Here is a 111,749-nt window from a genome sequence, read left to right as displayed (position 1 = left end):
ACTTCGCGCTGGCGATCACCGTGGTGATTGCGCCGGGCCTGCCGCCGATGCCGCCGGTCAATGCGCTGGACTTGAGCGGGCTGCTGCTGATTGCCGAACAGATCCTGATTGGCGCGGTGCTGGGCTTTTCCTTGCAGCTGTTCTTTCAGGCCTTCGTGGTCGCCGGGCAGATCGTCTCCATTCAGATGGGTATGGGCTTCGCTTCGATGGTCGACCCCACCAACGGCGTTTCCGTGGCGGTGATCGGGCAGTTCTTCACCATGCTGGTGACGTTGTTATTCCTGTCCATGAACGGGCATCTGGTGGTCTTCGAAGTCCTCACTGAAAGCTTCACCACCATGCCGGTCGGTAGCGGGTTGATGGTCAATCATTTCTGGGAGCTGGCCGGCAAACTCGGCTGGGTCCTGGGTGCCGCTTTGTTGCTGGTGCTGCCTGCAATTACGGCGCTATTGGTGGTCAACATTGCGTTTGGCGTGATGACCAGGGCCGCGCCGCAGCTGAACATTTTCTCTATCGGTTTCCCGCTGACCCTGGTGCTCGGGCTGTTCATCGTCTGGGTCGGGCTGGCGGACATCATCAATCAGTATCAACCGCTGGCCAGCGAGGCCCTGCAGTTTTTACGCGAACTGGCACGGGCGCGCTGAGTCATGGCTGAGAGCGAAAGCGGTCAGGACAAAACAGAAGACCCCACGGAGAAACGCAAAAAGGACTCCCGGGACAAGGGTGAGATAGCGCGCTCCAAGGAGCTCAACACCTTGGCGATCATGCTCGCCGGTGCCGGCGCACTGCTGATTTTCGGCGGTGCACTGGCACAGGAGATGATGGAGCTGATGCGGATGAACTTCACCCTGTCGCGGGAAGTGATACTGGATCAGCGCAACATGGGCACTTTCCTGCTGCATTCGGGGCAGATTGCGCTGGTGGCGATTCAGCCGGTGATGATCACCTTGCTGCTGGCCTCGTTGATCGGTCCGATTTCCCTCGGTGGCTGGTTGTTCGCGGCGGGCTCGATGGCGCCCAAATTCAGTCGAATGAACCCTGGCGCGGGGCTCAAGCGAATGTTCTCGGCCAAGGCCATCGTCGAGCTACTCAAGGCGCTGGCGAAGTTTCTTATCGTGCTGTTCGTGGCGCTCGCCGTGCTTTCTTCCGACATCGACGACTTGATGCGCATCGCGCACGAGCCATTGGAGATGGCGGTCGTTCACAGCCTGCAAGTGGTCGGCTGGAGCACCTTGTGGATGGCCTGCGGGCTGATCATCATCGCCGCCGTCGACGTGCCGGTGCAGCTGTGGGAGAGCCACAAGAAACTGCTGATGACCAAGCAGGAAGTGCGCGACGAGCACAAGGATCAGGAAGGGCGGCCCGAGGTCAAACAGCGCATTCGCCAGCTGCAGCGCGAGATGTCTCAGCGCCGGATGATGGCGGCGATTCCCGAGGCTGACGTGGTCATCACCAACCCGACGCACTATGCCGTCGCCCTCAAATACGATCCGGATAAAGGCAGTGCGCCGGTGCTGCTGGCCAAGGGTAGCGACTTCCTGGCCTTGAAGATCCGTGAAATAGCCGTGGCCAACGACGTGCTGCTGCTCGAATCGCCAGCGCTGGCGCGTTCGATCTATTACTCCACGGAGCTTGAGCGGGAGATTCCGGGTGGGCTGTATCTGGCAGTCGCTCAGGTGCTGGCCTACGTCTACCAGATCCGCCAGCACCGCGCGGGCAAAGGCAAGCCGCCGGAGCCGCTCAAGGATGACCTGCCGATCCCGCCGGATCTGCGCCGCGATTCCTGACCCCTGCACTGTTGCATGCCGATTTCGCGGTTCCCGGTTGTTCGATGCTCGAACCCCTCTCGTCGGAAAACTCTGCCTACCTGTTAGTTCTGACAGTAGACAGTCTCCCTCTCAAGCGATGTCATGCGTTCGGGGTCCTCCCGTTCAATGCCCGTGTCATGGCCGCTCTCAGGATAGAGGCATGTCGCACTGGCCATCATGCAAGGCAGAGAGGGAATCGTTATGGAAGAGGTCGAATATAGAAAGCTCCAGGGCATGGAGTTGGAGTTCGTCTCGGGCATTCTTCAGGAAAATCCACGTGAGCGTGCGATCGGTTACTCGGTAGCGTTTAAGGCATCGCTGGATTTTCTAAACTTCAAGCAAACGGCGAATAAATACATCGAGAATTATCTTGATAGCCCGATCAACGCGATTCGGCCTGTTCTGGATGGTTTTGCCTACCATGATGGCTACAACTATTTTTCCGATGCTGCTGGCAAGATTGACAATAGTGCTGCCTTGGTCAAGGTCTTTAGTTCTCCTGATAATTACATGGATCTGTGGTCGGGAGGCGGGTTGGAGCGGCGCTTCGGCAAGCCAGTATTGACCATTGTGGACGGGCATCTGCAGATTACCGCGCGGGTGGACTTTCGTTGGGGTGACAACACACGCCAGATCGTTATCGGTGATCTGCCAATCATCCGCTTTCAGTGGGCGCTCGATCTTCTTCTGGGGCATTCGGCTTCCCGTGAAAAAGCACCCGGCACAGTGGCATCTCTCGGGTATGCACATGAGGACTATGTGGAAGTGGAAGGTCTTCGGATGTTGCGAGGAACGCGTTACATGATCGGTAAGGCACTTGAATTCGGCAGCATTTCTGAAAAGCGCATTATGACAGCGGGTTGATTGCTTCAACTGATCTGGACTGGGTGCCTGTTGTAGTCGTTGGCTGAGAATCGGTCAGTCCATCAGGCACCATATTCCCGCAAAAAAATCTCAATCCCCATTCCTGCAAAAGTTGGAAGGCTTCTTGCAGTAGCCGCTTTGCGCCTGCTTAAGGCGTCAAAAGTTTGCTTTAAAGGAACGGGGAAAACCGGTGGATCGCTCTCAGTTATTCAACAATGCCCGCACAAACGTTGCCGACTTGAGTCGGGGCAATCTGGGTGTGCCGTTGTTGCTGCTGGTCATGCTGGCCATGATGATGCTGCCGATACCGCCGTTCCTGCTCGACGTGTTCTTCACGTTCAACATTGCGCTGTCCATCGTCGTGCTGCTGGTCTGCGTCTACGCCTTGCGGCCACTGGATTTTGCGGTATTTCCGACCATTCTGCTGGTGGCGACGCTGTTACGATTGGCGCTGAACGTGGCTTCCACACGGGTGGTGATGCTCCACGGTCAGGACGGTCATGCCGCCGCCGGTAAGGTGATTCAGGCCTTCGGTGAGGTGGTGATTGGCGGTAACTACGTGGTCGGTATCGTGGTCTTCGCGATTTTGATGATCATCAACTTCGTCGTGGTGACCAAGGGTGCCGGGCGGATTTCCGAGGTGAGCGCGCGTTTCACCCTCGATGCGATGCCCGGCAAGCAAATGGCAATCGACGCCGATTTGAACGCCGGCCTGATCGATCAGAACCAGGCCAAACTGCGCCGGATGGAAGTGGCCCAGGAAGCCGAGTTCTACGGTTCCATGGACGGTGCCAGCAAATTTGTGCGCGGCGACGCCATCGCCGGCCTACTGATTCTGTTCATCAACCTGATTGGCGGCATCGCCGTCGGTATCTTCCAGCACAACATGAGCTTCGTCGACGCCGGCAAGGTTTACGCGCTGCTGACTATTGGTGACGGTTTGGTGGCGCAATTGCCATCACTGCTGTTGTCCACTGCGGCGGCGATCATGGTGACCCGTGCTTCCGGTTCGGAAGACATGGGCAAGCAAATCAACCGCCAGATGTTCGCTTCGCCCAAAGCGCTGGCCGTCGCAGCGGGTTTGATGGCGGTGATGGGGCTTGTGCCAGGCATGCCGCACTTCTCCTTCTTGAGCATGGCGGCTGTCGCTGCCGGTGGTGCGTACCTGTTCTGGAAGAAGCAGAACGTGGTCAAGGTCCAGGCCCAGCAAGAGGTCAAGCGTCAGCAGGAACTGCTGCCTTCGCCAGCCCGCGCCATGGAAACCAAAGAGCTTGGCTGGGACGACGTCACGCCGATCGACATGATTGGTCTGGAAGTCGGCTATCGCCTGATTCCACTGGTGGACCGCAATCAGGGAGGTCAGCTGCTGGCGCGGATCAAGGGCGTGCGCAAGAAACTGTCCCAGGACCTGGGCTTCTTGATGCCGACTGTGCATATACGTGACAACCTCGACCTGGCGCCGAGTGCCTATCGCTTGACCCTGATGGGGGTGATTCTGGCTGAGGCGGAGATTTACCCTGATCGCGAACTGGCGATCAACCCGGGGCAGGTCTACGGCACGCTTAATGGCATAACCGCCAAAGATCCGGCTTTCGGGTTAGAGGCGGTCTGGATCGAAATCAGCCAGCGCGCGCAGGCGCAATCCCTTGGTTATACCGTGGTCGATGCCAGTACGGTCGTGGCAACCCACCTGAACCAGATTCTGTACAAGCACTCCAGCGAACTGATTGGTCACGAAGAAGTCCAGCAACTCATGCAATTGCTGGCCAAAAGCTCGCCTAAATTGGCTGAGGAGTTGGTGCCGGGCGTGGTTTCGCTGTCGCAGTTGCTCAAGGTGTTGCAAGCGCTGCTGGCCGAGCAGGTGCCCGTGCGAGACATTCGCAGCATCGCCGAGGCGATCGCCAACAATGCTGCCAAGAGTCAAGATACTGCCGCGTTGGTGGCTGCGGTGCGCGTCGGCGTATCCCGCGCAATCGTCCAAAGCATTGTAGGCACTGACTCTGAGCTACCAGTGATCACGCTGGAGCCAAGGTTGGAACAGATATTGCTCAATAGTCTTCAGAAGGCAGGACAAGGCTCGGAAGAGGGTGTTCTGCTAGAGCCAAGCATGGCAGAGAAGCTGCAGCGCTCGTTGATCGATGCAGCGCAGCGTCAGGAAATGCAAGGTCAACCGGTGATTCTGCTGGTGGCCGGTCCGGTTCGCGCAATGTTGTCGCGATTTGGCCGACTGGCAGTCCCGGGTTTGCATGTGTTGGCTTATCAGGAAATCCCTGACAACAAGCAAGTGACCATCGTTGCGACAGTAGGGCCCAACGGCTGAGGTAGTGGTTTATGCAAGTTAAGCGTTTTTTCGCCGCCGATATGCGTCAGGCCATGAAACTGGTTCGTGATGAGCTGGGCGCTGATGCCGCCATTATCGGCAATCGCCGGATCGCCGGTGGTGTCGAGCTGACGGCTGCCCTGGATTACAAATTGTCGGCGCTGGCCCCGCGTGTTCCGAACATGGAACTCGAGGATGAGCTGCGCAAGACCCAGTCGCGGATCGTCACTGCCCAGGCCGAATTGAGTCTGCGTGGCGATGGCGAGACCGACGGTGACAAGACCACCAATCGCCAGTTGTTCGCCGGCCTGCCACTCACTGCAGCCGAGCCGCTGATCGAACCGACCTACGCCGAACCGCGTCACGCGCAACCCGCCCCGGCACCTGCCGCCGGTGGCGTTGACCCACGTGCGTTCGACTCGATGCGTTTCGAGCTCAATAGCCTGCGCGAACTGATGGAAGTACAACTCGGCTCGCTGGCCTGGAATCAGCTGCAAGGCAGCCGTCCGGCTCAGGCCAACCTTTGGCGTCGCCTGCAACGCATCGGCCTGTCCGGCCCGTTGTCCCGCGATTTGTTGGCTATGATTCCCGACATTGATGAGCCTCGTCAGGCTTGGCGCATGTTGCTGGCATACTTGGCGCGGATGATCGCCACACCGGAAATCGAACCACTGGAAGAGGGCGGCGTGATTGCCATGGTCGGTCCTGCCGGCATGGGCAAGACCACCACCCTGGCCAAGCTCGCCGCCCGCTACGTGCTCAAGTACGGCGCGCAGAATATCGCGCTGGTGAGCATGGACAGCTTTCGCATTGGCGCCCAGGAGCAGCTCAAGACGCTCGGGCGGATTCTCAATGTGTCGGTGACCCACGTCGATCCGGGGCAGTCCCTGGTTCAGGCAATGGAACCACTGCTGCGTAAACGCGTGGTGCTGATTGATACTGCGGGTCTTCAGGCCAGCGATCCGGCACTGCGCATGCAACTCGAAAGCCTGGCCGGACGTGGCATCAAATCAAAAAATTATCTGGTGCTGGCAACCACCAGCCAGAAACAGGTTCTAACGGCCGCTTATCATAGTTACAAGCGTTGCGGGCTCGCTGGCTGCATCCTGACTAAACTGGATGAGACGGCAAGTCTGGGCGAGGTGTTAAGCCTGGCGATCAGTCATGAGTTACCGGTGGCCTATCTGACCGATGGCCCGCGGATTCCGGATGATTTGCATCTGCCGCGTCGTCATCAGTTGGTCAGCCGCGCCGTCAGTGTGCAAATGCAGGAAGAACCCAGCGAAGAAGCCATGGCTGATATGTTCGCTGACATTTACCACAGCCCGACCAAGCAGGTCGGCTAAGGTAGTAATGAACAGTTTTTGTACCTACATCGATGGCCTGCCATGCATTGTTCCTTTAGCGAACGCGCAGCCAGTAATGTGGCCTCCGTCTATGCAAGACAAGGTAAAGAAATAACATGGGCAGCATGCATCCCGTACAGGTGATCGCGGTGACCGGCGGCAAAGGTGGCGTCGGCAAGACTAACGTGTCAGTGAATTTGTCACTGGCCCTGGCCGAACTCGGCCGTCGCGTCATGTTGTTGGACGCTGACCTGGGCCTGGCGAATGTCGACGTCCTGCTGGGACTGACACCCAAAAGGACCCTGGCTGACGTGATTGAAGGCCGCTGTGAGCTGCGCGACGTTCTGTTGCAGGGCCCAGGCGGTATTCGAATCGTTCCGGCGGCCTCCGGCACACAGAGCATGGTTCACCTGAGTCCGGCTCAACACGCCGGCCTGATCCAGGCCTTCAGCGACATCGGCGACAACCTCGACGTCCTGGTGATCGACACCGCCGCGGGTATAGGTGACTCGGTAGTCAGTTTCGTTCGTGCAGCGCAAGAAGTCTTGCTGGTGGTCTGCGACGAACCGACTTCGATTACCGACGCCTACGCCCTGATCAAACTGCTTAACCGCGATTACGGCATGAACCGCTTCCGCGTCCTGGCCAACATGGCCCAGAGCCCGCAAGAAGGTCGCAACCTGTTCGCCAAGTTGACCAAGGTCACTGATCGCTTCCTCGACGTCGCCCTGCAGTACGTCGGCGCGGTGCCTTACGACGAAAGCGTGCGCAAGGCCGTCCAGAAGCAGCGCGCCGTTTATGAAGCCTTCCCGCGTTCCAAGTGCGCCCTGGCGTTCAAGGCCATCGCGCAAAAAGTCGATACCTGGCCATTGCCTGCCAACCCGCGTGGGCACCTGGAATTCTTTGTCGAGCGGCTCGTGCAGCAGACCGCGGGACCCGTCCTATGACAGCCAGTGGCTACAACCTCTACAAGATGTCGGCACGTGACGCGCAGTACGAGCTGATCGAGCGTTACGCGCCACTGGTTAAACGCATTGCTTACCACTTGCTGGCCCGTCTGCCAGCCAGTGTCCAGGTTGAAGACCTGATCCAGGCCGGGATGATCGGCCTGCTTGAAGTGTCGACCAAATACGACGCCAGCAAAGGCGCGAGTTTCGAGACGTACGCGGGCATACGAATCCGCGGCGCCATGCTCGATGAAGTGCGCAAGGGGGACTGGGCACCGCGTTCGGTCCACCGAAATACCCGCATGGTCAGTGACGCAATTCGCTCTATTGAAGCTAAAACCGGCCGTGACGCTAAAGATCACGAGGTTGCGGCCGAACTCCAATTGAGTCTCGACGATTATTACGGGATTTTGAACGACACCCTGGGCAGCCGCTTATTCAGTTTCGACGATCTGTTGCAGGACGGCGAACACGAAGGGCTGCACGAGGATGGCGCGAGTGCTCATCTCGAGCCGTCACGCGATCTGGAAGATGAACGTTTTCAGGCTGCGCTGGCGGACGCGATTGCCAATTTGCCGGAGCGTGAGCGACTGGTGTTGGCGCTGTACTACGACGAAGAGTTGAATCTCAAGGAAATCGGTGAGGTCCTGGGGGTCAGCGAATCGCGGGTCAGCCAGTTACACAGCCAGTGCGCGGCCCGTTTGCGGGGGCGTTTGGGGGAGTGGCGAGCGCGCTGAAGGCAGTGTGGGGACACTGCGAACGAGGCTGGTGCGGTTTTCAACGGCACCGGTCGCGATCTGTTGTGCTCCAGACAGTCATCGAATGCATTGCCGGATTGATTGAAATGGCGCGTCCAGGTGCTGGGCGCGTTTAAGACTGCTTGGAGGTCGAATTGGACAAGAACATGAAAATCCTCATCGTTGATGACTTCTCAACGATGCGGCGGATCATAAAAAACCTGTTGCGTGACCTTGGGTTCACCAACACGGTCGAGGCCGACGATGGCACCACTGCCATTCCGGTTCTCAATAGCGGAAGCATCGACTTTCTGGTGACCGACTGGAACATGCCTGGCATGACCGGTATCGACTTGCTGCGCCACGTGCGCGCCGATGAAAAGCTCAAGCACCTGCCGGTGCTGATGGTGACTGCTGAAGCCAAGCGCGAGCAGATCATCGAAGCGGCCCAGGCCGGTGTAAACGGCTATGTGGTCAAACCCTTCACGGCCCAGGCGTTGAAAGACAAAATCGAGAAGATTTTCGAACGCATCGGTTGATCCACTGCGCCACGGGGGAGCTATGGAGCATAAAGAATCTTCACAGGGCGATTTCGAAACGACCCTGAAAAAACATGCAGTCGAACTGGTCGAGAGTCTTGAAAAAGGCAGGTTCGGCGACGCTGTGCAATTGATCCATGAGCTCAATCAGACCCGTGACCGCGGCCTGTACCAGGAAGTGGGCAAGCTCACTCGCGAGCTGCACAGCGCGATCGTCAATTTCCAGATTGACCCGAACATGCCGCAAGCCGAGGAAGTGTCGCAGATCACCGATGCCACCGAGCGTCTGGGATATGTGGTCAAGCTGACCGAGGCCGCGGCCAACCGCACCATGGATCTGGTGGAAAACGCCACGCCGCTGGTCAATAGCCTGGCTGACGAAGCCCAGGCGTTGAGCACGGATTGGGGACGGTTCATGCGCCGCGAAGTCGGCGCTGAAGAGTTCCGCGAACTGGCCCGCCGTATCGACGGTTTCCTGGCACGCAGCACCGAAGACAACCGCAGGGTGTCGAGCAACCTCAACGACATCCTGCTGGCTCAGGATTACCAGGACCTCACCGGTCAGGTCATCAAGCGCGTGACCCAATTGGTCACCGAAGTTGAAAGCAACCTGCTCAAGCTCGTACTCATGGCCAGCCAGGTAGACCGCTTTGCGGGTATCGAACATGACCGTGAATCGATGCTGGCTGAAAAAGATCCGCAAAAACATCTCTCTCAGGGTGAAGGTCCGCAGATTCATGCCGATAAAAGAGTAGACGTTGTGTCCGGTCAGGACGATGTGGACGATTTGCTATCCAGTCTTGGATTTTAGGTTTTCAGGTTTTTAGACCTTTAGGAGCACCCCCCTTAATGAGCTTCGGCGCCGATGAAGAGATCCTTCAGGATTTCCTGGTTGAGGCCGGCGAGATTCTAGAGCAACTGTCCGAACAGCTGGTCGAGCTGGAAAGCCGACCGGATGATGCGGACTTGCTCAATGCAATTTTTCGCGGTTTTCACACTGTAAAAGGGGGCGCCGGCTTCCTCCAGCTCAACGAGCTGGTGGAGTGCTGCCACATCGCCGAGAACGTATTCGACATCCTGCGCAAGGGTGAGCGTCGCGTTGATTCGGAACTGATGGACGTGGTCCTTGAAGCGCTGGACGCGGTGAACAGCATGTTCGGCGAAGTCCGCGAGCGTAGCCCGGTCACGGCTGCGACACCTGAATTGCTGGCGGCTCTGGCCCGTCTGGCCGAGCCGCAAACAGCTGATGAACAAGCATCGGTTGCTGAAGTGGCGCAAGCACCTGCTGCTGAAAGTGAGTCGGACGACATCACCGATAACGAATTCGAACAACTGCTGGACTCGCTCAACGCCGTCAAGGCTGAGGCCGAAGCTCCGGTTGCTGCACCAACGCCGGTCAACGATGCCGCTGCCAGCGACGAAATCACCGATGCCGAGTTCGAGTCGTTGCTCGATCAGCTGCACGGTAAAGGCCAGTTCGCTGTCGATGCCGTGGTCGCTACGCCAGCCGCACCTGCAGCCCCGAAAGCAGCAGGCGACAGCTGCGACATTACCGACGACGAATTTGAAGCACTGCTCGACCAGCTGCACGGCAAAGGCAACTTTGCGGTGGATGCGCTGGAGTCGGCCATTGCTACGGTTTCGGTGCCGGCTGCGCCAACCGCAGCCGCGGCGGGCGGCGATCTGATCTCCGATCACGAGTTCGAAGCGCTGCTCGACGAATTACACGGCAAAGGCAAGTTCAGCGAAGTTGGCACAGGTTCTGCCGGTTCTTCCGTTGCAGCGCCAGTCGTCAAGGCTGTCGCACCGGCACCGGTTGCCAAGGCGCCTGAGCCGAAAGCCGAAACGCCGAAACCGGTCGCCGCCGCTGCATCAGCCCCGGCCCGTACTCCCGCCGCGCCGCCATCGGAAAAACCGGCCAGCGAAGCCGAGACCACGGTGCGAGTCGATACCGCGCGCCTCGACGAAATCATGAACATGGTGGGTGAATTGGTACTGGTGCGTAACCGCCTGGTTCGCTTGGGTGCCAACAGTGCTGATGAGGCCATGTCCAAGGCTGTATCGAACCTTGACGTGGTGACGGCTGACCTGCAAACCGCGGTCATGAAGACCCGGATGCAACCGATCAAGAAGGTGTTCGGGCGCTTCCCGCGTCTGGTTCGAGACCTGGCTCGCCAGCTCAAGAAAGAAATCAACCTGGAACTGGTCGGCGAAGAAACCGACCTCGACAAGAACCTCGTCGAGGCTCTGGCCGACCCGCTGGTCCACTTGGTGCGCAACGCGGTCGACCACGGCATCGAGTCGCCGGAAGAACGCGAAGCGTCGGGTAAGTCCCGTGGTGGCAGGGTGATCCTTGCGGCGGAACAGGAGGGCGACCACATCCTGCTGTCGATTTCCGATGATGGTAAAGGCATGGACCCGAACGTCCTGCGTTCCATCGCGGTAAAACGCGGTGTGATGGACAAGGACGCAGCGGATCGCTTGAGCGACACCGAGTGCTACAACCTGATTTTCGCGCCAGGGTTCTCGACCAAAACCGAGATCTCCGACGTGTCGGGTCGTGGCGTGGGCATGGACGTGGTGAAAACCAAAATTTCCCAGCTCAACGGTTCGATCAACATCTATTCGACCAAGGGCCAAGGCTCGAAGATCGTCATCAAGGTTCCGTTGACCCTGGCGATCATGCCGACGCTGATGGTCATGCTCGGCAACCAGGCGTTTGCGTTCCCGCTGGTGAACGTCAACGAGATCTTCCACCTCGACCTGTCGACCACCAACGTGGTGGACGGCCAGGAAGTGGTCATCGTGCGCGACAAGGCGCTGCCACTGTTTTACCTCAAGCGCTGGCTGGTCAGCTCCGCCGCTCACGAAGAGCAGCGCGAAGGCCATGTGGTGATCCTTTCGGTGGGCACGCAGCGGATCGGCTTTGTTGTCGATCAGTTGGTGGGCCAGGAAGAAGTGGTCATCAAGCCATTGGGCAAAATGCTCCAGGGAACCCCGGGCATGTCGGGCGCCACCATCACCGGTGACGGCCGTATTGCGCTGATTCTCGATGTACCGAGCATGCTCAAGCGTTACGCCACGCGGCGTATTTGATTCTGGTGGAGCGGGGCGACTGAGCCTCGCTCCGTCTAATGGAGTGTTTATGGCAGTCAAAGTCCTGGTGGTGGACGATTCGGGGTTTTTCCGCCGCCGCGTCTCGGAAATTCTTTCAGCGGATTCGAATATCCAGGTCGTCGGTACGGCGACCAACGGAAAAGAGGCGATCGATCAGGCCCTGGCCCTCAAGCCAGACGTGATCACCATGGACTACGAGATGCCCATGATGGATGGCATCACGGCTGTTCGACACATCATGCAGCGCTGCCCGACGCCCGTGTTGATGTTCTCGTCGCTGACCCACGAAGGCGCCCGGGTCACCCTCGATGCGCTGGACGCCGGCGCCGTCGATTTCCTGCCGAAGAATTTCGAAGACATTTCCCGTAACCCGGAGAAGGTCAAGCAACTGCTGTGCGAGAAGATTCTCAGCATTTCGCGCAGTAACCGTCGCGCCAATACCTACAGCGCACCGACCCCTGTCGCCGTGCCAGTCCCGACGCCAGCGCCTGTGCCAGCAAGCGTCAGCAGTTACGGCAGCAGCGTACCGTCGCGCCCAGCGCCGGCACCGATACCGGCCCGCACACACACCACAGCTCCGTCTGCCCCCTCGTCGCCCGCACCGAAACGCAAAGCCTACAAACTGGTTGCCATCGGCACGTCCACCGGCGGTCCGGTTGCGCTGCAACGGGTCCTGACCCAGTTGCCGGCCAACTTCCCGGCGCCGCTCGTGTTGATCCAGCACATGCCGGCGGCGTTCACCAAAGCCTTCGCCGAACGCCTGGACAAGCTCTGCCGCATCCGCGTCAAGGAAGCCGAGGATGGCGACATCCTGCGCCCTGGCCTGGCGTTGCTGGCACCGGGTGGCAAGCAAATGATGATCGACGGCCGTGGCGCGGTGAAAATTCTGCCGGGTGACGAGCGTCTGAATTACAAACCGAGCGTGGACATCACTTTCGGTTCGGCCGCCAAGTCCTACGGCGACAAAGTTCTGGCGGTCGTTCTGACCGGCATGGGCGCCGACGGTCGCGAAGGCGCTCGCCTGCTCAAGCAGAGCGGCAGTGCGATCTGGGCTCAGGATGAAGCCAGTTGCGTGATCTACGGCATGCCGATGGCCATCGTCAAAGCCGACCTCGCGGACGCGATCTACGGGTTGGAAGATATTGGCAAGCACCTTGTCGAGGCCTGTATCTGATGGATGTTTTAAGCCTTATCGGCATCATCATGGCGTTCGTCGCCATCATTGGCGGCAACTACCTTGAAGGCGGCCACCTCGGCGCACTGGCCAACGGACCGGCAGCGCTGATCGTCCTCGGTGGGACCATCGGCGCAGCGTTGCTGCAATCGCCGATGAGCGCCTTCAAGCGCGCCATGCAAATCCTTGGCTGGATTCTGTTTCCGCCTCGCGTTGACCTGGCCGGCGGCATTGATCGCGTGGTGAACTGGAGCCTGACCGCCCGCAAGGAAGGTTTGCTCGGCCTGGAAGGGGTGGCTGATGCCGAACCCGACAGCTACTCGCGCAAAGGTCTGCAGTTGCTGGTTGACGGTGCCGAACCGGAAGCGATTCGCAGCATTCTCGAAGTGGATTTCTACACCCAGGAAAGCCGCGACTTCGAAGCCGCCAAAGTTTTCGAAAGCATGGGCGGCTATGCGCCGACCATCGGCATCATCGGTGCGGTGATGGGCCTGATCCATGTCATGGGCAACCTGGCCGATCCGAGCCAACTGGGCAGCGGCATTGCGGTGGCCTTCGTCGCTACCATCTATGGCGTGGCCAGTGCCAACCTGGTGTTGCTGCCGATTGCCGCCAAGCTCAAGTCCGTCGCCTTGCGCCAGTCGCGTTATCGGGAAATGTTGCTGGAAGGGATCCTGTCGATTGCCGAAGGTGAAAACCCTCGCTCTATTGAGTTGAAGCTTCAAGGCTTCATGGATTGAGGGAGTGATGGACTATGGCTCGTCGCAGGCAACCTGAAGAACATGTAAACCATGAACGTTGGCTCGTTTCCTACGCTGACTTCATTACTTTGCTCTTCGCATTCTTCGTGGTGATGTACTCGATTTCTTCGATCAACGAAGGCAAGTACAAAGTCATCTCGCAAGCGTTGATCGGGGTCTTCACCGACGCTGATCGCTCCCTCAAGCCGATCCCGATTGGCGAAGAGCGACCAATGACGGTGACGCCGGCCAAGCCCTTGGTGAAAGACAGTGAGCAGGTCGATGCCGGCGTCGCCGGTTCCAGCGACCCGCTGAAAAGCATCGCCGATGACATCAGCGCGGCGTTCGGTGACCTGATCAGTTCCAATCAGATGACCGTGCGTGGCAATGAGTTGTGGGTTGAAATCGAGCTCAATTCCAGCCTGTTATTTGGCAGCGGCGATGCCATGCCCAGTGACATCGCGTTCAACATCATCGACAAGGTGGCCCGGATCCTGAAGCCGTTCGACAACCCGATTCATGTCGAAGGCTTTACCGACGATCAGCCGATCCGCACCGCGCAGTACCCGACCAACTGGGAACTGTCTTCGGCTCGTTCCGCGAGCATCGTGCGCATGCTGGCGATGCAGGGCGTAAACCCTGGGCGCCTGGCGTCCGTGGGATACGGTGAATTCCAGCCGGTGGCCAACAACGCCACCGCTGAAGGCCGCGCTCGCAACCGTCGAGTGGTGCTGGTGGTTTCGCGCAATCTCGATGTGCGCCGCAGTCTGACCGGCACCGGTACCGCTCATGCACAACCGGATGCCGCGTTGAAGCGTGCTGGCACACAAACTGCACCAACCCCGCTCAAGTCGCCGGGACGAGAGAGCGCCGTCAATTCTCCGTCACCCGCATTAACACGTTGAGCTATTTCTCGGTTTACCCTGTCGACCGAGCGGAACCCTTCGAATGAGAGTCTGGGCAGTTGCCAATCAAAAGGGTGGTGTTGGTAAAACCACTTCCTCTATCGCTTTAGCCGGTTTGCTGGCCGAGGCGGGCAAACGCGTGGTTGTGGTCGATCTCGACCCGCACGGCTCCATGACCAGCTACTTCGGCTACGACCCCGACACTCTGGAACACAGCAGCTACGACTTGTTCCTGCACAAGGGCAGTGTGCCGCAGGGCTTGCCCGGTCAGTTGTTGTTGCCCACCAGCCACGAAAGCATTTCGCTGTTGCCCTCCAGCACCGCGCTGGCCACGCTTGAGCGTCAGTCGCCGGGGCAAAGTGGTTTGGGCCTCGTCATCGCCAAGAGCCTGGCGCAGTTGTGGCAAGACTTCGATTACGCCGTGATCGACAGCCCGCCGTTGCTCGGCGTACTGATGGTCAATGCCTTGGCGGCAAGCCAGCAATTGGTGATCCCGGTACAGACCGAGCACCTCGCCGTCAAAGGTCTGGAACGCATGGTCAATACCCTGGCGATGATCAACCGCTCGCGCAAGCAGGCGCTGCCGTTCACCGTCATCCCGACCATGTTCGACCGCCGCACCCAGGCTTCCCTCGGAACCCTGCGGGTGCTGCGCGACAAGTACCCGGAAGAAATCTGGCAAGGTTACATCCCGGTCGACACCCGCTTGCGGGATGCGAGCAGGGCCGGGCTCACGCCTTCGCAGTTCGACGGCAAAAGCCGTGGCGTTCTCGCTTATCGCGCGCTGCTCAAGCATTTGCTGGTGCAGCAATCTGTTGCGCAGGTGGCTTGAGATGAACCTTCCTTGCGGGGTGCTTGAATGATTCGGCCGGTGAAAATCACCTCTCGCCCGCAACTGGCGCTCCAGAGCTATCTTGACAGCTTGCTGCAGGACGCGACCGAGGAGCTGGCCCCCGTCATCGAAGCGCCCGCCGAAGTGATCGAACCTGAAAGCACCCTCGACGAGTTTCAGTTGGCGGTGCTCGAAGAACAGGCGCGCGATGCACGCCCGGCGGCGGTGGTTGCAGCGCCTGTGATTGCCCCCGTGATTGTGTCGGTGGCGCAAGCTCCAGCGCCGGTCATGGAAGCGCCGGCACCGGTCCTCGCGCCGGTATCGACCATCGCACCGCTGCTGCAAACGTTGGTGCCGCCGGTCGTCGAAGTCCATCTTCCACCAAGCAACACGCCGCCACCGGTCGAAACTGACGGGCGTCCATCCTGGGCCGCCGAGCCCTTCGAATGCCTGCTGTTCGACGTCGCTGGCCTGACACTGGCGGTGCCATTGGTGTGCCTGGGGTCGATTTATTCCTTGGCCGGTCACGAGCTGACGCCGCTGTTCGGTCAGCCAGAATGGTTCCTCGGGATTCTGCCGAGCCAGGCTGGCAACCTGAAAGTATTGGACACCGCGCGTTGGGTCATGCCTGACCGCTACCGCGATGACTTCCGTCAAGGCCTGCAATACGTCATTTCGGTTCAGGGTTATGAGTGGGGGCTGGCGGTGCATCAAGTCAGCCGCTCGTTGCGCCTGGACCCCAACGAAATCAAATGGCGCAGTCACCGTGGTCAACGGCCATGGCTGGCGGGCACCGTAATTGAACACATGTGTGCATTGCTCGACGTTTCCGCGCTGGCCGAGCTGATCGCCAGTGGCGGCGCAAAGCACTTGAGCAGTATTAAAAAGCCGGCTCACAAACCAACATAAAAACACGCATTGGCAGTGATTGCCGACGCACAGAACACACACCGCCAGGGCGGTTTTTTGAGGGGTCAGGGTATGAATGATAAGGCGACGGCTGCAAAGGGTTCCGAAGATCCGATCCTGCAATGGGTAACCTTCAAGCTGGACAACGAAACCTACGGCATCAACGTGATGCGCGTTCAGGAAGTCCTGCGCTACACCGAAATCGCCCCGGTTCCGGGTGCTCCGAGCTACGTCCTGGGCATCATCAACCTGCGCGGTAATGTGGTCACCGTGATCGACACCCGTCAGCGCTTCGGCCTGATGAACGCCGAGATCAGCGACAACACCCGTATCGTCATCATCGAAGCCGACAAACAGGTTGTCGGGATCATGGTCGACAGCGTGGCGGAAGTGGTTTACCTGCGTCAGTCGGAAATCGAAACCGCGCCAAACGTCGGTAACGAAGAGTCCGCCAAGTTCATTCAAGGCGTGTGCAACAAGAACAACGAATTGCTGATCCTGGTCGAACTGGACAAGATGATGAGCGAAGAAGAATGGTCGGATCTGGAGAACATCTGATTGATTCTTGAGGTTGCGGTCATTGTCCTGTTCCTCTTCTGGGCAGGCACGCTGGCGATGTTTCTGGCGTATATACGCGGTCAACGACTGATCGCCGCACAACAGGCTCAGGGCGATGCGTTACGGGATCAGCGCATCAAAGACCTGGCCAAACGCGTGGACGACTACCAGAACGGCAACGTGCGCATGGGTGAAGACCTGCACGAATTGCGCGCGGTGGTCCGCCCGTTGCCGGACAAACTGGCTCAACTGGAGCAGCGCGACCCGACGAGCCTGTCGTTTGCCCAGGCGGCGCGACTGGTGGGGATGGGCGCTACAGTTGATGAACTGACTCAGTCCTGCGGGTTGACCCAGGCTGAGGCGGAGTTGATGCGCAAGCTTCACAAGAACTGAACTGATCAAAAGATCGCAGCCTCGTTTCACTCGACAGCTCCTACAGGCGTACGCCACTCCAATGTAGGAACTGTCGAGTGAAACGAGGCTGCGATCTTTTTGCATTCAACAAAGATTCAGTAATCATCCCCGCGTTCCGTGACATCCTTCTTTATCTTGGATTTTTCGCGGTTTGGCCCGGCTTGTGATTGCCGACCACCCTCGGTAACGTGAACGCCGCTGATAAACGACGCCTGTTTCAGACATTGCAGTGCCAGGGAGGCCTATGCTCGACATACTGCGTGGTACACCGCTATGGGTTTATGCAGTCTTTTTTATCCTGACTTACTACGGCGTAAGTGCGTGTTTCAAGAGTCATGAGTCGAAGAGGTCGTTGCAGATCACGCCGGCTATATTTATTGCTATTTCCCTGGCCTCGCTGAAGTTCTCCCAAGGAACTGCGATCCCGCTCTCGATGTATGCGCTGGGATTACTGGCAGGCTGGATTCTGGCGTTGCGCTTTTACTCTTACCAAAGTGTAGAGCGCGATGGGGACCGCCTGCTTCTGGGCGGCACAATCAAAGTATTGATGGTGTATTGGTGTTTCTTTGCCTGGCGTTATTACAACGGATACCAGGCGGCCATGCATCCGGAACTGGCTGAGGCAGTGTCGGCGGTGGCATGGTCGGCATTGGGGGCTGGCCTTATCAATGGCTTGATTGTCGGTCGCAGCCTCAGGCTTTTACGTTTTTTCAAAACTGGGAGCGAGACGACGGTGGCGCTGGCGAAAAAATTGCCTAAGAACTGATTTTTGCGATTCGGCTGAGATTGCTATCGCGAGCAGGCTCGCTCCCACAGGTATTGGGGTCGAACACAAGATGTGCGAACGCCGCCGAACCCTGTGGGAGCGAGCCTGCTCGCGAAGGCGTCCTTGAAGCCTCAGTAATCATCCCCGCGATCGGTGATGTCCTTCTCGATCATCGGCGCCTGCGAATCATGCCCCGCCGGAAACTTGCCCTTCAAATTCCACGCAAACGCAATAATCTCGGCAATCGTGCGGTACAACTCCTCGGGAATACTGTCCCCCAATTCCATCTTCGCCAGCAGCCTCACCAGCTCGGGGTTTTCGTAGATCGGCACGTCGTAGTCGCGGGCGATGCGCAAAATTTCTTCAGCCAGCTCGTCGTCACCCTTGGCCGTGAGGGTAGGGGCGTGGCTGCCGTCGTATTTGAGGGCGATGGCCTGGCGTGGGGTGTGGGGGCTTTTCATGCGGTTTCGTCGACCCAGCGGTGTTCGAGGCGGGTTTGCGGGCCTTGTGGCGGCTTGCCCAAGTGGCAATCCAGATCGCCGACGTTCAGGCCCGATGCCAGCAAGCGTTCGCGCAGTCCGGCCAGGTTACTTTCGATCAGGGTCGCGGTGTATGGGCGTTCGGCCCAGAGCTGACTGGACAGGCTGCCCTTGATCAGCTGCGCCTGAATCTGCAGCGGGCCCAGCGGTTCCATGTCGAACGCGAGGTCGACGCGCCACAGTGGCAGTTTCGGTTCGCGTTCGTCGCGACGTTCGTGCGGTTGTTCTTTCTCGGGGGCCTCTTCGCGCTGGAATTTGACCTGCAACGGCACGATGTCCTGTGCGTTGCGCATCGGAATTTCCAGCTGCCAGGTGCTGAGCAGGCGGCCATCGTCCGTCACGCCGGTTTGCTCCAGGCTCGACAGTTGATGGCTTTGCAGACGCGAAACCGCTGCAGCTGCCAGACGCAGCAAATGCTCCAGATCACCTTCGCCGTCCTGGCTTTGCAGCAGGCGCTCGGGTAGCGGGAAACGGGTCGGCAGTGGTTTCGCGCTGACCTGGCCGAGCATGCCGAGGGCGCTGCGCACGAAACTCGGCATTGCCTGCACCAATGTGTTGGCGGCGATGATTGCGTTGAGGTTGGTATTGGCTGGCAGGCCCGGCGTCAGTTGGGCGATCAGCTTGAGCAGATCGCTTTTCATGTCTGGCGCCAGCGTCGGGTTTTGTCCGGTCAGCAATTTGGCTTCGAGGAACAGGCCGCTATTGGCCAGCGCCTGGGCCAGGCCTTTGGACGAACTCAGTTGCTGAATGTCTGGCAGGCCGGCGAGCAATTTGTCCATGGCGGCGCGCAGGTCGCTGGAGGACTGATCCAACGGCGGCAAGTTTTGCAGGACTTTGATCAAGCCATCCAGAGAACCCTGGCGACTTTGCTGGCTGACCAGTTGCTGCGTCACGGCCAATTGTTCCTGGCGGCCGCTCAGCGGGACGAATTTCAGCGTCTGGGAGTCTTGCACCATTGCACTTAACAAGGTGCCGATGTGCAGGGGCGTCGGGCTGTCGATGCTCAGTGTGCTGCCGTTCAGCATTGTGTTCAGCAAGCTCACCATCGAGCGAAACACCGTCGGTTGCCCCGGCACCTGTGGCATCACCTGGGAGGTCAGCACTTTGCCTTGCAACAATGTCCCGACCGGCAGTTTCGCGGTGTCGATGCGGGTGAGGGTGGCGATACTTGTGGCAATGGCCTGTTGCACGGTGATGGCCAGGTTGGTCGCCGACGGTTGGGTGATCGCCAGGCTGGTGCCTTGGGGCAGCGGTTGAGTGCTGGTGGCCTGGACCGTGGTCTGGCGACCGCTGTCGAGTGTGACTTTGAGCAACAGTTGAAAGGCCTGATCGGTCTGCTTGAGCGACAGCACTTCAGCCTTGGCGGTCTGCCCGACGGCGATCAGGCCCTCCATCGGCGTCAGCAACTTCAGCTGGTTGTCACTGACCATCAACGGCCGCGAAGTCGCGGGCGTGGTCTGCGGCAGTGGGAGGATGTTCATTTCGCCTGTCATACGCGGTCACAACCTGAGGAAAATGCACTCTTTAGAGTAGGGCATGGCATGTATAATGCCGCCCGTCTTTCGGGGAGTGGCGAAAACATTGCAATTGTTTGACGCAGCTCTCTAGAACAGACCGCCAATGCATCTATGCTGCATCTCTTTAGCGGCCGCTTCGCCGCCGACTTGAACCGCAAAAGGCCCGTGATCCCTTGACCAGCCCTGTCCTGCAAACCGTTGCCCTCGCTTGTGAGCGAGACCTTCGGCTGCTCTTCGAAAATCTCGATTTGAGACTGGCCAGTGGCGAAATGTTGCAAATTAGCGGCCCCAACGGCAGTGGCAAGACCAGTCTGTTGCGCCTGCTGTGTGGCCTTATGCAGCCGACCGCCGGTCAAGTGCTGCTTAACGGCCAACCGCTCCATGAGCAACGTTTCGAGCTGGCGCGCAACCTGCTGTGGATCGGTCATGCTGCCGGCATCAAGGAGCTGCTGACCCCCGAGGAAAACCTCAGCTGGCTCTGCGCCCTGCACCATCCGGCGTCCCATGAGGCCATCTGGCAAGCGCTGGCTGCTGTCGGACTGCGCGGTTTCGAGGATGTTCCTTGCCACACGCTGTCTGCTGGCCAGCATCGCCGTGTGGCGCTGGCGCGGTTGTACCTGGACAGCCCGCCGCTGTGGATTCTCGATGAGCCGTTCACCGCGCTCGACAAACAAGGCGTGGCACAGCTTGAAGAACACCTGGCTGCACACTGCGAGCAGGGCGGCATGGTCGTGTTGACCACGCACCATACGCTGACCCGGATGCCGGCCAGCTATCGCGACATTGATCTGGGGAATTGGGCCGTATGAGTGTTTTCGGCCTGTTGGTCGCCCGTGAGGCCCGATTGTTGTTCCGCCGTCCTGCGGAACTGGCCAATCCGCTGGTATTCTTCGCCATCGTGGTGGCGCTGTTCCCGTTGGCGGTCGGCCCCGAGGCTCAATTGTTGCAAACCTTGTCTCCGGGACTGGTCTGGGTGGCCGCTCTTTTATCGGTTCTGCTCTCGCTGGACGGGCTTTTCCGCAGTGATTTCGAAGATGGATCGCTTGAACAGTGGGTCCTTTCGTCGCACCCCCTGCCTCTTCTGGTTTTGGCCAAGGTACTGGCACACTGGGCCTTCTCTGGCCTGGCACTGGTTTTGCTCGCTCCACTGCTGGCGTTAATGCTCGGTCTACCTGCCGCTTGTCTGCCGGTGTTGCTGATTTCTTTATTGCTGGGTACACCGGTGCTGAGCCTGCTCGGTGCGGTGGGCGCAGCCCTGACGGTGGGATTGAAGCGAGGTGGCCTGTTACTGGCACTGCTGATTCTGCCGCTGTACATCCCGGTGTTGATCCTTGGCAGTGGCGCCTTGCAGGCAGCCTTGCAAGGCATGCCGGCGACCGGTTATCTCCTGTGGCTTGGCAGCCTGACCGCCCTGGCGATAACCCTGACACCGTTTGCAATAGCTGCTGGCCTGAAGATCAGTGTCGGCGAATAATGAGGTCTGGTTAAAATTTAACCAGTAAAGACCCAGCCCTTCACAGCGAAGGGCAACCGTGATGGAAACAGTATGAACTGGACGTGGTTTCACAAGCTCGGCTCGCCCAAATGGTTTTACGGCATCAGCGGCAAACTCCTGCCCTGGCTGAGCGTCGCGGCGTTGCTGCTGATCGGCGTGGGAGTCGTTTGGGGCTTGGCCTTCGCGCCGCCCGACTACCAGCAAGGCAACAGCTTTCGCATCATCTATATCCACGTTCCTGCCGCGATGCTGGCGCAGTCCTGCTACGTGATGCTGGCCGTGTGCGGCATTGTCGGGCTGGTCTGGAAGATGAAACTGGCCGACGTCGCCCTGCAATGCGCGGCGCCCATCGGTGCCTGGATGACCGCCGTGGCGCTGGTCACAGGCGCGATCTGGGGCAAACCGACCTGGGGTTCGTGGTGGGTCTGGGATGCACGACTGACGTCCATGCTTATTTTGCTGTTTCTGTACTTCGGTCTTATTGCGCTGGGCAACGCCATCAGCAATCGTGATAGCGCCGCCAAGGCGTGTGCGGTGTTGGCGATTGTCGGCGTGATCAACATCCCGATCATCAAATACTCGGTGGAGTGGTGGAACACCCTGCACCAGGGCGCGACCTTCACCCTCACCGAAAAACCGGCGATGCCGGCTGAAATGTGGCTGCCTCTGCTGCTGACGGTGCTGGGCTTCTACTGTTTCTTCGGCGCGGTCCTGTTGCTGCGCATGCGCCTTGAAGTGCTCAAGCGCGAATCGCGGGCCAGTTGGGTCAAGGCCGAAGTACAGAACAGTCTGGAGGCCGCTCGATGAGTTTTGCTTCATTCGGCGACTTCCTCGCCATGGGCCATCACGCCCTGTATGTCTGGTCAGCCTATGGCATTTGCCTGACGGTGCTGGCCCTCAACGTGGCGGCGCCGATCCTGGCCCGCAAGCGGTATCTGCAACAAGAGGCGCGTCGTCTGCGCCGGGAGAACGGCAAGTGAATCCGCTGCGCAAAAAGCGTCTTATCATCATTCTCGCGATCCTGGTCGGTGTCGGCGCTGCCGTCGGCCTGGCCCTGAGCGCCCTGCAGCAGAACATCAATCTGTTTTACACCCCGACCCAGATCGCCAACGGCGAAGCGCCGCAAGACACGCGCATTCGTGCGGGTGGCATGGTCGAGCAAGGCTCACTGCAACGCTCCGGTGACTCGCTGGACGTGAAATTCATCGTCACCGACTTCAATAAATCCGTGACTATCACCTATCGCGGCATTCTTCCGGACCTGTTCCGTGAAGGGCAGGGCATTGTCGCCCTGGGCAAACTTAACGCCGACGGCGTGGTGGTGGCTGACGAAGTGCTGGCCAAGCACGATGAAAAGTACATGCCGCCGGAAGTGACCAAGGCCCTGAAAGACAGCGGCCAGTCGGCGCCCACACAAGCCAAAGAGGGTTAATTGATGACGTCTGGAATCTTTATCCCCGGGCTTTTCATACCAGAGCTTGGCCACCTGGCCATGATCCTGGCGCTGTGTTTCGCGCTGGCTCAGGCCGTGGTGCCGTTGCTCGGTGCCTGGCGCGGTGACCGCTTGTGGATGAGCCTCGCGCAGCCGGCTGCCTGGGGCCAGTTCACTTTTCTGGTGTTCGCCTTCGGTTGCCTGACGTACGCGTTCATGACCGACGACTTCTCGGTCGCTTACGTCGCCAGCAACTCCAACAGTGCCTTGCCGTGGTACTACAAATTCAGTGCAGTATGGGGCGCACACGAAGGCTCGTTGCTGCTGTGGGCATTGATTCTGGGTGGCTGGACCTTCGCGGTGTCGGTGTTCTCCCGACAGTTGCCGCAAGTCATGCTGGCGCGGGTACTGGCCGTGATGGGCATGATCAGCACCGGTTTCCTGCTGTTCCTGATCCTCACCTCCAACCCGTTCAAGCGCATCCTGCCGCAAATGCCCAGCGATGGCGCCGACCTGAATCCGTTGCTGCAAGACATCGGCCTGATCGTTCACCCGCCGATGCTGTACATGGGGTACGTCGGTTTCTCGGTAGCCTTCGCCTTCGCCATTGCGGCGCTGATGGGCGGTCGCCTTGATGCCGCGTGGGCTCGCTGGTCGCGTCCGTGGACCATCGTCGCCTGGGCCTTCCTTGGTATCGGCATCACCCTCGGTTCGTGGTGGGCGTACTACGAACTCGGCTGGGGTGGCTGGTGGTTCTGGGACCCGGTTGAAAACGCTTCCTTCATGCCTTGGCTGGTCGGCACCGCGCTGATTCACTCATTGGCGGTCACGGAAAAACGTGGCGTGTTCAAGAGCTGGACCGTGTTGCTGGCCATCGCCGCGTTCTCGTTGAGCTTGCTCGGCACGTTCCTCGTGCGTTCCGGCGTGCTGACCTCGGTTCACGCGTTTGCGTCCGACCCTGAACGCGGGGTGTTCATCCTGATCTTCCTGCTGTTTGTGGTCGGTGGTTCGCTGACGCTGTTCGCCCTGCGCGCACCCGTGGTCAAGAGCCAGGTGGGATTCAACCTCTGGTCCCGGGAAACCCTGTTGCTGGGGAACAACCTGGTGCTGGTGGTGGCGGCTTCGATGATCCTGCTGGGCACCTTGTACCCGCTGATTCTGGATGCGATGACCGGCGCCAAGCTGTCGGTCGGCCCACCGTACTTCAACGCGCTGTTCATTCCGTTGATGGCGTTGCTGATGATGGTGATGGCGGTCGGTGTGATTGTGCGCTGGAGGGACACCCCGGTGAAATGGCTGGCCAGCATGCTCACCCCGGTGTTGCTGGGCAGTGCTGCACTGGCTGTGGTCGCTGGCGTCGCTTACGGCGATTTCAACTGGGCTGTCATCGCGACCTTCATGCTCGCGGCCTGGGTGTTGTTGGCCGGAGCGCGTGACATTGTCGACAAGACTCGCCACAAAGGCCTGATCAAAGGCCTGCCGACCCTGACCCGCAGCTATTGGGGCATGCAGGTCGCTCACCTCGGCATCGCCGTGTGCGCCCTTGGCGTCGTGCTGTCGAGCCAGAACAGTGCCGAGCGTGACCTGCGCCTGGCGCCGGGCGAATCCATGGATCTCGGTGGTTACCACTTCGTGTTCGAAGGCGCGAAGCATTTCGAAGGCCCGAACTTCACCTCCGACAAGGGCACCGTTCGGGTGATTCGCGACGGTAAGGAAGTCAGCGTGCTGCACCCGGAAAAACGCCTCTACACCGTGCAAAACTCGGTGATGACCGAAGCCGGGATCGACGCCGGTTTCACCCGTGACCTCTACGTCGCCCTCGGCGAACCGCTGGGCGATGGCGCCTGGGCCGTGCGCGTTCACGTCAAACCGTTCGTGCGCTGGATCTGGTTCGGCGGCCTGCTCACCGGCTTCGGCGGATTGCTGGCGGCGCTGGATCGGCGTTATCGGGTCAAAGTGAAAAGCCGCGTGCGTGAAGCACTGGGTATGACGGGAGCCGCTGCATGAGACGTTGGTTGATGCTGTTGCCTCTGGCGATTTTTCTGGTGGTGGCTGTTTTTCTGTATCGCGGGCTCTATCTGGACCCGGCCGAGTTGCCTTCTGCGATGATCAACAAGCCGTTCCCGGAGTTTTCCCTGCCGAGCGTGCAGGGCGACAAGACACTGACCAAGGCCGACATTCTGGGTAAACCCGCGCTGGTCAACGTTTGGGGCACCTGGTGCATTTCCTGCCGGGTCGAGCACCCGGTGCTAAACAAGCTGGCCCAGAAGGGCGTGGTGATTTACGGCATTAACTACAAGGACGTCAATGCTGATGCCTTGAAGTGGCTGGAGGAATTTCACAACCCGTACCAGCTGGACATCCGCGACGATGCGGGCTCCCTTGGCCTGAACCTCGGCGTGTACGGCGCGCCGGAAACCTTTTTCATCGACGCCAAAGGCATCATCCGTGACAAGTTTGTCGGCGTAATCGACGAGCAGGTCTGGCGCGAAAAACTGGCCGCCAAGTATCAGGCACTGGTCGATGAGGCCAAGCCATGAAGCGCTGGATAGCCGCTGTGGTATTGGGCTTGAGCATGGCCGGCGTGGCGCACGCCGCCATCGACACCTACGAGTTCGCAAACGAAGGTGATCGCGAGCGTTTTCGCGAGCTGACCAAAGAACTGCGTTGCCCCAAGTGTCAGAATCAGGACATCGCCGACTCCAACGCGCCGATCGCCGCCGACCTGCGCAAAGAGATCTTCCGCATGCTCGGCGAGGGCAAGGACAATCAGCAGATCATCGACTTCATGGTCGACCGCTACGGTGATTTCGTCCGTTACAAACCCGCACTCAACGCCAAGACGGCACTGCTCTGGTTCGGCCCGGCCGGCCTGTTGCTGGGCGGTATTGTGATCATCGTCGTGATCGTCCGCCGTCGTCGCGTACAACGCGCTGAAACCCCGGACGCGCTTTCTGCCGAGGAGCGTGAGCGCCTCGACCACCTGTTGGATAAAACCAAGAATGATTGATTTCTGGCTTGCTGCAGGTCTGCTACTTCTGGTTGCCCTGAGTTTTCTGTTGATCCCGGTTCTGCGTGGTCGTCGCGCGCAACTTGAAGAGGATCGTACTGCCCTGAACGTCGCGCTGTATCAAGAGCGCGTAGCTGAGTTGCAGACTCAGCAGGAAGAGGGCGTGCTCGATGCCGCGCAAATGGATACCGGCCGCGCCGAAGCGGCCCGTGAGCTGCTCGCCGACACCGAAGGCGTTGCAGCGCCGCGAGTAACTCGCTTGGGCAAGCCGTTGCCGTTGCTGGCGGCGGTGCTGGTTCCGGTGCTTGGCCTTGGCTTGTACCTGCATTTCGGCGCCAGCGATAAAGTCGAACTGACCCGCGAATTCGCCCAGGCGCCACAGTCGATGGAAGAGATGACCCGTCGCCTGGAGCGCGCCGTCGCCGCTCAGCCGGACTCGGCTGAAGGCCTGTATTTCCTCGGTCGCACGTACATGGCTCAGGACCGTCCTGGCGACGCGGCGAAGATCTTCGAACGCACGGTGAACCTGGCCGGTCGTCAACCGGAACTGCTTGGCCAATGGGCTCAGGCCCAATACTTCGCCGATGGCAAAAAGTGGTCGGACAAGATTCAGGCGCTGACTGATGAAGCGTTGAAGGCCGATCCGAAAGAAGTCACCAGTCTGGGCCTGCTCGGCATCGTGGCGTTTGAAAGCCAGCGTTATCAGGACGCCATCGACTATTGGAATCGCCTGCTAGAGCAACTGCCGCCCGAGGACAACTCCCGTGCAGCATTGCAAGGCGGTATCGCCAAGGCCACCGAGAAACTTGAAGCCAGCGGTGGCAAGGTTGCTCAGGCACCCGTGGCCAAACCTGCAGCATTGCTGAAAGTCACCGTAGACCTGGCGCCAGCGCTCAAAGCCAAGGTCCAACCGGGCGACAGCGTATTCATCTTCGCCCGCGCCACCTCAGGCCCACCTGCGCCGCTGGCGGCCAAACGCCTGACCGTGGCCGACTTGCCGGTGACCGTCGAACTGGGAGATGCCGACGCAATGATGCCGCAGTTGAAACTGTCCAACTTCCCTGAAGTCCAACTGGTTGCGCGCGTCTCCCGTGCCGGCCAACCGACTGCCGGTGAATGGGTCGGTCGCAGCCAACCTCTGGCCAGCAGCACCACCGCGCCGCAGACACTGACTATCGACAGCCCGGATAAATAACAGGAAAACGCCACATGACCGCTATTGCTCGTATCACCCTGCTCAGTCTGGTTTTGGGGTTAAGCGCATGTGCGGTCCAGCCGCCGGAGACCACGTCGCCGTCGCCGATTCCGCCGTCGCAGCCAAGACCTACACCATCGCCAACACCTTCGCCGAGCAAACCGGGCATCCCGGCCAAACCCGCCAAACCGATGCCTCGCACCTCCGCCAGCTTCGCTCCGCCACCGGGTGGCAACAGCCATTGGGATGCCAAGCTCGGCGTCTATGTGCTGGATGATCAGACCAACACCTTCTACCGCCAGCGCACCTACTACCGCTGGAACAACGGCTGGAGCCGCTCGATCAGTCCGAACGGGCCGTGGGAAGACACGGATATCCATGGCGTGCCGGGTGGATTGGGGCGGCAATTCGGGCAGTAAGCAAAGGCGACCTACGGGTCGCTTTTTTTGTGCCCGCAGAAATTCAACTGTGACACCTGGCCCTGTGGGAGCGAGCCTGCTCGCGATAGCGGAGTGTCAGACAAAATTGATGTCGACTGACACGGCCTCATCGCGAGCAGGCTCGCTCCCACAGGGGTTCGGTGTTTTTCAGGACTCAACCTTTCACAAAACCTTCATCAAATCGGTATTCCAGCGACTTGTGCAAGTCATAGGGCTGACACAGCCCGCGCCTAAAGTCGGTTGAACTTCAAAACGGCCATGGACGGCTGTTCAACCAGACAGAGACGCCCATGAACGCAGCTATCCATGTCGATCATCTGAACAAGACCTTTGCGCGCAAGACCGCACTGGTCGACCTCGAACTCACCATTGCCACCGGTGAGATGGTCGCGCTGATTGGCGCTTCCGGCTCCGGCAAGTCCACTTTGTTGCGGCACCTCGCGGGCCTGGCCTGTTGCGATCGCAGCAATGGCGGCAGCGTTAAAGTGCTGGGGCGGGAAGTGCAGGCGTCCGGGCGGCTGAATGGCAAGGTGCGTCGCTTGCGTGCCGACATCGGCTACATCTTCCAGCAGTTCAACCTGGTCAACCGCCTCAGCGTGCTCGATAACGTGCTGCTCGGTTGCCTGGGCCGGATGCCACGCTGGCGCGGTAATTTGAGCCTGTTCAATGCCCAGGAAAAGCAGTTTGCCCTTGAGTCCCTGGACCGCGTCGGCCTGGCCGATCTGGCGGCTCAGCGCGCCTCTACCCTGTCCGGCGGCCAACAGCAGCGCGTGGCGATTGCCCGGGCCCTGACCCAGCGTGCCGAAGTGATTCTGGCCGATGAACCGATCGCCTCCCTCGATCCGGAGTCGGCGCGCAAGGTCATGGAAATCCTCGCGGACATCAACCGTCGCGACGGCAAAACCGTGGTGGTGACCCTGCATCAGGTGGATTACGCCACCCGATATTGCCCGCGCGCCGTGGCCCTCAAGGGTGGACGGATCCATTTCGACGGCCTCGCCGCCGACCTGAACAGCCAGTTCCTCAACGATTTGTACGGTGCCGACATCGACACCAGCCTGATGTTTTCCGATCAGGCCCGCCGTCCCGAACCTGCGCCCCGGCTGGTGCTGGCGCGCGGTTGAACACACTCCTTTTTCCAACGACGCACTCCAAGGAATCCATTCCATGTTGAACCGTATCGGTCGCGTTTTTGCTGGCGCCGCGCTACTCGCCAGCTGTGTGCTGGGCACCACCCAGGCTGAAGAAAAAGCCATCAACTTCGGCATCATGTCCACCGAGTCTTCGCAGAACCTCAAGAGCATCTGGCAGCCGTTTCTGGATGACATGCAAAAGAAGACCGGCCTGAAAATCAATGCCACGTTTGCCTCTGACTATGCCGGTCTGATCCAGGGTATGCGCTTCAACAAGGTCGACGTGGCCTGGCTCGGCAACAAGGCCGCCATCGAAGCGGTGGACCGTTCCAACGGCGAGATCTTCGCCCAGACCGCAGCCGCCAGCGGCGCCGCCGGCTACTGGAGCGTGTTGATCGTGCGCAAAGACAGCCCGATCAACTCCGTCGACGACATGCTCAAAAACGCCAAGAACCTGACGTTCGGCAACGGTGACCCAAACTCCACTTCGGGCTATCTGGTGCCGGGCTACTACGTGTTCGCCAAGAACAACGTCGATGCCGCCACCGCGTTCAAACGCACCCTCAACTCCAGCCATGAGGTCAACGCGTTGAGCGTGGCCAAAGGGCAACTGGATGTCGCGACCTTCAACACTGAAAGCTGGGATCGCCTGGCAGTCACCCAGCCGGACAAGGCTGCACTGCTCAAAGTGATCTGGAAGTCGCCGCTGATCCCCGCCGACCCGCTGGTGTGGAGCAAAGCCCTGAGCGACAGCGAGAAGACCAAGATCCGCGATTTCATCTTCAGCTACGGCGACACCGAGTCCGAGAAAGCCGTGCTCGCGGGCATGCAGTTGGGCAAGTTCCTGAAGTCCAGCGACGACCAGTTGCTGCCGATCCGTCAGCTCGAACTGTTCAAGCAGCGTACCACCGTCAATGCCGACACCAAGCTGGAAGCGGCGGACAAGGCCAAGCGCCTGGCGGAGATCGATGCAGAGCTGGCCAAGTTGCAAGAGCGCCTGACCTTGCTCGAACAGACCAGCGACAAAAAAGCGGCTGCCAACGCCGGTTAATTCGCGGCGCGATCCATGTAGGAGTGAGCCTGCTCGCGATAGCGGTGGCACATGCAACATCGATGTCGACTGACACACCGCCATCGCGAGCAGGCTCACTCCTACATGTATCGCGCCTCTTTTTTGAGCTGCTTTTCAGAGAAATCTTATGACCACTCTTCACGCTGAAGCTGTCGGCAAGCGCACCTGGCCACAGTACCTCGGTTGGGGCCTGTTCCTGGTCTTGCTGGCCTGGGCCTGGCACGGCGCCGAGATGAACCCGATGGCGCTGTACCGCGACTCGGGAAACATGGCGACCTTCGCCGCGGATTTCTTCCCGCCGGACTTTCATGAATGGCGCGCGTACCTCAAGGAAATGATCGTCACCGTACAAATCGCCCTCTGGGGCACGGTGCTGGCGATTGTCTGCTCGGTGCCGCTGGGCATTCTCTGTTCCGAAAACATCACGCCATGGTGGATTCACCAGCCGCTGCGCCGGGTGATGGACGCCTTCCGTTCGATCAACGAAATGGTCTTCGCCATGTTGTTCGTCGTGGCCGTCGGGCTGGGGCCGTTTGCCGGTGTCCTGGCGCTGTGGATCAGCACCACCGGCGTACTCGCCAAGCTGTTCGCCGAAGCGGTAGAGGCGATTGATCCAGGCCCGGTCGAAGGGGTTCGCGCCACCGGAGCCAGTGCCTTGCAAGAGGTGATCTACGGGGTGATTCCGCAAGTGATGCCGTTGTGGGTGTCCTACGCGCTGTACCGCTTCGAAGCCAACGTGCGCTCCGCGACAGTAGTGGGGATGGTCGGTGCCGGCGGCATCGGGGTGATTCTCTGGGAGAACATCCGCGCCTTCCAGTTTGTTCAGACGTGTGCAGTCTTGCTGGTGATCATCGTCGTGGTGAGCCTGATCGACATCCTGTCGCAACGCCTGCGCAAGCAGTTCATCTGAATTTCAGAGGGGTGCCCATGGGCGCTTTTTTTAAACATGCAGTTGTCTAGACAAGATGAGCCGGTGTACCGCGAATTGGCCGACATCCTGCGCCGTGAGCTGGCGGATTATCAGGCCGGGGACTTTCTGCCAGCCGAGGTTCAGCTGGCGGAACGTTTCGGCGTCAACCGCCATACCTTGCGCCGAGCCATCGATGAGCTGGTATTCGAAGGCAGCCTGTTGCGCCTTCAGGGTAAGGGCACGCAAGTGCTGGAACGGCCGCTGATTTACCCCATGGCGGCCGACAGCGCTTACAGCCAGTCGTTATCCGCACAAGGGCTCGGCGTTGAGGCGGTGTTGCTCAAGCGCCGTTACTGCTTCGCCAGCCGTGAAGAAGCGCAGCACCTGGGCATCGCCGAGATGGCGCCGATGATCGAATTGCAGACCCTGCGCAAGCTCGATCACCAACCGGTCAGCCTGATCCGTCATCGCTACTGCGCCAGTCATGCGCCGTTGCTGGCGGACTACACCGGCGGTTCATTGCGCCAATACCTCAGCGAACGCGACATGCCGCTGACCCGCACCTTGAGCCTGATCGGCGCCCGTTTGCCCAGCCGCGACGAAGCCGCATTGCTGATGATGCCCCGGCATTTGCCGGCGCTGAGTGTGTTCACCCTTTCCCGCGACCGCGACGGCCGCCCGGTGGAACTGGCCCAGTCCACGAACCGTTCGGATCGTTTCCAGTACCAGGTCTTTACCTGATGGAGAACTCAATGCACGACTCAATTCACGGCCTTCTTGCTCCTCACGCCGAACGGCAACACTGGATCGGCGTGCTGGCCCGCGCCCGACGCAGTGAATTGCAACCCCATGAAGCGGAGTTGCGCGACATCGAATACCAACTGATCCGCGCTCCTGAAATCGGCATGACCCTGGTACGTGGGCGCATGGGCGGCAACGGTGCGCCGTTCAACGTCGGCGAAATGAGCGTGACTCGATGCGTGGTGCGCCTGGCCGACGGCCGTACCGGTTTCAGCTACCTGGCGGGGCGCGACAAGGTCCACGCCGAACTGGCCGCGCTGGCCGACGCGCATTTGCAGGGCGCGCAACAGCGTCACTGGCTGGCGGAAATGATCACGCCGTTGGCGACCGCCCAGGCCGAACGCAGGGCGCAGAAAGCCGCAGAAACCGCCGCCACCAAAGTCGAATTCTTCACCCTCGTGCGAGGAGAAAACTGATGAGCGCACAGCTGTTGCAACCGGCCTTCACCGACCCGGTGCTGGATGCCCAGCGCGGTTTTCGCGCGGCGCTCAGGGCGCTGGCCGGCCCAGGATTAATCCAGACACTGCATGACATTCCAGGCATTGAAGGCTTGGCGCCGGCCACCTACGCGTTGTGCCTGGCGTTGCTGGATGTCGACACGCCGCTGTGGCTGGCGCCGTCCTTCGACACGCCGTTGATCCGCGCCAACCTGGCATTCCATTGCGGTTGCCCGCTCACCGCAGATCGGCAGAGCGCACGGTTTGCCTTGCTCGCCGACGCCGACTTGCTCGACCTCAGCGGCTTCGACAGTGGCAATGATCGTTACCCGGATCAGTCCTGCACCTTGCTGGTCCAGCTGCCATTGCTCGACGGCGGAGAAGGGCTGGCCTGGCGCGGACCGGGGATCGAGACCGAGCACGTGGTCAGCCTGCCGCTCCCCGACAGCGTCTGGTGCGAGCGCGAGGAGCGCAACGAATTCCCCCGTGGGCTGGATCTGTTTTTTGCCGCCGGCCATGACCTTATCGGCCTGCCGCGCAGCACGCGGGTCACCCACGCAGCACAGGAGCGTGCCTGATGTACGTAGCCGTCAAGGGTGGCGAACAGGCCATCGACAATGCCCACCGTCTGCTGGCAAAAAAACGCCGGGGCGATACCTCGGTCCCGGAACTGAGCGTCGAGCAAATCCGTCAGCAACTGCCGCTGGCCGTGGCGCGGGTGATGAGCGAGGGCTCGCTGTACGACGAAGAACTGGCCGCGCTGGCGATCAAGCAAGCGGCGGGCGACCTGGTGGAAGCGATCTTCCTGCTGCGCGCCTATCGCACCACGTTGCCACGGTTCAGCCCAAGCCTGCCGATCGATACGTCCGACATGCAGCTCAGCCGGCGCCTGTCCGCGACCTTCAAGGATGTGCCGGGCGGGCAGCTGCTGGGGCCGACCTTCGATTACACCCATCGCTTGCTGGACTTTGCCTTGCTCGCCGAGGGCGAGTATCCGGGGCCGCAGGTCACGCCGAACGCCAGCCTGGAACCGTGCCCGCGAGTCCTGGGTTTGTTGGCCAAGGAAGGCTTGATCAAGAACGAGTCCGACAACAGCGACAACGTCGCCGACATCACCCGCGACCCGCTGGAACTTCCGGCTAGCCGCGCCGAACGCTTGCAGGCACTGGCCCGTGGCGATGAAGGTTTTCTGTTGGCGCTGGGCTATTCGACCCAACGCGGTTATGGCCGCAATCACCCGTTCGCCGGGGAAATTCGCATCGGTGACGTCGAGGTCTGGATCGATCCCGAAGAGCTGGGTTTTCCGATCAATCTGGGCAGCATCGAAGTCACCGAGTGCGAGATGGTCAACCAGTTTGTCGGCTCGGCCACCGAGCTGGCGCAGTTCACGCGCGGTTATGGCCTGGCCTTTGGGCATGCCGAGCGTAAGGCCATGGGCATGGCGCTGGTCGACCGCGCACTACGCGCTGGCGAGTTCAACGAAGAGATCGTGTCGCCGGCGCAGCAGGAGGAATTTGTGTTGATGCACTGCGACAACGTTGAGGCCGCCGGATTTGTATCGCACCTCAAGTTACCTCACTACGTGGACTTCCAGGCCGAACTGGAACTGATCCGCAAACTGCGCAAGCCTGCCGAGGGCCACAGCCATGAATGACCTGAGCTATGCCATCAAGGACCGGGCACCCGTGCGCGATGCGGCGTACAACTTTGCCTACCTCGACGAACAGACCAAACGCATGATCCGTCGTGCTTTGCTCAAGGCCGTGGCGATCCCCGGCTATCAAGTGCCGTTTGGCGGTCGAGAGATGCCGCTGCCTTACGGCTGGGGCACCGGCGGCATGCAATTGACCGCAGCGATTCTCGGTGCCGATGACGTGCTCAAAGTCATCGACCAGGGCGCGGACGACACCACCAACGCCGTGTCGATCCGCCGCTTCTTCGCTCGCACCGCCGGTGTCGCAACGACTGAAAGCACGCCGGACGCGACGGTGATCCAGACCCGTCACCGCATCCCGGAAACACCGTTGCACGCCGATCAGATCATGGTCTATCAGGTGCCGATTCCGGAGCCGCTGCGCTTTATCGAACCCTCGGAAACCGAGACTCGGACCATGCACGCCCTCAATGATTACGGGGTCATGCACGTCAAGCTGTACGAGGACATCGCCACCTTCGGCCACATCGCCACCGCTTATGCCTACCCGGTGATGGTCGATGAACGCTACGTGATGGACCCGTCGCCGATCCCCAAATTCGACAACCCGAAACTCGACATGAGTCCGGCGTTGATGCTGTTCGGTGCCGGCCGGGAAAAGCGCCTGTACGCGGTACCGCCGTACACCCAGGTCACCAGCCTCGACTTCGAGGATCACCCCTTCGAAGCACAGAAGTGGGACGCGTGCTGCGCCATTTGCGGCAGCCAAGAATCCTTCCTTGATGAGTTGATTCTAGACGACGCCGGTACCCAGAGCTTCGTCTGTTCCGACACCTATTACTGCGCCCAGCGCGTCAGCCAGCAGGAGCAGGGCCAATGAACCAGGCGCTGAAAAATGATCTTTCCGTAACCACGGCCGAGCCGCTGTTGCAGGTGCGCAATCTGTCGCTGCTGTATGGCCCGGAAAAGGGCTGTCAGGACGTCAGCTTCGACCTGTATCCCGGTGAAGTGCTGGGGATTGTCGGCGAGTCCGGCTCGGGCAAGTCGACCTTGTTGTCGTTGCTCAGCGGACGCCTGCCACCACAGCGCGGCAGCATCGGTTACCGCGACAAACAGGGCCAATGGCTGGACTTGTACAGCGCCAGCGAAGCCGAACGCCGGACTTTGTTGCGCACCGAATGGGGCTTCGTCGAACAGAACCCGCGCGACGGTTTGCGCATGGGCGTGTCGGCCGGCGCCAACATCGGCGAACGTCTGATGGCCCAAGGCGTGCGCAATTACCAGCAATTGCGCGGGGCAGGCATCGACTGGCTGAGCCAGGTGGAAATCGACCCACAGCGCATCGACGACTTACCGCGGACGTTCTCTGGCGGCATGCAACAGCGGCTGCAAATTGCTCGCAACCTGGTGTCGAGCCCGCGCCTCGTATTCATGGACGAGCCCACCGGTGGCCTCGACGTGTCGGTGCAAGCGCGCTTGCTCGATTTGCTGCGGGGCTTGGTGCGTGAACTGGACCTGGCGGTGGTGATCGTCACTCACGACCTGGCGGTGGCCCGATTGTTGGCCGACCGACTGATGGTGATGCGCCGCTCGCGGGTGGTGGAAACCGGCCTGACCGATCAGGTCCTCGACGATCCGCAGCACCCTTATTCGCAACTGCTGGTGTCTTCGGTGTTGCAACCGTGAAGCCCCGTTCAACTGTGGAAACCGAGCGATGAATACCTTGATCGAGGTCCGTGACCTCTCGAAAACCTTCACCTTGCACCAGCAACACGGCGTGGTCCTGAACGTGCTGCGCGGGGTTGAATTCAGCGTGGCAGCGGGTGAGTGCCTGGTGCTGCATGGTCAGTCCGGCGCCGGTAAAAGTACGTTGCTGCGCACCTTGTACGGCAACTATCTGCCGGCCGGCGGCAGCATTCGCGTGCAGCACGACGGCCAGTGGCTGGAGCTGGTGGGCGCCGAACCGCGCGACATTCTTCAGGTGCGTCAGCGCACTCTGGGCTATGTCAGTCAGTTCCTGCGGGTGATTCCGCGCGTGGCCTGCCTGGACGTGGTGATGGAGCCGGCCCTTGCCCGTGGTTGGTCGAAAGAAACTGCACAGGTGCGGGCCGAATTGCTGCTCAGCCGCCTGAACATTCCGCAGCGTCTGTGGCAGTTGGCGCCCGGCACCTTTTCGGGTGGCGAGCAGCAACGGGTCAACATCGCCCGTGGCTTCATGGTGACGTGGCCGGTGATGTTGCTCGACGAACCGACCGCGTCCCTGGACGACACCAATCGCCAAGTGGTGCTGGAGCTGATGAACGAAGCAAAAACCGCCGGTGCCGCGCTGATTGGCATCTTCCACGACCGCACCGCCCGCGAAGCGGTTGCCGACCGCCATCTCGATATGACCCCCGCCGCTGTGAACCAAGAGGAATATGCCGATGCCCGTTGAACAGATCCTCAGCAATGCCCAACTGGTCACCGCGGACCGCGTGTTCCTTGGCAGCGTACTGTTGCGCGACGGTTTGATCGCCGACGTCGCCGAAGGCCCGAGCCGGTTGCCTCACGCCCAGGACCTCAACGGTGATTTCCTGTTGCCGGGCCTGGTGGAACTGCACACCGACAACCTCGAGCGTCACATGACCCCGCGTCCCGGCGTGGACTGGCCGTCGATATCGGCGGTACTCAGCCATGACGCGCAGATCATCGCGGCCGGCATCACCACGGTGTTCGATGCAGTGTCCATCGGAGACGTGAACCCCAAAGGCAATCGCATGCAGAAGTTGCCGGCGATGCTTGAAGCAATCTCCAGCGCCTCCGACGCCGGGCTGACCCGCGCCGAACACCGTCTGCACCTGCGTTGCGAGCTGTGCCACCCGGACACCTTGAGTGTGTTCCGCGACCTGGTGGAGCATCCGCTGGTGCAACTGGTGTCGGTGATGGACCACTCGCCGGGCCAGCGTCAATTCGTCCTGGAGTCCAAATACCGTGAGTACTACATGGGCAAGTACCATCTGACCACGACGCAGATGGATGAATTCATCACCTTGCAGATGGCCAACTCCAAGCAATACAGCGACCGCTATCGTGCAGCGATTGTGGAGCATTGCCTGGCGCGAGGCCTGTCGGTGGCCAGCCATGACGATGCGACGCTCGCGCATGTCGAAGAGTCGGCGCGTTACGGCATGACCATCGCCGAGTTCCCGACCACCGTTGAGGCGGCGCGCGGCAGCCAGCAACTTGGCATGAAAGTGCTGATGGGTGCACCGAACATTGTGCGCGGCGGTTCGCACTCGGGTAACGTCGCCGCCGCCGATCTGGCCGCTGAAGGGTTGCTGGACATTCTGTCCAGTGATTACTACCCGGCCAGTCTCCTGCAAGCGGCGTTTGCGCTGGCCGCCCAGGACAACCCGTGTGATCTGGCCCACGCAGTGCGCATGGTCAGCCTGGCCCCGGCCCGGGCGGCCGGTTTGAATGATCGCGGCGAAATCGCTGTCGGATTGGGCGCGGACCTGGTGCAAGCCAGAAGCCAGGACGGGCTGCCGGTGGTGCAACAAGTGTGGCGCCAAGCGAAGAGGGTGTTTTGATGTCGGGCAGGTTGATCTATCTCATCGGACCTTCAGGTTCGGGCAAGGACAGCCTGCTGGATGCTGCACGAACAGCGTTGGCCGAACGTGGCTGTCGCATCGTGCGGCGGGTCATTACCCGCTCGGCGGAAGCGGTGGGCGAGGCGGCGCACGGCGTCAGCCTCGAGCAGTTCGCCGAACTGGAGGCTCAGGGTGCGTTTGCCCTGAGGTGGCACGCCAATGGTTTGTCCTATGGCATTCCTCGGGAGATTGACGACTGGCTGGCGGCGGGGCAGGACGTGCTGGTCAACGGTTCGCGCGCTCATCTGCCGCAAACCCGCCAGCGATATCCCAACTCGTTGGTGCTGTTGCTGACCGTCGATCAAGCCGTATTGCGCCAGCGATTGCTGGCGCGCGGACGTGAGTCTGTGACCGAGATTGATCAGCGGCTGGCGCGCAATGCACGTTTCAGTGAGCGTCTGCTGACCGATCACGGTCCGGCAGTACACCTGCTGGATAACTCTGCAGCGCTGGAACGGACGGTCGAACGCCTGCTGGCCTGCATCGACGAGCATTGCGTATGCGCCTGACATTACTGGGCACCGGTGACGCCCGACAGGTGCCGGTCTACGGCTGCGAGTGCGTGGCCTGCATTCATGCCCGCAACGATGAACGATTAAGGCGTCGACCGTGCAGTGCGCTGATCGAATGTGGCGACCAGCGCTGGCTGATCGACAGCGGACTGCCCGACCTGACCGAACGCTTTCCGCCACGCAGCTTCAACGGGATTTTCCAGACCCACTATCACGCCGATCACGCCCAAGGCCTGCTGCATTTACGCTGGGGTCAGGGGCTGGTGATTCCGGTTCACGGCCCGGTGGACCCGGAAGGCCTGGCCGACCTCTACAAACACCCCGGCATTCTCGATTTCAGCCAACCGTTCAGCCCTTTTGAAACCCGCCAGTTTGGCGGGCTCAGCGTCACGGCGTTACCGCTGCAACACTCCAAACCAACCCTCGGCTACTCGCTGGAAGGTGAAGGGCGAAGGATCGCCTACCTGACCGATACCGTGGGCTTGCCACCGGCCACTGCTGAATGGCTGCAACGAGTACCGCTGGACCTGCTGGTCCTCGATTGCTCAATGCCGCCACAACCTCAGGTGCCACGTAACCACAATGATCTGACGCTGGCGTTGCGTTGTATCGAAGAATTGCAACCGGTGTCGGCGGTGTTGACGCACGTCGGGCATACGCTGGATGCGTGGTTGCTGGAGCATGGGGGGGAGTTGCCGCCCAGGGTTACGGTGGCTTTGGATGGTTGCGTTTTGTAGCGAATGGTAGACGCAATGACCGTGGTCAACGAAAGGCGTTCAGAGCAACGTCCGGTAGGTGGTCAACGCCTTTGTCGATTGAACAAGGCCCTGACGAGACAGAAGCCCGAGATACGTGTCGACATCCATCGGTGGCATCTTCAGCTGCTTACGCTGGCGCTGGGCCGCCGCAATCACGGCGGTCCGGTCCAGGTCGAAGAGGTTCTCGACGAACTCGTCGGGATGCTGAGCCTCGATACCGAACGGGACCAGTGCTGTGCAGGGAAAGTCTTTTTGATTGAAGGTCACGATAACGCTGGCATTGCAACGAATGGCGGCCGCCAACACATGTCGATCGTCGACGTCGGGCAACGTCAGTCCTTCGATCAATCTTTCGTAACCCGTTACACAAGCATCGGGAAGCGCCTGATCCATCAGTTCAGAGGTTCGATCCAGTTGGTGCGCGGTAAGATCCGGTCGGTTTTTGAGCAGATTACGTTTCCATTCGTTATGGATTTCCAACGTCCATTTCGCTCTGAACCGCCCGGAGAGCGCAAGCCACATCAGAAAATCTCTCAAGGGAGCGGGGTACAAAACACAGGCGTCATATACAGCGGTGAAAGTGGAATGCCTCACTCGTATCCTGTCCTTAACGCTTGTGCCTGCTCCGCGAGAAGCGTCATTGCTTGCTCGCTGGCAGTGTCGCGCCGGTTTTTATAGTCCATCAAATCGGCGAAGCGCACACGTCGGTGCTTGCCGGTTTTGTGGTAGGACAAGTCGCCGGATTCGAGCAGTTTGATCAGGTGCGGGCGTGAGACGTTGAGCAGGTCTGCGGCTTCCTGGGTGGTGAGTTCGGCGTGAACCGGAACCACTTTGACGGCGTTGCCGGCCGCGAGCTCCGCCAAAATGTCGACCAGCAATCGGAGTGCCGAGGTGGGCAATTCGACGGTATGAGCTTCGTTGCGCTCATCAAAAATCTGGATGTGCTGGGTTTCGAATTGAGTCGCCAAATAGGCCGTCAAGGCGCGCTGCCCTTCGATGGCAGCTTGCACTTCGCGCTCCAAGGGCAAGGTGAAAGGTGGTTGGACGACAGGCGACATGGCGGTTTCCAATATGTTGATTAAACGAAGTTGGAAGGCTATTCGAATTAATCGAAAACCGCAATAAACGAAATATTCGAAACGTCAGGCTTCTTTCACCAACAACCCCTGCACATACTCCACAAACGCCCGAGCCTTCGCGCTGGCCATTCTTCCGGTGGGAAACACTGCCCACAAATCCTGGTTCGGCAGTGTCCAGCCCTTCATCACTTCCCTGACAGCGCCACTGGCCAGTTCCGGGGCAAACATCCATTCGGATGCCATTGTCAGCCCCAGATGGGCGAGGACTGCTTCACGCAAGCCTTCGGCGGCGCTGACGCGAATTCGGCCGTTGATGATCACGGACTGTTCTTCGCTCGCGTTGCGAAACTGCCAGTTGGCACCGCCGCCCAGGGCGTAGACCACCGCCTGATGTTTGCTCAGGTCAGCCGGGCAGGTGGGTTCGCCGTGTTTTTCGAAGTAGGCCGGCGTACCCAGCACCACGCGCCGGCATTCGGCGATCTTGCGGGCGGTGAGACCGGAATCGCTCAGGGCGCCCATGCGCAGGGCGATGTCGACGCCTTTTTCGACCAGATTGATGTTGCGGTCGTCGAGTATCAGGTCGATGTTCAGGTTCGGGTTTTGCTCGAGGAAAGGCCCGAGGTGCGGCACGATATGTATTCGGCCGAAGGTCACGGCGGCGCAAATGCGCAAATTGCCGGTGAGCTCGCTGGCGGCGCCGCGTGCGGCGTTGTCGGCTTCATCGGCTTCTTCGAGGGCACGCTTGGAGCGTTCGAAAAAGGCCAGGCCGGCCTCGGTGGGTGTCAGGCCTCGGGTCGAGCGCAACAGCAGTCGCACGGCTAGGCGTGATTCGAGTTGCGCAATGGCTTTCGACACGGCGGGTTGGCCGATATTCAGGCGCCGGGCGGCGGCGGAAAACGAGCCGGTTTCCACGACGTAGACGAAGGTTTCCATTGCGGCCAAACGGTCCATCTGAAGTCCTTGTGCAAAATCTGATGACTGGCACAGGTCGAGTGTGGGAGCGAGCCTGCTCGCGAAGGCGGCGGAACATTCAACATCAATGCTGCCTGTCACGGCCTCTTCGCGAGCGGGCTCGCTCCCACATTAGATTCGTGTTGTTAGTCAGAAGGCGGCTTTTCCTATTGAGGACCCACCATCGACAAACAAAGTCTGCCCGGTAATGAAGCCGCTCTGCTCGGACAGCAAAAACGCAATCGCCGCCGCAATCTCTTGCGGCTGCCCCAACCGCCCCATCGGCACGCCTGCCAGATACCGCGCTTCACCTTCACTGCCAGGCGGGTTGTTGGCGCGAAACAACTCGGTTTCCGTCGGTCCCGGCGCCACCGCGTTCACCGTCACGCCGGTTTGCGCCAGTTCCAGCGCCCAGGAGCGTGTGAAGCTGATCAGCGCTGCTTTGGCCGCCGCATACGCGGTGCGTTGGGTGATCCCGAGTACGGTCAGGCTGGAAATGTTCACCACCCGACCCCAGCCTTTGGCGCGCATGTTCGGCAGCAGCGCCTGGGTGGCCTGCAACGCCGAATGGAGGTTGACCCGCATCACTTCGTCGAATGTATCCAGATCAATTTCCCCCAGCACTTGCGGGCGTACCAGGCCGACGTTATTCACCAGTCCATCAAATTCGTAAGTCCTGGCCAGATCCGCCAGGACTTCCTGAGTCAGCGCTCTGTCGCTCAGATCCAGAGGAAACAGAATGCCGGGGAACGTCAGGTCAGGCGTTCGGGCTATCCCGACGACTCGATGCCCAGCACGATCCAGGTGCTCGGCCACCGCGCGGCCAATGCCTTTGCTGGCGCCGGTGATAAGAAAAGTACGACGGGTCATTTCACACTCCTTGAAAAACATGCCGCGGGTCAGGCGGCATTTGATCGGTTAGCCGCGAATCGCATCCAGCATCGCTCAGGCTCAGGACGCTGAGTGTAATCCGGGTTGACCTCGGCGTTCGAATCACCCTGAGCGAAAGTATTCATTCTTGTGGGGAATGCCGTGGCCCGCAATCACACCCTGTAAAACAACCGAGCGTCGCGATGCGGGTTTTTGTGCTTGAGTAAAGATAACTCTAGGGTTACTTTTGTTTGAGCCTGAGCAAGGAGGCTATTGGTGCAGAGCAGGCTATTGATTAAAGAGTTGGAAGAGGCTGGATGGATACTGGATCGGATTACCGGAAGTCATCACATCTTCAAGCACCCCTACAACCCGTACACCATTCCCGTCCCCCATCCGAAAAAGGATTTACCGATCGGGACGGTCAAAAGCATCAGGAGGCGAGCCGGGCTGTATTACCCGGGAGCCAGTTATGCAGGAGATCCATAATGCAATATCCAATCTGTATCGAGTGGGGCGACGAGAACACCGCCATCGGTATTCAGATCCCCGATATTCCAGGCGCCGTAACGGCCGGGGATACGTTTGAAGATGCCTATAACGCGGCAGTCGAGATTGCTCACATCATGCTTCAGGAGATGGCGGCTGACGGGGAGTCGATTCCCATGCCTACATCTGCGGCTGCTCACCGTGGGAATCCAGATTTCGCCGATATGGGCTGGGGAATGCTCGAGCTGGACATTTCGCCGTACATGGGCAAAACCGAGAAAGTCAACGTGACTCTGCCTGGCTATGTGATTCAGCGCATTGATCGATATGTGCGTGAGCACAATGTGAAAAGCCGCTCTTCTTTTCTGGCAGATGCGGCAATGGAGAAGCTGGTTCGACACTGAGTGATTTGAGATGCATCTTGCGGGCAAGCTCGACTCTAGAGCTTGCCCGCAAGACTTTTAGAATGCTTAAGCCGTCGCCAACGTAGCCTTCTGCGAAACACTCAAAAACCGCAGCAACGCCAACAGCGGAAACGCGCTGCCGACAATCACGATCCACAACCAGCCACCGTGTTCATACACCGCGCTGGCCACCGACGAACCGAATGCGCCGCCGATGAAGATGCTGGTCATGTACAGCGCATTCAGGCGGCTGCGGCTTTTGGCGTCGAGGGCGTAGACCGCGCGTTGGCCGAGGACCATGTTCATCTGCACGCAGAAGTCGAGCACCACGCCGGTCACCGCAAGGCCAATCACACTGTAGAGCGGATGGATGAACGCTGGCAGAAAGCTCAGGCTGGCGAATAGCAGGGCCAGTAAGGAGGCGATGCGGGTGTGGCCCGCATCGGCCAGTCGCCCGGCGATGGGCGCGGCGATGGCGCCGATGGCACCGACCAGGGCGAAGATCGCGATCTGGGTTTGCGACAGGCCATGGTTGCGTGCGAGCTCTAGCGGCACGGCGGTCCAGAACAGACTGAACGTGGCGAACATGCAACCCTGATAAAACGCACGCTGACGCAAGATCGGTTGTTGGCGCAACAGCGTCCACAGCGATCCAAGCAACTGCCCATAAGAAGCACTGTGATCAGGCTGGCGCTTGGGAATGGTCAGCGCGAGCACGATGCTGATCGCCGCCATCAACGCTGCCGCAATCATAAACATCGCGCGCCAGCCGAAGTGGTCAGCCACCACGCTGGACACCGGCCGAGCCAACAGAATGCCCAGCAGCAAACCGCCCATGATCCCGCCGACCACGCGGCCACGAGATTCTTCCGGTGCCAGATGCACGGCCAGTGGAATCAGGATCTGCACCGACACCGAACTGAAACCCACCAGCAACGAGATCAGCAAAAATACGTTGGGCTGATCGGTGAACGCAGCGCCCAGCAAACTCGCAATCGCCACCACGGTGGTGATGATCATCAGACGGCGGTTCTCCAGCAAATCGCCCAGCGGCACCAGGAAGAACAGCCCCAGCGCATAGCCAATCTGGGTCAGCGAAACGATCAGGCTGGCCATGGTGCTGGTCAGGCCGATGTCCGGCGCGATCAGGCCGATGATCGGCTGGGCGTAGTAAATATTGGCCACAATGGCTCCGCAGCAAAAGGCGAAGAGCAGCACCATGCCTTTGGTCATTGTCGCGGCGCCTTGAGGCACCTCAATCGCTGGTTTCATAACGGAACTCTCTGAACAAAAGGGAATGCGCGAAGGCTAAGCGGCAAGCCCAAACGGCGGAAGAGGGATTGAAGTGATAGTAATCATTCCATTGCGGAATGAGTGACGCGGGGCGGGACGTGTGCCTTGCGTCGGGACATAGAGCGCAGATGATACATTCACTTACATCCTGTTCGATAGCATGCTTATGTTCTCTCTTCACGTTTCATTACCGGAAGGCACTGCCATGACTGCAATGTTCCGTCACCTGATTCGCGGCGCTTCAACCCTGACACTGATCACTTTGTTTACCGCTGGCCTGGCCCAGGCCGCCGACGCACCGGGATTGCGCATTGGTATTCGCGGCGAGATCACCGGGGTCAGCCCCGACGTGTTGAAAGTCCACACCAACAGCGGTGAAAACGTGGTCATCAACCTGACCAACGACACCAAAGTCCGCGCCGTCACCCTGGCCAATATCGAAGACATCCGACCCGGCAGCTACATCGGCTCGGCCGCCATTCCTCAGGAAGATGGCACCCTCAAGGCGCTGGAAGTCCACGTCTTTCCACCGGAACTGGCTGGCAGCGGCGACGGGCATCGGCCGTTTGATCTGGTCAAGGGCAGTAGCATGACCAATGGCAGTGTCGGCGATCTGGTGGTCAGCAATGGCCGAGTGTTGACGGTTAACTACAAGGGCGGGCAGCAGAAGATTCTGGTGCCGGAGGATGTGCCGATTGTGAACCTGACACCGGGGGATCGTAGTTTGCTGAAGGTGGGGGGGAGGATCGTGACGTTTGTGACGCAAAGCGCTGACGGAACGCTGACCGCGCAATCGATCTCGGCGGGTAAGGATGGCGTCACACCTCCGATGTAACCCTGTGGCGAGGGGGCTTGTCGGATCGCCGCATCGCCCCGTTGGGCTGCGAAGCGGCCCTTTTTTGACGCGATGTGCATATCACATCGAGTTTGCTGGTTTTACGAGTGCTGCGCACTCGAACGGGGGCAAGCCCCCTCGCCACAGAAGTGTGCTCCCACAAAAAAGGCGACCTGCTCAGGTCGCCTTTTTCATTGCACTCAGAAATTACTGCCCGGTGTAAATCTGATCAAAGATCCCGCCATCATTGAAGTGGGTCTTCTGTACCGTACGCCAGTCACCGAAGGTCTTCTCTACCGACAGAAAATCCACTTTCGGGAAACGATCGGTGTACTTGGCCAATACCGCCGGATCACGCGGACGCAGGTAGTTCGCTGCCGCAATCTCCTGACCTTCCGGTGACCACAGGTATTTCAAATATTCCTCGGCCGCAGCACGAGTGCCTTTCTTGTCGACCACTTTGTCGACCACCGACACTGGTGGCTCGGCTTCAGCGGATACGCTTGGGTAGATCACTTCAAACTGGTCACGACCAAACTCGCGGGCAATCATTTCCGCTTCGTTTTCGAAGGTCACCAGCACGTCGCCGATCTGGTTGGTCATGAAGGTAGTGGTGGCCGCGCGACCACCGGTATCCAGTACCGGGGCTTGTTTGAACAGCTTGCCGACGAAGTCTTTGGCCTTGTTCTCATCACCGCCATTCTTCAGCACATAGCCCCAGGCCGACAGGTAGGTGTAGCGACCATTACCTGAGGTTTTCGGGTTCGGCACGATCACCTGAACGCCGTCTTTCAGCAGATCGGGCCAGTCTTTCAGGGCTTTCGGGTTGCCTTTGCGGACGATGAATACCGTGGCCGAGGTAAACGGTGCGCTGTTGTTCGGCAGGCGCGTGACCCAGTTCTCCGGCACCAATTTGCCGTTATCCGCCAGGGCGTTGATGTCGGTGGCCATGTTCATGGTGATGACGTCAGCCGGCAGGCCGTCGATCACCGAACGCGCCTGTTTGCTGGAACCGCCGAAGGACATCTGCAGGATGATGTTTTCGTTGTGCTCGGCTTGCCAGTGTTTCTGGAAGGCAGTGTTGTAGTCCTTGTAGAAATCGCGCATCACGTCGTAGGAAACGTTGAGCAGGGTCGGGGCGGCCTGAGCCATGCTGGTCAATGCCAGGCCAGCGGCCAGAAGTGAGGCGCCAAAGAGTTTTTTCACTGCGCAGTCCTTGTTCTAAATTAAAAGTGAGGCAATTTGCCAGCGACTATAGCCGCGCGCGCATAGGCCTTTAAAGATTAAAAAGCTCTTTGCTTATTCCGTTTTCTTAAATAACGCATTGCCACATCGCGAGCAGAACGCCGCGCCGTGTTCGTGGCTGTTTTTCTTGCACACCGGGCAATCGTGTTGCAGCTGTTCACCGCGCATAGCGTTGGCCAGTTCGGCGGTGAAAATCCCGGTGGGCACGGCGATGATCGAGTAACCGGTGATCATCACCAGCGACGAAATCACCTGGCCCAGCGGCGTCTTCGGCACGATGTCGCCGAAGCCCACGGTGGTCAGCGTGACGATCGCCCAGTAGATGCCTTTTGGAATACTGGTAAAGCCGTGTTCCGGACCTTCGATCACGTACATCAGCGTACCGAACACCGTCACCAATGTGCAGACACTGACCAGAAACACCACGATTTTCTGCTTGCTGCCGCGCAACGCCGACATCAGGTAGTTGGCTTGCTTGAGGTACGGGCTGAGCTTGAGCACGCGGAAAATCCGCAGCATTCGAATGATCCGGATGATCAGCAGGTACTGCGCATCGGCGTAATACAGCGCGAGGATGCCGGGCACGATGGCCAGCAAATCCACCAGCCCATAGAAGCTGAATGCGTAGCGCCACGGCTTGGGTGAGCAATACAACCGCAGGATGTATTCGACAGCGAAGACGAAGGTGAAACCCCACTCGATATAGGCCAGCACATCGGCGTAGTTCTGGTGAATGGAATCGATGCTGTCGAGCATCACGATGATGATGCTGGCGAGAATGATCAACAGCAGGGTGCCGTCGAAACGCCGCCCCGCCTTGGTGTCGCTCTGGAAAATCATGACGTAAAGGTCTTCACGCCAATTTTTGCTGCTGTCCATGGAAAACGCCTGAACCGGGAATCAGCGCAGCCTAGGTTGATTCTCCCCAGGAGCGCAAGGCGCACTGGCCCCCGTCGCTTTGCCGAACACTTGAGCAGCCGTACGGATCAGCCAGCAGGCGAGGATGAATGGCGCGGTCAGCGTGGGTAGACCGATAGCGGCAAACATCGGCGTCAGCAGCAGCGCTAATGCAATGCCGACCAGTGGCAGCCATGGCTGCTGGCGCTGTGAGCTGAAGGCGAGGGCGGCGAGCACGGCGTTATAGCCACCGAGGCCGAGCAGGCCGGTGTAGAAGTCGTGGTGCAGCAGGCTCCAACCCATGCCCGCAACAGACGCCAACAACGCCCAGCAGAATGCGCGACGATCAGCGATCAGCAAACCGGCGGCAATCAACGCACCAGCCAGCGGATGACCGAGGAACATCGCTTGGCCGAGACCTTTGAGTGGTGCGGCGAGCATGTTCAGCGTGTTGATCTCGATCAAATGCGCCTTGGTCGAGGGCGTGGCGAAACACAGCAGCAACCAGCTCAGCCCCACGAAGGGCGCGGTGTAGGCGGGCAGGTATTGGCTAAGCCGGGCGCGCTTGAGCCACTGTTGAGTGAGCATCGCGCTCAGGCCGCCGCAGGCAATGATCACCAGCGGCAGCACGGCGGACCACGGGAAATACAGGCTCAGCAACAAGCCGAGCAAAACCCCGTTGTAACTGAAGAGCCCGGCCTGGCGATCGGCCTTGGCATAGCCGCGACGTTGCGCGGTAAGCAACCCGGCGACACCGCCCAGCAGCGCACCGCCGAGCAGCACCGGCGCGGTAAACAGAATGGCTAACAGGCACAGCAGACCACACAGCGGATGGCGCTGGAGGAAAATCTGACTGAAACCGTTGAGCAGGGCAGTCGCCCAGTCGGGGCAGTGGGTGTTGAAGTGATTGGCAGGCATTATTTTTCTGTGTGTCAAAGTGACCGAGTCGCTCGCATCGCTGGCAAGACAGCTCCTACAAAGGCAATGCAATTCCTGTAGGAGCTGGCTTGCCAGCGAAGGGGCCAGTACAGGCGCTAAATCAATGTCTCAATGCGCAATGAGTTAGTCGACCCCGGCTGCCCAAACGGCACACCCGCGGTGATCAATAAGGTGTCGCCGCGCTTGGCCATGCCTTGGGCCTGGGCAATCTCCAGCGCCGTCGAGCACACTTCATCCACTTGTCGCAGCCGATCATTGACCACCGAGTGCACGCCCCACGCCACGGTCAGGCGACGAGCGGTTTGCCGGTTCGGAGTCAGGTTGAGAATCGGCACCGTCGGCCGCTCCCGCGCCGCGCGCAAACTCGACGTGCCGGACTCGCTGTAGTTCACCAGCACCGCCACCGGCAGCACATTGCTGATGCGACGAATCGCACAGCTGATCGCGTCAGAAACCGTCGCTTCGGCTTTCGGCCGGCTCACGTCCAGTTGCGTCTGATAGTCCGGGCCGTTTTCCACCTGGCGGATGATTTTGCTCATCATCTGCACGGCTTCCAGCGGGTATTCGCCAGAGGCAGTTTCGGCCGACAGCATCACCGCATCCGCACCTTCGGCCACGGCGTTGGCCACGTCGGTGACCTCGGCGCGGGTCGGGGCCGGAGAGAAACGCATCGACTCCAGCATCTGCGTCGCCACCACCACCGGTTTGCCGAGTTGGCGGCAGATGCTGATGATGTTTTTCTGAATCTGCGGCACGCTTTCGGCGGGCACTTCCACGCCCAAGTCACCGCGGGCGACCATGATCGCGTCGCTCAATTCAGCGATTTCGCGAAGCTGAGTCACCGCCGATGGCTTCTCGATTTTTGCCATCAAAAACGCTTTGTCGCCGATCAGTTCGCGGGCTTCGCGGATATCTTCCGGACGTTGCACAAACGACAACGCGACCCAGTCCACACCCAACTCCAGGCCGAAGCTCAAATCACGGCGATCCTTGGCGGTCAGCGGGCTCAGTTCCAGCACCGCTTGCGGCACGTTCACGCCTTTGCGGTCCGACAATTCGCCGCCGTTGAGTACGGTGGTGTCGATGGCGTCGGAGTACTTGGTGACCACGCGAAGACGCAGCTTGCCGTCGTCCAGCAGCAGCTCCATGCCCGGTTCGAGTGCGGCGATGATTTCCGGGTGAGGCAGGTTGACCCGGCGCTCATCGCCCGGCGTCGGGTCAAGGTCCAGGCGCAAGGCTTGACCACGATGCAATTGCACCTTGCCTTCGGCGAACTTGCCGACCCGCAGTTTCGGGCCTTGCAGGTCCATCAGAATGCCCAGCGGATAATTCAGCTGGCGTTCGACTTCACGAATCCACTGATAGCGCTGAGCGTGGTCGGCGTGATCGCCATGGCTGAAGTTCAGGCGAAAGATGTTGACCCCTGCCTGCACCAGCTCACGGATGTCGTCGATCCCGTTAGTGGCAGGACCGAGGGTGGCGAGGATTTTAACCTTCTTGTCAGGCGTCATTTTTAGGGCTCTCGAGAATCAGGATGGCACGGAAGTCGTTGACGTTGGTGCGGGTCGGCTCAGTGACGATCAGCGCGTCTAGCGCTTCGAAATAGCCGTAGCCATTGTTGTTGTCCAACTCGTCGCTGGCGCTCAGGCCAAGGGCGGCGGCGCGGGCGTAGCTGTCCGGGGTCATGATTGCGCCGGCGTTGTCTTCGGAGCCGTCGATGCCATCGGTGTCGCCAGCCAGCGCGTAGACGCCGGGCAGGCCTTTGAGGCTGTCGGTCAGGCTCAGCAGGAATTCGGCGTTGCGTCCGCCACGGCCATTGCCGCGCACGGTGACGGTGGTTTCACCGCCCGAGAGGATTACGCAGGGCGCCGCCAATGGCTGACCGTGCAGCACGACCTGACGGGCGATACCGGCATGAACCTTGGCCACTTCGCGGGACTCGCCTTCCAGGTCGCCGAGGATCAGCGGGCTGAAACCGGCCTGACGCGCTTTCACCGCAGCGGCTTCAAGCGACTGCTGCGGACGGGCGATCAATTGGAAGTGACTGCGCGCCAGGCTAGGGTCGCCGGGTTTGACTGTCTCTGATTCCGGGCTCTGCAGCCAGTTGCGCACCGAGGCCGGGACTTCGATGTTGTAGCGCTTGAGGATCGCCACGGCTTCGGCGGAGGTGCTCGGGTCGGCCACGGTGGGGCCGGAGGCGATGACCGTGGCGAGGTCGCCCGGCACATCGGAAATCGCATAGGTATACACAGTGGCAGGCCAGCAGGCTTTGCCGAGACGGCCGCCCTTGATCGCCGAGAGGTGCTTGCGCACGCAGTTCATCTCGCCGATGGTGGCGCCGGATTTGAGCAGGGCTTTATTGATCGACTGCTTGTCGGCCAGGGTGATGCCGGCCGCGGGCAGCGCCAGCAGGGCAGAGCCACCGCCCGAGAGCAGGAAGATCACGCGGTCGTCTTCGGTCAGATTGCTGACCAGTTCCAATACGCGTTTGGCGACCGCCAGACCGGCAGCGTCAGGTACTGGATGAGCGGCTTCAACCACTTCGATTTTTTCACACGGGGCGCCGTGACCGTAACGCGTCACCACTAGACCTGATACTTCACCCTGCCAGCAACGCTCCACCACTTGGGCCATGGCCGCGGCGGCTTTGCCGGCACCGATGACGATCACCCGACCGCTGCGATCTTTGGGCAAATGGGCTTCGAGGACTTGCTGCGGATGGGCCGCGTCGATGGCTGTGGCAAACAGCTCGCGCAGGAATTGTTGCGGATTGACCGACATGGCGGGCTCCCGGATTTCTTGTTATTGGGTTTGAAAATGAATCCGTGTCGCCTGGATCGCTGGCAAGCCAGCTCCTACAGATCGGCGCACGTCCTTGTAGGCGCTGGCTTGCCAGCGATCCAGACGCCTCGGTGTGTCAGGCAGAACGCATCGAGGCAATCGCCGGCAAGCCGGCTCCTACAGATCGGCGCACGTCCTTGTAGGAGCTGGCTTGCCAGCGATCCAGACGCCTCGGTGTGTCAGGCAGAACGCGTCGAGGCAATCGCCGGCAAGCCGGTTCCTACAGGGTGTGTGGCGTTACTTATCGCGAATCGAGAAATTCGCCATGTGTTCCAGGCCCTTGATCAGCGCCGAGTGGTCCCAGTTGCTGCCACCGATGGCCGCGCAGGTGCTGAACACTTGCTGGGTGTTGGCGGTGTTCGGCAGGTTGATGTTCAGTTCCTTGGCACCTTGCAGGGCCAAGTTCAGGTCCTTCTGGTGCAGGCTGATGCGGAAGCCTGGGTCGAAGGTGCCTTTGATCATGCGCTCGCCGTGCACTTCGAGGATCTTCGAGGATGCGAAACCGCCCATCAGCGCTTCACGGACCTTGGCTGGGTCGGCACCGTTTTTCGAAGCAAACAGCAGGGCTTCGGCGACGGCCTGGATGTTCAGCGCCACGATGATCTGGTTCGCCACTTTGGCTGTTTGACCGTCGCCGTTGCCGCCCACCAGGGTGATGTTCTTGCCCATCGCCTGGAACAGCGGCAGAACGCGTTCGAAGGCATCGGCATCGCCGCCGACCATGATGCTCAGGCTCGCAGCCTTGGCGCCGACTTCGCCGCCAGACACTGGCGCGTCGAGGTACTGCGCGCCTTTTTCGTTGATCCTGGCCGCGAAGGCTTTGGTCGCGGTGGGCGAGATCGAACTCATGTCGATGACGACTTTGCCTTTGCTGACGCCGGCTGCAACGCCGTCGGCGCGGAACAGCACGTCATCGACCTGTGGGGTATCCGGCACCATGACGATGATGAATTCGGCTTCTTGCGCGACTTCTTTCGGGTTGGCGAGGGCGACGGCGCCAGCGGCTATCAGGTCGGCAGGCGCGGGGTCGTGGTGCGCCGACAGGAACAGGCTGTGACCGGCTTTCTGCAGGTTCAACGCCATTGGGTGGCCCATGATGCCGGTGCCGATAAATCCGATTTTAGCCATGAGAAAATCCTCTTGTTTTTATTGCTGCTTCAAGCAAATAGGGGAGCACTGCTTTTGTAGGAGCCGGCTTGCTGGCGATGCGGGCGACAAGGTCTGTCAGACACACCGCAGTGATGCCTTCGCTGGCAAGCCAGCTCCTACAGGGATTTGTGTTAGATCGCGTTATGGGTTTTCAGCCAACCCAGGCCTGCTTCAGTGGTGGTCAGCGGCTTGTATTCGCAACCCACCCAACCCTGATAACCGATGCGGTCCAGGTGTTCGAACAGGAAGCGGTAGTTGATTTCACCGGTGCCCGGTTCGTTGCGCCCTGGGTTGTCGGCCAACTGGATGTGGTTGATCTCGCCCAGGTGCGATTGCATGGTGCGGGCCAGGTCGCCCTCCATGATTTGCATGTGGTAGATGTCGTATTGCAGGAACAGGTTGGCGCTGCCGACCTGTTCGCGAATCGATAGGGCTTGCGCGGTGTTGTTCAGGTAGAAACCCGGGATGTCGCGGGTGTTGATCGCTTCCATCACCAGTTTGATGCCCGCCGCTTGCAGCTTGTCCGCCGCGTACTTGAGGTTGGCGACGAAGGTGTTTTCCACGGTGGCATCGTCGACGCCTTGTGGACGAATACCGGCCAGGCAGTTGACTTGGGTGTTGCCCAGCACTTGGGCGTAAGCAATCGCCAGATCGACACCGGCGCGGAACTCTTCAACCCGGTCCGGCAGGCACGCGATACCGCGTTCGCCCTTGGCCCAGTCACCGGCCGGCAAGTTGAACAGCACTTGAGTCAGACCGTTGGCATCGAGCTTGGCTTTGATTTCGGCGGAGCTGAAGTCGTAGGGGAACAGGTACTCGACACCACTGAAACCGGCCTTGGCGGCCGCTTCGAAACGGGCAAGAAAATCCTGCTCAGTGAACAGCATGGACAGGTTGGCTGCGAAACGCGGCATGGTGGTCTCCCATAAATAGGTGAGGTCCACCTGTAGGAGCCGGCTTGCTGGCGATAGCGGAGTATCAATCAACATTGATGTAGCTGATACATCGCCATCGCCAGCAAGCCGGCTCCTACAGGGGGAAGCAATCAGTTGTTAATCAAGCAACGAAATCGCTGTGGGTGCGTCGTTGCCGACGAGCGCCAGGTCTTCGAACTCGTTGATGGCGTTGATCTCGGTGCCCATGGAAATGTTGGTCACGCGCTCCAGAATAATCTCGACGATCACCGGCACCTTGAACTCTTCGATCAGTTCCTGAGCCTTGCGCAGGGCAGGTTGAATCTGATCCGGTTCAAACACACGCAGTGCCTTGCAGCCGAGACCTTCGGCCACCGCGACGTGATCGACACCGTAACCGTTGAGTTCCGGAGCGTTCAGGTTGTCGAAGGACAATTGCACGCAGTAGTCCATGTCGAAACCGCGCTGAGCCTGACGAATCAATCCCAGGTACGAATTGTTTACCACCACGTGGATGTACGGCAGTTTGAACTGCGCGCCCACCGCCAATTCTTCGATCATGAACTGGAAATCATAGTCGCCCGACAGCGCCACGACCTTGCGGGTCGGATCGGCCTTTACCACGCCCAGTGCCGCCGGAATGGTCCAGCCCAAGGGACCTGCCTGACCGCAGTTGATCCAGTGACGCGGCTTGTAGACGTGCAGGAACTGCGCGCCGGCAATCTGCGACAGACCGATGGTGCTGACGTAGCAGGTGTCTTTGCCGAACACCTGGTTCATCTCTTCATATACGCGCTGCGGCTTGACCGGCACGTTGTCGAAGTGAGTCTTGCGTTGCAGGCTGGCTTTACGCTGCTGGCAGTCTTGCAGCCAGGCACTACGGTTCTTCAGCTTGCCGGCGGCTTGCCATTCGCGAGCGACTTCGATGAACACGGTCAGCGCGGCAGCAGCGTCGGACACGATGCCCAGGTCCGGGTTGAACACGCGGCCGATCTGGGTCGGTTCGATGTCGACGTGAATGAACTTGCGCCCTTCCGTGTACACGTCGATCGAGCCGGTATGGCGGTTAGCCCAACGGTTGCCGACGCCCAACACCACGTCGGATTTGAGCATCGTCGCGTTGCCGTAGCGATGCGAGGTCTGCAGGCCGACCATGCCCACCATCAGCGGGTGATCGTCCGGGATCGTGCCCCAGCCCATCAGGGTCGGAATCACCGGAATGCCGGTCAGCTCGGCGAACTCGACCAGCAAGTCGCTGGCGTCGGCATTGATGATGCCGCCACCGGCCACCAGCAGTGGACGCTCAGCCTGATCGAGCATGGCCAGGGCCTTCTCGATTTGCACGCGGTTAGCGGTGGGCTTGGCCAACGGCAGCGGTTGGTAAGCGTCGATGTCGAATTCGATTTCCGCCATCTGCACATCGAACGGCAGATCGATCAGCACCGGGCCCGGACGGCCGGAGCGCATTTCGTAGAAGGCTTTCTGAAACGCGTAAGGCACCTGGCCCGGTTCCATGACGGTGGTTGCCCACTTGGTCACTGGCTTGACGATGGTGGTGATGTCGACTGCCTGGAAATCTTCCTTGTGCATACGGGCGCGGGGGGCCTGGCCGGTAATGCAGAGGATTGGGATCGAGTCCGCCGAGGCGCTGTAGAGCCCGGTGACCATGTCCGTACCGGCAGGGCCGGAAGTACCAATGCACACGCCAATGTTGCCGGCCTTGGTGCGGGTGTAGCCCTCGGCCATGTGCGAGGCGCCTTCAACGTGGCGAGCGAGGACGTGATCGATGCCACCGACCTTCTGCAAGGCGGAGTACAGCGGGTTGATCGCGGCGCCCGGGATGCCAAAAGCGGTATCAACCCCTTCACGGCGCATCACCAGAACGGCGGCTTCGATTGCTCTCATTTTGCTCATGGTTTTGTGCCTCTTACGTTTTGTAATTGTATACAAGTGGCTTTGCGCAGAGTGTATTCACGGCGGACGGCGCAGGTCAATCCATTTTCTCAAGCGCTTGTTTCATTCGTCTGAAGCCCTGTCTTGTGTGGCTTTTCGTCGCATGCGGCGCTTTTCGAGAATTATTGTATACAAAAAAATAACTCATTGTGTTCTATTTGTTGCATCGGACTGCGGCACAACGGCGCAGTCCAACGGCTTTCCGAAAAACAAAATGAGGACGGCACCATGAGCGCTTTAACCTTGAAAGTTGCAGTCAACCTGATCAACCAGGCCATCTCCGCAGGGCGTGCAATCTCGGCGGCTCCATTAACCATTGCGGTACTGGATGCCGGCGGGCACTTGATCACCCTGCAACGCGAAGACGGCGCCAGCCTGCTCCGACCGCAGGTCGCCATCGGCAAAGCCTGGGGCGCAATCGCGCTGGGCAAAGGCTCACGTTTACTGGCGCTGGATGCGCAGCAACGTCCGGCTTTTATTGCCGCCTTGAACAGTCTGGGGCAAGGCAGTGTGGTGCCGGCACCGGGTGGTGTGCTGATTCGGGATCAGGACGGCAACGTGCTGGGGGCGGTGGGGATTAGCGGCGATCTATCGGATGTCGATGAGCAGTGTGCGATCAATGCGATCGAGGCGTTGGGGCTGACGGCGGATGCTGGGGTTACTGCTTGATTTGCGGTGACTGACTAATCGCTATCGCGAGCAGGCTCACTCTCACTTTTGATTTGTGTACGACGCAGATCCAGTGTGGGAGCGAGCCTGCTCGCGAAGGCAATCTACCAGACACATCCAGCTAAAAGTCTGCCACTCCCTCTAGCATTTAAAGGTCTAGCCTTCTGATGCCATTAGTTTGAAAGAGGCAAAGGAATGCCTGACCTATCCGCTTCACATCGTTTACGTCTTGGCCGCTTTGCCGAGCCCAACCGTATTTATCTGCTGACCACCAACACGCTTGGAAGAAAACCTGTCTTCAACGATGTTGCCTTGGGCAGATTGGTCGTAGCGCAGTTTCGCGCCGCTCAAGATCAAGGCTGTGCCAACTCATTGGCCTGGGTCGTCATGCCGGATCATTTTCATTGGTTGATCGAGTTGCAGCACGGTTCGTTGAGTGAGCTGATGCAAAGGACTAAATCATTGAGTGCTAAATCGGTGAACCTTTGCACCGGTCGTAAGATCAGCCTTTGGCAGCAAGGCTTTCATGATCGAGCGTTGCGCCGTGAGGAGGACTTGGTGAAGTTAGCTCGGTACATCGTGGCCAACCCGTTGCGTGCCGGATTAGTAGAACGGCTTGGCGACTATCCGTTGTGGGATGCGATCTGGGTTTGATCTGAAATCAGGTTGCCCCTTTCGCGAGCAGGCTCGCTCCCACAGGGTTTTGTGTTGAATGCAAATTTAGTGATCACTGAAGATCCACTGTGGGAGCGAGCCTGCTCGCGAAGGAGGCGCTGCGATCTACCGATCCGGCTCACACCCCTTCAACACCAACCGAATAATCGTCTGCGCCGCCGCCTCATAATCCACCTCATCCAGCTTGGCTTTCCCGGTAATGGCCGTGATCTGCCAGTCAAAGTCGGCATAGGTCTGGGTCGCGGCCCAGATGCTGAACATCAGGTGGTTGGGGTCGATGGCGGCGATCTGGCCGCGGTCGATCCAGGTCTGGATGCAGTCGATGTTGTGTTTGGCCTGACCGTTGAGCTGTTCTACCAGGTCAGGGCTCAAGTGCGGGGCGCCGTGCATGATTTCGCTGGCGAACACCTTGGAGGCGAACGGCAGGTCGCGAGAGATGCGGATTTTCGAGCGGATGTAGCCGCTCAGTACTTCGCTGGGCTCCCCGTCGGCGTTGAACGGCGTCGAGGCCTGCAGAATCGGCTCGATGATACTTTCCAGGACCTCGCGGTAGAGGTTTTCCTTGGATTTGAAGTAGTAGTAGACGTTGGGCTTGGGCAAACCCGCCTTGGCTGCGATGTCACTGGTTTTGGTCGCAGCGAAGCCCTTGTCGGCAAATTCCTCACTGGCGGCACGCAGGATCAGTTCTTTGTTGCGCTCGCGGATAGTGCTCATAAACCAGGGGGTTCCTTGCCTGTTCTGGCGGTTGCGCATGGTATCACCGGCCTCGCGCGGCGCTCAAGAATGCCCCGTGTGGCGTGCTGCCGCGCTATGCTGCTTGGCATTCATTCAAGAAGGAAACCTGATTCATGGCAGGAAGCAGTTTGCTGGTGCTGATCGATGACATCGCCGCGGTACTCGACGATGTGGCGTTGATGACCAAATTGGCCGCCAAGAAGACCGCCGGCGTGCTCGGTGACGATCTGGCGCTCAACGCCCAGCAGGTCAGCGGTGTGCGGGCCGAGCGAGAAATTCCGGTGGTCTGGGCCGTCGCCAAGGGCTCGTTTTACAACAAACTGATCCTGGTGCCATCGGCATTGGCGATCAGCGCGTTCATTCCATGGTTGGTTACCCCGCTATTGATGGTCGGCGGCGCGTACCTGTGCTTTGAAGGTTTCGAAAAACTCGCGCACAAATTCCTCCATAGCAAGGCTGAGGACCAGGCCGAACATGCCGAGCTGGTTGAAGCGGTGGCGGATCCAGCAGTCGATCTGGTGGCCTTTGAGAAGGACAAGATCAAGGGCGCGGTGCGTACCGATTTCATATTGTCGGCAGAAATCATCGCCATCACCCTTGGCACCGTGGCGGATGCCCCGCTGACCCAGCAAGTGATCGTGCTCTCGGGCATTGCCATCGTCATGACCATCGGCGTGTATGGTTTGGTGGCGGGCATCGTCAAACTCGACGACCTCGGCTTGTGGTTGAGCCAAAAGTCGCGCCCGTTGGCCAAAAGCATCGGCGGCATGATTTTGCGAACGGCACCGTACTTGATGAAAAGCCTGTCGGTGATTGGTACGGCAGCGATGTTCCTGGTGGGCGGCGGGATCCTGACTCATGGCGTACCGGCGATTCATCACTGGATCGAAAGCGTCAGCGCGGGGGCAGGCGGTGCCGGGTTTATCGTGCCAACGTTGCTGAATGCAGTGGCGGGGATTGTCGCGGGTGCGGTGGTGTTGGCGGGTGTGATGGTTGCCAGCAAAATCTGGAAAGCGGTGAAAGGTTAAGAAACTCAAAGCGCCCACATTCCTTTCGGATTGTTCCTACAAGGCTGTTTTTTTGGTTCTCGTAAACTTCGCTCCCCTGTTTGGGCTGTAAAGGCCTGAATAGATTTTCCGGAAGCGAAAGGGTTTAGGGATGAAGTGGTATTTTCAGGTATTGAGTAAATACGCAACGTTTCAAGGTAGGGCCAGCAGGAAAGAGTATTGGATGTTTGCTCTAATCGAATGTTGCTTGGTTTCATTCTATTGGATTTTTGGAGCATGGTCCGGCTTGCTTTATGAGCGAGTCTACTTGTTGTTCTTACTTGTCTATTGGGTATGCACTGTCTGCCCTCGATTGGCGCTCACGTGGCGTCGATATCATGATTTGAACAAAAGCGGCATTAACATTTTATGGGGGTTTACCCCATTCGTTGGCCTGATTTTGGTTCTGGTCTCTATGGGGACACGAGGCACCCAGGGTGAAAATGACTACGGCGCAGATCCCCAACAATCGCAAGTCATCCATGGGTGATTGAATTAAAAAAGGTCATTCGACTCGCATCGAATGGCCTTTTTTTGTCGCCGCCGGATTTGCCCGGCAATCTGTAACTTGCGCGCCTACAACTGTAGGAGTGAGCCTGCTCGCGATAGCGGTGGGTCAATCAGTAGAGATTTTGACTGTGCTGACCTCATCGCGAGCAGGCTCACTCCTACAGGGGGGCGGGAATGTAAAAAGGCCATTCGACTCCCATCGAATGGCCTTTTTTGTTGCCGCCGGATTTACTCGGCGATCTGCAACTTGCGCGCCTCGGTGTACACGTACCGCACTTTGTCGTACTCGAACGGGGAGTTCAGCTGGCCATAACGGAAGTTGGTCTGGTTGCGTTTGTCGATGCCGCGCAGGATCCAGACTTCAGGATGGTTGGAGCTGACTTCAGAAACGTTCAGGAAGTTGATTGCCGACTCTACGGTGAAATCGACCGCCAGTCCGCTGGTGTCGCGGATGTTGGAAGGGCCGAGGATTGGCAAGATCAGGTAGGCGCCGCCTGGTACACCGTAGAAACCCAGGGTCTGACCGAAGTCTTCGTTCTGGCGCGGCAGGCCCATGGCGGTGGCCGGGTCCCACAGGCCGGCGATGCCGATGGTGGTGTTGAGCAGCAGGCGCGCAGTGGTTTCCATCGAGCGCTTGCCTTTGAACTGCAACAGGCTGTTCACAAGGTTCGGCACATCGCCGAGGTTGTTGAAGAAGTTACTGACGCCGGTGCGCAGGAAGCTTGGGGTGATATAGCGATAACCGTCGACCACGGGCAGGAACACCCATTGGTCGAAGCGGTAGTTGAAGTGATAAACCCGACGGTTCCACTCTTCCAGCGGGTCGTAGACGGCCAGTGCGTTGAGCGTCGAGCGTTCGAACTCGCGCTGGTCCAGCCCTGGGTTGAATTTGAGTTTGCTCAACGGTTCCTTGAAACCGTCACTGTCGACCACAACAGGCGTGCTGGCTTTGCTGTTGTCGGCATTGGCGACGCCTGCACAGAGTAACGCAGCGATTAGCAGGAGGTATTTAGCCACGGAAAAACTCCAGCATGGCGTCGCTGTTGACGCGGTAGTTAAGGTTGCCGCAATGGCCGCCGTATGGATAAACGGTCAAGCGATCGCCGAATGTCTTGCGCAGGAAGCCGAGGTCGCCTGGGCCCAGGATCACGTCGTCGGCGTTGTGCATCACAGCGATTTTCGGACTGTTGTGCAGGTAATCCTTGAGGGCGTAGAGGCTCACCTGGTCGATCAGTTGCAGCAGGCTGCCGCCGTCGGTGCGGGCACGCCACATCGGGATGACCTGTTCAGTGATGTAGCAGTCGAAGTCGCACTGCAGCGCACGCTTGAGGAACGGCGTGAGGCTGGTGCCTTCGGTGATCGGGAACTTCGGTGGCGTGATCAGGCCGCGACGGTTGATCAGGTCCGAGGTGAAGGCAATGTCGGCGGCCGAGAAGCGGAACGACGTGCCGATCAGCATGGCCAACTGTTCATTGGTCAGGTGCTCCTTGGACTGCTGGAAGTCGTAGAGCAGGGCGTCGTTGAGATCGATGTAGCCTTTCTGCTGGAAGTAGCGGGTCAGTTTGTTCAGCACCAGTTCATAGAACGTGGTGGTGCTGTTGATGCCCTTGACCTCGGTCTGGACCAGCTTGTCCAGGTTGGTGATCGAGGTGTACAGGTTGACCGGCGGGTTGAGCAGCAAGACTTTCTTGAAGTTGAAACTGCGGCGTGTCTCGTCCAGGTGCGCGACAAATGCCGCGTCCAGTGCACCCAGGCTGTAACCGGTCAGGTAGTAATCGGTGACTGGCAGTTTCGGGTTTTGTGCCCGCACGGCCTGCATCACCCGGTATAAGTCTTCGGCGTCTTCCTTGGTGACACCCGGAGTGGCAAAGCGTGAAGCGGCGCTGATGAAGTCGAAACTGGTCGGCGACGACAGCTGCACCACATGGTAGCCGGCCTGGTAGTAAAGCTTTTTCAGGTATTCGTTGTGGCTGCTGTCATAGCGTGCGCCGGTGCCGGCAATCAGGAAGATCAGCGGTGCGGCTTTATCTTGCGTAGCGATGCGGTAGGTGAGGCTCTTCACCGCCCAGAAGTTGTCTGGCAGTTCGAATGCACGCTCCGGGCGCAGCGTGATACTGCGATCCTCCTGATTGATGTCGGCGTCCAGCGGCAATTCCGGACGCAGGTCTGGAGGTGTCGTGGCGATGGTCGCCTCGAACGGGTTGGTCAAGGGGTAGCCATAACTGGCGGCGTCGATATCGACCGCCAGTGCGGATGCACTCAAAATAAGGCCGCCAAAGAGGGCGGCGAAGCGCAAGGAACGGAGCATGACTAGATCCCTTAGAAGAAGGTGCCGAATGAAGTTCGCAGGCTATGACCATCGGTGTTGCGCCAAAGTGCCACGCATCGGCACCAAAGAGGCTTATTTCCGGGTAATAGTAGCTGGACGATACACTTAGCAGCGATTTCGTGACCAGTTTTATGTTGCTCACGTTTGCATACCGCTGTCGGAGGATTAAGCTGGCCGCCGTTTTTGCCTATTGGAGTGTTTCATGTCCCGCCGTCTGCCCGTGGTCCTGCTACTCGTTTTGCTGCCTTTATGGCTGGCCGCCAGTTACGGCGCGCGTTATGGCTTCATGGAGGATGCGCAGTGGGTGGGCCTCTGCGTCGACGAGGCGAGCCGATGGGAATGTGCGGTTCGTTCGAACCTGGGCTTGATGATTCACTTCAGTGTGTTGGGCTGGGCGGCGATCGCGGCGGCCGTGCTTGGCTTCGTGCTGCCGGGACGGGCAGGGTGGTGGCTGGCGGTGCTGTCGCTGGTGTTCGGGTTTCCGGCGTTGGCGTTGTACAACACGACGCTGGCTGTTTTTGCGGTGGTGATTGCGGGGTTGCGGTTGGTTCGGGAAAGTCGCGGCGTCTGATCGTCAGCCATCGTCGGAACGCCGCCCGGAGCCGGCTCACTCCTACAATAGATCTTCAGTGAACACAAAATCTGTGTATGACGAAGATCAAATGTAGGAGTGAGCCGGCTCCGGGCGGCGTTCCGACGATGACGCCGGCAGGGTCGCCGAGGATCAGCCCTTGCGAACCCGCAAACTGCGCCACAAAGCCGCCACCATCAGCACACTAACTAGCGCCCAACCCCAGGCCTGCTGGTTCTGCAAGCCTTCACGGTACAGCTGCGGCGCAATGCCTGCGCCAATAATGAAGGTCAGCAACGCAATCTCCCGACGTGGCACGTTCACCGGGCGGCACAGGTACACAAGTGCCGGCAGGATAAATGCCACACTCGGGAAGCTGCGATAACGCGGATCAAGCACCAGCTCCAGCATCATTACCGCCGCGGCAAACCCCGCCGTCGCGAGCAGCCAGCCAGCGCGGCGCTCCAGCGCGTTGAATGCCCGCTCACGCCAACCGGTGCGTGCGCTCAACGTCAGCGCTGCATGCGCCAGCACCAGCAGATTCAAAGCTGTCAGCAGCGCCACCCACAACCATTCGCTCGCAAATCGCGTGGTAACGCGGGCCAGATCACCCCACGCGCCAATCGAGCAAGCCGCCAGCGCGCCGAGCAGTGGCAGCACCAGCGCCGCGCGAGTGCTGCGAACGCGACCGCCGAGGATCAGCGTGCCGAGGAAAATCAAGCCGCCCACAGCGAGCCATTGCGACCAGTACGGCACGTTTGTCACCGGACCTGCCAGTACGCCCTTGTCCTGACGATCCGCGTCGAACAGTCCCCAGTAACCGCCGACCGCACCTTCGCTGGCACGTTTCCACGGCTGGTCGAAGGCTTCGATCAGGTTGTAATGCCAGCCTTGCTGTTCAGCCATGACGACAAAACCGCGAATGAACTTGGCTTCATTGACCCGGCTCGGCAGGGCGGTCTCACGTTGACGACCTTCGCTCGGCCAGCCGGTTTCCCCGATCATCACGTCTTTGGGTGCGAACTTGTTGCCGAACACCTGACGCACTTCGGCCACATGTTGCAGGGCTGCGTCGATGTTCGAGGGATTATCTTCCCAGTACGGAAGCAAGTGGATGGTCAGGAAGTCGACCGCCGGGGCGATTTCCGGGTGCTTGAGCCAGAATTCCCACACGTCGGCGTAAGTGACCGGCTGTTTGACCTGGCTTTTGACCTTGTTAATCAGCTTGGCCAATTGCGCGCCGGTGACCTCTTTGCGCAGCAGGGTTTCGTTACCGACGATGACCGCGGTCACCACGTCGGCGTTGATATTCGCCGAGGCGATCAGCAGGTCGACTTCTTTCTCGGTGTCGATCGGATTGCTGTTGACCCAAGCGCCAATCATCAGTTTCAGACCGTGCTTGCGTGCCAGATCAGGGATGGCCTCCAGACCGGTCATGGAATAGGTGCGGATGCATTCGAAGCTTTTGGCCAGCAGCGCAAGGTCGGCGTCCATGCGTTCCGGGCGCAATTTGAACGGCTGATCGAACGGTGATTGATCCTTGTCGAACGGCGTGTAGGAGGCGCATTGCAGCTTGTGCGTCGCGCTGGCCACGTCCGGCAAAATCACCGGTTTGCCCAGGCCGTACCAGAAGCCGACGAAGGCAAATAGCCCCAGTACGCAGGCGAATAAATAAGCAGAAAAAGGAAAACGTGATGTTGCGGGCATGGTCAGGCCGTCTGGGAACAAAGCCGCGCATGTTACCTGCATTTGTCACAGATCAGGTGCCCCGCATAACGTTGACACGCAAAGTTCGGGCGGATTGGCCGGGGTGTTTGCGCTGGCCAAGAACAATGGCGTTCTGATGTCGTTTCTCGGTGCCTTGAGGTCGCTGGCAGAGCAGGTCGCAGTTGTCGTGAGGTTGATTATCGACGCATCAGTGCTCTCATAGATAAATCACGCTGATGTTCGAACGAGTTTGCGGTGGGCGTGATGGGGGCGCTGTGCATCATAACAATACGTTGACGCGACTCGGCACCCGTCGAGCGCAGCACTTTCGGGGAAGTAACGATGAAGATGCGACGACTCTTGGGCGCAGGTGCCGCTTTGGTGCTGGCGATCAGTTCTACTGTGGCCAGCGCCGAAGGCAAGGCAGTGACTATCGGTTATGTCGACGGCTGGTCGGACAGCGTTGCCACGACTAACGTGGCGGCAGAAGTGATCAGGCAGAAACTCGGTTATGACGTAAAGCTGCAAGCCGTTGCGACCGGAATCATGTGGCAGGGTGTGGCCACCGGCAAACTCGACGCCATGTTGTCGGCCTGGCTGCCGGTGACACACGGTGATTACTGGACCAAGAACAAGGATCAGGTCGTTGATTACGGTCCGAACTTCAAAGATGCAAAAATCGGTTTGATCGTACCGGAGTACGTCAAGGCCAAAACCATCGGCGATCTGAAAACCGACGACAGCTTCAAAGACCGCATCGTCGGCATCGACGCCGGCTCAGGCGTGATGCTCAAGTCCGAACAGGCCATCAAGGACTACGACCTGACCGGGTATCAACTCAAGGCCAGTTCCGGCGCCGGCATGATTGCCGAGCTGACCCGTGCCGAGAAGAAAAACGAATCCATCGCGGTAACAGGTTGGGTGCCGCACTGGATGTTTGCGAAGTGGAAACTGCGCTTCCTGGACGATCCGAAAGGCGTTTATGGCGCCGCTGAAACTGTAAATAACATCGGCAGCAAAGAACTCGCCACCAAAGCGCCGGAAGTGGCCAAGTTCCTGAAAAACTTCCAGTGGGCGTCGAAAGACGAAATCGGCGAAGTCATGTTGGCGATTCAGGATGGCGCCAAGCCGGACGCCGCTGCGAAAGATTGGGTGGCCAAACACCCGGAGCGCGTTGCCGACTGGACCAAATGATTTGAGCTGACGCATCTGGTCAGCACCTTAAAAGGCTGCTTGGCATTACTGCCAAGCAGCCTTTTGCTTTTCTGTAGGAGCCCGGCTTGCCGGCGATGGCGGCCTCAAGATCGCCATCGCCGGCGAGCCGGGCTCCTACAGGGAACAAAACTGTCATGTCGTTCTAAGACTAAGGTCGTCTGGAACCTGTTCCGCAGCCGCATAGAGTGGATAACGTTCTAACAATAATCTGTGCTGCGAGGATAAAAACAATGAACGACAGCATTTACCTCTCGATTCAAAACAGCCCGCGCTTCAAGGAGCTGGTCAGTAAGAGGGAGCGATTCGCCTGGATACTTTCGGCGATCATGCTTGGGCTTTACTCCGGATTCATCCTGTTGATTGCTTACGGGCCACATTTACTGGGGGCGAAAATCAGCCCTGAGTCTTCGATTACCTGGGGAATACCGATTGGTGTCGGGCTGATTCTCTCGGCCTTTATCCTGACGGCACTCTACGTACGACGCGCCAATGGCGAATTCGACGACCTGAACAATGCGATTCTCAAGGAGGCTCAGCAATGATGCGGCGTCTAATGGCTCTATTGAGCGTTGCAGCATTCGCACCTGGGGCCTGGGCGGCTGACGCCTTGACCGGTGCAGTGACTAAACAACCGCTGAACGTTGCCGCGATCCTGATGTTCGTGGTGTTCGTCGGCGCGACTTTGTGTATCACTTACTGGGCCTCCAAGAAAAACAACTCGGCCGCCGACTACTATGCGGCGGGCGGCAAGATCACCGGTTTCCAGAACGGGCTGGCGATTGCCGGTGACTACATGTCTGCGGCGTCCTTCCTGGGTATTTCCGCCCTGGTGTTCACCTCTGGCTACGACGGCCTGATCTACTCGATCGGCTTCCTGGTGGGCTGGCCGATCATTCTGTTCTTGATCGCCGAGCGCCTGCGTAACCTGGGTAAATACACCTTTGCCGACGTGGCGTCCTACCGCCTCGGGCAAACCCAGATCCGCACGCTGTCCGCTTGCGGTTCGCTGGTGGTGGTGGCGTTCTACCTGATCGCGCAGATGGTCGGTGCCGGCAAGCTGATCCAGCTGCTGTTCGGTCTCGACTACTACGTTGCGGTGATCCTGGTCGGTATCCTGATGTGCATGTACGTGTTGTTCGGCGGCATGCTGGCGACCACGTGGGTGCAGATCATCAAGGCCGTGCTGCTGCTGTCCGGTGCCTCGTTCATGGCGCTGATGGTCATGAAGCACGTCAATTTCGACTTCAACATGCTGTTTTCCGAGGCGATCAAGGTTCACCCTAAAGGTGAAGCGATCATGAGCCCGGGCGGTCTGGTGAAAGACCCGATCTCTGCGTTCTCCCTGGGCCTGGCTCTGATGTTCGGTACCGCTGGCCTGCCGCACATTCTGATGCGCTTCTTTACCGTGAGCGACGCAAAAGAGGCTCGCAAGAGCGTGCTGTATGCGACCGGCTTCATTGGTTACTTCTACATCCTGACGTTCATCATTGGCTTCGGCGCGATCCTGCTGGTCAGCACCAATCCGGAATTCAAAGATGCGGCGGGCGCGCTGTTGGGCGGCAACAACATGGCGGCGGTGCACCTGGCCAACGCGGTGGGTGGCAGTATTTTCCTCGGCTTCATCTCGGCGGTAGCGTTCGCGACCATCCTGGCAGTCGTTGCCGGTCTGACCCTGGCCGGTGCATCGGCGGTGTCTCATGACCTGTATGCCAGCGTAATCAAGAAGGGCAAGGCCAATGAGAAAGACGAGATTCGCGTCTCGAAAATCACCACCATCGCTCTGGCGGTGCTGGCGATCGGCCTGGGCATTCTGTTCGAAAGCCAGAACATCGCGTTCATGGTGGGCCTGGCGTTCTCCATCGCGGCGAGCTGTAACTTCCCGGTGCTGCTGCTTTCCATGTACTGGAAGAAGCTGACTACCCGCGGTGCAATGATTGGCGGCTGGTTGGGCCTGGTGAGTGCTGTTGGCTTGATGGTGCTTGGGCCAACCATTTGGGTGCAGATCCTGCATCACGAGAAGGCGATCTTCCCGTATGAGTACCCGGCACTGTTCTCCATGGCGATTGCCTTCGTTGGTATCTGGTTCTTCTCGATCACTGACAAGTCGACTGCGGCTGACAACGAGCGCGCGCTGTTCTTCCCTCAGTTTGTTCGTTCGCAGACTGGTTTGGGGGCGAGTGGGGCGGTTTCGCACTAAGGCTTCAGATTTGGTTATGTAAATTGCGTTAAACAGAAATGCCCCGGTTGAGAGATCGGGGCATTTTTATTGGGCGGTAATCGGCCTGAGCTTTGTTGATTGAGTACATATCCATTGCTGCGGTAACGGCCACTTAGGGTTTCGCCCTGACGGTCGACTCCCTTTGGCAAACGCCGGAGTGCCGGCCCAGCCCAAAGGAAGCAAAGGTCTCGCCCCGAGCGTCCGGCCCCTCGCCTAGGCTCGGCGTTCCTTCGCTCCGGTATCCATCCGGGGACACTGCCCTCCGGTCGGCTTCGCTTCGACCTACATGCAGCGTGTTCGACTGCGTCGAACGGCGCTGCGCGCCACTCCCCGGATGAACACCTCCACTCAGCCTCCCGAAGGGGCGGGGAGATCAAGATCAAGAGCTGCAGGCGAGCTAACGCTCGGCCTGATGAGTGGTGAGGGGCAAAAGCGGTGTGTTTTGCTCTGTTTTTTGTGGGAGCGAGCCTGCTCGCGAAGCTTTTGATCTGGCTTTTGATCTTGATCTGCTGCCCCTTTCCCGGAGCAATGCCGGAGTGAGGGCATGCCGAGCCTAAGCGAGGCACCGAATGGAGGGGCAAAAGCGCTTTGGTTACTTTCGCGCTTTTCGAAAGTGACTCGCTGTAAGAGCGAAACCGCCAGCAGCCACACCCAAAGAAACGGATATGTACACAACCAACCAAACCTCAAAGCACACAAACAAAAACGGCCTCTATATATAGAGGCCGTTTACGGTGCAGCTTAAGACGTTATCGCAAGACAGGTCTTATTTGCGGTCTTCCAGCTTGGTGATGTCACGCGACTCGTAGCCGGTGTACAGCTGGCGCGGGCGGCCAATCTTGTACGGGCTGGAGAGCATTTCTTTCCAGTGGGAGATCCAGCCGACAGTCCGCGCCAGAGCGAAGATCACGGTGAACATGCTGGTTGGAATGCCGATCGCCTTGAGGATGATCCCCGAGTAGAAGTCGACGTTCGGGTACAGCGAGCGTTCGATGAAGTACGGGTCGGTCAGGGCGATCTCTTCCAGGCGCATGGCCAGTTCGAGTTGCGGATCGTTGTTGATGCCCAGTTCTTTCAGTACTTCGTCGCAGGTCTGCTTCATGACGGTAGCGCGTGGGTCACGGTTTTTGTAAACCCGGTGACCGAAGCCCATCAGTTTGAACGGATCGTTCTTGTCCTTGGCTTTGGCGATGTACTTGTCGATGTTCGAGACATCGCCAATTTCATCGAGCATGGTCAGAACGGCTTCGTTCGCGCCGCCGTGGGCAGGGCCCCACAGTGCAGCGATGCCGGCGGCGATACAGGCGAACGGGTTGGCACCCGAAGAGCCGGCCAGGCGTACGGTGGAAGTCGATGCGTTCTGCTCGTGGTCGGCATGGAGGATGAAAATCCGGTCCATGGCCTTGGCGAGCACCGGGCTGATCGGTTTGATCTCGCACGGAGTGTTGAACATCATGTGCAGGAAGTTTTCCGCGTACGTCAGGTCGTTGCGCGGGTACATCATGGGTTGGCCCATGGAGTACTTGTAAACCATCGCTGCCAGCGTCGGCATCTTGGCAACCAGGCGGATCGCGGAAATTTCGCGATGCTGCGGGTTATTGATGTCAAGGGAGTCGTGGTAGAACGCCGAGAGGGCGCCGACTACGCCGCACATGACGGCCATCGGGTGGGCGTCGCGACGGAAGCCGTTGAAGAAGGTCTTCAGCTGCTCGTGAACCATGGTGTGGTTCTTGACGGTGCTGACAAACTGGGCCTTCTGTTCTGCGGTCGGCAATTCGCCGTTGAGCAGCAGATAGCAGGTTTCCAGGTAGTCCGACTTTTCAGCCAGCTGTTCGATCGGGTAGCCGCGGTGCAACAGAATGCCGTTGTCGCCGTCGATATAGGTGATCTTCGACTCGCAGGAAGCGGTCGACATGAAACCAGGGTCAAAGGTGAAACGGCCCGTGGCCGTCAGGCCCCGAACATCGATAACATCGGGACCAACGGTGCCGGTTAAAATGGGCAGCTCGACGGGGGCTGCGCCCTCGATGATCAACTGCGCTTTTTTGTCAGCCATGTGGCCTCCTATTTATGCTTGAAATCATCAGACAGACCCCCCACGCAGGGCCCGCACCACTATAGTGAGATAAATTCGAATGTCAATTTGCCTAAAGTCTTGCTCCAGAAGGCTTTAACCGGACTTTTTCCTCGAAATTGACTGCCATTTACGCCTTTTATCCAACTTGTGCAATCAGCTATTAGGGGAAGGTGAACGCGTTGTCATTAGTAGCCTAACTGTCTATACTCGGCCTCCGACCGCCAGGGGCTTTTGGGCCTGCTTTATTGGGGGTCGCACTCCCTGGGTGGTGGGTACCTGACCAGTGCACTCCCCAACAACTTTGCCCTGATTGTTAGGGGCTCTTCAGTGTGAAAAAAAAGCCGTGAATAGCCAACGACCTGTAAACCTAGACCTAAGGACCATCAAACTCCCAGTCACTGCTTACACGTCCATTCTTCACCGGATCTCCGGAATCATCCTCTTTGTCAGCCTGGCCATCATGCTTTATGCATTGGACAAGTCGCTGAGCTCGGAAGAAGGTTTTGGCCAGGTGAAGGCGTGTCTGACCAGTCCGCTAGCCAAGCTAGTGACATGGGGCATCCTGTCCGCCTTGCTGTATCACCTGGTTGCCGGTGTGCGCCATTTGATGATGGACATGGGCATCGGCGAGTCGCTTGAAGGCGGCAAACTGGGCTCGAAAATCGTTATCGCCGTTTCCGTGGTGGTAATCGTTCTGGCAGGAGTTTGGATATGGTAACTAACGTCACGAACCTGTCGCGTTCGGGCCTCTATGACTGGATGGCACAGCGTGTGTCTGCGGTCGTTCTCGCGGCTTACTTCATTTTCCTGATCGGATACGTCGTTGCCCATCCTGGCCTCGGCTACGCCCAATGGCATGAACTGTTCGCAAGCAACTGGATGCGTATTTTCAGTCTCCTGGCTCTCGTTGCCCTCGGCGCTCACGCCTGGGTCGGCATGTGGACCATCGCGACCGACTACCTGACGCCAATGGCGTTCGGCAAGTCCGCGACTGCAATACGTTTCCTCTTCCAGGCAGTATGCGGCGTCGCGATGTTCGCCTACTTCGTCTGGGGTGTGCAGATTCTTTGGGGTATCTGATTCATGTCTACTACAGTTAATACGCTTTCGTTCGACGCCATCATCATTGGCGGCGGCGGTGCTGGCATGCGCGCTGCTCTGCAGCTGGCGCAAGGTGGTCACAAGACTGCCGTAGTTACCAAGGTTTTCCCGACTCGTTCGCACACTGTATCCGCCCAGGGTGGCATCACCTGCGCCATCGCCTCGGCAGATCCGAACGATGACTGGCGCTGGCACATGTACGATACCGTCAAGGGTTCCGACTACATCGGTGACCAGGACGCTATCGAATACATGTGTTCCGTAGGCCCGGAAGCCGTTTTCGAACTCGAGCACATGGGCTTGCCGTTCTCCCGTACTGAACAGGGCCGCATCTATCAGCGTCCGTTCGGCGGTCAGTCGAAAGACTTCGGTAAAGGTGGCCAGGCTGCCCGTACATGCGCCGCTGCCGACCGTACCGGTCACGCTCTGCTGCACACTCTGTATCAGGCCAACCTCAAGGCCGGCACCGTATTCCTCAACGAATACTATGGCGTCGACCTGGTGAAGAACGAAGATGGTGCCTTTGTCGGCATGATCGTCATCTGCATCGAGACTGGTGAAACCTCCTACGTCCGCGCTAACGCCACCGTTCTGGCGACGGGCGGTGCAGGTCGTATCTACTCGTCCACCACCAACGCCCTGATCAACACCGGTGACGGCGTCGGCATGGCTCTGCGTGCTGGTGTGCCGGTACAAGACATCGAAATGTGGCAGTTCCACCCGACCGGCATCGCCGGCGCCGGTGTACTGGTGACAGAAGGCTGCCGCGGTGAAGGCGGTTATCTGATCAACAAGCACGGCGAGCGTTTCATGGAGCGTTATGCTCCGAACGCCAAAGACCTGGCCGGTCGTGACGTTGTTGCCCGTTCGATGGTTAAAGAAATCATCGCCGGCAACGGTTGCGGTCCGGATGGCGACCACGTAATGCTGAAACTCGATCACCTCGGTGAAGACGTTCTGCACAGCCGTCTGCCAGGCATCATGGAACTGTCCAAGACCTTCGCTCACGTCGATCCAGCCGTGGCGCCGATTCCGGTCGTTCCAACCTGCCACTATATGATGGGCGGCGTGCCGACCAACATTCATGGTCAGGCAATCACTCAGGACGCCGAAGGCGTTGACCAGATCATTCCTGGTCTGTTCGCCGTGGGCGAAGTGGCGTGCGTATCGGTTCACGGTGCCAACCGTCTGGGCGGCAACTCGCTGCTCGATCTGGTGGTATTCGGCCGTGCCGCCGGTCTGTTCCTGGAGCAGACCCTGAAAGAAGGCGTTGATTACGCTCGTCCTCGCCAGTCCGACATCGACGCTGCCCTGGCACGTCTCGATGGCCTGAACTCGCGTACCGAGGGTGAAGACGTCGCTACCCTGCGTAAAGAACTGCAAAGCTGCATGCAGAACTACTTCGGTGTGTTCCGTACCGGCGAATACATGCAGAAGGGTATTGCCCAGCTGGCTGATCTGCGTGGCCGTATCGCCAACGTCAAGATCAACGATAAGAGCCAGGCGTTCAACACTGCTCGTATCGAAGCGCTGGAACTGCAGAACCTGCTGGAAGTGGCCGAAGCCACCGCCATCGCTGCAGAGATCCGCAAAGAGTCCCGCGGTGCTCACGCCCGTGAAGACTACGAAGACCGCGACGACGAAAACTGGCTGTGCCACACCCTGTACTTCCCGGGTGACAAGCGCGTAACCAAGCGTGCTGTGAACTTCTCGCCGAAGACTGTTCCGACTTTTGAACCTAAGATTCGGACTTATTAAGGGTGGCCGCCATGTTGCAAGTCAGTGTTTATCGCTACAACCCTGATCAGGACGCCGCGCCGTTCATGCAGGAATTCCAGGTCGATACCGGTGGTAAAGACCTGATGGTGCTGGACGTGCTGGCCCTGATCAAAGAGCAGGACGAAGGTTTCTCCTATCGTCGCTCTTGCCGTGAAGGTGTTTGCGGTTCCGACGGCATGAACATCAACGGCAAAAACGGCCTGGCATGCGTCACGCCGCTGTCTGCTGTCGTAAAAGGTAACAAGTTGATTGTTCGTCCGCTGCCAGGTTTGCCGGTTATCCGTGACCTGGTCGTTGATATGAGCATCTTCTACAAGCAATACGAGAAGGTTAAGCCATTCCTGCAGAACGACACGCCGGCTCCGGCCATCGAACGTCTGCAGTCTCCGGAAGAGCGTGAAAAGCTTGATGGTCTGTACGAGTGCATCCTGTGCGCTTGCTGCTCGACTTCTTGCCCGTCCTTCTGGTGGAACCCGGACAAGTTCCTGGGTCCAGCTGCTCTGCTGCAAGCGTACCGCTTCCTGGCAGACAGTCGCGACACCAAGACTGACGAGCGTCTGGCTTCGCTGGATGACCCGTTCAGCGTATTCCGCTGCCGCGGGATCATGAACTGCGTCAACGTCTGTCCGAAAGGCCTGAACCCGACTAAGGCCATCGGTCACATACGTAACATGCTGCTGCAAAGCGGCGTGTGACTCAGCTGTTGTAAATGTAGTACCGCTGTACCCGTAGATGCTACGGCGCAGGCTTCAACCGGCGCCGTAGTTTTAACCTGAGCAGCAGCTTACAAGGCTGCGGCTCTTATTTTGAAGAAATGAGACAAGCAGGGGCATCCGGGCTGGTACCCGGACTATCAGCGTGATCCTAAGTGGCTTGTTTTGGTCGCTGCATTCGGACTTCTGCAAGTGTGCTCGGTGTCGACGCCGGTGGTGTTCCCCTAACCGAGGGTGACCAAGCATGCAAGAAAGCGTGATGCAGCGCATGTGGAACAGCGCCTACCTATCTGGTAGTAACGCTGCCTATGTGGAAGAGCTCTACGAGCTCTACCTGCACGACCCTAACGCTGTGCCAGAAGAGTGGCGCACCTACTTCCAGAAGTTGCCGGCTGACGGCAACACTGCTACCGATGTTTCGCACTCCACAATTCGCGATCATTTCGTCTTGCTGGCAAAGAACCAGCGCCGCGCCCAACCGGTTTCCGCCGGCAGCGTGAGCAGTGAGCACGAGAAGAAGCAAGTTGAAGTGCTGCGATTGATCCAGGCCTATCGTATGCGTGGCCACCAGGCAGCCCAGCTTGACCCGCTGGGGCTGTGGCAGCGTCCTGCACCTGCAGACCTGTCGATCAATCATTACGGCTTGACCAATGCCGATCTTGATACGACCTTCCGTGCCGGCGACCTGTTCATCGGCAAAGAGGAAGCGAGCCTACGCGAAATTCACGAAGCGTTGCAGCAGACATATTGCCGCACCATCGGCGCTGAATTTACGCACATCACCGATTCCGAGCAGCGCCAGTGGTTCCAGCAGCGTCTGGAAAGCGTGCGCGGTCGTCCGACGTACTCCGCCGACATCAAGAGCCACTTGCTCGAGCGCGTGACCGCCGGCGAAGGCCTGGAAAAATACCTGGGCACCAAATACCCGGGTACCAAGCGTTTCGGTCTGGAAGGCGGCGAAAGCCTGATTCCAATGCTCGACGAGCTGATCCAGCGTTCCGGCTCCTACGGCACCAAGGAAATCGTCATCGGCATGGCCCACCGTGGTCGTCTGAACGTATTGGTTAACACCTTCGGCAAGAACCCGCGCGAGTTGTTCGACGAGTTCGAAGGCAAGAAGAAGGTCGAGCTGGGTTCCGGTGACGTTAAGTATCACCAGGGCTTCTCGTCCAACGTGATGACCACCGGCGGTGAAGTTCACCTCGCCATGGCGTTCAACCCGTCCCACCTGGAAATCGTTTCTCCAGTGGTCGAGGGTTCGGTTCGCGCCCGTCAGGATCGTCGTAACGACCCGACCGGAGAGAAGGTTCTGCCGATCTCCATCCACGGTGACGCTGCAATTGCAGGTCAGGGCGTGGTGATGGAAACCTTCCAGATGTCGCAGACCCGCGGTTTCAAGACCGGCGGCACCGTGCACATCGTGATCAACAACCAGGTCGGTTTCACGATCAGCAACCCGCTGGACGCGCGCTCCACCGAGTACGCGACCGACGTTGCGAAAATGATCCAGGCGCCGATCCTCCATGTGAATGGTGACGATCCGGAAGCTGTATTGTTCGTGACCCAGCTGGCCATTGACTACCGCATGCAGTTCAAGCGCGATGTGGTCATCGACATGTTCTGCTACCGTCGTCGCGGCCACAACGAGGCCGACGAGCCAAGCGGTACCCAGCCTCTGATGTATCAGCAGATCACCAAGCAGCGCACCACCCGTGAGCTGTATGCCGATCGCCTGACCCAGGGCGGTGTGCTGGACGCTGAGCGTGTTCAGGCGAAAATCGATGAATACCGCAACGCGCTGGACAACGGTCTGCATGTTGTAAAAAGCCTGGTCAAAGAGCCGAACAAAGAGTTGTTCGTGGACTGGCGTCCGTATCTGGGCCACGCCTGGACTGCACGTCACGACACGCGTTTCGATCTGAAAACCTTGCAGGAACTGTCCGCCAAGCTGTTGGAAATTCCAGAAGGTTTCGTGGTTCAGCGCCAAGTCGCGAAAATCTACGAAGACCGTCAAAAAATGCAAGCCGGCGGCCTGCCGATCAACTGGGGTTACGCCGAAACCATGGCGTACGCGACCCTGGCGTTCGAAGGTCACCCGATTCGCATGACGGGTCAGGACATCGGTCGCGGTACGTTCTCGCACCGTCACGCTGTCTTGCACAACCAGAAAGATGCGGGCACCTACATCCCGTTGCAAAACCTGTACAACGGCCAGCCACGTTTCGACATGTACGATTCGTTCCTGTCCGAAGAAGCCGTACTGGCGTTCGAATACGGTTATTCGACCACCACGCCTGATGCGCTGGTGATCTGGGAAGCCCAGTTCGGCGACTTCGCCAACGGTGCCCAGGTGGTTATCGACCAGTTCATCACCAGTGGCGAGCACAAGTGGGGCCGTCTCTGCGGTCTGACCATGTTGCTGCCGCACGGTTATGAAGGTCAGGGTCCGGAGCACTCGTCGGCTCGTCTGGAGCGTTACCTGCAACTGTGCGCCGAGCACAACATTCAGGTAGCCGTACCGACCACGCCGGCTCAGATCTATCACTTGCTGCGTCGTCAGGTCATTCGCCCGCTGCGCAAGCCATTGATCGTTCTGACTCCAAAGTCGCTGTTGCGCCACAAACTGGCCATTTCGACCCTGGAAGATCTGGCCGAAGGTTCGTTCCAGACCGTGATCCCGGAAATCGATGTTCAAGATCCGAAAAAGGTCGAGCGCATTGTTCTGTGTAGCGGCAAGGTCTACTACGACCTGCTGGAAAAACGCCGTGCCGAAGGTCGTGACGACATCGCCGTCGTGCGTATCGAGCAGCTGTACCCATTCCCTGAGGACGACTTGAAAGAAGTCCTGGCTCCTTACACCAACGCCAAACATGCCGTTTGGTGTCAGGAAGAGCCGATGAACCAGGGTGCCTGGTACTGCAGCCAACACCACTTGCGTCGCAGCATCAGTACCCTCAACAAGTCTCTCGTACTCGAGTACGCGGGCCGTGAGGCTTCTGCTGCACCTGCATGTGGTTATGCATCGATGCACGCTGAGCAGCAGGAAAAACTGCTGCAAGACGCCTTTACTGTTTAACGCCTTCGCGCACCTGAAACCGAATTTAAGGACCCACAGATAATGGCTATCGAAATCAAAGCCCCCACTTTCCCGGAATCGGTTGCCGATGGCACCGTTGCCACCTGGCACAAACAACCGGGCGACGCTGTAAAGCGTGACGACCTGATCGTCGACATCGAAACCGACAAGGTTGTGCTGGAAGTGTTGGCCACTGCTGACGGCGTGTTGGGCGCTATCGTCAAGAATGAAGGCGACACCGTTCTGTCCGACGAAGTCCTGGGCTCCATCGAAGCCGGCGGCGCTGCTGCCGCTCCAGCCGCTGCTCCGGCTGCCGCACAGGCTGCTGCTCCAGCTGCTGAAGGCGAAGACGATCCTGTTGCTGCACCGGCTGCTCGCAAGCTGGCTGAAGAAAACGGCATCAACATCGCTTCCGTTGCCGGCACCGGCAAAGGCGGTCGTGTGACCAAGGAAGACGTGGTAGCCGCTGTTGCTGCCAAGAAAGCCGCTCCGGCTGCCGCGCCTGCCAAGGCTGCTGCACCTGCTGCCGCTGCTCCAGTGTTCGCCGCTGGCGACCGCATCGAGAAGCGCGTTCCGATGACCCGCGTTCGCGCTACCGTGGCCAAGCGTCTGGTAGAAGCTCAGTCGAACATGGCGATGCTGACCACCTTCAACGAAGTCGACATGACCGAAGTCATGGCCCTGCGTTCGAAGTACAAGGACCTGTTCGAGAAGTCCCACAACGGCGTACGCCTGGGCTTCATGTCGTTCTTCGTGAAAGCGGCCACCGAAGCGCTGAAACGCTTCCCGGCTGTTAACGCCTCGATCGACGGCGGCGACATCGTTTACCACGGCTACGCCGACGTCGGTGTTGCTGTTTCCAGCGACCGTGGTCTGGTTGTGCCGGTTCTGCGTAACGCCGAACTGATGAGCCTGGCTGAAATCGAAGGCGGCATCGCTACCTTCGGCAAGAAAGCCCGTGACGGCAAACTGTCGATGGACGAAATGACCGGCGGCACATTCACCATCACCAACGGTGGTACTTTCGGTTCGATGATGTCGACCCCGATCGTCAACCCGCCGCAAGCAGCTATTCTGGGCATGCACAACATTCTGCAGCGCCCTATGGCGATCAACGGTCAGGTCGTTATCCGTCCGATGATGTACCTGGCTCTGTCCTACGATCACCGTCTGATCGATGGCAAAGAAGCTGTGACCTTCCTGGTTACCATCAAGAACCTGCTGGAAGACCCGGCTCGTTTGTTGCTGGATATCTGATAGAAGCGGCTGCAGGTTTCAAGTTCCAGGCTGCACGAAAGGGCAGCCTGGCTTGGAGCTTGCGGCTTCAAGCTTGCCGCAAAAAAGAGGATTTTTTGAATGTCGCAGAAATTTGACGTAGTAGTGATCGGCGCGGGCCCTGGCGGCTATGTAGCTGCCATCAAAGCAGCGCAACTGGGCCTCACCACTGCCTGCATCGAGAAGTACACCGACAAGGAAGGCAAACTGGCCCTCGGCGGTACTTGCCTGAACGTCGGCTGCATTCCATCCAAGGCGCTGCTGGACAGCTCCTGGAAGTTCCACGAAGCCCAAGACGGCTTCGCGATCCACGGTATCAACCACGCTGGCGTGACCATGGACGTGCCAGCAATGGTCGGCCGTAAAGCCAACATCGTCAAAGGCCTGACTTCGGGTGTTGCCACCCTGTTCAAAGCCAACGGTGTGACTTCCATTCAGGGTCACGGCAAGCTGCTGGCCGGCAAGAAAGTTGAAGTCACCAAGCCTGACGGCTCGGTAGAAATCATCGAAGCCGAAAACGTGATTCTGGCTCCAGGCTCGCGTCCGATCGACATTCCACCGGCTCCGGTTGACCAGAATGTGATCGTCGATTCGACTGGCGCACTGGAATTCCAGTCCGTACCTAAGCGTCTGGGCGTGATCGGCGCTGGCGTTATCGGTCTGGAACTGGGTTCGGTCTGGTCCCGTCTGGGTGCCGAAGTAACCGTTCTCGAAGCGCTGGACACCTTCCTGATGGCCGCTGATGCTGCCGTCTCCAAGGAAGCGCTGAAAACCCTGACCAAACAGGGTCTGGACATCAAGTTGGGCGCACGCGTTACCGGTTCCAAAGTGAACGGCAACGAAGTCGTTGTGAACTACACCGATGCCAAGGGCGAACAGAACATCACTTTCGACAAGCTGATCGTAGCCGTTGGTCGCCGTCCAGTGACCACTGATCTGCTGTCCGCTGATTGCGGTGTGACCCTCGACGAGCGCGGTTTCGTGCACGTTGATGATCACTGTGCCACCACCGTACCGGGCGTTTACGCCATTGGCGACGTGGTTCGCGGCATGATGCTGGCACACAAGGCCTCGGAAGAGGGCATCATGGTCGTTGAGCGCATCAAGGGCCACAAAGCCCAGATGAACTATGACTTGATCCCTTCGGTTATTTATACTCACCCGGAAATCGCGTGGGTCGGTAAAACCGAGCAGGCCTTGAAGGCTGAAGGCGTTGAAGTTAACGTTGGCACCTTCCCGTTCGCAGCCAGCGGCCGTGCCATGGCAGCCAACGACACCGGTGGTTTCGTCAAAGTCATCGCTGATGCCAAGACTGACCGCGTATTGGGCGTCCACGTGATTGGCCCGAGCGCTGCAGAACTGGTTCAGCAGGGCGCGATCGGTATGGAATTCGGCACCAGCGCTGAAGACCTGGGCATGATGGTTTTCTCCCATCCGACCCTGTCTGAAGCCTTGCACGAAGCAGCTTTGGCAGTGAATGGCGGCGCCATTCACATCGCCAACCGCAAGAAGCGTTAAGACAATAAGAAACCACGGCGGAATGGCCCGTCGTGAGCCTTGCATGCAAGACTCACCGCGGAATATCCGCTGGACGCAGTCTTGCGTAGTTGCACCGGTTGTCCGGAAAGGCTACGCAAGCAGCAGTCACAGGTGGTGCGGCACTTGAACAAGTGCAGCACCGAATGCGCAGTACCTAACGAAGACGGTAATAAGCATGAATCTTCACGAGTATCAGGGTAAGCAGCTGTTCGCTGAATACGGCCTGCCAGTTTCTACCGGTTACGCAGTAGACACCCCGGAAGCAGCAGCAGAAGCTTGCGACAAAATCGGCGGCACCGAGTGGGTTGTCAAAGCCCAGGTCCACGCTGGTGGTCGCGGTAAAGCGGGCGGCGTTAAGCTGGTTCGCAGCAAAGAAGACGCTAAGGCATTCGCACAGCAGTGGCTGGGCAAGCGTCTGGTGACTTACCAGACTGACGCCAATGGTCAGCCAGTCACCAAGATCCTGGTTGAATCGTGCACTGATATCGCTAAAGAGCTGTACCTGGGCGCTGTCGTTGACCGTTCGAGCCGTCGTATCGTGTTCATGGCTTCCACCGAAGGTGGCGTGGACATCGAGAAAATCGCTCACGACACCCCTGAGAAAATCCTCAAGGCCACTATCGATCCACTGGTTGGCGCTCAGCCATTCCAGGGTCGCGAGCTGGCATTCCAGCTGGGTCTGGAAGGCAAGCAAGTTGCTCAGTTCGCCAAGATCTTCGTAGGTCTGGCCAAACTGTTCAAGGATCACGACCTGGCTCTGCTGGAAGTGAACCCGCTGGTGATCAAGGCTGACGGCGATCTGCATTGCCTCGACGCCAAGATCAACATCGACGCCAACGCCATGTACCGTCAGCCTAAGCTGAAGACTTTCCACGATCCGTCGCAAGACGATCCGCGCGAAGCGCACGCTGCCAAGTTCGAACTGAACTACGTAGCACTGGAAGGTAACATCGGTTGCATGGTCAACGGTGCTGGCCTGGCCATGGGTACCATGGACATCGTCAACCTGCATGGCGGCAAACCAGCCAACTTCCTCGACGTGGGCGGCGGTGCTACCAAAGAACGCGTTACCGAAGCGTTCAAGATCATCCTGTCCGACACTAACGTCGCTGCAGTATTGGTCAACATCTTCGGCGGCATCGTTCGTTGCGACATGATTGCCGAAGGCATCATCGGCGCTGTGAAAGAAGTCGGCGTGAAAATCCCGGTTGTTGTTCGCCTTGAAGGCAACAACGCTGAGCTGGGCGCTAAAGTACTGGCAGAAAGCGGTTTGAACATCATCGCTGCTACCAGCCTGACCGACGCTGCTCAACAAGTCGTTAAAGCTGCGGAGGGCAAATAATGAGCGTCCTGATCAATAAAGACACCAAAGTTATCTGCCAGGGTATTACCGGTTCGCAAGGTAGTTTCCACACCCAGCAAGCCATCGAATACGGCACCAAGATGGTTGGCGGCGTAACTCCGGGCAAAGGCGGCACCGAGCACCTGGGTCTGCCAGTGTTCAACACCGTGAAAGATGCTGTAGCTGCCACTGGCGCTACCGCCAGCGTGATCTACGTTCCAGCTCCTTTCTGCAAGGACTCCATCCTGGAAGCAGCCTTCGGCGGCATCAAGCTGATCGTTTGCATCACTGAAGGCATTCCTACCCTGGATATGCTGGATGCCAAGGTCAAGTGCGACGAGCTGGGTGTAATCCTGATCGGTCCTAACTGCCCAGGCGTGATCACTCCAGGCGAATGCAAGATCGGCATCATGCCAGGTCACATTCACTTGCCAGGCAAGGTCGGTATCGTTTCCCGTTCCGGCACCCTGACCTACGAAGCTGTCAAGCAAACTACTGACGCCGGTTTCGGTCAGTCGACTTGCGTCGGCATCGGCGGTGACCCGATCCCGGGTTCGAACTTCATCGACATCCTGAAGCTGTTCCAGGAAGACCCGAAGACCGAAGCGATCGTAATGATCGGCGAGATCGGCGGTTCGGCTGAAGAAGAAGCGGCTGCCTACATCAAGGCAAACGTGACCAAGCCGGTTGTTTCCTACATCGCTGGTGTGACTGCCCCTGCGGGCAAGCGCATGGGCCATGCTGGCGCAATCATCTCTGGCGGCAAAGGCACTGCAGACGAGAAGTTTGCTGCCCTGGAAGACGCAGGCGTTAAAACCGTGCGTTCGCTGGCAGATATCGGCAAGGCTTTGTCCGAGCTGACCGGTTGGGCGATCAAATAAGCCTCGCGCTTAACTGACGCTTCACCAAACAAAGGCCACCTTCGGGTGGCCTTTGTCGTTTCTGCGGAATCTGTAGGAGCCGGCTTGCCGGCGAATGAGGCGACGCGGTGTGTCAGGTATGGCGCTTTCGCTGGCAAGCCAGCTCCTACAAGGTGAAATTTCGTACGTAAACGCGACACAGAAACGTCGCGTATCGGATAGTTCGCCCTCTAACAGTGCGTTTGTCGGGCAAATTCGTTAGGCTAGCCGCCATTTTTGCGAACGCCGCCCACAAGGCAGTGACGCGCTAAAGGGTCAGTCCTATACGGATCGACAGCATTTCCCTCACCCCCAAGGGAAATCCCTCTCTAAATTCCGATTCAGTAGTGTGGTATTTCCTTAATGAAAGTGTTGAAAGGCCAGGACATCCTGGCACTTGGTTTTATGACGTTTGCCCTGTTTGTCGGGGCTGGCAACATCATCTTCCCGCCTATCGTCGGTTTGCAGTCCGGGCCTAATGTCTGGATGGCGGCGCTGGGTTTCCTGATCACAGCGGTCGGTTTGCCGGTGATCACCGTGGTAGCGCTGGCGAAAGTCGGTGGTGCGATGGATGCCCTGAGCAGTCCGATTGGCAAAATTGCCGGTGGTCTGCTGGCTGCCGCGTGCTACCTCGCGGTTGGCCCGTTGTTCGCCACCCCGCGCACAGCCACTGTATCGTTCGAAGTGGGCCTGGCGCCGTTGACCGGCGAGAGCCCGTTGGCGCTGTTCCTCTACAGTTCGGTGTACTTCCTGATCGTGTTCTTCATCTCGCTCTACCCGGGCCGATTGCTGGATACCGTAGGACGGTTCCTCGCACCGCTGAAGATCATCGCCCTGGCCGCGCTCGGCATCGCCGCATTCGCGTTGCCTGCCGGTGATATCGGCGTGGCCACGCCGGAGTACGTCGCGGCGCCGTTCTCTCAAGGTTTCATCAATGGTTACCTGACCATGGATACCCTGGGCGCATTGGTGTTCGGCATCGTCATCGTTAACGCGATCCGCTCCCGTGGCGTTGAATCGCCGGTGCTGATTACCCGTTACGCGATCATTGCCGGGCTGATTGCCGGTGTGGGCCTGGCGCTGGTTTACGTCAGTCTGTTCCGCCTCGGTTCGGGCAGCCATGAAGTGGCAGCCGGTGCGACCAATGGCGCGGCGGTATTGCACGCCTACGTTCAACACACCTTCGGTTCGTTGGGCAGCGGTTTCCTGGCGGTGCTGATCTCGCTGGCCTGCCTGGTGACAGCGGTCGGTCTGACCTGTGCCTGCGCCGAGTACTTCAGCCGTGTGCTGCCACTGTCCTACAAGACGCTGGTCATCATCCTGGCGGTGTTCTCCTTGCTGGTGTCCAACCTGGGCCTCACCAAGCTGATTGCCTTCTCGATCCCGGTACTGACAGCGATTTACCCGCCATGCATCGCCCTGGTGGCGCTGAGCTTCTGTAAGGACTTCTGGCATGAGCAGGGCCGCATTGTCGGTCCGGTGATGCTGGTGTCGTTCCTCTTCGGCATGATCGACGCGCTCAAGGGTGCGGGTCTGGCGGACTGGATGCCGACTCAGCTGTCTCACTTGCCGCTGAGCGAGCAGGGCCTGGCGTGGCTGGTGCCCGCGGTCATGACGTTGGTGGTCGCAGTGGCTTGCGATCGCCTGCTGGGCAAGCGCGAAGAAGCGCTGGCTTAAGTCGCTGAATGGCCTGCCACAAGCGGGCCATCAAGCTGAAACAGAAATGCCCCGTATCAATCGATACGGGGCATTTTTTTTGGAGTCAGTGCAGTGTCTTTTTCCATAAGCTAACGTCGAAGCCTTGCAAATTTCCAATGTGGGAGCGAGCCTGCTCGCGATGGCGATTTTATTTTCAACAGAGATGTTGACTGATCTACCGCTATCGTCGGAACGCCGCCCGGAGCCGGCTCGCTCCCACAAGGTTTCGAGTATTTCGCCCTTACATCAAAAGGACCTGCATGTCGTTCATCCACGCCAACCTGATCCACATCCTCGCCGCGCTCTGGTTTGTCATCTGCTGGGGCGGTTACACCCGTTATGCCACGTGGAAGGGCCGCGACACCGCGTGCCTGGCCAGTGTGTTGCACCTGTACCGTGAAGACTGGATGCGTCGCATGCTGCTGCGCGACAACCGCATCGCCGATGCCAGCGTGGTCGGTAACCTGGAGCGTAACGCCTCGTTTTTTGCCTCCAGCACCTTGATTATTCTGGCCGGCATTCTCACCGTGCTCGGTGCTTCTGAAAGGGCGGTGTCGTTGTTGGCGGATATCCCGATGGTGCAGCAGGCGTCCCAGGGCATGTCCGAGATCAAATTGCTGTGCCTGGCGCTGGTGTTTGTCTACGCCTTCTTCACCTTCAGTTGGTGCATGCGGCAGTACAACTTTGCGGCGATTTTGATTGGCTCGGCGCCGATGGTCGGTGAGCGCCACGTTTCCGAACAAGAACGCAAAGCCTTCGCTGCCCGAGCGGCACGGGTCATCTCCATGGCAGCCAACCAGTTCAACTTCGGCCTGCGTTCCTACTACTTCGGCATGACCATGCTGGCCTGGTTCGTCAGCCCGTGGCTGTTCATGCTGATGAGTGCCGGCGTAGTGCTGGTGTTGTATCGCCGGGAGTTTCATTCCGACGTTCTAGACGTGATGGTCTATACCCCTACAGAGGCACCCTTGCCCGAGGCAAACAAAGAGGCCGCTTGATGAATATTCCGTTCTGGTGTGTGTTCATCAGTGCATTACTGATTTATGTGGCTCGCATGCCGGTGGCCAAGGCGATGAAGGAGCAGGGCGGTTACAACAATCACCTGCCGCGTCAGCAACAGGCGCAACTTACTGGCTTCGGCGCCCGTGCGGTGGCAGCACATCAAAACTGTTTTGAAGCCTTTATATTGTTTGCGGTGGGGGTGTTGATGGCCCACACCACACAAACCGCAGGATGGCTGATCGACCTGCTGGCGATCATCTTTGTGATCTCACGCGTTATCTACTTACTGTGTTACTGGGGCGATTTGGCCTGGCAGCGCAGTTCGGTCTGGTTTGTCGGTTTCGTCTGTTCGTTGTTACTGATGCTTAGTCCGACTTTTAGAAGCGTTTTGCTCTAACGGAGCAAATGGCAGGCAAAAGAAAACCCGCACTTGGCGGGTTTTCTTTATCACGCTAAAAACTGTTTTAGTTTTTAGGTGCTTCGGTCGGAGCTGCTGGTGCGGCTTCCTGTGCGGCGGCTTTGTTCGATTCAGCCTGAGCTTTGGCAGCTTCGGCGTTTTCTTTCGCAGCGTCGTTCACTTTATCCTGAGCTTTGTTCATATCTTGCTGAGCTTGCTCAGCATGTTTGGTTGCATCTTGAGCTTTGTCCTCGGATTTTTTATCGCAGGCAGCGAGACCGAGGGAAGCGGTCAACATCAAGGCAATAGCTAAAGTCTTACGCATGGGGTGTTTCTCCTTATGGAAATAACTACTGGCCTTTCGAGCACAGCTGGCAATGATAAGTTCCTCATTTCACACAAATATATTGGGTAATTTCTATCAGGAACTTTTTGGTTTTTCAAAAACTTCGGATCCCCACTAACTAGAGTTTTTTATCACATGGCCGAAAACCCTGTTTTTGAGCGTGCGACGCGATTCCTGTCAGCACTCAGGCATTGTCAGGTCCTCGGGTTGCGGGTGCACAGCGCCAGTAATGACGGACTAACGGTCATCTTGCCGTACAGCCCGCAAATTGTTGGTAACCCGGAAACCGGCGTGATCCACGGCGGTGCGCTGACGTCGTTGATGGATACCGCATGCGGTATGTCGACCCTGTGCGTGCTGCCCGAATTTGAAGTCTGCCCGACCCTCGACCTACGCATCGACTACATGCATGCCGCCGAACCGCATAAAGATGTCTACGGTTTCGCCCAATGCTACCGAGTGACCACCGACGTGATCTTCGCTCGCGGTTTCGCCTATCAAGACGATCCCGAGCACCCCATCGCGCATGTCGTCGGCACGTTCATGCGCATGGGTAAAGCCATCAAAGGCACTAAAAGCTTTGGTGGCGTCATCGCAGGGGGTGCGCAATGACTGATTCCTTCAAGGAACAACTGCAACAGGCTCACGAGGAGGGCAACTACGCGTCACTGTTGCACCTGATTCCTTACGCCAAACTGATCGGCGTCGAATGTTCGCGGGTAGGGGATGATCTGCTGTTTCGCCTGCCGGCCAACAAGGACAACATTGGTAACCCTTTATTGCCGGCGATTCATGGCGGCGTGATTGCCGGGTTCATGGAACTCTCGGCCGCGCTGCATCTGCTGATTTTCACCGGCTCACCGGGGGTGCCGAAAATCATCGACTTCTCCCTCGACTACCTGCGCGCCGGCCAGTTTCGCGATACCTGGGCCAAATGTCAGGTGTGCCGACAGGGGCGCCGGGTCGCCAACGTGGCCGTTACCGCGTGGCAAAGCACCGAATCCGAGCCCATTGCGACGGCCCGCGCCCATTTCAAAATTGAAGAGCCCTTGAAATCCTGAACACAGCCCCCAACTTGGATGACAACCCGCCGCCGACCCTGAAGGTCGCGGCCACTGCCATCTGATTGGAGTTTGATGACCATGAGTGTGGAAACTCAAAAGGAAACCCTGGGCTTCCAGACCGAGGTGAAGCAACTGCTGCACCTCATGATCCATTCGCTGTATTCCAACAAGGAAATCTTCCTTCGCGAATTGATCTCGAACGCCTCTGACGCTGTCGATAAATTACGTTTCGAAGCCCTGTCCAAGCCTGAATTGCTGGAAGGTGGCGCCGAACTGAAAATCCGTGTGAGCTTCGACAAGGACGCCAAAACCGTCACCCTCGAAGACAACGGCGTTGGCATGAACCGTGAAGAAGCGATTACCCATCTGGGGACCATCGCCAAATCCGGCACTGCCGACTTCATGAAACACCTGTCTGGTGATCAAAAGAAAGATTCGCACCTGATCGGTCAGTTCGGTGTGGGTTTCTACTCTGCATTCATCGTCGCCGACAAAGTCGACGTGTTCAGCCGTCGTGCCGGTGATGCGGCCAGCGAAGGCGTGCACTGGTCGTCCAAGGGCGAAGGCGATTTTGAAGTTGCCACCATTGAGAAAGCCGAGCGCGGCACTCGCATCGTCCTGCACCTGAAGTCCGGTGAAGACGAATTCGCCGATGGCTGGCGTCTGCGCAACATTATCAAGAAGTACTCCGACCACATCGCTCTGCCGATCGAGTTGCCAAAAGAAGTGACCGCCGCTGAAGGTGAAGAGCAGCCGGCCGCGGAATGGGAAACCGTCAACCGCGCCAGCGCCTTGTGGACCCGTCCTCGCACCGAAGTGAAGGACGAGGAATACCAGGAGTTCTATAAGCACGTTGCTCACGATTTCGAGAACCCGCTGAGCTGGAGCCACAACAAGGTCGAAGGCAAGCTCGAATACAGCTCGCTGCTCTACGTGCCGGCCCGTGCTCCGTTCGACCTGTACCAGCGTGAAGCGCCGAAAGGCCTGAAGCTGTACGTGCAGCGCGTGTTCGTCATGGACCAGGCCGAGTCGTTCCTGCCGCTGTACCTGCGTTTCATCAAAGGCGTGGTCGATTCCAACGACCTGTCGCTGAACGTGTCGCGGGAAATCCTGCAGAAAGACCCGATCATCGATTCGATGAAGTCGGCGCTGACCAAGCGCGTTCTGGACATGCTGGAAAAACTGGCGAAGAACGAGCCTGAGCAATACAAGAGCTTCTGGAAGAACTTCGGTCAGGTCATGAAAGAAGGCCCGGCAGAAGACTTCGCCAACAAAGAGAAAATCGCTGGCCTGCTGCGTTTCGCATCGACCAACGGTAATGAAGGCGAGCAAGTGGTTGGGCTGGCCGAATACCTGGCTCGCGCCAAGGAAGGTCAGGACAAGATCTACTACCTGACCGGCGAAACCTACGCACAAGTCAAAAACAGCCCGCACCTGGAAGTCTTCCGCAAGAAAGGCATCGAAGTGCTGCTGCTGACCGATCGCATCGACGAGTGGCTGATGAGCTACCTCAGCGATTTCGACGGCAAGAGCTTCGTTGACGTGGCGCGCGGTGACCTGGACCTGGGCAATCTGGACTCGGAAGAGGACAAGAAGGCTGCGCAAGAAGTCGCCAAGTCCAAAGAAGGTCTGGTTGAGCGTCTGAAAACCGCACTGGGTGAATCGGTTGCTGAAGTACGGGTTTCCCACCGTCTGACTGACTCCCCGGCGATTCTGGCGATCGGCGAGCAGGACCTGGGCATGCAGATGCGTCAGATCCTGGAGGCCAGCGGTCAGAAGGTTCCGGATTCGAAGCCAATCTTCGAATTCAACCCGGCTCACCCGCTGATCGAGAAGCTCGACAACGAGCAGAGCGACGAGCGTTTCGGCGACCTGTCGCACATTCTCTTCGATCAGGCGGCACTGGCTGCCGGTGACAGCTTGAAGGATCCGGCCGCGTATGTGCGCCGTCTGAATAAGCTGTTGGTTGAACTGTCGGTTTAACTGCGTTGTAAAAAAAACCCGCTTCGGCGGGTTTTTTCATTCTGGCATGAGCCTTGTCCTGGCTTATTCGGTAACAGTACGGTCCCCTTCGCGAGCAGGTCGAATCGTCGCACCGTCGCTCCCACACTTGGAATGCGTTCCCCTGTGGGAGCGACGGTGCGACGATTCGACCTGCTCGCGAAAGCGGTGTCACAACAGCGAATAATTTAAGGCAGTTCGATCCGCTCACTTTCCCCCGGCACCGTCGGCCAATCCCCGGCCGCCCAGCGCCGCCGTGCTTCATCGATGGCCGCAGGATCACTCGCCACAAAATTCCAGTTGATCCTCCTGGGGCCGTCCAGCGGCGCGCCGCCAAACAACACGGCATGACAATCGCTCTCGGCAAACAGGATCATCTCTTCCCCCGCAGGCAACACCACCAGCGAATTCAGTTCCAGCGTCTCGCCATCCAGTTGCGCCTCGCCGCTCAAGACATACAAGGCTCGCTCTTCATGCTCGGTGGGAATCAGCAACGTAGTCGCCGTTTGCAGGTTTAATTCCGCGTACAACGTAGGAGAAAGTACCGGGACCGGCGATTCCAGGCAAAAGCCTGCCCCGGCAATCATCCGGATCTTCACGCCAAGGTTATCGCTGACCGGCAAGGTGGCCGCCGGATGATGGCTGTAGTGCCCCGGGCCCTGTTCATGCTCCTTGGGCGATGCCAGCCAGATCTGCAAGCCGTGCATCGTGAAACCCATGCTCTTCAACGCCTCGGGGGTGCGCTCGACGTGGGCAATCGCGCTGCCGGCGGTCATCCAGCTGACATCTCCGGCATTCACCACTTGATCGGAGCCGAGGCTGTCCTTGTGCTGGATTTGCCCTTCAAACAAATAGGTTAGCGTCGATAGGCCGATGTGCGGATGCTGCCGGATGTTCATGCCTTTTCCCGCTGGATACCGGGTTTGCAGCATGTGGTCGAAAAACACGAAAGGCCCGACGCTGCGGCATTTGGCTGATGGCAACGGTCGAAGAATCGGCTGGCCTTCGACATCCTCGACGCGAGGGCGGATCACGAGCGGAGTATTCATGCTGCATTCCAGGCTGAGCGGGTGATGCGTGGAGCATAACCCGCTTGCACAGCCATTGCCGCTACTGGCTGAACGCACCTTCCGACAGGTGGGTTTCGATGCTGACGTCGGTGGTGGTCATCAGCTTGTGGACCGGGCAACGGTCGGCCACGCGATGCAGTTCCTCGCGCTGCGCATCGGTAAGCACGCCCTTGAGGGTCAGTTTGACGTGCAGGGCATATTTGCCTTTCTGTTCTTCGCTGTTGTCGCGTTTGACTTCGACCGTGACACCGGTCAGCGGGATGTCCTTTTTCCTGGCATACATCTTCAGGGTCAAGGCTTTGCACGCCCCCAACGCCGCATCGAAGTAATCGTGGGGTTCTGGTGCCGAGCCTTCACCGCCTGACGAGGTCGGCACGTCGGCAAACAGTTCATGGTCGTCGATTTGAACGCTGTGGCGAAAACCTTCGGCGCAAATGGTGTTGACGGTAACGGTCATGGAAAGCCTCCCAGGCTGGAAAAGTCGTTCGGTCAAAAAAGACCTTGAAGTTATAGAGCATTCCTCTGCGCACGCGTTCCACTTTCTTGCGGGGTCATGCCCGTTCGTTGAATGAATATCGGGCGACCGGCCGGCCGCACGCGGTTGCGAATGACGCTATCGCGGCCTATGGTCCAAGCGAGGTATTTCCTGCAACCGTCACACGATGACGCGCCGCAGGTTGGTGTCCATCCAGTGCGAATAACCATAGCAAGGTGAAGACATGCCGAACGAATCCCGCCCCGCCGTCCTTGAACTGATTGGAAACACGCCGCTGGTGCGTGTCAGCCGTTTCGATACCGGCCCGTGTACGCTGTTCCTCAAACTCGAATCACAAAACCCCGGTGGATCGATCAAGGATCGCATCGGTCTGGCGATGATCGACGCCGCCGAGCGCGATGGTCGCCTGCAACCCGGTGGCACCATCGTCGAGGCCACTGCCGGCAACACCGGCCTGGGCCTGGCCCTTGTCGGGCGTGCCAAGGGGTATCGCGTGGTGTTGGTGGTGCCCGACAAGATGTCCACCGAGAAAGTCTTGCACCTCAAGGCGATGGGCGCCGAAGTGCACATCACCCGCTCCGATGTCGGCAAGGGCCATCCCGAGTACTACCAGGATGTAGCCGCACGGCTGGCAAAGGAGATTCCCGACGCCTTCTTCGCCGATCAATTCAACAACCCGGCCAACCCGCTGGCTCACGAATGCAGTACGGCGCCAGAGATCTGGGCGCAAACCCAGCATGATGTGGATGCCATCGTTGTTGGCGTCGGTTCGGCCGGCACGTTGACCGGCTTGACCCGCTTCTTTAACCGCGTGCAGCCGAACCTGGTCATGGTGTTGGCCGACCCGGTCGGCTCGGTGATGGCCGAATACAGCCGCAGCGGCACCCTGGGAACCCCCGGTTCTTGGGCGGTGGAAGGCATTGGCGAAGATTTCATTCCCTCGATTGCTGACCTGTCCAGCGTGCGCCACGCGTATTCGATCAGCGACGAAGAAAGCTTCGATCATGCCCGCCAATTGTTGCGCGCCGAAGGCATTCTCGGCGGCTCGTCGACCGGCACATTGCTGGCAGCGGCACTGCGTTATTGCCGCGAGCAAACCGAGCCGAAACGGGTCGTGAGTTTTGTCTGCGACACCGGTACCCGCTACCTGTCGAAGGTCTACAACGATCAGTGGATGAACGATCAGGGCCTGTTGCAATACAAGCACTACGGCGATCTTCGCGACTTGATCTCGCGCCGTTTCGAGGATGGTCGAGTGATCAGCGTGGGCCCTGACGACACGCTGCTGACCGCTTTCCAGCGCATGCGCCTGGCGGACGTGTCACAACTGCCGGTGCTGGTGGACGGCCAGCGTCTGGTCGGTGTGATTGACGAGTCCGACATTCTGCTGGGGGTGCACCAGGAGGCCTCGCACTTCCGTTTGACGGTGGCCAGCGCAATGACCGACAAGCTGCAAACCCTGCCTGCCGCTGCCAGTCTGGCGCAATTGCAGGCGGAACTCGACCGTGGGCTGGTGGCGATCATTGCCGATGCCTCGGGCTTCCACGGACTGATTACCCGCGTCGATCTACTCAATCATCTACGGAGATCCCTGAAATGAGTCACGATAAAGAGGCTGCGCCACATGGATTTGCCACACGCGTGATCCATGCCGGGCAGGCGCCGGACCCTTCCACCGGGGCGTTGATGCCACCTATTTACGCCAACTCCACCTATATGCAGCAAAGCCCTGGTGTGCACAAAGGTCTCGACTACGGGCGCTCGCACAACCCGACGCGCTGGGCGCTGGAGCGCTGCGTGGCGGATCTCGAAGGGGGCACCCAGGCCTTTGCGTTCGCATCCGGGCTGGCGGCGATTTCCACGGTACTCGAATTGCTCGATGCCGATTCGCATATCGTCTCGGGCAATGATTTGTATGGCGGTACGTTTCGCCTGTTCGACAAGGTGCGTCGGCGCAGCGCCGGGCATCGTTTCAGTTTCGTCGATCTGACGGACCTGGCGGCCTTCGAAGCGGCGCTCCAAGACGACACAAGAATGGTCTGCGTCGAGACGCCGAGCAATCCATTGCTGCGCCTCACTGACCTCGCCGCCATCGCTCGTATTTGTCGCCAGCGCGGCATCATTTGCGTGGCCGACAACACCTTCGCGAGCCCGTGGATACAGCGCCCGCTGGAGCTGGGGTTCGATGTCGTGGTGCATTCGACCACCAAGTATTTGAACGGTCACTCCGACGTGATCGGCGGCATCGCGGTGGTTGGGCAGAACGCGGAGCTGCGCGAGCGGCTGGGATTTCTGCAAAACGCAGTGGGCGCCATCGCCGGGCCGTTTGACGCCTTCCTCACCCTGCGCGGCGTGAAAACCCTGGCATTGCGCATGGAGCGCCACTGCAGCAACGCCTTGGCGTTGGCGCAATGGCTGGAACAACAGCCACAAGTGGCGCGCGTCTACTACCCGGGCCTGCCGTCACATCCCCAGCACGAACTGGCGCGGCAGCAGATGCACGGTTTCGGCGGGATGATTTCACTCGATCTGAACAGCGACCTGGCGGGTACCAAACGCTTTCTGGAGAGTGTGCAGATATTTGCGCTGGCGGAGAGCCTGGGCGGGGTGGAAAGCCTGATCGAGCACCCGGCGATCATGACTCACGCGACCATCCCCGCCGACACCCGTGCGCAACTGGGCATCGGCGATGCGCTGGTGCGATTGTCCGTGGGGGTCGAGGACGTCGACGACCTGCGCGCCGATCTGGCGCAAGCGTTGGCGCTGATTTGAGTTCCAGCAGGCAAAAAAAATCCGGAACCCTTATCGGATTCCGGATTTTCGTGTCGAGCCCGGTTTAGCTGCCTTTGACCGCTTTACCGTTGACCGTACCGTCGAGGAGCATGATGTTGTACTCCTTGCCGTCGGTTTCAACTTGTTGCAGACGGACCAGCAAGTAATCCCAGTCCTTGGCAAACCACAGGACGGTAATGCGCTTGTTTTGTGTCGGGTCGCGCACGCGCTCGACTTTAATCGCATCGATCTGGCCGGCCTTAGTGTCGACTTTTTCCGAACCCAGTACGCGGAAGTCATAGGTATCGACTTCGCCACCATCGATGACCTGATAGTTCATGCTCTTTTTGCCGGCGGCGACGTCTTCCTGCAGGGCCAGCTGATACGTGGACTTGTCGAGCATTCCACGGTTCAGTGGAACCTTGACCGGGTCGCCACGATCGGTGCCGGTGACCATTTTGGTGGTCCAGTCGAAATCCAGATCAACCTTTTTGGCTTTACCCAGGCCGCCACGCTCAAAGCGGTAGGACTGAGGCAGCAGGGTGTCCTTGTCCACGGTCAGGGTGCTTTCTTCAGTCAGGCTGGCAATCATCATCGACGCCTTGAAGCTGAGCTTCCAGACGTCGTTGGCTCCCTTGGTCAGGCTGCGTTCAGCCGTGCCACTCATGGGAAGCTGTTTCCAGTCGGCGGTGTAGCTGGCGGAGAAAGGTTGAAGTTCCGAAGCCTGTGCCAGGGGCAAGGCAAGCAGAGCGCAAGCGAAGAGCAGGGCACGACGCATAATATCTCCTAGGTTCGAATCAAGTGGCCGCTGGCCGCGAGTAGCTTCCCATCCAGTAAAGCACCTTGTTCGCCAAGTGATAAGCGACCTTCGGCAAACCAGCGTACAGCCAATGGGTAGATCAGGTGTTCCTGAGCATGGACTCGCTGCGCCAGACTCTGCGGCGAATCCTGCAACTCTACCGGTATTACTGCTTGTACGACCAGTGGTCCGCCATCGAGTTCCTCGGTGACGAAGTGGACAGAGCAGCCGTGCTCGGTGTCGCCGGCCTCCAGCGCGCGCTGATGAGTGTGTAACCCTTTGTATTTGGGTAGCAGCGACGGATGGATATTGAGCAGGCGACCCGCGTAATGGCGCACGAAATCAGCGCTGAGAATGCGCATGAAACCGGCCAGCACCACGAGTTTGGGATTGAACGCGTCGATCAGTTCGATCAGTGCGGCATCGAAGGCCTCGCGGCCTTCGAAAGCCTTGTGATCCAGGGTGCGGGTGTCGATACCCGCGTCCTTGGCGCGTTGCAGGCCATAAGCATCGGCGCGGTTGGAAATCACCGCAGCGATGCGGACCGGGCTTTCGCCGGTCCGCGTGCTGTCGATCAAGGCCTGCAAGTTACTGCCAGTGCCGGAAAGCAGCACCACGACATCACAGGTGGCGGACATTAGTGCGCCTTAAGGTTCTTCAGTTCGACCTGGGCCGCGCCTTCGGCAGCGGTGGCGATCTGGCCGATGACCCATGGCTGTTCGCCGGCTTCACGCAGTACGTTCAATGCGGTTTCAACGTGCTCTTGAGCCACGCAGATGACCATGCCCACGCCGCAGTTCAACACGCGGTGCATTTCGTTTTCGTCGACGTTGCCTTTCTCTTGCAGCCAGTCGAACACGGCAGGGCGGGTCCAGCTCGCCACGTCAACCACGGCTTGTGCGCCTTTTGGCAGAACACGCGGGATGTTGTCCAGCAGGCCACCACCGGTGATGTGGGCCATGGCTTTGACAGCGCCGGTTTCCTTGATCAGCTTGAGCAGCGGCTTCACGTAGATACGGGTCGGGGCCATCAGCAGGTCGGTCAGCGGTTTGCCGTCGAGCTGGATGTTTTCGATATCGGCACCCGACACTTCGATGATCTTGCGGATCAGCGAGTAGCCGTTGGAGTGCGGGCCGGAAGACGGCAGGGCGAGCAAGGCGTCGCCGGCAGCGACTTTCGAACCGTCGATGATTTCGGATTTTTCCACGACGCCGACGCAGAAGCCGGCCAGGTCGTAGTCTTCGCCTTCGTACATGCCAGGCATTTCAGCGGTTTCGCCGCCGACCAGGGAGCAGCCGGACAGTTCGCAGCCTGCGCCGATGCCGGTCACGACCTGGGTCGCGGTTTCTACGTTGAGTTTGCCGGTAGCGTAGTAGTCGAGGAAGAACAGCGGTTCAGCGCCGCAGACCACCAGGTCGTTCACGCACATGGCCACCAGATCGATGCCGATGCTGTCGTGCTTGTTCAGGTTCAGTGCCAGGCGCAGCTTGGTGCCCACACCGTCGGTGCCGGAAACCAGTACGGGCTGCTTGTAGCCAGCCGGGATTTCGCAGAGGGCGCCGAAACCGCCCAGGCCGCCCATGACTTCCGGGCGCGCAGTGCGCTTGGCGACGCTCTTGATGCGTTCGACCAATGCTTCACCGGCGTCGATGTCTACACCGGCGTCCTTGTAGCTCAGGGAGGGTTGCTTGCTCATGATCCAGGCCTTTAGGGGGGATTCAGGGGTAACGACCGAGTCCAGCGGGGACACCGAATTCGACGGGGGGCGATTGCCTCACACGAAATTCGGACTACCCGGCTGTTGCCGGTCTGCGAAGGCGCGCGATTTTATCAGGCTTGAGGGGCAGCGGCCATCCTCACGCCGACGGCAGGGGCATATCCCATTAAAAAAATTGATATTGAGCCTGTTAGGGGCGTTTCGCATGGCTGTATAAGGTATCGCGATTAACCGTCTATCGTTATGACAGCGTAAAAAACTATCGGGGTCGGGTGAATGTTTTGCGCGAGGGGATGGTCACAGCCTTGCTCAATGCCTTCATGCGGTCAGTTCCAGCCGCTCTAGTCGTCAGGAATCTTCCATGCGTTTTCTTTCCAAGCTTTTGTGTTTGAGTTGTTTTTCCCTTTTCAGCCTCGCCAGCCATGCCGAAACCGTGAAAGGCCTCTATCAGGTGCGCGAGCCTGTTACCAGCCAGGCGCCCGAGGAGCGTGATCAAGCGACCCAGCGCGCGCTGGACACGCTGGTGTTACGACTGACCGGCGATCCCAAGGCGGCGCAAAGTCCGGGGTTGGCAGCCCTGCGCAAGGATCCGCAACAAATCATCAGTCAATACGGTTTTGAAGCGGGGCCGCCGGAAGTGCTGAAGGTCGACTTCGACCCGGTCTCCACCGAGCAGGCGTTGCGTCGTGCGGGTCTGTCGTTGTGGGGCGCGAATCGGCCGTCGATCCTCGGCTGGTGGTTGAACGACTCCACCGAAGGTTCGAGCCTGGTGGGCGATGGCCAGGCCAGTGCCGCGCCTCTGCGTCGAGCGGCACAGCACCGCGGTTTGCCATTGCGCTTGCCGCTGGCGGATTTGAGTGAGCAGTTGGTGGCGACAGCGCCGACGCTTGAAGGCACGGATGCGGCGCCTCTGCATAAAGCATCGGAACGTTACAACGCTGACGCTTTGCTGGCGGTGCATGCCCGGGAAGAGGGCGGTCAGTGGCAGGCTAAATGGAATTTGTGGATGGGCGACAAGAAGGAAGCGGGCAGCGTGGAAGGCGCGGATCAGGCCACGGTGGCCGATGCGGTGATGCTGGCGGTCAGCGAGCGAATGGCGCCACGGTTTGTCGTCAGGCCAGGTGCTTCGGGCGAACAATTGCTGGAAGTGCAGGGCATGAACCTGGAGCGTTACGCGACGCTGGGGCGATTGCTCGATCCGTTTGGCGCGCGTCTGCAAAGTGTTAGCGGTGATCGCATCCTTTATCGGGTCAATGGCAGCGCTGAGCAGCTGCGCTCGCAGTTGTCGATGGCGAAGTTGCAGGAAGTACCGGCCGGTGAATCTGTCACGCCCGTAGCGCCAGTTCAGCCTGTGGTGCAGGGTTCGGCGCCTGCTGTAGCGCCAGCCCCGGCACCGACGCCGCAATTGCGCTTCCGCTGGTAAGGTTTTCTTTCTTTATATAGATGCATATGGAGCGGTACATGGCCGATACGCGCCGTTGGTTCTGGTTGGGTGGAGTGGTTCTGCTCTGCGCGTTTGTCTGGCTGTTGCATCCGATCCTGACCCCTTTTCTGGTGGCGCTGCTGCTGGCCTATCTGTTCGATCCGCTGGTGGATCGACTGGAGAAGGTCGGGCTTTCAAGGACGTGGGGTGTGGTGGCGGTATTCGCACTGTTCACCCTGATTTTCACCACGCTGCTACTGGTGTTGGTGCCGCTGCTGGCCAAGCAACTGTTTCGTTTGTATGAGTTGGCACCGCAAATGCTCGACTGGCTGCAGCACACCGCACTGCCGTGGGCGCAATCGAAGTTCGGGTTGTCGGAAGGCTTCTGGAAATTTGACAGGCTCAAGGCCGCGATCAGCGAACACGTGACGCAGACCAGTGACATCGTCGGTGTGGTGTTGAGCCAGGCCACGGCGTCCGGTCTCGCGTTGATTGGCTGGTTGGCCAATCTGGTGTTGATCCCGGTGGTGAGTTTTTACCTGCTGCGGGACTGGGACCTGATGATGTTGAAGCTGCGAAACCTGTTGCCCCGAGATCGCGAAGAGCGCGCTGTCTTGTTGGCTGGCGAATGCCACGAAGTGCTGGGTGCATTCGTGCGCGGGCAATTGCTGGTGATGGTGGCGCTGGGGGTGATCTACTCTGCGGGCTTGATGCTGGTGGGATTGGAGTTGGGGTTGTTGATCGGTGTGATCGCCGGTCTGGCCGCGATCGTGCCATACATGGGCTTTGTCATCGGGATTGGCGCGGCACTGATTGCCGGACTGTTCCAGTTCGGTGGCGACCTTTACCCAATGTTGGGCATCGTCGCGGTGTTCATGGTCGGTCAGGCGCTGGAAGGCATGGTGCTCACGCCAATGTTGGTAGGGGACCGGATCGGTCTGCACCCGGTGGCGGTGATTTTTGCCGTTCTGGCGGGCGGCGAGCTGTTCGGTTTCACGGGTGTGTTACTGGCGTTGCCGGTGGCGGCGGTAATCATGGTGCTGGTGCGCCATGTTAATGATTTATATAAAGATTCTGATATGTACAGCGGTGCGGATTAGCCAAGGCGGTAAGGTTCGTTGAAAGGTCGTCGCGGCCAACCCGGGTCATTGCCGGGTTGGCCTGCATCCCCTGTGTGGCTGTCACATGCACCGTCAACAAAACTGTCTCGAAACCAGTGCGTTAACGCAAACCTTTGATTTTGCTTGTGGTCTGTCGCATTGTGCGACCAGCGTCACGGGTATAAACTTCGCAAACTTTACACAGAGGTCACTAACGGTTCCCTTGGAACTGTTCAGTCAGCATGAAACCGATTCAGCTGCCCCTAGGTGTGCGTCTGCGTGATGACGCTACCTTTATCAATTACTATCCAGGCGCCAATGCCGCAGCACTCGGCTATGTCGAGCGGCTATGCGAAGCCGACGCCGGGTGGACCGAAAGCCTGATTTATCTCTGGGGCAAAGACGGGGTAGGGCGTACGCACTTGTTGCAGGCGGCCTGCCTGCGCTTCGAGCAGTTGGGCGAGCCAGCGGTGTACTTGCCATTGGCCGAGCTGCTTGATCGTGGCATCTCCATTCTCGATAACCTCGAACAATACGAACTGGTCTGCCTGGATGATTTGCAGGCGGTTGCCGGTCGTGCGGATTGGGAAGAGGCGCTGTTCCATCTGTTCAATCGTCTGCGCGACAGCGGTCGTCGCCTGCTGATCGCCGCGTCGACCTCGCCGCGTGAATTGCCGGTGAAGCTGGCGGACTTGAAGTCGCGTTTGACCCTGGCCCTGATCTTTCAGATGCGCCCGCTTTCCGATGAAGACAAATTGCGCGCTTTGCAATTGCGTGCATCGCGTCGCGGTTTGCACCTGACCGATGAAGTCGGGCATTTTATTTTGACCCGCGGTACTCGCAGCATGAGTGCGCTGTTCGAGTTGCTTGAGCGTCTCGATCAGGCCTCACTTCAAGCTCAGCGCAAGCTGACAATCCCCTTCCTGAAAGAAACCCTTGGCTGGTAACAAAAGCCTGGTAACAAAAGCCCGGTAGCGGAAGCCTGGTAAAACTTAAGCCTGGTAGGGGTTTTGGCATATTTCAGGCGCCAGGAAATGCACTTTCCTACAGGGCTGCAGGCTGCGCGAGCGTCTAAAATGGGCTTAAGCGCTTAGATGTTAGCGAGAAACCAATAAGTCACATAAAGTTCGATTGAATTTGCAAATGAGGATGATAGCGGGCATAGTCTCGGCTTCTTTAGAACTATCAGCCACGGTCGTGCCCATGCTAAAGCGCTTCGCACCCCTCGTGCCTCTCGCACTCGTCACCCTGTTGTTCGGTTGCGCTGCTCACTCTCCAGTGTCCCAGCAAGAGCAACAACAGCAGGTTAAAAACTCAGTTACGGCACAGTCTTCTTCCGTTCTTTTTCAGGAAGAGCTTGCCACCAATAAAGAACTGGCCAGCTTTGCCGATGGCAAGTCGTACCAGCTTCCGGGTCTGGCCGACAGCATTCTCGAACGTGGCATGTCCCTGATCGGTACCCGTTACCGTTTCGGCGGTACCTCTGAAGCCGGTTTCGATTGCAGCGGCTTCATCGGTTATCTGTTCCGCGAAGAAGCGGGCATGAACCTGCCACGCTCCACTCGCGAAATGATCAACGTGGACGCGCCACTGGTAGCTCGCAGCGCGCTGAAGCCGGGCGACCTGCTGTTCTTCGCCACCAACGGTCGTCGCGGCCGCGTCAGTCACGCCGGGATCTACCTGGGTGATAACCAGTTCATCCACTCCAGCAGCCGCAAAAGCGGTGGTGTTCGGGTCGATAGCCTGGGTGACAGCTACTGGAACAAGACCTTCATCGAAGCCAAGCGCGCCCTCGCGATGGCCCCGACCGTGGTCACCGCTCGCAAGTAAACGTACAAGTTGTAGGGCGAAGTTAAAGTCTTACTTGAAGTTTGCCGTGTAGCCGCTAGAATTCTGATCTATCAATGATGGCAAACCGCCTGCGCCCCGCGCAGGCGGTTTTCTTTTCTGCACTCCCGGCAGAAAAAGCCGCAGCCAGATCAGGATGTTCTGCTTATGACGATGTCGGCCCGCCTCGCACTCCTGTTCTTCTCCGCAGCGCTGCTCAGCGCCTGCGCCAGCCGCACCCCGCCTGCACCGGTGGTTCGCGCGCCCATTATTTTCGGTAACCCGCAGTCCTTTTCCCCTGAAGCAGAAGACGTGCTGTTCCGCGCGCTCGGCCTGGTGGGGACGCCGTATCGATGGGGTGGCAACACGCCGGATTCGGGCTTCGATTGCAGTGGGTTGATCGGCTACGTTTACCGTGATGTTGCCGGCATTTCCTTGCCACGTACCACGCGCGAGATGATTAGCATGCAAGCCGCCAATGTGGGCAAGGAAGGCCTGCAAACCGGTGACCTGATTTTCTTCGCCACCAATGGCGGCTCTCAGGTCAGCCATGCCGGGATTTACGTCGGCGAAGGCCGCTTCGTGCATGCGCCCGCGACTGGCGGCACGGTGAAGCTCGACAGTCTGTCCAAAGCCTATTGGCAAAGGGCATACCTGAGCGCCAAACGCGTTCTGCAGCCCCAGCACCTGGCACGCAATCCGTGATAAAGCGCTGAACCCTGTAGGAGCGAGCTTGCTCCCACAGGAGGGCGATTATTTGGCTGCGGTCACGCGCCACACCTTATTCCCCACATCATCCGCCACCAGCAAGCCACCCTGTTGATCGATCACCACGCCCACCGGCCGGCCCCTGGCTTCTTCGTCTTCATTGAGAAAACCAGTCAGCACATCAACCGGTTGCCCCTTCGGTTTGCCGCCCGCAAACGCCACGAAAATCACTTTGTAGCCACTGTGCGGTTTACGGTTCCACGAGCCGTGCTGGCCGATGAAAGCCCCTTCCTTGAATTGCGCGGGCAGGGTGTTGCCTTCAGCGAACGTCAGGCCCAGCGATGCAGTGTGCGGACCCACCGCGTAGTCCGGCTTGATGGCCTTGGCCACCAGGTCCGGATTTTGCGGCTCGACGCGAATGTCGACATGTTGGCCGTAATAGCTGAATGGCCAGCCATAGAACCCGCCATCCTTGACCGAGGTGATGTAGTCCGGCACCAGGTCGCTGCCGATCTCGTCCCGCTCGTTGACCGCCGTCCACAGCGCGCCGCTGCGGGGCTCCCAGGCCAAGCCGTTGGGATTGCGAATCCCGGAAGCGAATATCCGGTGATTGCCGGTGGCGCGGTCCACTTCCCAGATCGCCGCGCGGCCTTCTTCCTGGTCCAGGCCATTTTCCCCGACGTTGCTGTTGGAGCCCACCGTGACGTATAGCTTGCTACCGTCTTTGCTGGCGATGACGTTTTTGGTCCAGTGATGATTCAGCGTGCCCCCTGGCAGATCAACCACTTTGATCGGTGGTGACTTGATCGCCGTGTCACCGCTTTCATAGTGAAAACGCAGCAAGCGGTCGGTGTCCGCCACGTACAGGTCATTGCCGACCAGCGTCATGCCGAAGGGCGAATTGAGGTTTTCCAGGAACACCGTGCGGGTTTCGGCGATGCCGTCGTGGTCCTTGTCACGCAGCAGCGTGATGCGGTTCGGGCTGGGGACTGCAGCACCGGCGCGGCCCATGGCTTTGCCCATGACCCAACCACGAATGCCTTTGCGGTCATCGGGTTTGGGCGGCGCGCTGGTTTCGGCCACCAGCACGTCACCGTTGGGCAGCACGTAGAGCCAGCGCGGGTGATCGAGGCCTTCAGCAAAGGCGGCCACTTGGGTCCCGGCGGCAGCTGTGGGTTTGACGCCGTCTGGCCAGCCGACCGCCTGAGCGACGTTCACCGTCGGGATCAGGGTTTTATTCGGTTCGGGTAGCTTGGGTGACGGGCCGGTGCCGTCGGAGACTTGCAGGCGGGAGGTTTCACCACAGGCGGCAAGCCCTCCGGCGAGCACGATGACGAGAACAATCGGGGACTTGCGCATGCTGGTCTTCCCTATGAATGCAGTGTCTTATTCATAGAGAAGATAAACGCAGCGATGGTTCAACCGGTCAGCCGCGAGCTTCCTTGAACAAGACGGCGATGCCCGGGTGATAGTTACCGGCTTCGTTACGCAACTTGCGGTAGGCGTAGGGGAAATACCAGGCCACCGTGCAGCAATGTTCCTTTTGCAGGTCGTCGACCATGTCCTGAAGTTCTTCCGGGGTGGCGCTCTGCTGGGCTTTTTGCGGGGCAACGAACAAACAGCCGAGTTTCAGGTCGCTGGCGTAGCTGATGCGTTTGGCGTCGCTGGTGATGTCCTGCAACGCCTGCGTCAGGTTCAGGCTGTTGACCTTGGGCCAGCGTTGAGTGGCCTGAAGATAGGCACGCTGTTCGGCGGTCGCGATAAACAGATCGGCGCGGGCGTTGCGTTCGCCCTCTTCGATTTGTTTGCGCGTCGGTGTGTTTTGCAGTGTGACCATTTCCGCCATCCACGCAGCGGTAGAGAGCAAGCCAAGGTTGGCCTTTTCGTCATGCCAGTAAGGCGCTTCGTTATCGCCGCGAGTCGTGTTGTAGCGGTCGATACAGTCAAACCAGCGTTCCAGCACCGGCCGCAGGAATTCCAGCTTCGGATTGCTGATGATCATGCCTTGCATGTTACTCACCCTTGTAATTGTGTTGTTGTTGGGTTGTGGCTCTTTGATATCACTGCTGGCCGTGTGCTGCAAGATTGGCGTCAGTAAATTGGCCGGCGGCAGTATATCGCTCGCTGCGGCTTTGTCTTCATTTGACGCTCCACCCCCAACCCTCTAACCTTCGCGGCTTGATTCAGGTGCTCTGTGGCAGTGGCCGACAGAGTGAAACAGGGAAGCCGGTGAGTGACTATCGTCAAACGACGAATCCTCACGATCCCGGCGCTGCCCCCGCAACGGTAAATGAGTGAAAGCTGCGTCTTGAGCCACTGTGTCGAGTGACATGGGAAGGCGCGCAGTCCGGCATAACGCCGCTCATGAGCCCGGAGACCGGCCTGATTCATCCAGTGGCATCACGGTGGGCGATGCCAGGCTTCTTGCCGTCTATTCTTGTGCCTGCCCGCCGTTATCCAGCCTCAACGGAGAGCTCCCCCCATGACCGATACCCCTGATCGTGACGAACGTCATTTGGCGCGCATGCAGCGCAAAAAAGCCGTGATTGACGAACGCATCGCCAATTCCCCGAACGAGTGCGGCTTGCTGCTGGTGCTGACCGGTAACGGTAAAGGCAAAAGCAGTTCGGCATTCGGCATGCTCGCCCGATCCATGGGCCACGGCATGCAATGCGGTGTGGTGCAGTTCATCAAGGGCCGCAACAGCACCGGCGAAGAACTGTTCTTCCGCCGCTTCCCGGAGCAAGTGCGTTTCCATGTCATGGGCGAGGGCTTTACCTGGGAAACCCAGGACCGCCAGCGTGACATTGCCGCCGCCGAAGCCGCCTGGGCAGTGTCCCGTGAATTGCTCAGCGATCCGTCCATCGGTCTGGTGGTGCTGGATGAGTTGAACATCGCCCTCAAGCACGGCTACCTCGACCTCGATCAGGTGCTCAGCGATTTGCAGGCCCGCCCGCCCATGCAGCATGTGGTGGTGACCGGTCGAGGTGCCAAGCCGGAAATGATTGAACTGGCCGACACCGTCACCGACATGGGCGTGATCAAACACGCGTTCCAGGCCGGGATCAAAGCGCAAAAAGGCGTCGAGCTGTGAATCAACCACGTCATTGCCCGGCGGTACTGATTGCCGCGCCGGCCTCCGGTCAGGGCAAGACCACCGTCACCGCCGCCCTGGCCCGTTTGCATCGCAATCAGGGGCGCAAGGTGCGCGTGTTCAAATGCGGCCCGGACTTTCTCGACCCGATGATTCTCGAGCGCGCCAGCGGTGCGCCGGTGTATCAACTGGATATGTGGATGGTCGGCGAACAGGAAAGTCGTCGACTGTTGTGGGAAGCGGCCGGTGACGCGGACTTGATCCTCATCGAAGGTGTCATGGGGCTGTTCGACGGTACGCCGTCCAGCGCCGACCTGGCGCGGCACTTTGGTGTGCCGGTGCTTGCTGTAATCGACGGCACTGCCATGGCGCAGACCTTTGGTGCGTTGGCGTTGGGCTTGGCGAAGTATCAGCCGGACTTGCCGTTTGCCGGCGTGTTGGCCAATCGGGTTGGCACCTTGCGTCACGCGCAATTGCTCGAAGGCAGCCTGACCGAAGGTTTGCGCTGGTACGGCGCTTTGTCGCGGGAAACCGGGATCGAATTGCCTAGTCGGCATTTAGGTCTGGTCCAGGCCAGTGAGCTGAATGATCTCGATCTGCGCCTCGATGCGGCGGCCAATGCGTTGGCCAGCAGTTGCGAAGTGGCATTGCCGCCGGCGGTCGAATTTGCAGCTCCGGATGTGATCGCGGTCGAACCGTTGCTCGCGGGTGTGCGAATTGCTGTGGCCCGTGATGAAGCGTTCGCGTTCACCTACGGCGCGAGTCTGGATTTGCTGCGAGCCATGGGTGCCGAGCTATCGTTCTTCTCGCCGATCCGCGACAGCGAAATACCGGAGGCTGACAGCCTTTATCTGCCCGGCGGTTATCCGGAATTGCACCATGTGGCGCTGTCACAAAACATCTCGATGCTTAATGCGATTCGCGCGCACCATGCAGCGGGTAAACCGCTGTTGGCCGAGTGTGGCGGCATGTTGTATCTGCTCGACTCGTTGACTGATGTCGAAGGCACTCGCGCCGAACTGGTGGGGCTGCTTAACGGCGACGCGGTGATGCAAAAGCGTCTGGCCGCGTTGGCGTTGCAAGCGGTCGAACTGCCGGAAGGTGCGTTGCGCGGGCACACGTATCACCATTCGCTGACCAGTACCGAGCTTGAGCCGATTGCGCGTGGCCTGAGCCCGAATGGCGGGCGGGGTGCGGAGGCGGTTTATCGTGAGGGGCGGATGACAGCTTCTTATGTGCACTTTTATTTTCCGTCCAATCCATCGGCGGTTGCCGCGCTTTTTGCGCCTGACCTTGAGGCTGCCTTCGCGAGCAGGTCGAATCGTCGCACCGTCACTCCCACAATAGATCTACAACACCCTGTGGGAGCGGGCTTGCCCGCGAAGAGGCCATGAGCGACAACGCATTCTCCGAAGCCGAACGCGCAGCGGTCTACCGCGCCATCGCCGAACGCCGCGACATGCGTCACTTCAGCGGCGGCACCGTCGAGCCCGAACTATTGCGACGGCTGCTCGAAGCCGCACACCAGGCGCCGAGCGTCGGCCTGATGCAGCCCTGGCGCTTCATCCGCATCAGTGACCGAGCGCTGCGCGGCAAGATCCAGTTGCTGGTGGAAGAAGAACGCATCCGCACCGCCGAAGCCCTCGGCGAGCGCACCGACGAATTCATGAAGCTCAAGGTCGAAGGCATCAACGACTGCGCCGAGGTGTTGGTCGCGGCGCTGATGGACGATCGCGAGCGCCACATCTTCGGCAGGCGCACCTTGCCGGAAATGGACATGGCCTCGTTGTCCTGTGCGATCCAGAACCTCTGGCTGGCCTCTCGCGCCGAAGGCCTGGGCATGGGCTGGGTGTCGCTGTTTGAGCCGAAAGCACTGGCGGACCTGCTGGGTTTGCCGGCCGGGGCCAAGCCGTTGGCGGTTCTTTGTCTGGGGCCAGTCAAGGAATTCTATCCAGCGCCGATGCTGGTACTCGAAGGCTGGGCGCAAGAGCGTCCGCTCAGTGAGTTGCTGTATGAAAATTATTGGGGAGAGGGTCAATGAGTGTGGCGTTATTGAGTGTCGCCGCGGTTGCGCTGGACGCGCTGCTGGGTGAGCCCAAACGCTGGCATCCGCTGGTGGCGTTCGGCCGTTTTGCCGAGCGCATCGAGCAACGTTTCAATGGCGGTGGTCGCGGCTGGCGTAGCCATGGCGTCACCGCGTGGGTGCTGGCGGTGCTGCCGCTGACCTTGCTCGCCACGGCATTGTCCTGGGCGCCTTATGTGGGTTGGGTCGTCGAGATTCTCGCTCTGTATTGCGCCCTCGGCATGCGCAGCCTCGGTGAACACGTCGAGCCGGTGGCCAAAGCCCTGCGCAGTGATGACCTGGAAGAAGCGCGTACACGTGTGGGCTATCTGGTCAGTCGCCAGACCAGCGAGTTGGATAAAACCGCAGTCGCCCGTGCGGCCACCGAGTCGGTGCTGGAGAACGGCAGCGATGCGGTGTTTGCCGCGCTGTTCTGGTTTGCCGTGGCCGGTGCGCCCGGTGTGGTGCTCTACCGTTTGAGCAACACGCTGGATGCGATGTGGGGTTATCGCAATGAACGCTTTGAGCGATTCGGCTGGGCGGCGGCGAAGATCGACGACGTCCTCAATTACATTCCCGCACGCTTGGTGGCGTTGACCTACGCGCTGCTGGGAAAAACCCGTCTGGCGTTGAAATGCTGGCGTACTCAAGGCCCGACCTGGGACAGCCCGAATGCCGGCCCGGTGATGGCGGCGGGCGCCGGTGCATTGGGCGTCGAGTTGGGCGGGGCGGCGATTTATCACGGTGAACTGCATCAGCGTCCGCAACTGGGCGAAGGCGTGCCGGCGGATGCCGACTCCATTGACCGTGGCTGGCAATTGGTTCAGCGCGGGGTATGGTTATGGTTGCTGATTCTCTGCGTGGGGGCTGAATTTTATGCTTGAGCACGGTGGCCGATTGCGCAAGGCGGCGCGCGAATACGGCATCGCAGAAGCCGATTGGCTCGACTTGTCCAGCGGCTTGGCGCCCTGGCCATTTCCGGTCCCGGACATCCCGCTGCGCGCCTGGGCACGTTTGCCGGAAACCGGAGACGGCCTGGAGCAGGCGGCCTGCGACTATTACAGCGCGGCTCAAGTGCTGCCGGTGGCCGGTTCGCAAATGGCCATCCAGTTACTCCCGCGTTTACGGCGTGCCGGCAAGGTCGGCGTGCTGTCGCCGTGCTACGCCGAACACGCCGAAGCCTGGCGGCGCTGTGGTTACATCGTGCGTGAGGTGCTGGAGCAGGAAGTCGACTTCTTTATCGACAGCCTCGACGTGCTGGTGGTAGTCAACCCGAACAACCCGACCGGCCTGAGCCTGACCCCGAGTCGTCTGCTCGACTGGCACACCCGACTGGTCTCGCGCGGTGGCTGGCTGGTGGTGGACGAGGCGTTCATGGACAACACGCCGCAGTTGAGTGTGGCGCCGTTTACCCATCTGGTCGGCTTGATTGTATTGCGTTCGTTCGGCAAGTTTTTCGGTCTGGCCGGTGTGCGGTTGGGGTTCGTGCTGGCGGAACGCAAGCTGCTCAACTTGCTCGCCGAGCAAGTGGGGCCGTGGGCGGTCAGCGGACCGACCCGAGTGATTGGCCAGGCCTGTCTGCTGGACACCGAAGGTCACGCCCGCCAGCGACAGCGCAGCGAAGAAGCCAGCGAGCGTCTGGCGCGGTTGCTTGAGCAGTTCGGGTTCAAGCCGCAGGGCGGCTGCGCCTTGTTCCAATGGCTGATCACCGAACAAGCGGAGCAACTGTATGTGTTCATGGCTCGGCAGGGAATATTGCTGCGCTTGTTCCCACACAACAGCAGCCTTCGTTTTGGCTTGCCCGCTGACGAAGCGGACTGGACACGCCTGGCGCAAGCCTTTGAAACCTACGTCAAGGAAGCCCAATGAGCACATTGATGGTGCAGGGCACCACGTCCGACGCCGGTAAAAGCACTCTGGTGACGGCGCTGTGTCGCTGGGTGGTGCGCCAGGGCGTGCGTGTCGTACCGTTCAAGCCACAGAACATGGCGCTCAACAGCGCGGTGACCGCTGACGGCGGTGAAATCGGTCGCGCGCAAGCCGTGCAGGCCCAGGCCGCCAACCTTGAACCGCACACCGACATGAACCCGGTGCTGCTCAAACCCAACAGCGACACCGGCGCTCAAGTGATCATTCATGGTCGCGCCGTCACGACGATGAACGCCGTCGCCTATCACGACTACAAAGCCATCGCCATGCAAGCGGTGCTGGCCTCCCATGAACGCTTGAGCGCGGCGTATCCGGTGGTGATGGTCGAAGGCGCGGGCTCGCCCGCCGAGATCAATCTGCGGGCCGGCGATATCGCCAACATGGGCTTTGCCGAAGCGGTGGATTGCCCGGTGGTGTTGATTGCAGACATCAATCGCGGCGGAGTTTTTGCGCATCTGGTGGGCACGCTGGAGTTGCTCTCGCCGACTGAACAAGCGCGCATCAAAGGCTTCATCATCAATCGTTTTCGCGGCGACATCGCCTTGCTGCAGCCCGGCCTCGACTGGCTCGAAGAACGCACTGGAAAACCGGTGATCGGTGTCCTGCCGTACGTGATGGACCTGCACCTGGAAGCCGAAGACGGCATCGATCAGCGCCAGACCGACAAGGCCGACCAGGTGTTGAAAGTGCTGGTGCCGGTGCTGCCGCGTATCAGCAACCACACCGATTTCGATCCACTGCGCCTGCATCCGCAAGTGGACCTGCAATTCATCGGCCCCGGCCAGGCGATTCCGCCGGCCGACCTGATCATCCTGCCCGGCTCGAAAAGCGTACGCAGCGACCTCGCGTATTTGCGGGCCAATGGCTGGGATTTGGCGATCAGTCGCCATCTGCGCTATGGCGGCAAAGTGCTGGGGATTTGTGGCGGTTTGCAAATGCTCGGTGAGCACGTGCATGACCCGTTGGGCCTGGAAGGCGCACCGGGTTCCAGTGCCGGTCTGGGGTTGATGGCGTTCGAAACACAGCTCGAAGAACAGAAGCAATTGCGCAACGTGCGCGGACGTTTGGCCCTGGAAGATGCCGTCGTCAGCGGCTATGAAATCCATGCCGGCGTGACCACCGGGCCGGCGTTGGAAAACGCTGCCGTGCAGCTGGATGATGGTCGCTGCGATGGTGCGCAAAGTGTGGATGGGCAGATATTCGGCACCTATCTGCATGGTCTGTTTGAATCGCCGGCGGCGTGCAGTGCGTTGCTGCGTTGGGCGGGTTTGCAGTCGGTGCAGGAGGTCGATTACCACGCATTGCGTGAGCGCGATATCGAGCGGTTGGCGGATCTGGTGGAACTGCATCTGGATACCCGGCTGTTGCGTGAGCTTTGTGGTTTCTGAGGTGATTATTCAGGCCTCTTCGCGGGCAAGCCCGCTCCTACAGGGTTATCGCAATCAACTGTAGGAGCGGGCTCGCCCGCGAAGAGGCCAGCCGCCTCATCGATGATTTTAAGGAGTGAACCATGCTGCAACTAATCCTCGGCGGCGCCCGCTCCGGTAAAAGTCGTCTGGCCGAAAAGCTCGCCACCAACAGCCAGCTGGCCGTGACCTACATCGCCACCAGCCAACCGCTGGACGGCGAAATGAACGACCGCGTCGCCCATCACCGCGCCCGTCGTCCAGCCGAATGGGCATTGATCGAAGAGCCGATCGAACTCGCCCGTGTACTGCGCGAAACCTCCCGCGCCAACCGTTGCCTGCTGGTGGATTGCCTGACGCTGTGGATGACCAATCTGCTGATGCTCGATGACGCCGAACGCCTCAACGCTGAACGCGAAGCGCTGTTGGACTGCCTGGCCTCGTTGCCGGGTGAAATCATTTTTGTCAGCAACGAGACCGGAATGGGGGTCGTGCCGCTGGGCGAATTGACTCGCCGTTACGTCGATGAAGCCGGTTGGCTGCATCAAGCGTTGGCCGAGCGCTGCCAGCGTGTCGTCCTGACCGTCGCTGGCCTGCCCCTGACTTTGAAAGGAACTGCGTTATGACTCAATCCTGGTGGCTGAACCCGTGCAAGCCGATCAATGCGCAAGCTGTCGAACAGGCGCAGGCGCGTCAACAGCAACTGACGAAACCGGCCGGCTCCCTCGGCCAACTGGAATCAGTGGCGGTGCAATTGGCCGGGTTGCAGGGGCAGGTCAAGCCGAGTCTGGATAACCTGTGGATCGCGATTTTTGCCGGTGACCATGGTGTCGTGGCTGAAGGCGTGTCGGCGTTTCCTCAGGAAGTCACCGGGCAGATGCTGCACAACTTCGTCAACGGCGGTGCGGCGATCAGTGTATTGGCGCGACAGTTGGGTGCTTCCCTTGAGGTGGTGGATCTGGGCACGGTCACGCCAACCTTGAATCTGCCTGGCGTGCGCCACTTGAACGTTGGCCCAGGCACGGCGAATTTCGTCAAAGGCCCGGCCATGACGACGGCCCAAGGCGAACTGGCATTGCAGGCTGGTCGTGACAGCGTGCAGCGCGCCATCGCAGCCGGGGCGCAGTTGTTTATCGGCGGTGAAATGGGCATCGGCAACACCACCGCAGCCAGTGCATTGGCTTGTGCCTTGCTCGATTGCCCGGTAGTGCATCTGACCGGGCCGGGTACCGGTCTGGACGCGGCGGGCGTCAGCCACAAAGCTCAGGTCATCGAGCGCGCGTTGGCGCTGCACAGTGCTCAGCGCGGGGACGCTTTGCAGACACTGTTCAACCTCGGCGGCTTTGAAATTGCCGCGCTGGTTGGCGCGTATCTGGCGTGTGCGCAGGAAGGCGTGGCGGTGCTGGTCGATGGGTTCATTTGCAGTGTCGCGGCATTGGTGGCGGTGCGTTTGAATCCTGATAGTCGTGAGTGGCTGCTGTTCGGCCATCGCGGCGCCGAGCCTGGCCATCGGCATGTGCTGGAAACCCTGAACGCAGAACCGTTGCTGGATCTTGGGCTGCGCCTGGGCGAGGGCAGCGGTGCGGCGCTGGCCGTGCCGTTGTTGCGTCTGGCCTGCGATCTTCACGGGCAGATGGCGACCTTCGCCGAAGCGGCCGTTGCGGACCGTCCGGCATGACGTTGCGTCTGGACCTGTTGCGCCATGGCGAGACCGAACTCGGTGGCGGGTTGCGCGGCAGTCTCGATGATGCGCTGACCGCAAAAGGCTGGGAGCAGATGCGCGCGGCGGTGATCGAGCAGGGGCCATGGGATCGTTTGGTCAGCTCGCCATTACAGCGTTGTGCACGGTTTGCTGAAGAGCTCGGCGAGCAACTGGGATTGCCGGTGCACTTGGATAAAGACCTGCAAGAACTGCACTTCGGTGCCTGGGAAGGGCAGAGCGCAGCGGCGTTGATGGAAACCGATACCGAGGCATTGGGCCTGTTCTGGGCTGATCCTTATTCGTTTACGCCGCCGGACGGTGAGCGGGTTTCGGACTTTTCCAAACGGGTAGTGACGGCCATTGAACGACTGGTTGTTGCTTATGCTGGCGAGCGGATTCTGTTGATCAGCCATGGTGGGGTCATGCGTTTGTTGCTGGCGCAAGCGCGGGGGTTGCCGCGCGAGCAGTTACTCAATGTCGAAGTCGCTCATGGCTCGCTGTTTTCGTTGAGCGTCGAACCCGGCGTCCTTCTCAAGGAAGCGATCTGACCATGCTGCCATTCTGGATTGCCTTGCAATTTTTGAGCAGTCTGCCGATTCGCCTGCCCGGCATGCCGACGCCTCAGGAATTGGGCCGCTCGCTGTTGTTTTATCCGCTGGTGGGGCTGTTGTTCGGCGCGATTCTATGGGCACTGAATTGGCTGTTACTGGGTACGCCATTGTTGCTGCATGCCGCGTTGTTGCTGACGGTTTGGGTTCTGCTCAGCGGGGCGTTGCACCTGGACGGTCTGGCCGATAGCGCTGACGCGTGGCTCGGCGGATTTGGCGACCGGGAACGTACGCTGACGATCATGAAAGACCCGCGCAGCGGACCGATTGCTGTGGTAACGCTGGTGTTGGTGTTGTTGCTGAAGTTCGCGGCGTTGCTGGCATTGATCGAGCAGCAGCATGGTCTGTTCCTGATCATCGTTCCGCTGATCGGCCGTAGCGCGATGCTGGGTTTGTTCCTGACCACACCGTATGTGCGTGCTGGCGGACTGGGGCAGGCGCTGGCGGATCATCTGCCGCGATTGGCGGGTAAACAGGTGTTGGTGGTCAGTGCGTTGGGCTGTGTTTTGATCGCAGGTTTCAGCGGTGTTGTGGCCGTTGTTGTGGCAGCGGTCATTTTTCTATGGCTGCGGCAGCTCATGCTACGGCGATTGGGCGGAACGACGGGCGATACAGCAGGTGCGATGCTGGAGTTGCTGGAGATGGCGGTGTTGGTAGGATTGGCGTTGGTCTGACGGCTCCTGTGGTAAAAGTACCGGCCCCTTCGCCGGCAAGCCGGTCTCGCTCCCACAGTTGATCGCATTCCCCCTGTGGGAGCGAGCCTGCTCGCGAATGCGGTATGCCAGACACATCGATATTTCTGAATAAACCCAACTGTAACTTGATTTAACACAACCGCGGGTATATACACGCACCATGCTCGACTCCCAATGTTTATGCATCAACCTGCGTCGCGCCGCCCGTGGCGTCAGCAGGCATTACGACGGCGCTCTCGACGGCTTCGGGATCAACGTTGCCCAGTATTCTTTGCTGTGCAATTTACAGCGTCTGGATCAACCGAGTATTTCCACCCTCGCCGAAGCCATGGGTCTGGACCGCAGCACCCTCGGGCGCAATTTACGGGTGCTGGAAGGCGAAGGATTGGTGATGTTGGTCGAGGGCGAGGACATGCGTAATCGCATCGTCCGACTGACCGAGGTCGGTGCCGAACGTCTGAAGGCCGCCTTGCCGGCCTGGGAAGCGGCCCAGCAACGGTTGATTGACCGATTGGGTGCCGAGAAACGTGAAACCTTGCTGCGACTGCTGGATGAACTGGCCTGAAGCCGGTTTTTCCGTTCTTAAGCGGGTATATACCCGCTACCGGGGAATAAGAAATGACATCGATGTGGCGTACTTGCGGTTGGGTGTTGTTGGGGAGTGCGCTGATCCTTGCATTGTCTTTGGGCGTGCGCCATGGCTTTGGGCTGTTTCTGGCGCCGATGAGTGCCGAGTTCGGCTGGGGGCGTCAGACCTTTGCGTTTGCCATCGCCTTGCAGAATCTGATCTGGGGCCTGGCGCAGCCCTTCACCGGTGCGCTGGCCGACCGCTTCGGTGCGGCGAAAGTGGTGCTGGTCGGTGGCGTGCTGTATGCCTTGGGCCTGGTGTTCATGGGGCTGTCTGATTCCGCCGTGACACTGTCCTTGAGTGCCGGCCTGTTGATCGGCATCGGCCTGTCCGGCACCTCGTTTTCGGTGATCCTCGGCGTGGTCGGCCGTGCGGTGCCACCCGAGAAGCGCAGCATGGGTATGGGCATCGCCAGTGCGGCCGGTTCGTTCGGTCAGTTCGCGATGTTGCCGGGCACGTTGGGCTTGATCGGTTGGCTCGGCTGGTCCGCCGCGTTGCTGGTGCTGGGCTTGTTGGTGGCGTTGATCGTGCCGCTGGTGAGCATGCTCAAGGACAAACCATTGCCGGTCCTCGGTCATGAACAAACCCTCTCCGAAGCGCTACATGAAGCCTGCTCCCACTCTGGGTTCTGGCTGTTGGCGTTCGGCTTCTTCGTGTGCGGTTTCCAGGTGGTGTTCATCGGCGTGCATTTGCCGGCTTATCTGGTGGATCAACACCTTCCGGCCACCGTCGGCACCACGGTGCTGGCGCTGATCGGGTTGTTCAACATCTTCGGTACGTACACCGCCGGCTGGCTCGGCGGGCGTATGTCGAAACCGCGCTTGCTGACCGGTTTGTACTTGCTGCGGGCGGTGGTTATTGCGCTGTTCCTGTGGGCGCCGGTGACGACGACAACGGCGTACCTGTTCGGCATGGCCATGGGGTTTTTGTGGTTGTCGACGGTGCCGTTGACTAACGGTACCGTGGCGACCTTGTTCGGTGTGCGAAACCTGTCCATGCTCGGTGGGATTGTTTTCCTGTTTCACCAGCTCGGCTCATTTCTCGGCGGATGGTTGGGCGGGGTGGTGTATGACCGAACCGGGAGCTATGACTTGATCTGGCAAGTGGCAATTCTCTTGAGCCTGTTGGCAGCTGCCCTGAACTGGCCGGTGCGTGAGCGGCCGGTAGCGCGGCTTCAATCACAGATGAGTGCGATATGAACCGTCTTTGGTCGCGGATCGCTGTAGCGGCCGTCTGCGCCTTGCTGCTGGCGTTATCGTGGTGGGGCTGGCATCAGGGCGGGCTGGCGCTGATGCAGTTGGGTATGGGTGCTTGCTAGGGAGTGGCGAGGGCGAGTAACTTCGTTTTTGACGACTTATCA

Annotated in this window: 115 protein-coding genes and 1 riboswitch (1 of these 116 cut by a window edge); of the genes, 87 read left to right on the top strand and 28 right to left on the bottom strand. The window is 59.3% G+C overall.

The features are described 5' to 3' along the window. The 18 genes from fliR to ACWGZX_RS06005 form a co-directional block, all read left to right on the top strand. Positions 1–644, top strand: the 3' portion of a protein-coding gene (gene fliR / locus ACWGZX_RS06090; protein WP_452627669.1) for a flagellar biosynthetic protein FliR. It extends 142 nt beyond the left edge of the window; 644 of the gene's 786 nt are visible here — the last part of the coding sequence; its start codon lies off the left edge, out of view; its stop codon occupies positions 642–644. Between the two features lie 3 nt (positions 645–647). Continuing rightward, positions 648–1,787, top strand: a complete 1,140-nt coding sequence (gene flhB / locus ACWGZX_RS06085; protein ID WP_452627668.1) for a flagellar biosynthesis protein FlhB — start codon at positions 648–650, stop codon at positions 1,785–1,787. Positions 1,788–2,009: 222 nt separating this feature from the next. Continuing rightward, positions 2,010–2,672 carry a hypothetical protein gene (locus tag ACWGZX_RS06080; RefSeq protein ID WP_452627667.1) on the top strand — a complete coding sequence of 221 codons (663 nt, stop codon included), beginning with the start codon at positions 2,010–2,012 and terminating at the stop codon, positions 2,670–2,672. Between the two features lie 190 nt (positions 2,673–2,862). Further along, complete coding sequence (gene flhA / locus ACWGZX_RS06075; protein ID WP_452627666.1) at positions 2,863–4,992, top strand: flagellar biosynthesis protein FlhA; 2,130 nt, start codon at positions 2,863–2,865, stop codon at positions 4,990–4,992. An 11-nt stretch (positions 4,993–5,003) separates the two neighbouring features. After that, on the top strand, positions 5,004–6,338 hold the full coding sequence (flhF, locus tag ACWGZX_RS06070) for a flagellar biosynthesis protein FlhF (RefSeq protein ID WP_452627665.1): 1,335 nt from the start codon (positions 5,004–5,006) through the stop codon (positions 6,336–6,338). Between the two features lie 116 nt (positions 6,339–6,454). Next, the gene (fleN, locus tag ACWGZX_RS06065; RefSeq protein WP_003222917.1) at positions 6,455–7,285 is read left to right on the top strand and encodes a flagellar synthesis regulator FleN; all 831 of its coding nucleotides are present in this window, start codon (positions 6,455–6,457) and stop codon (positions 7,283–7,285) included. After that, a complete protein-coding gene (gene fliA / locus ACWGZX_RS06060) occupies positions 7,282–8,022 on the top strand; it encodes an RNA polymerase sigma factor FliA (protein WP_223517089.1) in 741 nt (246 codons plus the stop codon). The genes fleN and fliA overlap by 4 nt, the downstream gene beginning before the upstream one ends. A gap of 167 nt (positions 8,023–8,189) precedes the next feature. Continuing rightward, positions 8,190–8,561, top strand: a complete 372-nt coding sequence (locus ACWGZX_RS06055) for a chemotaxis response regulator CheY (protein ID WP_024012118.1) — start codon at positions 8,190–8,192, stop codon at positions 8,559–8,561. Between the two features lie 22 nt (positions 8,562–8,583). Further along, positions 8,584–9,372 carry a protein phosphatase CheZ gene (locus tag ACWGZX_RS06050; protein ID WP_452627664.1) on the top strand — a complete coding sequence of 263 codons (789 nt, stop codon included), beginning with the start codon at positions 8,584–8,586 and terminating at the stop codon, positions 9,370–9,372. Between the two features lie 38 nt (positions 9,373–9,410). Then, a complete protein-coding gene (locus ACWGZX_RS06045) occupies positions 9,411–11,657 on the top strand; it encodes a chemotaxis protein CheA (RefSeq protein ID WP_452627663.1) in 2,247 nt (748 codons plus the stop codon). A 49-nt stretch (positions 11,658–11,706) separates the two neighbouring features. Then, positions 11,707–12,852 (top strand): protein-glutamate methylesterase/protein-glutamine glutaminase, encoded by a 1,146-nt coding sequence (locus tag ACWGZX_RS06040; RefSeq protein ID WP_452627662.1) that lies wholly within the window; start codon positions 11,707–11,709, stop codon positions 12,850–12,852. Next, positions 12,852–13,592 carry a flagellar motor protein gene (locus ACWGZX_RS06035; RefSeq protein ID WP_452627661.1) on the top strand — a complete coding sequence of 247 codons (741 nt, stop codon included), beginning with the start codon at positions 12,852–12,854 and terminating at the stop codon, positions 13,590–13,592. The genes ACWGZX_RS06040 and ACWGZX_RS06035 overlap by 1 nt, the downstream gene beginning before the upstream one ends. Positions 13,593–13,606: 14 nt before the next feature. Beyond that, a complete protein-coding gene (gene motD / locus ACWGZX_RS06030) occupies positions 13,607–14,497 on the top strand; it encodes a flagellar motor protein MotD (protein WP_452627660.1) in 891 nt (296 codons plus the stop codon). A gap of 43 nt (positions 14,498–14,540) precedes the next feature. Then, positions 14,541–15,329 (top strand): ParA family protein, encoded by a 789-nt coding sequence (locus tag ACWGZX_RS06025; protein ID WP_452627659.1) that lies wholly within the window; start codon positions 14,541–14,543, stop codon positions 15,327–15,329. 27 nt (positions 15,330–15,356) lie between these two features. Then, on the top strand, positions 15,357–16,238 hold the full coding sequence (locus tag ACWGZX_RS06020) for a CheW domain-containing protein (RefSeq protein ID WP_452627658.1): 882 nt from the start codon (positions 15,357–15,359) through the stop codon (positions 16,236–16,238). A 72-nt stretch (positions 16,239–16,310) separates the two neighbouring features. Then, positions 16,311–16,796: a chemotaxis protein CheW gene (locus ACWGZX_RS06015; protein ID WP_007946765.1), complete on the top strand. Its 486-nt coding sequence runs from the start codon at positions 16,311–16,313 to the stop codon at positions 16,794–16,796. Then, positions 16,797–17,189, top strand: coding sequence for a DUF2802 domain-containing protein (locus ACWGZX_RS06010; RefSeq protein WP_223517105.1), 393 nt, complete (start codon positions 16,797–16,799; stop codon positions 17,187–17,189). It begins immediately after the preceding gene. 265 nt (positions 17,190–17,454) lie between these two features. Continuing rightward, the gene (locus ACWGZX_RS06005; protein ID WP_452627657.1) at positions 17,455–17,976 is read left to right on the top strand and encodes a hypothetical protein; all 522 of its coding nucleotides are present in this window, start codon (positions 17,455–17,457) and stop codon (positions 17,974–17,976) included. Between the two features lie 131 nt (positions 17,977–18,107). Here the strand turns inward: ACWGZX_RS06005 and ACWGZX_RS06000 are convergent, their stop codons facing one another. Together ACWGZX_RS06000 and fliK are read right to left on the bottom strand one after the other, a co-directional pair. Next, positions 18,108–18,437 carry an EscU/YscU/HrcU family type III secretion system export apparatus switch protein gene (locus ACWGZX_RS06000; protein WP_452627656.1) on the bottom strand — a complete coding sequence of 110 codons (330 nt, stop codon included), beginning with the start codon at positions 18,435–18,437 and terminating at the stop codon, positions 18,108–18,110. Further along, positions 18,434–20,008 carry a flagellar hook-length control protein FliK gene (gene fliK / locus ACWGZX_RS05995; RefSeq protein WP_452627655.1) on the bottom strand — a complete coding sequence of 525 codons (1,575 nt, stop codon included), beginning with the start codon at positions 20,006–20,008 and terminating at the stop codon, positions 18,434–18,436. The genes ACWGZX_RS06000 and fliK overlap by 4 nt, the downstream gene beginning before the upstream one ends. 197 nt (positions 20,009–20,205) lie before the next feature. On the opposite strand from fliK, the gene ccmA reads away from it, so the two are divergent. From ccmA to phnP, 23 genes are all read left to right on the top strand, one after another. Next, a complete protein-coding gene (gene ccmA / locus ACWGZX_RS05990) occupies positions 20,206–20,841 on the top strand; it encodes a cytochrome c biogenesis heme-transporting ATPase CcmA (RefSeq protein ID WP_452627654.1) in 636 nt (211 codons plus the stop codon). Continuing rightward, complete coding sequence (gene ccmB, locus ACWGZX_RS05985; RefSeq protein WP_452627653.1) at positions 20,838–21,506, top strand: heme exporter protein CcmB; 669 nt, start codon at positions 20,838–20,840, stop codon at positions 21,504–21,506. Before ccmA ends, ccmB begins: the two co-directional genes overlap by 4 nt. Positions 21,507–21,578: 72 nt before the next feature. Next, the gene (locus ACWGZX_RS05980) at positions 21,579–22,334 is read left to right on the top strand and encodes a heme ABC transporter permease (protein WP_452627652.1); all 756 of its coding nucleotides are present in this window, start codon (positions 21,579–21,581) and stop codon (positions 22,332–22,334) included. Then, positions 22,331–22,507, top strand: coding sequence for a heme exporter protein CcmD (gene ccmD / locus ACWGZX_RS05975; RefSeq protein WP_150781078.1), 177 nt, complete (start codon positions 22,331–22,333; stop codon positions 22,505–22,507). The genes ACWGZX_RS05980 and ccmD overlap by 4 nt, the downstream gene beginning before the upstream one ends. Continuing rightward, on the top strand, positions 22,504–22,959 hold the full coding sequence (ccmE, locus tag ACWGZX_RS05970; RefSeq protein WP_452627651.1) for a cytochrome c maturation protein CcmE: 456 nt from the start codon (positions 22,504–22,506) through the stop codon (positions 22,957–22,959). Before ccmD ends, ccmE begins: the two co-directional genes overlap by 4 nt. 3 nt (positions 22,960–22,962) lie before the next feature. Further along, on the top strand, positions 22,963–24,966 hold the full coding sequence (locus ACWGZX_RS05965) for a heme lyase CcmF/NrfE family subunit (RefSeq protein ID WP_452627650.1): 2,004 nt from the start codon (positions 22,963–22,965) through the stop codon (positions 24,964–24,966). After that, positions 24,963–25,499: a DsbE family thiol:disulfide interchange protein gene (locus ACWGZX_RS05960; protein WP_452627649.1), complete on the top strand. Its 537-nt coding sequence runs from the start codon at positions 24,963–24,965 to the stop codon at positions 25,497–25,499. The genes ACWGZX_RS05965 and ACWGZX_RS05960 overlap by 4 nt, the downstream gene beginning before the upstream one ends. After that, the gene (locus ACWGZX_RS05955; protein WP_452627648.1) at positions 25,496–25,969 is read left to right on the top strand and encodes a cytochrome c-type biogenesis protein; all 474 of its coding nucleotides are present in this window, start codon (positions 25,496–25,498) and stop codon (positions 25,967–25,969) included. The genes ACWGZX_RS05960 and ACWGZX_RS05955 overlap by 4 nt, the downstream gene beginning before the upstream one ends. Further along, the gene (ccmI, locus tag ACWGZX_RS05950) at positions 25,962–27,164 is read left to right on the top strand and encodes a c-type cytochrome biogenesis protein CcmI (RefSeq protein ID WP_452627647.1); all 1,203 of its coding nucleotides are present in this window, start codon (positions 25,962–25,964) and stop codon (positions 27,162–27,164) included. Before ACWGZX_RS05955 ends, ccmI begins: the two co-directional genes overlap by 8 nt. Positions 27,165–27,178: 14 nt before the next feature. Beyond that, entirely contained in the window at positions 27,179–27,583 is a 405-nt protein-coding gene (locus tag ACWGZX_RS05945) for a hypothetical protein (protein WP_452627646.1), read from the top strand. 311 nt (positions 27,584–27,894) lie between these two features. Continuing rightward, positions 27,895–28,728 (top strand): phosphonate ABC transporter ATP-binding protein, encoded by an 834-nt coding sequence (gene phnC, locus ACWGZX_RS05940; protein ID WP_452627645.1) that lies wholly within the window; start codon positions 27,895–27,897, stop codon positions 28,726–28,728. Between the two features lie 43 nt (positions 28,729–28,771). Beyond that, positions 28,772–29,788: a phosphonate ABC transporter substrate-binding protein gene (gene phnD / locus ACWGZX_RS05935; protein ID WP_452627644.1), complete on the top strand. Its 1,017-nt coding sequence runs from the start codon at positions 28,772–28,774 to the stop codon at positions 29,786–29,788. Positions 29,789–29,936: 148 nt separating this feature from the next. Beyond that, positions 29,937–30,719 carry a phosphonate ABC transporter, permease protein PhnE gene (phnE, locus tag ACWGZX_RS05930; RefSeq protein WP_452627643.1) on the top strand — a complete coding sequence of 261 codons (783 nt, stop codon included), beginning with the start codon at positions 29,937–29,939 and terminating at the stop codon, positions 30,717–30,719. Positions 30,720–30,755: 36 nt separating this feature from the next. Further along, the gene (gene phnF, locus ACWGZX_RS05925) at positions 30,756–31,460 is read left to right on the top strand and encodes a phosphonate metabolism transcriptional regulator PhnF (protein WP_452627642.1); all 705 of its coding nucleotides are present in this window, start codon (positions 30,756–30,758) and stop codon (positions 31,458–31,460) included. An 11-nt stretch (positions 31,461–31,471) separates the two neighbouring features. Next, the gene (phnG, locus tag ACWGZX_RS05920; protein WP_452627641.1) at positions 31,472–31,936 is read left to right on the top strand and encodes a phosphonate C-P lyase system protein PhnG; all 465 of its coding nucleotides are present in this window, start codon (positions 31,472–31,474) and stop codon (positions 31,934–31,936) included. Continuing rightward, entirely contained in the window at positions 31,936–32,535 is a 600-nt protein-coding gene (phnH, locus tag ACWGZX_RS05915; RefSeq protein ID WP_452627640.1) for a phosphonate C-P lyase system protein PhnH, read from the top strand. Before phnG ends, phnH begins: the two co-directional genes overlap by 1 nt. After that, the gene (locus ACWGZX_RS05910) at positions 32,535–33,611 is read left to right on the top strand and encodes a carbon-phosphorus lyase complex subunit PhnI (protein WP_452627639.1); all 1,077 of its coding nucleotides are present in this window, start codon (positions 32,535–32,537) and stop codon (positions 33,609–33,611) included. Before phnH ends, ACWGZX_RS05910 begins: the two co-directional genes overlap by 1 nt. Beyond that, positions 33,604–34,491 carry an alpha-D-ribose 1-methylphosphonate 5-phosphate C-P-lyase PhnJ gene (locus ACWGZX_RS05905; RefSeq protein WP_452627638.1) on the top strand — a complete coding sequence of 296 codons (888 nt, stop codon included), beginning with the start codon at positions 33,604–33,606 and terminating at the stop codon, positions 34,489–34,491. The genes ACWGZX_RS05910 and ACWGZX_RS05905 overlap by 8 nt, the downstream gene beginning before the upstream one ends. Next, complete coding sequence (phnK, locus tag ACWGZX_RS05900) at positions 34,488–35,297, top strand: phosphonate C-P lyase system protein PhnK (protein WP_452627637.1); 810 nt, start codon at positions 34,488–34,490, stop codon at positions 35,295–35,297. Before ACWGZX_RS05905 ends, phnK begins: the two co-directional genes overlap by 4 nt. 28 nt (positions 35,298–35,325) lie before the next feature. Beyond that, complete coding sequence (phnL, locus tag ACWGZX_RS05895) at positions 35,326–36,045, top strand: phosphonate C-P lyase system protein PhnL (RefSeq protein WP_452627636.1); 720 nt, start codon at positions 35,326–35,328, stop codon at positions 36,043–36,045. Further along, the gene (locus tag ACWGZX_RS05890) at positions 36,035–37,180 is read left to right on the top strand and encodes an alpha-D-ribose 1-methylphosphonate 5-triphosphate diphosphatase (protein ID WP_452627635.1); all 1,146 of its coding nucleotides are present in this window, start codon (positions 36,035–36,037) and stop codon (positions 37,178–37,180) included. The genes phnL and ACWGZX_RS05890 overlap by 11 nt, the downstream gene beginning before the upstream one ends. Continuing rightward, entirely contained in the window at positions 37,180–37,749 is a 570-nt protein-coding gene (gene phnN, locus ACWGZX_RS05885; RefSeq protein WP_452627634.1) for a phosphonate metabolism protein/1,5-bisphosphokinase (PRPP-forming) PhnN, read from the top strand. Before ACWGZX_RS05890 ends, phnN begins: the two co-directional genes overlap by 1 nt. Next, positions 37,740–38,489: a phosphonate metabolism protein PhnP gene (gene phnP / locus ACWGZX_RS05880; protein ID WP_452627633.1), complete on the top strand. Its 750-nt coding sequence runs from the start codon at positions 37,740–37,742 to the stop codon at positions 38,487–38,489. Before phnN ends, phnP begins: the two co-directional genes overlap by 10 nt. Before the next feature lie 39 nt (positions 38,490–38,528). On the opposite strand, the gene ACWGZX_RS05875 is transcribed toward phnP, so the two are convergent. The 4 genes from ACWGZX_RS05875 to ACWGZX_RS05860 form a co-directional block, all read right to left on the bottom strand. Beyond that, a complete protein-coding gene (locus ACWGZX_RS05875; protein WP_452627632.1) occupies positions 38,529–39,104 on the bottom strand; it encodes a PIN domain-containing protein in 576 nt (191 codons plus the stop codon). After that, positions 39,101–39,568 carry a helix-turn-helix domain-containing protein gene (locus ACWGZX_RS05870; RefSeq protein WP_452627631.1) on the bottom strand — a complete coding sequence of 156 codons (468 nt, stop codon included), beginning with the start codon at positions 39,566–39,568 and terminating at the stop codon, positions 39,101–39,103. Before ACWGZX_RS05870 ends, ACWGZX_RS05875 begins: the two co-directional genes overlap by 4 nt. A gap of 84 nt (positions 39,569–39,652) precedes the next feature. Then, positions 39,653–40,540, bottom strand: coding sequence for a LysR family transcriptional regulator (locus tag ACWGZX_RS05865; RefSeq protein ID WP_452627630.1), 888 nt, complete (start codon positions 40,538–40,540; stop codon positions 39,653–39,655). Positions 40,541–40,690: 150 nt separating this feature from the next. Further along, positions 40,691–41,410, bottom strand: coding sequence for an SDR family oxidoreductase (locus tag ACWGZX_RS05860; RefSeq protein ID WP_452627629.1), 720 nt, complete (start codon positions 41,408–41,410; stop codon positions 40,691–40,693). A gap of 276 nt (positions 41,411–41,686) precedes the next feature. Between ACWGZX_RS05860 and ACWGZX_RS05855 the strand changes: the two genes are divergently transcribed. Together ACWGZX_RS05855 and ACWGZX_RS05850 are read left to right on the top strand one after the other, a co-directional pair. Further along, a complete protein-coding gene (locus tag ACWGZX_RS05855) occupies positions 41,687–41,899 on the top strand; it encodes a type II toxin-antitoxin system HicA family toxin (protein WP_150781070.1) in 213 nt (70 codons plus the stop codon). Beyond that, a complete protein-coding gene (locus ACWGZX_RS05850) occupies positions 41,899–42,303 on the top strand; it encodes a type II toxin-antitoxin system HicB family antitoxin (RefSeq protein ID WP_452627628.1) in 405 nt (134 codons plus the stop codon). The genes ACWGZX_RS05855 and ACWGZX_RS05850 overlap by 1 nt, the downstream gene beginning before the upstream one ends. A 66-nt stretch (positions 42,304–42,369) precedes the next feature. On the opposite strand, the gene ACWGZX_RS05845 is transcribed toward ACWGZX_RS05850, so the two are convergent. Continuing rightward, the gene (locus ACWGZX_RS05845; protein ID WP_452627627.1) at positions 42,370–43,575 is read right to left on the bottom strand and encodes an MFS transporter; all 1,206 of its coding nucleotides are present in this window, start codon (positions 43,573–43,575) and stop codon (positions 42,370–42,372) included. Positions 43,576–43,801: 226 nt separating this feature from the next. Here ACWGZX_RS05845 and ACWGZX_RS05840 point away from each other — a divergent pair, with 226 nt between their 5' ends. After that, the gene (locus ACWGZX_RS05840) at positions 43,802–44,431 is read left to right on the top strand and encodes a hypothetical protein (protein ID WP_452627626.1); all 630 of its coding nucleotides are present in this window, start codon (positions 43,802–43,804) and stop codon (positions 44,429–44,431) included. Between the two features lie 207 nt (positions 44,432–44,638). Here ACWGZX_RS05840 and ACWGZX_RS05835 read toward each other — a convergent pair whose 3' ends face one another. The 8 genes from ACWGZX_RS05835 to gcl all read right to left on the bottom strand — a co-directional run bounded on the left by ACWGZX_RS05835 (position 44,639) and on the right by gcl (position 54,330). Beyond that, positions 44,639–45,637, bottom strand: coding sequence for a sulfate ABC transporter substrate-binding protein (locus ACWGZX_RS05835; RefSeq protein ID WP_223514207.1), 999 nt, complete (start codon positions 45,635–45,637; stop codon positions 44,639–44,641). A 93-nt stretch (positions 45,638–45,730) separates the two neighbouring features. Continuing rightward, complete coding sequence (locus tag ACWGZX_RS05830) at positions 45,731–46,555, bottom strand: ion transporter (protein WP_452627625.1); 825 nt, start codon at positions 46,553–46,555, stop codon at positions 45,731–45,733. A gap of 21 nt (positions 46,556–46,576) precedes the next feature. Beyond that, positions 46,577–47,491, bottom strand: a complete 915-nt coding sequence (locus tag ACWGZX_RS05825; RefSeq protein WP_452627624.1) for an urea transporter — start codon at positions 47,489–47,491, stop codon at positions 46,577–46,579. Between the two features lie 116 nt (positions 47,492–47,607). Then, positions 47,608–49,023 carry a pyruvate kinase gene (gene pyk / locus ACWGZX_RS05820; protein ID WP_452627623.1) on the bottom strand — a complete coding sequence of 472 codons (1,416 nt, stop codon included), beginning with the start codon at positions 49,021–49,023 and terminating at the stop codon, positions 47,608–47,610. After that, positions 49,013–50,293, bottom strand: a complete 1,281-nt coding sequence (locus ACWGZX_RS05815) for a glycerate kinase type-2 family protein (RefSeq protein ID WP_452627622.1) — start codon at positions 50,291–50,293, stop codon at positions 49,013–49,015. The genes pyk and ACWGZX_RS05815 overlap by 11 nt, the downstream gene beginning before the upstream one ends. Positions 50,294–50,590: 297 nt before the next feature. Then, positions 50,591–51,481 (bottom strand): 2-hydroxy-3-oxopropionate reductase, encoded by an 891-nt coding sequence (locus ACWGZX_RS05810; RefSeq protein WP_452627621.1) that lies wholly within the window; start codon positions 51,479–51,481, stop codon positions 50,591–50,593. A gap of 152 nt (positions 51,482–51,633) precedes the next feature. Further along, positions 51,634–52,416 (bottom strand): hydroxypyruvate isomerase, encoded by a 783-nt coding sequence (hyi, locus tag ACWGZX_RS05805; protein WP_452627620.1) that lies wholly within the window; start codon positions 52,414–52,416, stop codon positions 51,634–51,636. 138 nt (positions 52,417–52,554) lie between these two features. Then, positions 52,555–54,330, bottom strand: a complete 1,776-nt coding sequence (gcl, locus tag ACWGZX_RS05800; protein WP_452627619.1) for a glyoxylate carboligase — start codon at positions 54,328–54,330, stop codon at positions 52,555–52,557. A gap of 267 nt (positions 54,331–54,597) precedes the next feature. On the opposite strand from gcl, the gene ACWGZX_RS05795 reads away from it, so the two are divergent. Further along, a complete protein-coding gene (locus ACWGZX_RS05795; RefSeq protein WP_223514185.1) occupies positions 54,598–55,038 on the top strand; it encodes a GlcG/HbpS family heme-binding protein in 441 nt (146 codons plus the stop codon). Between the two features lie 195 nt (positions 55,039–55,233). Next, the gene (locus tag ACWGZX_RS05790; protein ID WP_452627618.1) at positions 55,234–55,692 is read left to right on the top strand and encodes an REP-associated tyrosine transposase; all 459 of its coding nucleotides are present in this window, start codon (positions 55,234–55,236) and stop codon (positions 55,690–55,692) included. A gap of 126 nt (positions 55,693–55,818) precedes the next feature. On the opposite strand, the gene ACWGZX_RS05785 is transcribed toward ACWGZX_RS05790, so the two are convergent. Further along, positions 55,819–56,427 carry a TetR/AcrR family transcriptional regulator gene (locus ACWGZX_RS05785; protein WP_223514179.1) on the bottom strand — a complete coding sequence of 203 codons (609 nt, stop codon included), beginning with the start codon at positions 56,425–56,427 and terminating at the stop codon, positions 55,819–55,821. A 134-nt stretch (positions 56,428–56,561) separates the two neighbouring features. On the opposite strand from ACWGZX_RS05785, the gene ACWGZX_RS05780 reads away from it, so the two are divergent. After that, entirely contained in the window at positions 56,562–57,476 is a 915-nt protein-coding gene (locus ACWGZX_RS05780; protein WP_452627617.1) for a DUF808 domain-containing protein, read from the top strand. Positions 57,477–57,606: 130 nt separating this feature from the next. Next, positions 57,607–57,984: a DUF805 domain-containing protein gene (locus ACWGZX_RS05775; RefSeq protein ID WP_452627616.1), complete on the top strand. Its 378-nt coding sequence runs from the start codon at positions 57,607–57,609 to the stop codon at positions 57,982–57,984. Positions 57,985–58,232: 248 nt separating this feature from the next. On the opposite strand, the gene ACWGZX_RS05770 is transcribed toward ACWGZX_RS05775, so the two are convergent. Both ACWGZX_RS05770 and ACWGZX_RS05765 read right to left on the bottom strand, forming a co-directional pair. Then, on the bottom strand, positions 58,233–59,021 hold the full coding sequence (locus tag ACWGZX_RS05770; protein ID WP_452627615.1) for an MlaA family lipoprotein: 789 nt from the start codon (positions 59,019–59,021) through the stop codon (positions 58,233–58,235). Then, positions 59,014–60,312 (bottom strand): serine/threonine protein kinase, encoded by a 1,299-nt coding sequence (locus ACWGZX_RS05765; RefSeq protein WP_452627614.1) that lies wholly within the window; start codon positions 60,310–60,312, stop codon positions 59,014–59,016. Before ACWGZX_RS05765 ends, ACWGZX_RS05770 begins: the two co-directional genes overlap by 8 nt. A gap of 223 nt (positions 60,313–60,535) precedes the next feature. Here ACWGZX_RS05765 and ACWGZX_RS05760 point away from each other — a divergent pair, with 223 nt between their 5' ends. Beyond that, positions 60,536–60,904: a hypothetical protein gene (locus ACWGZX_RS05760; RefSeq protein ID WP_223514169.1), complete on the top strand. Its 369-nt coding sequence runs from the start codon at positions 60,536–60,538 to the stop codon at positions 60,902–60,904. Positions 60,905–61,057: 153 nt separating this feature from the next. Here ACWGZX_RS05760 and ACWGZX_RS05755 read toward each other — a convergent pair whose 3' ends face one another. Continuing rightward, on the bottom strand, positions 61,058–62,653 hold the full coding sequence (locus ACWGZX_RS05755; protein ID WP_452627613.1) for a glycoside hydrolase family 17 protein: 1,596 nt from the start codon (positions 62,651–62,653) through the stop codon (positions 61,058–61,060). Positions 62,654–62,953: 300 nt separating this feature from the next. On the opposite strand from ACWGZX_RS05755, the gene ACWGZX_RS05750 reads away from it, so the two are divergent. From ACWGZX_RS05750 to ACWGZX_RS05740, 3 genes are all read left to right on the top strand, one after another. Beyond that, positions 62,954–63,805 carry a glycine betaine ABC transporter substrate-binding protein gene (locus ACWGZX_RS05750; protein ID WP_452627612.1) on the top strand — a complete coding sequence of 284 codons (852 nt, stop codon included), beginning with the start codon at positions 62,954–62,956 and terminating at the stop codon, positions 63,803–63,805. Positions 63,806–64,056: 251 nt separating this feature from the next. Continuing rightward, positions 64,057–64,368 carry a DUF485 domain-containing protein gene (locus tag ACWGZX_RS05745; RefSeq protein ID WP_452627611.1) on the top strand — a complete coding sequence of 104 codons (312 nt, stop codon included), beginning with the start codon at positions 64,057–64,059 and terminating at the stop codon, positions 64,366–64,368. After that, positions 64,365–66,023 carry a cation acetate symporter gene (locus ACWGZX_RS05740; RefSeq protein ID WP_452627610.1) on the top strand — a complete coding sequence of 553 codons (1,659 nt, stop codon included), beginning with the start codon at positions 64,365–64,367 and terminating at the stop codon, positions 66,021–66,023. Before ACWGZX_RS05745 ends, ACWGZX_RS05740 begins: the two co-directional genes overlap by 4 nt. A gap of 787 nt (positions 66,024–66,810) precedes the next feature. Here ACWGZX_RS05740 and gltA read toward each other — a convergent pair. Continuing rightward, positions 66,811–68,100 (bottom strand): citrate synthase, encoded by a 1,290-nt coding sequence (gene gltA / locus ACWGZX_RS05735; protein ID WP_017337241.1) that lies wholly within the window; start codon positions 68,098–68,100, stop codon positions 66,811–66,813. Positions 68,101–68,464: 364 nt separating this feature from the next. On the opposite strand from gltA, the gene sdhC reads away from it, so the two are divergent. The 12 genes from sdhC to ACWGZX_RS05675 all read left to right on the top strand — a co-directional run bounded on the left by sdhC (position 68,465) and on the right by ACWGZX_RS05675 (position 82,942). Beyond that, complete coding sequence (gene sdhC / locus ACWGZX_RS05730) at positions 68,465–68,839, top strand: succinate dehydrogenase, cytochrome b556 subunit (protein WP_081502780.1); 375 nt, start codon at positions 68,465–68,467, stop codon at positions 68,837–68,839. After that, a complete protein-coding gene (gene sdhD, locus ACWGZX_RS05725; protein WP_059402221.1) occupies positions 68,833–69,201 on the top strand; it encodes a succinate dehydrogenase, hydrophobic membrane anchor protein in 369 nt (122 codons plus the stop codon). The genes sdhC and sdhD overlap by 7 nt, the downstream gene beginning before the upstream one ends. 3 nt (positions 69,202–69,204) lie before the next feature. Further along, on the top strand, positions 69,205–70,980 hold the full coding sequence (gene sdhA / locus ACWGZX_RS05720; protein ID WP_452627609.1) for a succinate dehydrogenase flavoprotein subunit: 1,776 nt from the start codon (positions 69,205–69,207) through the stop codon (positions 70,978–70,980). Between the two features lie 11 nt (positions 70,981–70,991). Then, positions 70,992–71,696 (top strand): succinate dehydrogenase iron-sulfur subunit, encoded by a 705-nt coding sequence (locus ACWGZX_RS05715; RefSeq protein WP_452627608.1) that lies wholly within the window; start codon positions 70,992–70,994, stop codon positions 71,694–71,696. Positions 71,697–71,958: 262 nt separating this feature from the next. After that, the gene (locus ACWGZX_RS05710; RefSeq protein ID WP_452627607.1) at positions 71,959–74,790 is read left to right on the top strand and encodes a 2-oxoglutarate dehydrogenase E1 component; all 2,832 of its coding nucleotides are present in this window, start codon (positions 71,959–71,961) and stop codon (positions 74,788–74,790) included. A gap of 42 nt (positions 74,791–74,832) precedes the next feature. Further along, a complete protein-coding gene (gene odhB, locus ACWGZX_RS05705) occupies positions 74,833–76,047 on the top strand; it encodes a 2-oxoglutarate dehydrogenase complex dihydrolipoyllysine-residue succinyltransferase (protein ID WP_452627606.1) in 1,215 nt (404 codons plus the stop codon). A 99-nt stretch (positions 76,048–76,146) separates the two neighbouring features. Continuing rightward, positions 76,147–77,583: a dihydrolipoyl dehydrogenase gene (lpdA, locus tag ACWGZX_RS05700; protein ID WP_223514146.1), complete on the top strand. Its 1,437-nt coding sequence runs from the start codon at positions 76,147–76,149 to the stop codon at positions 77,581–77,583. A 196-nt stretch (positions 77,584–77,779) separates the two neighbouring features. After that, positions 77,780–78,946 carry an ADP-forming succinate--CoA ligase subunit beta gene (gene sucC, locus ACWGZX_RS05695; RefSeq protein ID WP_007898980.1) on the top strand — a complete coding sequence of 389 codons (1,167 nt, stop codon included), beginning with the start codon at positions 77,780–77,782 and terminating at the stop codon, positions 78,944–78,946. Beyond that, entirely contained in the window at positions 78,946–79,827 is an 882-nt protein-coding gene (gene sucD / locus ACWGZX_RS05690) for a succinate--CoA ligase subunit alpha (RefSeq protein ID WP_223514145.1), read from the top strand. The genes sucC and sucD overlap by 1 nt, the downstream gene beginning before the upstream one ends. A 381-nt stretch (positions 79,828–80,208) precedes the next feature. Further along, positions 80,209–81,522, top strand: a complete 1,314-nt coding sequence (gene brnQ, locus ACWGZX_RS05685) for a branched-chain amino acid transport system II carrier protein (RefSeq protein ID WP_452627605.1) — start codon at positions 80,209–80,211, stop codon at positions 81,520–81,522. A 281-nt stretch (positions 81,523–81,803) separates the two neighbouring features. Next, a complete protein-coding gene (locus ACWGZX_RS05680) occupies positions 81,804–82,541 on the top strand; it encodes a DUF599 domain-containing protein (RefSeq protein ID WP_223514143.1) in 738 nt (245 codons plus the stop codon). Next, positions 82,541–82,942 (top strand): MAPEG family protein, encoded by a 402-nt coding sequence (locus ACWGZX_RS05675; protein ID WP_452627604.1) that lies wholly within the window; start codon positions 82,541–82,543, stop codon positions 82,940–82,942. The genes ACWGZX_RS05680 and ACWGZX_RS05675 overlap by 1 nt, the downstream gene beginning before the upstream one ends. A 67-nt stretch (positions 82,943–83,009) precedes the next feature. Here the strand turns inward: ACWGZX_RS05675 and ACWGZX_RS05670 are convergent, their stop codons facing one another. Beyond that, the gene (locus ACWGZX_RS05670) at positions 83,010–83,267 is read right to left on the bottom strand and encodes a hypothetical protein (protein ID WP_223514140.1); all 258 of its coding nucleotides are present in this window, start codon (positions 83,265–83,267) and stop codon (positions 83,010–83,012) included. A 156-nt stretch (positions 83,268–83,423) separates the two neighbouring features. On the opposite strand from ACWGZX_RS05670, the gene ACWGZX_RS05665 reads away from it, so the two are divergent. The 3 genes from ACWGZX_RS05665 to htpG all read left to right on the top strand — a co-directional run bounded on the left by ACWGZX_RS05665 (position 83,424) and on the right by htpG (position 86,335). Further along, the gene (locus ACWGZX_RS05665; RefSeq protein WP_223514137.1) at positions 83,424–83,900 is read left to right on the top strand and encodes a PaaI family thioesterase; all 477 of its coding nucleotides are present in this window, start codon (positions 83,424–83,426) and stop codon (positions 83,898–83,900) included. After that, entirely contained in the window at positions 83,897–84,349 is a 453-nt protein-coding gene (locus ACWGZX_RS05660; RefSeq protein WP_007945152.1) for a PaaI family thioesterase, read from the top strand. The genes ACWGZX_RS05665 and ACWGZX_RS05660 overlap by 4 nt, the downstream gene beginning before the upstream one ends. Positions 84,350–84,430: 81 nt before the next feature. Then, on the top strand, positions 84,431–86,335 hold the full coding sequence (htpG, locus tag ACWGZX_RS05655) for a molecular chaperone HtpG (protein WP_452627603.1): 1,905 nt from the start codon (positions 84,431–84,433) through the stop codon (positions 86,333–86,335). A 206-nt stretch (positions 86,336–86,541) separates the two neighbouring features. Here the strand turns inward: htpG and ACWGZX_RS05650 are convergent, their stop codons facing one another. Both ACWGZX_RS05650 and ACWGZX_RS05645 read right to left on the bottom strand, forming a co-directional pair. Then, on the bottom strand, positions 86,542–87,402 hold the full coding sequence (locus ACWGZX_RS05650) for a pirin family protein (protein WP_452627602.1): 861 nt from the start codon (positions 87,400–87,402) through the stop codon (positions 86,542–86,544). A 61-nt stretch (positions 87,403–87,463) separates the two neighbouring features. After that, a complete protein-coding gene (locus ACWGZX_RS05645; RefSeq protein ID WP_223514128.1) occupies positions 87,464–87,880 on the bottom strand; it encodes an OsmC family protein in 417 nt (138 codons plus the stop codon). 262 nt (positions 87,881–88,142) lie between these two features. On the opposite strand from ACWGZX_RS05645, the gene ACWGZX_RS05640 reads away from it, so the two are divergent. Both ACWGZX_RS05640 and ACWGZX_RS05635 read left to right on the top strand, forming a co-directional pair. Continuing rightward, the gene (locus tag ACWGZX_RS05640) at positions 88,143–89,519 is read left to right on the top strand and encodes a pyridoxal-phosphate dependent enzyme (protein WP_452627601.1); all 1,377 of its coding nucleotides are present in this window, start codon (positions 88,143–88,145) and stop codon (positions 89,517–89,519) included. Further along, positions 89,516–90,691 (top strand): trans-sulfuration enzyme family protein, encoded by a 1,176-nt coding sequence (locus ACWGZX_RS05635; RefSeq protein ID WP_452627600.1) that lies wholly within the window; start codon positions 89,516–89,518, stop codon positions 90,689–90,691. The genes ACWGZX_RS05640 and ACWGZX_RS05635 overlap by 4 nt, the downstream gene beginning before the upstream one ends. A gap of 64 nt (positions 90,692–90,755) precedes the next feature. Here the strand turns inward: ACWGZX_RS05635 and ACWGZX_RS05630 are convergent, their stop codons facing one another. Genes ACWGZX_RS05630 through purM form a run of 3 tightly spaced genes read right to left on the bottom strand, consistent with a single transcriptional unit; the run spans position 90,756 to position 93,186 of the window. Further along, positions 90,756–91,469, bottom strand: a complete 714-nt coding sequence (locus ACWGZX_RS05630; RefSeq protein ID WP_452627599.1) for a DUF3108 domain-containing protein — start codon at positions 91,467–91,469, stop codon at positions 90,756–90,758. Positions 91,470–91,477: 8 nt separating this feature from the next. Then, positions 91,478–92,128 carry a phosphoribosylglycinamide formyltransferase gene (gene purN, locus ACWGZX_RS05625; RefSeq protein ID WP_452627598.1) on the bottom strand — a complete coding sequence of 217 codons (651 nt, stop codon included), beginning with the start codon at positions 92,126–92,128 and terminating at the stop codon, positions 91,478–91,480. After that, entirely contained in the window at positions 92,128–93,186 is a 1,059-nt protein-coding gene (purM, locus tag ACWGZX_RS05620) for a phosphoribosylformylglycinamidine cyclo-ligase (RefSeq protein WP_008013877.1), read from the bottom strand. Before purM ends, purN begins: the two co-directional genes overlap by 1 nt. Positions 93,187–93,568: 382 nt before the next feature. Here purM and ACWGZX_RS05615 point away from each other — a divergent pair, with 382 nt between their 5' ends. From ACWGZX_RS05615 to ACWGZX_RS05595, 5 genes are all read left to right on the top strand, one after another. Beyond that, positions 93,569–94,630 carry a DUF2066 domain-containing protein gene (locus ACWGZX_RS05615; protein WP_452627597.1) on the top strand — a complete coding sequence of 354 codons (1,062 nt, stop codon included), beginning with the start codon at positions 93,569–93,571 and terminating at the stop codon, positions 94,628–94,630. Positions 94,631–94,668: 38 nt separating this feature from the next. Continuing rightward, on the top strand, positions 94,669–95,730 hold the full coding sequence (locus tag ACWGZX_RS05610) for an AI-2E family transporter (RefSeq protein ID WP_452627596.1): 1,062 nt from the start codon (positions 94,669–94,671) through the stop codon (positions 95,728–95,730). Positions 95,731–95,972: 242 nt separating this feature from the next. Beyond that, positions 95,973–96,677 (top strand): DnaA regulatory inactivator Hda, encoded by a 705-nt coding sequence (gene hda, locus ACWGZX_RS05605; protein ID WP_010456804.1) that lies wholly within the window; start codon positions 95,973–95,975, stop codon positions 96,675–96,677. A 256-nt stretch (positions 96,678–96,933) separates the two neighbouring features. Then, positions 96,934–97,560, top strand: a complete 627-nt coding sequence (locus tag ACWGZX_RS05600) for a C40 family peptidase (protein ID WP_452627595.1) — start codon at positions 96,934–96,936, stop codon at positions 97,558–97,560. A gap of 165 nt (positions 97,561–97,725) precedes the next feature. Then, positions 97,726–98,262: a C40 family peptidase gene (locus ACWGZX_RS05595; RefSeq protein WP_223514096.1), complete on the top strand. Its 537-nt coding sequence runs from the start codon at positions 97,726–97,728 to the stop codon at positions 98,260–98,262. A gap of 48 nt (positions 98,263–98,310) precedes the next feature. On the opposite strand, the gene ACWGZX_RS05590 is transcribed toward ACWGZX_RS05595, so the two are convergent. Beyond that, positions 98,311–99,624 (bottom strand): PQQ-dependent sugar dehydrogenase, encoded by a 1,314-nt coding sequence (locus tag ACWGZX_RS05590; protein WP_452627594.1) that lies wholly within the window; start codon positions 99,622–99,624, stop codon positions 98,311–98,313. 67 nt (positions 99,625–99,691) lie between these two features. After that, the gene (locus ACWGZX_RS05585; protein WP_452627593.1) at positions 99,692–100,276 is read right to left on the bottom strand and encodes a hypothetical protein; all 585 of its coding nucleotides are present in this window, start codon (positions 100,274–100,276) and stop codon (positions 99,692–99,694) included. Between the two features lie 157 nt (positions 100,277–100,433). Continuing rightward, positions 100,434–100,665, top strand: a riboswitch (cobalamin riboswitch). Positions 100,666–100,747: 82 nt separating this feature from the next. Between ACWGZX_RS05585 and cobO the strand changes: the two genes are divergently transcribed. The 13 genes from cobO (at position 100,748) to ACWGZX_RS05520 (ending at position 111,707) form a co-directional block, all read left to right on the top strand. Then, positions 100,748–101,359 (top strand): cob(I)yrinic acid a,c-diamide adenosyltransferase, encoded by a 612-nt coding sequence (gene cobO / locus ACWGZX_RS05580; RefSeq protein ID WP_223514086.1) that lies wholly within the window; start codon positions 100,748–100,750, stop codon positions 101,357–101,359. Continuing rightward, complete coding sequence (locus ACWGZX_RS05575) at positions 101,356–102,753, top strand: cobyrinate a,c-diamide synthase (protein WP_452627592.1); 1,398 nt, start codon at positions 101,356–101,358, stop codon at positions 102,751–102,753. The genes cobO and ACWGZX_RS05575 overlap by 4 nt, the downstream gene beginning before the upstream one ends. Continuing rightward, entirely contained in the window at positions 102,750–103,400 is a 651-nt protein-coding gene (gene bluB / locus ACWGZX_RS05570; protein ID WP_452627591.1) for a 5,6-dimethylbenzimidazole synthase, read from the top strand. Before ACWGZX_RS05575 ends, bluB begins: the two co-directional genes overlap by 4 nt. Further along, positions 103,397–104,305 (top strand): adenosylcobinamide-phosphate synthase CbiB, encoded by a 909-nt coding sequence (gene cbiB, locus ACWGZX_RS05565; protein WP_223514053.1) that lies wholly within the window; start codon positions 103,397–103,399, stop codon positions 104,303–104,305. The genes bluB and cbiB overlap by 4 nt, the downstream gene beginning before the upstream one ends. Further along, entirely contained in the window at positions 104,298–105,290 is a 993-nt protein-coding gene (gene cobD / locus ACWGZX_RS05560; RefSeq protein ID WP_452627590.1) for a threonine-phosphate decarboxylase CobD, read from the top strand. Before cbiB ends, cobD begins: the two co-directional genes overlap by 8 nt. After that, positions 105,287–106,738, top strand: a complete 1,452-nt coding sequence (locus ACWGZX_RS05555) for a cobyric acid synthase (protein WP_452627589.1) — start codon at positions 105,287–105,289, stop codon at positions 106,736–106,738. The genes cobD and ACWGZX_RS05555 overlap by 4 nt, the downstream gene beginning before the upstream one ends. Before the next feature lie 122 nt (positions 106,739–106,860). Further along, a complete protein-coding gene (gene cobU / locus ACWGZX_RS05550) occupies positions 106,861–107,382 on the top strand; it encodes a bifunctional adenosylcobinamide kinase/adenosylcobinamide-phosphate guanylyltransferase (protein WP_452627588.1) in 522 nt (173 codons plus the stop codon). Next, entirely contained in the window at positions 107,379–108,434 is a 1,056-nt protein-coding gene (cobT, locus tag ACWGZX_RS05545) for a nicotinate-nucleotide--dimethylbenzimidazole phosphoribosyltransferase (RefSeq protein ID WP_452627587.1), read from the top strand. The genes cobU and cobT overlap by 4 nt, the downstream gene beginning before the upstream one ends. Beyond that, positions 108,431–109,006, top strand: a complete 576-nt coding sequence (gene cobC / locus ACWGZX_RS05540) for an alpha-ribazole phosphatase family protein (RefSeq protein WP_452627586.1) — start codon at positions 108,431–108,433, stop codon at positions 109,004–109,006. The genes cobT and cobC overlap by 4 nt, the downstream gene beginning before the upstream one ends. Before the next feature lie 2 nt (positions 109,007–109,008). Next, entirely contained in the window at positions 109,009–109,740 is a 732-nt protein-coding gene (locus ACWGZX_RS05535; RefSeq protein WP_452627585.1) for an adenosylcobinamide-GDP ribazoletransferase, read from the top strand. Positions 109,741–109,921: 181 nt separating this feature from the next. Continuing rightward, the gene (locus tag ACWGZX_RS05530; RefSeq protein ID WP_452627584.1) at positions 109,922–110,326 is read left to right on the top strand and encodes a MarR family winged helix-turn-helix transcriptional regulator; all 405 of its coding nucleotides are present in this window, start codon (positions 109,922–109,924) and stop codon (positions 110,324–110,326) included. A gap of 53 nt (positions 110,327–110,379) precedes the next feature. Further along, entirely contained in the window at positions 110,380–111,588 is a 1,209-nt protein-coding gene (locus ACWGZX_RS05525; RefSeq protein WP_223514035.1) for an MFS transporter, read from the top strand. Continuing rightward, positions 111,585–111,707 carry a hypothetical protein gene (locus tag ACWGZX_RS05520; RefSeq protein ID WP_452627583.1) on the top strand — a complete coding sequence of 41 codons (123 nt, stop codon included), beginning with the start codon at positions 111,585–111,587 and terminating at the stop codon, positions 111,705–111,707. The genes ACWGZX_RS05525 and ACWGZX_RS05520 overlap by 4 nt, the downstream gene beginning before the upstream one ends. Positions 111,708–111,749 lie beyond the last annotated feature (42 nt).

The sequence above is a fragment of the Pseudomonas sp. CLCA07 genome, assembly GCF_053615335.1.
Note: the sequence above shows the minus strand (reverse complement) of the source record. Positions and strands in the feature narration are given on the sequence as shown.

Coding starts and splice junctions, on each gene's coding strand:
- ACWGZX_RS05680 (WP_223514143.1), top strand. CDS start 81,804: ATGTCGTTCATCCACGCCAACCTGATCCACATCCTCGCCGCGCTCTGG.
- ACWGZX_RS05815 (WP_452627622.1), bottom strand. CDS start 50,293: ATGTCGGTCAATCCGCAACAATTCCTGCGCGAGCTGTTTGCCACAGCC.
- ACWGZX_RS05865 (WP_452627630.1), bottom strand. CDS start 40,540: ATGGACCGTTTGGCCGCAATGGAAACCTTCGTCTACGTCGTGGAAACC.
- ACWGZX_RS06040 (WP_452627662.1), top strand. CDS start 11,707: ATGGCAGTCAAAGTCCTGGTGGTGGACGATTCGGGGTTTTTCCGCCGC.
- bluB (WP_452627591.1), top strand. CDS start 102,750: ATGAGCGACAACGCATTCTCCGAAGCCGAACGCGCAGCGGTCTACCGC.
- ACWGZX_RS05755 (WP_452627613.1), bottom strand. CDS start 62,653: ATGCAGGTAACATGCGCGGCTTTGTTCCCAGACGGCCTGACCATGCCC.
- ACWGZX_RS05960 (WP_452627649.1), top strand. CDS start 24,963: ATGAGACGTTGGTTGATGCTGTTGCCTCTGGCGATTTTTCTGGTGGTG.
- ACWGZX_RS05645 (WP_223514128.1), bottom strand. CDS start 87,880: ATGACCGTTACCGTCAACACCATTTGCGCCGAAGGTTTTCGCCACAGC.
- ACWGZX_RS05715 (WP_452627608.1), top strand. CDS start 70,992: ATGTTGCAAGTCAGTGTTTATCGCTACAACCCTGATCAGGACGCCGCG.
- phnN (WP_452627634.1), top strand. CDS start 37,180: ATGTCGGGCAGGTTGATCTATCTCATCGGACCTTCAGGTTCGGGCAAG.
- ACWGZX_RS05955 (WP_452627648.1), top strand. CDS start 25,496: ATGAAGCGCTGGATAGCCGCTGTGGTATTGGGCTTGAGCATGGCCGGC.
- phnH (WP_452627640.1), top strand. CDS start 31,936: ATGAGCGCACAGCTGTTGCAACCGGCCTTCACCGACCCGGTGCTGGAT.
- phnG (WP_452627641.1), top strand. CDS start 31,472: ATGCACGACTCAATTCACGGCCTTCTTGCTCCTCACGCCGAACGGCAA.
- ACWGZX_RS05905 (WP_452627638.1), top strand. CDS start 33,604: ATGAATGACCTGAGCTATGCCATCAAGGACCGGGCACCCGTGCGCGAT.
- ACWGZX_RS05870 (WP_452627631.1), bottom strand. CDS start 39,568: ATGTCGCCTGTCGTCCAACCACCTTTCACCTTGCCCTTGGAGCGCGAA.
- sdhA (WP_452627609.1), top strand. CDS start 69,205: ATGTCTACTACAGTTAATACGCTTTCGTTCGACGCCATCATCATTGGC.
- cobU (WP_452627588.1), top strand. CDS start 106,861: ATGCTGCAACTAATCCTCGGCGGCGCCCGCTCCGGTAAAAGTCGTCTG.
- ACWGZX_RS05775 (WP_452627616.1), top strand. CDS start 57,607: ATGAAGTGGTATTTTCAGGTATTGAGTAAATACGCAACGTTTCAAGGT.
- ACWGZX_RS05535 (WP_452627585.1), top strand. CDS start 109,009: ATGCTGCCATTCTGGATTGCCTTGCAATTTTTGAGCAGTCTGCCGATT.
- ACWGZX_RS05825 (WP_452627624.1), bottom strand. CDS start 47,491: ATGCCTGCCAATCACTTCAACACCCACTGCCCCGACTGGGCGACTGCC.
- ccmB (WP_452627653.1), top strand. CDS start 20,838: ATGAGTGTTTTCGGCCTGTTGGTCGCCCGTGAGGCCCGATTGTTGTTC.
- ACWGZX_RS05790 (WP_452627618.1), top strand. CDS start 55,234: ATGCCTGACCTATCCGCTTCACATCGTTTACGTCTTGGCCGCTTTGCC.
- ACWGZX_RS05530 (WP_452627584.1), top strand. CDS start 109,922: ATGCTCGACTCCCAATGTTTATGCATCAACCTGCGTCGCGCCGCCCGT.
- cobD (WP_452627590.1), top strand. CDS start 104,298: ATGCTTGAGCACGGTGGCCGATTGCGCAAGGCGGCGCGCGAATACGGC.
- purN (WP_452627598.1), bottom strand. CDS start 92,128: ATGTCCGCCACCTGTGATGTCGTGGTGCTGCTTTCCGGCACTGGCAGT.
- ACWGZX_RS05615 (WP_452627597.1), top strand. CDS start 93,569: ATGCGTTTTCTTTCCAAGCTTTTGTGTTTGAGTTGTTTTTCCCTTTTC.
- phnD (WP_452627644.1), top strand. CDS start 28,772: ATGTTGAACCGTATCGGTCGCGTTTTTGCTGGCGCCGCGCTACTCGCC.
- ACWGZX_RS05585 (WP_452627593.1), bottom strand. CDS start 100,276: ATGCAAGGCATGATCATCAGCAATCCGAAGCTGGAATTCCTGCGGCCG.
- sdhD (WP_059402221.1), top strand. CDS start 68,833: ATGGTAACTAACGTCACGAACCTGTCGCGTTCGGGCCTCTATGACTGG.
- purM (WP_008013877.1), bottom strand. CDS start 93,186: ATGAGCAAGCAACCCTCCCTGAGCTACAAGGACGCCGGTGTAGACATC.
- fleN (WP_003222917.1), top strand. CDS start 6,455: ATGGGCAGCATGCATCCCGTACAGGTGATCGCGGTGACCGGCGGCAAA.
- hda (WP_010456804.1), top strand. CDS start 95,973: ATGAAACCGATTCAGCTGCCCCTAGGTGTGCGTCTGCGTGATGACGCT.
- motD (WP_452627660.1), top strand. CDS start 13,607: ATGGCTCGTCGCAGGCAACCTGAAGAACATGTAAACCATGAACGTTGG.
- ACWGZX_RS05635 (WP_452627600.1), top strand. CDS start 89,516: ATGAGTCACGATAAAGAGGCTGCGCCACATGGATTTGCCACACGCGTG.
- ACWGZX_RS05830 (WP_452627625.1), bottom strand. CDS start 46,555: ATGGACAGCAGCAAAAATTGGCGTGAAGACCTTTACGTCATGATTTTC.
- ACWGZX_RS05845 (WP_452627627.1), bottom strand. CDS start 43,575: ATGAAACCAGCGATTGAGGTGCCTCAAGGCGCCGCGACAATGACCAAA.
- ACWGZX_RS05760 (WP_223514169.1), top strand. CDS start 60,536: ATGTCCCGCCGTCTGCCCGTGGTCCTGCTACTCGTTTTGCTGCCTTTA.
- ACWGZX_RS05640 (WP_452627601.1), top strand. CDS start 88,143: ATGCCGAACGAATCCCGCCCCGCCGTCCTTGAACTGATTGGAAACACG.
- ACWGZX_RS05660 (WP_007945152.1), top strand. CDS start 83,897: ATGACTGATTCCTTCAAGGAACAACTGCAACAGGCTCACGAGGAGGGC.
- ACWGZX_RS05750 (WP_452627612.1), top strand. CDS start 62,954: ATGAAGATGCGACGACTCTTGGGCGCAGGTGCCGCTTTGGTGCTGGCG.
- ACWGZX_RS05670 (WP_223514140.1), bottom strand. CDS start 83,267: ATGCGTAAGACTTTAGCTATTGCCTTGATGTTGACCGCTTCCCTCGGT.
- ACWGZX_RS05945 (WP_452627646.1), top strand. CDS start 27,179: ATGACCGCTATTGCTCGTATCACCCTGCTCAGTCTGGTTTTGGGGTTA.
- ACWGZX_RS05980 (WP_452627652.1), top strand. CDS start 21,579: ATGAACTGGACGTGGTTTCACAAGCTCGGCTCGCCCAAATGGTTTTAC.
- ccmD (WP_150781078.1), top strand. CDS start 22,331: ATGAGTTTTGCTTCATTCGGCGACTTCCTCGCCATGGGCCATCACGCC.
- brnQ (WP_452627605.1), top strand. CDS start 80,209: ATGAAAGTGTTGAAAGGCCAGGACATCCTGGCACTTGGTTTTATGACG.
- phnC (WP_452627645.1), top strand. CDS start 27,895: ATGAACGCAGCTATCCATGTCGATCATCTGAACAAGACCTTTGCGCGC.
- ACWGZX_RS05665 (WP_223514137.1), top strand. CDS start 83,424: ATGGCCGAAAACCCTGTTTTTGAGCGTGCGACGCGATTCCTGTCAGCA.
- ACWGZX_RS05555 (WP_452627589.1), top strand. CDS start 105,287: ATGAGCACATTGATGGTGCAGGGCACCACGTCCGACGCCGGTAAAAGC.
- ACWGZX_RS06005 (WP_452627657.1), top strand. CDS start 17,455: ATGCTCGACATACTGCGTGGTACACCGCTATGGGTTTATGCAGTCTTT.
- odhB (WP_452627606.1), top strand. CDS start 74,833: ATGGCTATCGAAATCAAAGCCCCCACTTTCCCGGAATCGGTTGCCGAT.
- fliK (WP_452627655.1), bottom strand. CDS start 20,008: ATGACAGGCGAAATGAACATCCTCCCACTGCCGCAGACCACGCCCGCG.
- fliA (WP_223517089.1), top strand. CDS start 7,282: ATGACAGCCAGTGGCTACAACCTCTACAAGATGTCGGCACGTGACGCG.
- flhF (WP_452627665.1), top strand. CDS start 5,004: ATGCAAGTTAAGCGTTTTTTCGCCGCCGATATGCGTCAGGCCATGAAA.
- ACWGZX_RS06050 (WP_452627664.1), top strand. CDS start 8,584: ATGGAGCATAAAGAATCTTCACAGGGCGATTTCGAAACGACCCTGAAA.
- phnL (WP_452627636.1), top strand. CDS start 35,326: ATGAATACCTTGATCGAGGTCCGTGACCTCTCGAAAACCTTCACCTTG.
- htpG (WP_452627603.1), top strand. CDS start 84,431: ATGAGTGTGGAAACTCAAAAGGAAACCCTGGGCTTCCAGACCGAGGTG.
- ACWGZX_RS05840 (WP_452627626.1), top strand. CDS start 43,802: ATGACTGCAATGTTCCGTCACCTGATTCGCGGCGCTTCAACCCTGACA.
- hyi (WP_452627620.1), bottom strand. CDS start 52,416: ATGCCGCGTTTCGCAGCCAACCTGTCCATGCTGTTCACTGAGCAGGAT.
- ACWGZX_RS05520 (WP_452627583.1), top strand. CDS start 111,585: ATGAACCGTCTTTGGTCGCGGATCGCTGTAGCGGCCGTCTGCGCCTTG.
- ACWGZX_RS05765 (WP_452627614.1), bottom strand. CDS start 60,312: ATGCTCCGTTCCTTGCGCTTCGCCGCCCTCTTTGGCGGCCTTATTTTG.
- ACWGZX_RS05590 (WP_452627594.1), bottom strand. CDS start 99,624: ATGCGCAAGTCCCCGATTGTTCTCGTCATCGTGCTCGCCGGAGGGCTT.
- ACWGZX_RS05965 (WP_452627650.1), top strand. CDS start 22,963: ATGACGTCTGGAATCTTTATCCCCGGGCTTTTCATACCAGAGCTTGGC.
- ACWGZX_RS05600 (WP_452627595.1), top strand. CDS start 96,934: ATGCTAAAGCGCTTCGCACCCCTCGTGCCTCTCGCACTCGTCACCCTG.
- ACWGZX_RS05595 (WP_223514096.1), top strand. CDS start 97,726: ATGACGATGTCGGCCCGCCTCGCACTCCTGTTCTTCTCCGCAGCGCTG.
- ACWGZX_RS06035 (WP_452627661.1), top strand. CDS start 12,852: ATGGATGTTTTAAGCCTTATCGGCATCATCATGGCGTTCGTCGCCATC.
- ACWGZX_RS05650 (WP_452627602.1), bottom strand. CDS start 87,402: ATGAATACTCCGCTCGTGATCCGCCCTCGCGTCGAGGATGTCGAAGGC.
- ACWGZX_RS05785 (WP_223514179.1), bottom strand. CDS start 56,427: ATGAGCACTATCCGCGAGCGCAACAAAGAACTGATCCTGCGTGCCGCC.
- ACWGZX_RS05890 (WP_452627635.1), top strand. CDS start 36,035: ATGCCCGTTGAACAGATCCTCAGCAATGCCCAACTGGTCACCGCGGAC.
- phnF (WP_452627642.1), top strand. CDS start 30,756: ATGCAGTTGTCTAGACAAGATGAGCCGGTGTACCGCGAATTGGCCGAC.
- ACWGZX_RS05780 (WP_452627617.1), top strand. CDS start 56,562: ATGGCAGGAAGCAGTTTGCTGGTGCTGATCGATGACATCGCCGCGGTA.
- ACWGZX_RS05710 (WP_452627607.1), top strand. CDS start 71,959: ATGCAAGAAAGCGTGATGCAGCGCATGTGGAACAGCGCCTACCTATCT.
- ccmI (WP_452627647.1), top strand. CDS start 25,962: ATGATTGATTTCTGGCTTGCTGCAGGTCTGCTACTTCTGGTTGCCCTG.
- ACWGZX_RS05745 (WP_452627611.1), top strand. CDS start 64,057: ATGAACGACAGCATTTACCTCTCGATTCAAAACAGCCCGCGCTTCAAG.
- cobT (WP_452627587.1), top strand. CDS start 107,379: ATGACTCAATCCTGGTGGCTGAACCCGTGCAAGCCGATCAATGCGCAA.
- ACWGZX_RS05910 (WP_452627639.1), top strand. CDS start 32,535: ATGTACGTAGCCGTCAAGGGTGGCGAACAGGCCATCGACAATGCCCAC.
- cbiB (WP_223514053.1), top strand. CDS start 103,397: ATGAGTGTGGCGTTATTGAGTGTCGCCGCGGTTGCGCTGGACGCGCTG.
- ACWGZX_RS05525 (WP_223514035.1), top strand. CDS start 110,380: ATGACATCGATGTGGCGTACTTGCGGTTGGGTGTTGTTGGGGAGTGCG.
- ACWGZX_RS06045 (WP_452627663.1), top strand. CDS start 9,411: ATGAGCTTCGGCGCCGATGAAGAGATCCTTCAGGATTTCCTGGTTGAG.
- ACWGZX_RS05860 (WP_452627629.1), bottom strand. CDS start 41,410: ATGACCCGTCGTACTTTTCTTATCACCGGCGCCAGCAAAGGCATTGGC.
- sucC (WP_007898980.1), top strand. CDS start 77,780: ATGAATCTTCACGAGTATCAGGGTAAGCAGCTGTTCGCTGAATACGGC.
- phnP (WP_452627633.1), top strand. CDS start 37,740: ATGCGCCTGACATTACTGGGCACCGGTGACGCCCGACAGGTGCCGGTC.
- ACWGZX_RS05795 (WP_223514185.1), top strand. CDS start 54,598: ATGAGCGCTTTAACCTTGAAAGTTGCAGTCAACCTGATCAACCAGGCC.
- ACWGZX_RS05675 (WP_452627604.1), top strand. CDS start 82,541: ATGAATATTCCGTTCTGGTGTGTGTTCATCAGTGCATTACTGATTTAT.
- ACWGZX_RS06000 (WP_452627656.1), bottom strand. CDS start 18,437: ATGAAAAGCCCCCACACCCCACGCCAGGCCATCGCCCTCAAATACGAC.
- pyk (WP_452627623.1), bottom strand. CDS start 49,023: ATGACGCCTGACAAGAAGGTTAAAATCCTCGCCACCCTCGGTCCTGCC.
- ACWGZX_RS05810 (WP_452627621.1), bottom strand. CDS start 51,481: ATGGCTAAAATCGGATTTATCGGCACCGGCATCATGGGCCACCCAATG.
- phnE (WP_452627643.1), top strand. CDS start 29,937: ATGACCACTCTTCACGCTGAAGCTGTCGGCAAGCGCACCTGGCCACAG.
- cobO (WP_223514086.1), top strand. CDS start 100,748: ATGACCGATACCCCTGATCGTGACGAACGTCATTTGGCGCGCATGCAG.
- phnK (WP_452627637.1), top strand. CDS start 34,488: ATGAACCAGGCGCTGAAAAATGATCTTTCCGTAACCACGGCCGAGCCG.
- flhB (WP_452627668.1), top strand. CDS start 648: ATGGCTGAGAGCGAAAGCGGTCAGGACAAAACAGAAGACCCCACGGAG.
- ACWGZX_RS05610 (WP_452627596.1), top strand. CDS start 94,669: ATGGCCGATACGCGCCGTTGGTTCTGGTTGGGTGGAGTGGTTCTGCTC.
- ACWGZX_RS06080 (WP_452627667.1), top strand. CDS start 2,010: ATGGAAGAGGTCGAATATAGAAAGCTCCAGGGCATGGAGTTGGAGTTC.
- ACWGZX_RS06020 (WP_452627658.1), top strand. CDS start 15,357: ATGATTCGGCCGGTGAAAATCACCTCTCGCCCGCAACTGGCGCTCCAG.
- ACWGZX_RS06025 (WP_452627659.1), top strand. CDS start 14,541: ATGAGAGTCTGGGCAGTTGCCAATCAAAAGGGTGGTGTTGGTAAAACC.
- ACWGZX_RS05850 (WP_452627628.1), top strand. CDS start 41,899: ATGCAATATCCAATCTGTATCGAGTGGGGCGACGAGAACACCGCCATC.
- lpdA (WP_223514146.1), top strand. CDS start 76,147: ATGTCGCAGAAATTTGACGTAGTAGTGATCGGCGCGGGCCCTGGCGGC.
- gcl (WP_452627619.1), bottom strand. CDS start 54,330: ATGAGCAAAATGAGAGCAATCGAAGCCGCCGTTCTGGTGATGCGCCGT.
- ACWGZX_RS05630 (WP_452627599.1), bottom strand. CDS start 91,469: ATGCGTCGTGCCCTGCTCTTCGCTTGCGCTCTGCTTGCCTTGCCCCTG.
- sucD (WP_223514145.1), top strand. CDS start 78,946: ATGAGCGTCCTGATCAATAAAGACACCAAAGTTATCTGCCAGGGTATT.
- ACWGZX_RS06015 (WP_007946765.1), top strand. CDS start 16,311: ATGAATGATAAGGCGACGGCTGCAAAGGGTTCCGAAGATCCGATCCTG.
- gltA (WP_017337241.1), bottom strand. CDS start 68,100: ATGGCTGACAAAAAAGCGCAGTTGATCATCGAGGGCGCAGCCCCCGTC.
- cobC (WP_452627586.1), top strand. CDS start 108,431: ATGACGTTGCGTCTGGACCTGTTGCGCCATGGCGAGACCGAACTCGGT.
- ACWGZX_RS05740 (WP_452627610.1), top strand. CDS start 64,365: ATGATGCGGCGTCTAATGGCTCTATTGAGCGTTGCAGCATTCGCACCT.
- ACWGZX_RS06055 (WP_024012118.1), top strand. CDS start 8,190: ATGAAAATCCTCATCGTTGATGACTTCTCAACGATGCGGCGGATCATA.